This window comes from Ohtaekwangia kribbensis (assembly GCF_042676245.1).
GTDB lineage: Bacteria > Bacteroidota > Bacteroidia > Cytophagales > Cyclobacteriaceae > Ohtaekwangia > Ohtaekwangia kribbensis.
Window position 1 is genome coordinate 403700 of record NZ_JBHTKA010000007.1, and the last position, 115343, is coordinate 519042.

General features: G+C 44.1%; 108 protein-coding genes and 1 tRNA gene (2 of these 109 running past the window's edge). 54 read left to right on the forward strand and 55 right to left on the reverse strand.

Annotation, left to right across the window (positions count from 1 at the left end; translation table 11 throughout):
* The 5 genes from ACFQ21_RS16910 to ACFQ21_RS16930 form a co-directional block, all read left to right on the forward strand.
* Positions 1-334 carry the 3' portion of a DUF420 domain-containing protein gene (locus ACFQ21_RS16910; protein ID WP_377580462.1) on the forward strand. Its footprint begins 218 nt before the window's first position, so only the last 334 of its 552 coding nucleotides appear in the window; its start codon lies off the left edge, out of view; its stop codon occupies positions 332-334.
* Positions 335-386: 52 nt separating this feature from the next.
* The gene (locus ACFQ21_RS16915) at positions 387-647 is read left to right on the forward strand and encodes a hypothetical protein (protein ID WP_377580463.1); all 261 of its coding nucleotides are present in this window, start codon (positions 387-389) and stop codon (positions 645-647) included.
* Positions 607-984 (forward strand): DUF983 domain-containing protein, encoded by a 378-nt coding sequence (locus ACFQ21_RS16920; RefSeq protein WP_377580464.1) that lies wholly within the window; start codon positions 607-609, stop codon positions 982-984. Before ACFQ21_RS16915 ends, ACFQ21_RS16920 begins: the two co-directional genes overlap by 41 nt.
* 79 nt (positions 985-1063) lie before the next feature.
* Positions 1064-4705, forward strand: coding sequence for an ATP-binding protein (locus tag ACFQ21_RS16925; protein ID WP_377580465.1), 3642 nt, complete (start codon positions 1064-1066; stop codon positions 4703-4705).
* A 147-nt stretch (positions 4706-4852) separates the two neighbouring features.
* Complete coding sequence (locus tag ACFQ21_RS16930; protein ID WP_377580466.1) at positions 4853-7213, forward strand: ABC transporter permease; 2361 nt, start codon at positions 4853-4855, stop codon at positions 7211-7213.
* 21 nt (positions 7214-7234) lie between these two features.
* Here the strand turns inward: ACFQ21_RS16930 and ACFQ21_RS16935 are convergent, their stop codons facing one another.
* The 6 genes from ACFQ21_RS16935 to ACFQ21_RS16960 all read right to left on the reverse strand — a co-directional run bounded on the left by ACFQ21_RS16935 (position 7235) and on the right by ACFQ21_RS16960 (position 12380).
* Positions 7235-8854 carry an ABC-F family ATP-binding cassette domain-containing protein gene (locus tag ACFQ21_RS16935; protein ID WP_377580467.1) on the reverse strand — a complete coding sequence of 540 codons (1620 nt, stop codon included), beginning with the start codon at positions 8852-8854 and terminating at the stop codon, positions 7235-7237.
* Positions 8855-9053: 199 nt separating this feature from the next.
* Positions 9054-9779 (reverse strand): monofunctional biosynthetic peptidoglycan transglycosylase, encoded by a 726-nt coding sequence (gene mtgA / locus ACFQ21_RS16940; RefSeq protein ID WP_377580468.1) that lies wholly within the window; start codon positions 9777-9779, stop codon positions 9054-9056.
* Positions 9780-9920: 141 nt separating this feature from the next.
* Positions 9921-10703, reverse strand: coding sequence for a hypothetical protein (locus ACFQ21_RS16945; protein ID WP_377580469.1), 783 nt, complete (start codon positions 10701-10703; stop codon positions 9921-9923).
* A 109-nt stretch (positions 10704-10812) separates the two neighbouring features.
* Positions 10813-10971, reverse strand: coding sequence for an Arc family DNA binding domain-containing protein (locus ACFQ21_RS16950; RefSeq protein WP_331978188.1), 159 nt, complete (start codon positions 10969-10971; stop codon positions 10813-10815).
* Between the two features lies 1 nt (position 10972).
* Positions 10973-11515 carry a hypothetical protein gene (locus tag ACFQ21_RS16955; RefSeq protein WP_377580470.1) on the reverse strand — a complete coding sequence of 181 codons (543 nt, stop codon included), beginning with the start codon at positions 11513-11515 and terminating at the stop codon, positions 10973-10975.
* 16 nt (positions 11516-11531) lie between these two features.
* Positions 11532-12380 (reverse strand): SPFH domain-containing protein, encoded by an 849-nt coding sequence (locus tag ACFQ21_RS16960; protein ID WP_377580471.1) that lies wholly within the window; start codon positions 12378-12380, stop codon positions 11532-11534.
* A 130-nt stretch (positions 12381-12510) separates the two neighbouring features.
* Between ACFQ21_RS16960 and ACFQ21_RS16965 the strand changes: the two genes are divergently transcribed.
* Entirely contained in the window at positions 12511-13389 is an 879-nt protein-coding gene (locus ACFQ21_RS16965) for a bestrophin family protein (protein ID WP_377580472.1), read from the forward strand.
* Between the two features lie 38 nt (positions 13390-13427).
* On the opposite strand, the gene ACFQ21_RS16970 is transcribed toward ACFQ21_RS16965, so the two are convergent.
* A complete protein-coding gene (locus ACFQ21_RS16970; RefSeq protein WP_377580473.1) occupies positions 13428-13550 on the reverse strand; it encodes a hypothetical protein in 123 nt (40 codons plus the stop codon).
* Between the two features lie 235 nt (positions 13551-13785).
* Between ACFQ21_RS16970 and ACFQ21_RS16975 the strand changes: the two genes are divergently transcribed.
* The 5 genes from ACFQ21_RS16975 (at position 13786) to hslV (ending at position 22485) form a co-directional block, all read left to right on the forward strand.
* Positions 13786-16140 (forward strand): TonB-dependent receptor, encoded by a 2355-nt coding sequence (locus tag ACFQ21_RS16975; RefSeq protein WP_377580474.1) that lies wholly within the window; start codon positions 13786-13788, stop codon positions 16138-16140.
* 6 nt (positions 16141-16146) lie between these two features.
* The gene (locus ACFQ21_RS16980) at positions 16147-17022 is read left to right on the forward strand and encodes a DUF4249 domain-containing protein (RefSeq protein ID WP_377580475.1); all 876 of its coding nucleotides are present in this window, start codon (positions 16147-16149) and stop codon (positions 17020-17022) included.
* A gap of 76 nt (positions 17023-17098) precedes the next feature.
* On the forward strand, positions 17099-20068 hold the full coding sequence (locus ACFQ21_RS16985; RefSeq protein ID WP_377580476.1) for a hypothetical protein: 2970 nt from the start codon (positions 17099-17101) through the stop codon (positions 20066-20068).
* A 117-nt stretch (positions 20069-20185) separates the two neighbouring features.
* A complete protein-coding gene (locus ACFQ21_RS16990; RefSeq protein ID WP_377580477.1) occupies positions 20186-21823 on the forward strand; it encodes a pyruvate dehydrogenase complex dihydrolipoamide acetyltransferase in 1638 nt (545 codons plus the stop codon).
* A 125-nt stretch (positions 21824-21948) separates the two neighbouring features.
* Positions 21949-22485, forward strand: a complete 537-nt coding sequence (gene hslV, locus ACFQ21_RS16995) for an ATP-dependent protease subunit HslV (RefSeq protein ID WP_377580478.1) — start codon at positions 21949-21951, stop codon at positions 22483-22485.
* Here hslV and ACFQ21_RS17000 read toward each other — a convergent pair.
* The 8 genes from ACFQ21_RS17000 to gap all read right to left on the reverse strand — a co-directional run bounded on the left by ACFQ21_RS17000 (position 22469) and on the right by gap (position 30585).
* Positions 22469-23590 carry an AI-2E family transporter gene (locus ACFQ21_RS17000; protein WP_377580479.1) on the reverse strand — a complete coding sequence of 374 codons (1122 nt, stop codon included), beginning with the start codon at positions 23588-23590 and terminating at the stop codon, positions 22469-22471. The two genes, hslV and ACFQ21_RS17000, sit on opposite strands and share 17 nt — an antisense overlap.
* Positions 23591-23599: 9 nt before the next feature.
* A complete protein-coding gene (locus tag ACFQ21_RS17005) occupies positions 23600-24802 on the reverse strand; it encodes an aspartate aminotransferase family protein (protein WP_377580480.1) in 1203 nt (400 codons plus the stop codon).
* A gap of 161 nt (positions 24803-24963) precedes the next feature.
* Positions 24964-25089 carry a hypothetical protein gene (locus tag ACFQ21_RS17010; protein WP_377580481.1) on the reverse strand — a complete coding sequence of 42 codons (126 nt, stop codon included), beginning with the start codon at positions 25087-25089 and terminating at the stop codon, positions 24964-24966.
* A 145-nt stretch (positions 25090-25234) separates the two neighbouring features.
* Positions 25235-25717, reverse strand: a complete 483-nt coding sequence (locus ACFQ21_RS17015; RefSeq protein WP_377580482.1) for a nuclear transport factor 2 family protein — start codon at positions 25715-25717, stop codon at positions 25235-25237.
* Positions 25714-27543 (reverse strand): sensor histidine kinase, encoded by a 1830-nt coding sequence (locus tag ACFQ21_RS17020; protein WP_377580483.1) that lies wholly within the window; start codon positions 27541-27543, stop codon positions 25714-25716. Before ACFQ21_RS17020 ends, ACFQ21_RS17015 begins: the two co-directional genes overlap by 4 nt.
* 103 nt (positions 27544-27646) lie before the next feature.
* Entirely contained in the window at positions 27647-28084 is a 438-nt protein-coding gene (locus tag ACFQ21_RS17025) for a hypothetical protein (RefSeq protein ID WP_377580484.1), read from the reverse strand.
* A gap of 126 nt (positions 28085-28210) precedes the next feature.
* Entirely contained in the window at positions 28211-29386 is a 1176-nt protein-coding gene (locus tag ACFQ21_RS17030; RefSeq protein WP_377580485.1) for a J domain-containing protein, read from the reverse strand.
* 200 nt (positions 29387-29586) lie between these two features.
* Positions 29587-30585, reverse strand: coding sequence for a type I glyceraldehyde-3-phosphate dehydrogenase (gene gap / locus ACFQ21_RS17035; protein WP_377580486.1), 999 nt, complete (start codon positions 30583-30585; stop codon positions 29587-29589).
* A 196-nt stretch (positions 30586-30781) separates the two neighbouring features.
* On the opposite strand from gap, the gene ACFQ21_RS17040 reads away from it, so the two are divergent.
* Positions 30782-30853 (forward strand) — tRNA-Glu (locus tag ACFQ21_RS17040).
* Between the two features lie 1110 nt (positions 30854-31963).
* Complete coding sequence (locus tag ACFQ21_RS17045; RefSeq protein WP_377580487.1) at positions 31964-32701, forward strand: dihydrofolate reductase family protein; 738 nt, start codon at positions 31964-31966, stop codon at positions 32699-32701.
* A gap of 123 nt (positions 32702-32824) precedes the next feature.
* On the opposite strand, the gene ACFQ21_RS17050 is transcribed toward ACFQ21_RS17045, so the two are convergent.
* Positions 32825-33247: a BLUF domain-containing protein gene (locus tag ACFQ21_RS17050; RefSeq protein ID WP_377580488.1), complete on the reverse strand. Its 423-nt coding sequence runs from the start codon at positions 33245-33247 to the stop codon at positions 32825-32827.
* 184 nt (positions 33248-33431) lie between these two features.
* Here ACFQ21_RS17050 and ACFQ21_RS17055 point away from each other — a divergent pair, with 184 nt between their 5' ends.
* Positions 33432-33794 carry a hypothetical protein gene (locus ACFQ21_RS17055; RefSeq protein WP_377580489.1) on the forward strand — a complete coding sequence of 121 codons (363 nt, stop codon included), beginning with the start codon at positions 33432-33434 and terminating at the stop codon, positions 33792-33794.
* 3 nt (positions 33795-33797) lie between these two features.
* On the opposite strand, the gene ACFQ21_RS17060 is transcribed toward ACFQ21_RS17055, so the two are convergent.
* The 3 genes from ACFQ21_RS17060 to ACFQ21_RS17070 form a co-directional block, all read right to left on the reverse strand.
* Positions 33798-34568 carry a LytR/AlgR family response regulator transcription factor gene (locus tag ACFQ21_RS17060; protein WP_377580490.1) on the reverse strand — a complete coding sequence of 257 codons (771 nt, stop codon included), beginning with the start codon at positions 34566-34568 and terminating at the stop codon, positions 33798-33800.
* A 2-nt stretch (positions 34569-34570) separates the two neighbouring features.
* The gene (locus ACFQ21_RS17065) at positions 34571-35599 is read right to left on the reverse strand and encodes a sensor histidine kinase (RefSeq protein ID WP_377580491.1); all 1029 of its coding nucleotides are present in this window, start codon (positions 35597-35599) and stop codon (positions 34571-34573) included.
* Between the two features lie 89 nt (positions 35600-35688).
* Complete coding sequence (locus ACFQ21_RS17070) at positions 35689-37116, reverse strand: fasciclin domain-containing protein (protein ID WP_377580492.1); 1428 nt, start codon at positions 37114-37116, stop codon at positions 35689-35691.
* A gap of 372 nt (positions 37117-37488) precedes the next feature.
* Here ACFQ21_RS17070 and ACFQ21_RS17075 point away from each other — a divergent pair, with 372 nt between their 5' ends.
* The 3 genes from ACFQ21_RS17075 (at position 37489) to ACFQ21_RS17085 (ending at position 39153) form a co-directional block, all read left to right on the forward strand.
* A complete protein-coding gene (locus ACFQ21_RS17075) occupies positions 37489-38136 on the forward strand; it encodes a dihydrofolate reductase family protein (protein ID WP_377580493.1) in 648 nt (215 codons plus the stop codon).
* Between the two features lie 287 nt (positions 38137-38423).
* The gene (locus ACFQ21_RS17080; RefSeq protein WP_377580494.1) at positions 38424-38741 is read left to right on the forward strand and encodes a hypothetical protein; all 318 of its coding nucleotides are present in this window, start codon (positions 38424-38426) and stop codon (positions 38739-38741) included.
* Positions 38710-39153: a hypothetical protein gene (locus ACFQ21_RS17085; RefSeq protein ID WP_377580495.1), complete on the forward strand. Its 444-nt coding sequence runs from the start codon at positions 38710-38712 to the stop codon at positions 39151-39153. The genes ACFQ21_RS17080 and ACFQ21_RS17085 overlap by 32 nt, the downstream gene beginning before the upstream one ends.
* A 171-nt stretch (positions 39154-39324) precedes the next feature.
* Here ACFQ21_RS17085 and ACFQ21_RS17090 read toward each other — a convergent pair whose 3' ends face one another.
* From ACFQ21_RS17090 to ACFQ21_RS17105, 4 genes are all read right to left on the reverse strand, one after another.
* Positions 39325-39534 carry a hypothetical protein gene (locus ACFQ21_RS17090; RefSeq protein ID WP_377580496.1) on the reverse strand — a complete coding sequence of 70 codons (210 nt, stop codon included), beginning with the start codon at positions 39532-39534 and terminating at the stop codon, positions 39325-39327.
* Between the two features lie 99 nt (positions 39535-39633).
* Entirely contained in the window at positions 39634-39837 is a 204-nt protein-coding gene (locus ACFQ21_RS17095; protein ID WP_377580497.1) for a hypothetical protein, read from the reverse strand.
* A 75-nt stretch (positions 39838-39912) separates the two neighbouring features.
* On the reverse strand, positions 39913-40110 hold the full coding sequence (locus ACFQ21_RS17100) for a hypothetical protein (protein WP_377580498.1): 198 nt from the start codon (positions 40108-40110) through the stop codon (positions 39913-39915).
* Positions 40111-40211: 101 nt separating this feature from the next.
* The gene (locus tag ACFQ21_RS17105) at positions 40212-40835 is read right to left on the reverse strand and encodes a hypothetical protein (protein WP_377580499.1); all 624 of its coding nucleotides are present in this window, start codon (positions 40833-40835) and stop codon (positions 40212-40214) included.
* Between the two features lie 239 nt (positions 40836-41074).
* Here ACFQ21_RS17105 and ACFQ21_RS17110 point away from each other — a divergent pair, with 239 nt between their 5' ends.
* The 5 genes from ACFQ21_RS17110 to ACFQ21_RS17130 all read left to right on the forward strand — a co-directional run bounded on the left by ACFQ21_RS17110 (position 41075) and on the right by ACFQ21_RS17130 (position 45011).
* Positions 41075-42145, forward strand: a complete 1071-nt coding sequence (locus ACFQ21_RS17110) for a fatty acid desaturase family protein (protein ID WP_377580500.1) — start codon at positions 41075-41077, stop codon at positions 42143-42145.
* A gap of 90 nt (positions 42146-42235) precedes the next feature.
* The gene (locus ACFQ21_RS17115) at positions 42236-42796 is read left to right on the forward strand and encodes a helix-turn-helix domain-containing protein (protein ID WP_377580501.1); all 561 of its coding nucleotides are present in this window, start codon (positions 42236-42238) and stop codon (positions 42794-42796) included.
* Positions 42797-42896: 100 nt separating this feature from the next.
* Positions 42897-43145, forward strand: a complete 249-nt coding sequence (locus ACFQ21_RS17120) for a hypothetical protein (RefSeq protein ID WP_377580502.1) — start codon at positions 42897-42899, stop codon at positions 43143-43145.
* A 463-nt stretch (positions 43146-43608) separates the two neighbouring features.
* Complete coding sequence (locus tag ACFQ21_RS17125) at positions 43609-43800, forward strand: cold-shock protein (protein ID WP_377582033.1); 192 nt, start codon at positions 43609-43611, stop codon at positions 43798-43800.
* A gap of 506 nt (positions 43801-44306) precedes the next feature.
* A complete protein-coding gene (locus ACFQ21_RS17130; RefSeq protein ID WP_377580503.1) occupies positions 44307-45011 on the forward strand; it encodes a class I SAM-dependent methyltransferase in 705 nt (234 codons plus the stop codon).
* Between the two features lie 16 nt (positions 45012-45027).
* Here the strand turns inward: ACFQ21_RS17130 and ACFQ21_RS17135 are convergent, their stop codons facing one another.
* From ACFQ21_RS17135 to ACFQ21_RS17160, 6 genes are all read right to left on the reverse strand, one after another.
* Positions 45028-45252, reverse strand: coding sequence for a DUF4266 domain-containing protein (locus ACFQ21_RS17135; protein WP_377580504.1), 225 nt, complete (start codon positions 45250-45252; stop codon positions 45028-45030).
* Positions 45249-46184: an FAD:protein FMN transferase gene (locus tag ACFQ21_RS17140; RefSeq protein ID WP_377580505.1), complete on the reverse strand. Its 936-nt coding sequence runs from the start codon at positions 46182-46184 to the stop codon at positions 45249-45251. Before ACFQ21_RS17140 ends, ACFQ21_RS17135 begins: the two co-directional genes overlap by 4 nt.
* A 2-nt stretch (positions 46185-46186) precedes the next feature.
* Positions 46187-46621: a thioredoxin family protein gene (locus tag ACFQ21_RS17145; protein ID WP_377580506.1), complete on the reverse strand. Its 435-nt coding sequence runs from the start codon at positions 46619-46621 to the stop codon at positions 46187-46189.
* Between the two features lie 8 nt (positions 46622-46629).
* A complete protein-coding gene (locus ACFQ21_RS17150; protein ID WP_377580507.1) occupies positions 46630-47811 on the reverse strand; it encodes a DUF3570 domain-containing protein in 1182 nt (393 codons plus the stop codon).
* 209 nt (positions 47812-48020) lie between these two features.
* A complete protein-coding gene (locus tag ACFQ21_RS17155) occupies positions 48021-48512 on the reverse strand; it encodes a hypothetical protein (RefSeq protein WP_377580508.1) in 492 nt (163 codons plus the stop codon).
* Positions 48513-48539: 27 nt separating this feature from the next.
* Positions 48540-48854 carry an HPF/RaiA family ribosome-associated protein gene (locus tag ACFQ21_RS17160; RefSeq protein ID WP_377580509.1) on the reverse strand — a complete coding sequence of 105 codons (315 nt, stop codon included), beginning with the start codon at positions 48852-48854 and terminating at the stop codon, positions 48540-48542.
* A 234-nt stretch (positions 48855-49088) separates the two neighbouring features.
* Between ACFQ21_RS17160 and ACFQ21_RS17165 the strand changes: the two genes are divergently transcribed.
* The gene (locus tag ACFQ21_RS17165; RefSeq protein ID WP_377580510.1) at positions 49089-49646 is read left to right on the forward strand and encodes a hypothetical protein; all 558 of its coding nucleotides are present in this window, start codon (positions 49089-49091) and stop codon (positions 49644-49646) included.
* A gap of 16 nt (positions 49647-49662) precedes the next feature.
* On the opposite strand, the gene ACFQ21_RS17170 is transcribed toward ACFQ21_RS17165, so the two are convergent.
* The 7 genes from ACFQ21_RS17170 to ACFQ21_RS17200 all read right to left on the reverse strand — a co-directional run bounded on the left by ACFQ21_RS17170 (position 49663) and on the right by ACFQ21_RS17200 (position 56179).
* Positions 49663-50724 (reverse strand): PAS domain-containing protein, encoded by a 1062-nt coding sequence (locus ACFQ21_RS17170; RefSeq protein WP_377580511.1) that lies wholly within the window; start codon positions 50722-50724, stop codon positions 49663-49665.
* A 58-nt stretch (positions 50725-50782) separates the two neighbouring features.
* Complete coding sequence (locus ACFQ21_RS17175; RefSeq protein ID WP_377580512.1) at positions 50783-51895, reverse strand: sensor histidine kinase; 1113 nt, start codon at positions 51893-51895, stop codon at positions 50783-50785.
* 41 nt (positions 51896-51936) lie between these two features.
* Positions 51937-52755, reverse strand: a complete 819-nt coding sequence (locus tag ACFQ21_RS17180) for a universal stress protein (RefSeq protein ID WP_377580513.1) — start codon at positions 52753-52755, stop codon at positions 51937-51939.
* A gap of 12 nt (positions 52756-52767) precedes the next feature.
* Entirely contained in the window at positions 52768-53754 is a 987-nt protein-coding gene (locus ACFQ21_RS17185) for an MlaD family protein (RefSeq protein ID WP_377580514.1), read from the reverse strand.
* A 2-nt stretch (positions 53755-53756) separates the two neighbouring features.
* Entirely contained in the window at positions 53757-54491 is a 735-nt protein-coding gene (locus ACFQ21_RS17190) for an ABC transporter ATP-binding protein (RefSeq protein WP_377580515.1), read from the reverse strand.
* A 6-nt stretch (positions 54492-54497) separates the two neighbouring features.
* Positions 54498-55265, reverse strand: a complete 768-nt coding sequence (locus ACFQ21_RS17195) for an MlaE family ABC transporter permease (RefSeq protein WP_377580516.1) — start codon at positions 55263-55265, stop codon at positions 54498-54500.
* Positions 55266-55354: 89 nt separating this feature from the next.
* Entirely contained in the window at positions 55355-56179 is an 825-nt protein-coding gene (locus ACFQ21_RS17200; protein WP_377580517.1) for a universal stress protein, read from the reverse strand.
* A gap of 175 nt (positions 56180-56354) precedes the next feature.
* Between ACFQ21_RS17200 and ACFQ21_RS17205 the strand changes: the two genes are divergently transcribed.
* Genes ACFQ21_RS17205 through ACFQ21_RS17215 form a run of 3 tightly spaced genes read left to right on the forward strand, consistent with a single transcriptional unit; the run spans position 56355 to position 58240 of the window.
* The gene (locus ACFQ21_RS17205; protein ID WP_377580518.1) at positions 56355-57059 is read left to right on the forward strand and encodes a hypothetical protein; all 705 of its coding nucleotides are present in this window, start codon (positions 56355-56357) and stop codon (positions 57057-57059) included.
* A 10-nt stretch (positions 57060-57069) separates the two neighbouring features.
* Positions 57070-57642, forward strand: a complete 573-nt coding sequence (locus ACFQ21_RS17210) for a nitroreductase family protein (protein ID WP_377580519.1) — start codon at positions 57070-57072, stop codon at positions 57640-57642.
* 46 nt (positions 57643-57688) lie between these two features.
* Positions 57689-58240 (forward strand): flavodoxin family protein, encoded by a 552-nt coding sequence (locus ACFQ21_RS17215; RefSeq protein ID WP_377580520.1) that lies wholly within the window; start codon positions 57689-57691, stop codon positions 58238-58240.
* Positions 58241-58505: 265 nt separating this feature from the next.
* Here ACFQ21_RS17215 and ACFQ21_RS17220 read toward each other — a convergent pair whose 3' ends face one another.
* Positions 58506-58919, reverse strand: a complete 414-nt coding sequence (locus ACFQ21_RS17220; RefSeq protein ID WP_377580521.1) for a hypothetical protein — start codon at positions 58917-58919, stop codon at positions 58506-58508.
* A 300-nt stretch (positions 58920-59219) separates the two neighbouring features.
* Here ACFQ21_RS17220 and ACFQ21_RS17225 point away from each other — a divergent pair, with 300 nt between their 5' ends.
* From ACFQ21_RS17225 to ACFQ21_RS17235, 3 genes are all read left to right on the forward strand, one after another.
* Complete coding sequence (locus tag ACFQ21_RS17225) at positions 59220-59582, forward strand: response regulator transcription factor (RefSeq protein ID WP_377580522.1); 363 nt, start codon at positions 59220-59222, stop codon at positions 59580-59582.
* A 226-nt stretch (positions 59583-59808) separates the two neighbouring features.
* Positions 59809-60264 carry an Hsp20/alpha crystallin family protein gene (locus ACFQ21_RS17230; protein WP_377580523.1) on the forward strand — a complete coding sequence of 152 codons (456 nt, stop codon included), beginning with the start codon at positions 59809-59811 and terminating at the stop codon, positions 60262-60264.
* A 118-nt stretch (positions 60265-60382) separates the two neighbouring features.
* Positions 60383-61552 (forward strand): hypothetical protein, encoded by a 1170-nt coding sequence (locus ACFQ21_RS17235; RefSeq protein ID WP_377580524.1) that lies wholly within the window; start codon positions 60383-60385, stop codon positions 61550-61552.
* Between the two features lie 50 nt (positions 61553-61602).
* Here the strand turns inward: ACFQ21_RS17235 and ACFQ21_RS17240 are convergent, their stop codons facing one another.
* Positions 61603-62880 (reverse strand): MgtC/SapB family protein, encoded by a 1278-nt coding sequence (locus tag ACFQ21_RS17240; RefSeq protein ID WP_377580525.1) that lies wholly within the window; start codon positions 62878-62880, stop codon positions 61603-61605.
* Positions 62881-62893: 13 nt separating this feature from the next.
* Positions 62894-63724 carry a universal stress protein gene (locus tag ACFQ21_RS17245; protein ID WP_377580526.1) on the reverse strand — a complete coding sequence of 277 codons (831 nt, stop codon included), beginning with the start codon at positions 63722-63724 and terminating at the stop codon, positions 62894-62896.
* Between the two features lie 172 nt (positions 63725-63896).
* Here ACFQ21_RS17245 and ACFQ21_RS17250 point away from each other — a divergent pair, with 172 nt between their 5' ends.
* The 4 genes from ACFQ21_RS17250 to ACFQ21_RS17265 all read left to right on the forward strand — a co-directional run bounded on the left by ACFQ21_RS17250 (position 63897) and on the right by ACFQ21_RS17265 (position 68937).
* The gene (locus tag ACFQ21_RS17250) at positions 63897-64727 is read left to right on the forward strand and encodes a universal stress protein (RefSeq protein WP_377580527.1); all 831 of its coding nucleotides are present in this window, start codon (positions 63897-63899) and stop codon (positions 64725-64727) included.
* 380 nt (positions 64728-65107) lie between these two features.
* Positions 65108-66166: a response regulator gene (locus ACFQ21_RS17255; protein ID WP_377580528.1), complete on the forward strand. Its 1059-nt coding sequence runs from the start codon at positions 65108-65110 to the stop codon at positions 66164-66166.
* 64 nt (positions 66167-66230) lie between these two features.
* The gene (locus tag ACFQ21_RS17260) at positions 66231-67988 is read left to right on the forward strand and encodes a sensor histidine kinase (RefSeq protein WP_377580529.1); all 1758 of its coding nucleotides are present in this window, start codon (positions 66231-66233) and stop codon (positions 67986-67988) included.
* A 298-nt stretch (positions 67989-68286) separates the two neighbouring features.
* Positions 68287-68937, forward strand: a complete 651-nt coding sequence (locus ACFQ21_RS17265) for a phosphoribosyltransferase (RefSeq protein ID WP_377580530.1) — start codon at positions 68287-68289, stop codon at positions 68935-68937.
* Positions 68938-69058: 121 nt separating this feature from the next.
* Here the strand turns inward: ACFQ21_RS17265 and ACFQ21_RS17270 are convergent, their stop codons facing one another.
* From ACFQ21_RS17270 to ACFQ21_RS17290, 5 genes are all read right to left on the reverse strand, one after another.
* On the reverse strand, positions 69059-69502 hold the full coding sequence (locus ACFQ21_RS17270; protein ID WP_377580531.1) for a DUF2267 domain-containing protein: 444 nt from the start codon (positions 69500-69502) through the stop codon (positions 69059-69061).
* Positions 69503-69560: 58 nt separating this feature from the next.
* On the reverse strand, positions 69561-70058 hold the full coding sequence (locus ACFQ21_RS17275; protein WP_377580532.1) for a DUF892 family protein: 498 nt from the start codon (positions 70056-70058) through the stop codon (positions 69561-69563).
* A 135-nt stretch (positions 70059-70193) separates the two neighbouring features.
* On the reverse strand, positions 70194-70868 hold the full coding sequence (locus ACFQ21_RS17280) for a BON domain-containing protein (RefSeq protein ID WP_377580533.1): 675 nt from the start codon (positions 70866-70868) through the stop codon (positions 70194-70196).
* A gap of 212 nt (positions 70869-71080) precedes the next feature.
* Entirely contained in the window at positions 71081-72784 is a 1704-nt protein-coding gene (locus ACFQ21_RS17285) for an alpha-amylase family glycosyl hydrolase (RefSeq protein ID WP_377580534.1), read from the reverse strand.
* Entirely contained in the window at positions 72784-73260 is a 477-nt protein-coding gene (locus tag ACFQ21_RS17290) for a hypothetical protein (protein WP_377580535.1), read from the reverse strand. Before ACFQ21_RS17290 ends, ACFQ21_RS17285 begins: the two co-directional genes overlap by 1 nt.
* Before the next feature lie 451 nt (positions 73261-73711).
* On the opposite strand from ACFQ21_RS17290, the gene ACFQ21_RS17295 reads away from it, so the two are divergent.
* Positions 73712-73966: a YtxH domain-containing protein gene (locus ACFQ21_RS17295; protein ID WP_377580536.1), complete on the forward strand. Its 255-nt coding sequence runs from the start codon at positions 73712-73714 to the stop codon at positions 73964-73966.
* Between the two features lie 73 nt (positions 73967-74039).
* On the opposite strand, the gene ACFQ21_RS17300 is transcribed toward ACFQ21_RS17295, so the two are convergent.
* From ACFQ21_RS17300 to ACFQ21_RS17320, 5 genes are all read right to left on the reverse strand, one after another.
* Positions 74040-74162 (reverse strand): hypothetical protein, encoded by a 123-nt coding sequence (locus ACFQ21_RS17300; protein ID WP_377580537.1) that lies wholly within the window; start codon positions 74160-74162, stop codon positions 74040-74042.
* Positions 74163-74179: 17 nt separating this feature from the next.
* Positions 74180-74653 (reverse strand): DUF302 domain-containing protein, encoded by a 474-nt coding sequence (locus ACFQ21_RS17305; RefSeq protein ID WP_377580538.1) that lies wholly within the window; start codon positions 74651-74653, stop codon positions 74180-74182.
* Positions 74654-74862: 209 nt separating this feature from the next.
* Complete coding sequence (gene ppsA / locus ACFQ21_RS17310; protein ID WP_377580539.1) at positions 74863-77274, reverse strand: phosphoenolpyruvate synthase; 2412 nt, start codon at positions 77272-77274, stop codon at positions 74863-74865.
* Positions 77275-77605: 331 nt separating this feature from the next.
* The gene (locus tag ACFQ21_RS17315; protein WP_377580540.1) at positions 77606-78022 is read right to left on the reverse strand and encodes a response regulator; all 417 of its coding nucleotides are present in this window, start codon (positions 78020-78022) and stop codon (positions 77606-77608) included.
* Positions 78019-79926, reverse strand: coding sequence for an ATP-binding protein (locus ACFQ21_RS17320; RefSeq protein WP_377580541.1), 1908 nt, complete (start codon positions 79924-79926; stop codon positions 78019-78021). Before ACFQ21_RS17320 ends, ACFQ21_RS17315 begins: the two co-directional genes overlap by 4 nt.
* A gap of 378 nt (positions 79927-80304) precedes the next feature.
* Here ACFQ21_RS17320 and ACFQ21_RS17325 point away from each other — a divergent pair, with 378 nt between their 5' ends.
* The 4 genes from ACFQ21_RS17325 (at position 80305) to ACFQ21_RS17340 (ending at position 84754) form a co-directional block, all read left to right on the forward strand.
* On the forward strand, positions 80305-80646 hold the full coding sequence (locus tag ACFQ21_RS17325) for a PadR family transcriptional regulator (RefSeq protein WP_377580542.1): 342 nt from the start codon (positions 80305-80307) through the stop codon (positions 80644-80646).
* 1 nt (position 80647) lies between these two features.
* Positions 80648-83263, forward strand: a complete 2616-nt coding sequence (locus ACFQ21_RS17330; protein WP_377580543.1) for an ABC transporter permease — start codon at positions 80648-80650, stop codon at positions 83261-83263.
* A gap of 120 nt (positions 83264-83383) precedes the next feature.
* Positions 83384-84196, forward strand: a complete 813-nt coding sequence (locus ACFQ21_RS17335; RefSeq protein WP_377582035.1) for a DUF1206 domain-containing protein — start codon at positions 83384-83386, stop codon at positions 84194-84196.
* Positions 84197-84319: 123 nt separating this feature from the next.
* Positions 84320-84754 (forward strand): SMI1/KNR4 family protein, encoded by a 435-nt coding sequence (locus ACFQ21_RS17340; RefSeq protein ID WP_377580544.1) that lies wholly within the window; start codon positions 84320-84322, stop codon positions 84752-84754.
* A 35-nt stretch (positions 84755-84789) separates the two neighbouring features.
* Here the strand turns inward: ACFQ21_RS17340 and ACFQ21_RS17345 are convergent, their stop codons facing one another.
* Together ACFQ21_RS17345 and ACFQ21_RS17350 are read right to left on the reverse strand one after the other, a co-directional pair.
* A complete protein-coding gene (locus tag ACFQ21_RS17345) occupies positions 84790-85221 on the reverse strand; it encodes a hypothetical protein (protein ID WP_377580545.1) in 432 nt (143 codons plus the stop codon).
* Positions 85222-85399: 178 nt separating this feature from the next.
* Positions 85400-87691 (reverse strand): cation:proton antiporter, encoded by a 2292-nt coding sequence (locus ACFQ21_RS17350; protein WP_377580546.1) that lies wholly within the window; start codon positions 87689-87691, stop codon positions 85400-85402.
* Between the two features lie 312 nt (positions 87692-88003).
* Between ACFQ21_RS17350 and ACFQ21_RS17355 the strand changes: the two genes are divergently transcribed.
* Entirely contained in the window at positions 88004-88489 is a 486-nt protein-coding gene (locus tag ACFQ21_RS17355; RefSeq protein WP_377580547.1) for a hypothetical protein, read from the forward strand.
* Between the two features lie 203 nt (positions 88490-88692).
* On the forward strand, positions 88693-88848 hold the full coding sequence (locus ACFQ21_RS17360) for a hypothetical protein (RefSeq protein WP_377580548.1): 156 nt from the start codon (positions 88693-88695) through the stop codon (positions 88846-88848).
* Between the two features lie 132 nt (positions 88849-88980).
* Here the strand turns inward: ACFQ21_RS17360 and ACFQ21_RS17365 are convergent, their stop codons facing one another.
* On the reverse strand, positions 88981-89178 hold the full coding sequence (locus ACFQ21_RS17365) for a hypothetical protein (protein WP_377580549.1): 198 nt from the start codon (positions 89176-89178) through the stop codon (positions 88981-88983).
* A 197-nt stretch (positions 89179-89375) separates the two neighbouring features.
* Here ACFQ21_RS17365 and ACFQ21_RS17370 point away from each other — a divergent pair, with 197 nt between their 5' ends.
* Entirely contained in the window at positions 89376-89924 is a 549-nt protein-coding gene (locus ACFQ21_RS17370; protein ID WP_377580550.1) for a hypothetical protein, read from the forward strand.
* Between the two features lie 100 nt (positions 89925-90024).
* Here ACFQ21_RS17370 and ACFQ21_RS17375 read toward each other — a convergent pair whose 3' ends face one another.
* Complete coding sequence (locus ACFQ21_RS17375) at positions 90025-90447, reverse strand: hypothetical protein (protein WP_377580551.1); 423 nt, start codon at positions 90445-90447, stop codon at positions 90025-90027.
* A 523-nt stretch (positions 90448-90970) separates the two neighbouring features.
* Here ACFQ21_RS17375 and ACFQ21_RS17380 point away from each other — a divergent pair.
* The 10 genes from ACFQ21_RS17380 (at position 90971) to ACFQ21_RS17425 (ending at position 111183) form a co-directional block, all read left to right on the forward strand.
* Positions 90971-95095: a hybrid sensor histidine kinase/response regulator transcription factor gene (locus ACFQ21_RS17380; protein ID WP_377580552.1), complete on the forward strand. Its 4125-nt coding sequence runs from the start codon at positions 90971-90973 to the stop codon at positions 95093-95095.
* Positions 95096-95281: 186 nt separating this feature from the next.
* Positions 95282-95416 (forward strand): hypothetical protein, encoded by a 135-nt coding sequence (locus ACFQ21_RS17385; RefSeq protein WP_377580553.1) that lies wholly within the window; start codon positions 95282-95284, stop codon positions 95414-95416.
* Between the two features lie 9 nt (positions 95417-95425).
* Entirely contained in the window at positions 95426-98716 is a 3291-nt protein-coding gene (locus ACFQ21_RS17390; protein ID WP_377580554.1) for a SusC/RagA family TonB-linked outer membrane protein, read from the forward strand.
* A gap of 18 nt (positions 98717-98734) precedes the next feature.
* Positions 98735-100471 carry a RagB/SusD family nutrient uptake outer membrane protein gene (locus ACFQ21_RS17395; RefSeq protein WP_377580555.1) on the forward strand — a complete coding sequence of 579 codons (1737 nt, stop codon included), beginning with the start codon at positions 98735-98737 and terminating at the stop codon, positions 100469-100471.
* 158 nt (positions 100472-100629) lie between these two features.
* Positions 100630-102621 carry a glycoside hydrolase family 97 protein gene (locus ACFQ21_RS17400; protein WP_377580556.1) on the forward strand — a complete coding sequence of 664 codons (1992 nt, stop codon included), beginning with the start codon at positions 100630-100632 and terminating at the stop codon, positions 102619-102621.
* A gap of 20 nt (positions 102622-102641) precedes the next feature.
* Positions 102642-103757 carry a serine hydrolase domain-containing protein gene (locus tag ACFQ21_RS17405; RefSeq protein ID WP_377580557.1) on the forward strand — a complete coding sequence of 372 codons (1116 nt, stop codon included), beginning with the start codon at positions 102642-102644 and terminating at the stop codon, positions 103755-103757.
* A 45-nt stretch (positions 103758-103802) separates the two neighbouring features.
* Entirely contained in the window at positions 103803-105200 is a 1398-nt protein-coding gene (locus tag ACFQ21_RS17410) for a glycosyl hydrolase family 28 protein (RefSeq protein ID WP_377580558.1), read from the forward strand.
* Positions 105201-105220: 20 nt separating this feature from the next.
* Positions 105221-107572 carry a hypothetical protein gene (locus ACFQ21_RS17415; RefSeq protein WP_377580559.1) on the forward strand — a complete coding sequence of 784 codons (2352 nt, stop codon included), beginning with the start codon at positions 105221-105223 and terminating at the stop codon, positions 107570-107572.
* 6 nt (positions 107573-107578) lie between these two features.
* Positions 107579-109963 (forward strand): heparinase II/III domain-containing protein, encoded by a 2385-nt coding sequence (locus tag ACFQ21_RS17420; protein ID WP_377580560.1) that lies wholly within the window; start codon positions 107579-107581, stop codon positions 109961-109963.
* A gap of 20 nt (positions 109964-109983) precedes the next feature.
* The gene (locus ACFQ21_RS17425) at positions 109984-111183 is read left to right on the forward strand and encodes a glycoside hydrolase family 88 protein (protein WP_377580561.1); all 1200 of its coding nucleotides are present in this window, start codon (positions 109984-109986) and stop codon (positions 111181-111183) included.
* Positions 111184-111268: 85 nt separating this feature from the next.
* On the opposite strand, the gene ACFQ21_RS17430 is transcribed toward ACFQ21_RS17425, so the two are convergent.
* Positions 111269-112057 carry a type 1 glutamine amidotransferase domain-containing protein gene (locus ACFQ21_RS17430; protein WP_449290176.1) on the reverse strand — a complete coding sequence of 263 codons (789 nt, stop codon included), beginning with the start codon at positions 112055-112057 and terminating at the stop codon, positions 111269-111271.
* An 82-nt stretch (positions 112058-112139) separates the two neighbouring features.
* Positions 112140-112721 carry a Crp/Fnr family transcriptional regulator gene (locus ACFQ21_RS17435; protein ID WP_377580562.1) on the reverse strand — a complete coding sequence of 194 codons (582 nt, stop codon included), beginning with the start codon at positions 112719-112721 and terminating at the stop codon, positions 112140-112142.
* Positions 112722-112865: 144 nt separating this feature from the next.
* Here ACFQ21_RS17435 and ACFQ21_RS17440 point away from each other — a divergent pair, with 144 nt between their 5' ends.
* From ACFQ21_RS17440 to ACFQ21_RS17450, 3 genes are all read left to right on the forward strand, one after another.
* A complete protein-coding gene (locus ACFQ21_RS17440) occupies positions 112866-113471 on the forward strand; it encodes an RNA polymerase sigma factor (RefSeq protein ID WP_377580563.1) in 606 nt (201 codons plus the stop codon).
* Positions 113472-113536: 65 nt separating this feature from the next.
* Positions 113537-114565, forward strand: a complete 1029-nt coding sequence (locus ACFQ21_RS17445; RefSeq protein ID WP_377580564.1) for a FecR family protein — start codon at positions 113537-113539, stop codon at positions 114563-114565.
* 163 nt (positions 114566-114728) lie between these two features.
* Positions 114729-115343 carry the beginning of a TonB-dependent receptor gene (locus ACFQ21_RS17450; RefSeq protein WP_377580565.1) on the forward strand. Its footprint extends 2643 nt past the window's final position, so the window shows 615 of its 3258 coding nt (coding positions 1-615); it begins with the start codon at positions 114729-114731; the stop codon falls past the right edge of the window.

Here is a 115343-nt window from a genome sequence, read left to right on the forward strand (position 1 = left end):
GAACAAAAGGCTGAAACTGCATGAGACACTGATGAAGATATGCATGCTGTGTTCTGCGGTGTTTCTGGTCATGTATGTGCTATATCACATGACGAGCGACTCTACACCATACGGTGGTGAAGGTGCTATACGTTATGTATACTTCTTCATCCTCATCACGCATATACTCTTATCTATCGCCATCATACCGCTGGTGTTGTTTACCTTTTCAAAGGCATGGTTTGGTAACTTTGAACGTCACAGGGCATTGGCTAAATTTGCATTTCCGTTGTGGCTGTATGTAGCGGTAACGGGCGTGATCGTATACCTGATGATCAGTCCGTACTACCAATAGGAATCGAAGAAGAGGGAATAAACGGGAACGGATTTTTAAAAGAATATACAGTATGGTAACACGCGTTATAACAACGGCAATACTTGTACTCTTCGTGAGTCTGAATGATGTACTGGCGCAGTGCGCCATGTGTCGCTCTACCCTGGAGAATAATTATTCGAATGGAAATCCGGGTATAGCAGCAGGCATTAATACAGGCATTCTGTACCTGCTGGTGATGCCGTACCTGGCCGTCATGCTGCTAGGATATTTTTGGTATAAATCAAGTAAAAATGCCCGCAAAGAGCTATCTGGAGGCGCTGCTGCAAGGTAGGTGTCCACGGTGCCGTAAAGGCTACGTATTTAAGTATCCGGCAAGGAACCTCTCCAGGTTTACCATCATTAACGAGCGTTGCCAGCACTGTGACGTTCGCCTGGAGCCTGAACCCGGTTTTTATCAGGGCGCTATGTATGTCAGTTACGGTTTTACCGTAGCGATGCTGGTGACGATGAGCATTATATACTATCTTTTCTTTCCGGATCGCTCCGAATGGTTCTATATAGGCACGTTCATTGCGCTGATGGTAATTCTTATACCCGTTAATTATCGTTCGTCCCGGATACTATATCTATATCTTTTCGGAGGACTCAAGTACCAGGGTGAAAAGTAGCTGGCAGATTTCCGGCTGCTGCTAACGATTAACGGATAAGGTTCATTAACTTTAAACGGATCTCTGGCGTAACACAATCTTGAAACGGAAAGCAAGACTCATTGTAGCAGGTATACTTTTTCTGGCAGCAGGACTCATTGCTGCCTACTATGCCTATCAGCGCCCATCCCCTCCGTTGTATGCCGCTAAATTATCAGAAGCCGTTACGAAGGAAGTAGAAGCACTCGAGCAACAGGCAGTTGCAATCCTGGAAGCAGGAGCCAACAGCACGATTGAATATACACGCGATCATCACCAGTTTTCTTTTTTTCTCTACGAACGCGGTGAACTGCTCTACTGGACCGACAACAAATTTGTACCAACCTTTGCTTCTGTATCCGATCCATTTATACTCAAGCTGCTCAAGGCCGGCAACAGCGATTACCTCGCCCGCAAGTGGGCTATCAGTGGTCATAAATTCCTGGTAGGCATCATTCCGCTATATAAGCGATACCCGATCACTAACGATTACCTCAGCACCGAGTGGAACACACGCATCTTTCCGGCCCGCAGTATATTTATACTTGAAGCCAATGCAACGGTGGGTATGCCCGTTTGCATCAAAGAAAATTGTCCGTTCAAAGTAAGTATACTCAATGAGCAGTTGTTGTTTCCCGAACGTGCAACCGCTGCGGTGTTATTGATTGGTATTGGACTTGTACTGATAACGATATGGGTATATAAACAGATACGCTCTATAAAATACCCGGAGATTGGTTTTATACTTCTCTATCTTTTCTTACTCGGCCTGCGCACGGTTATGATCGAGCTGAACTTTCCGGCAGGATTTATTTCTTCTGATCTTTTCAATCCGCAGATATTTGCTTCGTCTTCATTAAATGCTTCGCTGGCCGATCTCGTGCTTAACGAGATAGCCGTACTCTTGCTCTGCTTCTATATATTCAGACACTATAGGCGCTTTAAAGGATTGCTGTGGCTTATGCATCACCGGGTATGGTCGTGGCCGGCATCCATCGTACTGGCAGTATGTATATTCTTTGCTGCATTGTTCCCGTTTGTTGTTATTCAAACATTGGCGAATAATTCGATTATTGTATTGGATATAGCGGAGTCGCTGGAAGTTAATGTATTACGCATGGTGGCACTCGCAGCGATTGTTATAGCCGGCATATGTTCTTTCCTGTTTTCACATGCCTTTATACGGCTGCTTATACTGAATAAAAACTACGTGAAGATTATCGTGGAATTTGTTGTGGCTACCGGCATCTATATACTGATCAATGAATCTACAGGACAACAGTATATTTCATCTTTGGTAATGATAGTGCTCTATAGTGCCGTGGTATATATACTGAAACTGTATAAAAGTCTGCAGCGATTGAGCTTTGCCACCTTCGCGTACCTGTTTGTAACGTTGTTCTTCATGGCAGCCAACGGAGCCTATACCGTTCAATACTTTACGCACAAAAAGAAGATTGAAAGTCAGTTCCGGTTTGCCAGCAACTTTTTGATTGATCGTGACGATTTTGGCGAATACCTGCTATCAGAAACGGCTTCAAATGTAGCGCGCGATGTGTTCATTCAGAAACGGATCAGCAGTTTGTTCCTGAGCTTTGACGCCATTCGGCAGAAGATACGACAAGTATTTCTTCCGGCTTATTTCAATAAGTACGATGTCGATATATTTCTTTTCAATGCGGCCGGCCAGCCCATCGATGATCTCACGTCCACCAGTTTCTCGGAACTTGTGGCGCGTTATGATCAGGAAGCCTATAGAACGCAATATGAAAATGTATACTTCATTAACAGTCCGGAGGAAGAAGTAACGCAACAATACCTCGTGCGAATTCCGATACGCAAGTCGGGCACGACTACAGCGCATGTAGTATTACAGCTTTCGCTGAAAAAAATCATCCCCGAAAATGTATACCCGGAGCTGTTGGTGGATAATCGCTTCAAGCAGTTCTTCCGTGAGCAGAATATAAGCTATGCAGTATTTGCGAATGAAAAAGTATTGTATGGTTCCGGAGATTTTAACTACGATCAGTTATTTGATACGTCACTGTTTGGCGATCCTGCCATTCATACAGTCGGAAAAAAGTATAACGGCTACGACCATATAGCGGTGGAAGATGAGAACGGTCGCATAGCCGTAGTGTCATCACCAAGTACTTCTGTTACCTATCGATTGTCCAACTTTTCATTTTTTATTGTAACTGGTCTTGCCATTATACTCGTGCTCATTGTTGGGCAGGGATTAGTAAACTATATACGGGGCGATAAACTATATTTCACAGCACGCATTCAGCTATTACTGAACCTCTCGTTTTTCCTGCCGCTCATCATTGTGAGTTTTGTTACCCTGCAACTCATTAGTCGCTCATCGCAGAACCAGTTGAATGACGAGTACCTGCGCAAAGCACGCACCATAGGCGAACAGATCTCCGGCCGGTTAAGCGATGTAGCCAGAGCGGGGGCCGACTATGTAAACAGTTTCTTTGAAGGACAGGTTAACAGCATGGCCAAGCTCGATAACCTCGATATAAATATATATAGTCCAAAAGGTGTATTGATCGCGACCAGCCAGCCGATGATCGAGGCAAACGAAATACTGTCCGACTATATCAACTCAAACGCCTTGCATAAGATACGTGCCGGTCAGCACTTGTTTATTGATACAGAGCAGGTCGGTAAGTTGCAATACTTTGTGGCATATACTGTATTGAAGTCACCGGTAAGTGGTGATGTAATTGGTGTATTGGCCATTCCGTTTTTCCGTTCGGGAGCATCACTGGAGCGCGTGCAGATCAACATTTTTACCAACATCCTGAATATATTTGCGCTCATCTTTATAGCCCTTGTCGTACTCGCGTATTTCGTTTCCAAGTGGCTTACGTTTCCGCTGGAGTTCATTACACAATCACTCAAGCGTACGTCACTTACTAAAACCAATCAGCCGCTGGTGTGGAAGGCCGATGACGAAATCGGGTTGATGGTGAAAGAGTATAACCAGATGCTCTATAATCTCGGAGAAAGTAAAGCAGAGCTAGAGCAGACGCAGCGCGAACGAACGTGGCGTGAAATGGCGCAGCAGGTCGCTCACGAGATCAAGAACCCGCTTACGCCTATGAAGCTCACCCTTCAGCAACTGGAGCGAAATATACAGTCGGGTAACAACATCACCGAGAAGGCATCCAAAGCAGTATCAACATTACTCACGCAGGTAGATACACTCAATGATATAGCATCATCATTCAGTGCCTTTGCTAAAATGCCTGAACCGGTAATCCAGTCTGTTGAGTTGGTAAGTCTGCTAAGGCGCACGGTTGATCTTCACAGCCACTCGGGAGAAATTATATTCCGCAACAGTGTAAAGGAACTCCATGTTTCCGGAGATGAGCAATTGCTTGGTCGTACGTTCTCCAATATTATACTCAATGCGTTTCAGGCGGCACGTCCGGGAGAAGCATCGGTGGTACATGTTACGGTGCAGCGAAAGGATAATATAGCCTCGATAGCGTTTCAGGATAACGGTAAAGGTATAGAGGCGGAAGTAGCCGAGCGAATCTTTGTGCCGCACTTCACAACCAAAAAATCCGGATCAGGTTTAGGACTCGCCATTGCGCGCCAGGCCATTGAGCAGATGAAGGGACGCATCTGGTTTGAGACAGAGATAGGGAAGGGAACTACTTTCTTTATCGAAATGCCCTTAAGAGGTTAACCATCTATTCTACTCTATCCATAACATTCAGCCTTCTGCTTAAATTTTAATGTTGGTGAGTTTGTAACTTTTTAACAGGAAGGCGGTAATTTCAATGCAACCCCTGCAGCCGGGGGCTTGTCTTTTACTTATTAACACAAACTCCCCATGGTTAGAAACTATCTGCTCATTGCGATCCGTAATATTTTTCGGAACAAGCTTTTCTCCACGGTAAATATACTGGGACTTGCTTTTGGAATTGGTAGTGCCCTGCTCATATTCTTATGGGTTAATGATGAACTGGGTGTTGATAAATTCCATGCGAATGGCGACCGGCTGTATCGCGTTATGGAGAATCAGAAATATAGCGATGGCAAGATATATACCTTCATGTCTACGCCCGGCCCAATGGCACCTTTTATTAAAGATAAATATCCCGAGATAGAGAAGGCAACGCGATGGACGTGGCAAATGAGTTACCTGTTTCAATATGAGGACAAGTCTTTCTTCGAGCAGGGATTTTATGTAGACCAGGATTTTATCGAGATGTTCTCATTCCCGTTTGTGGCCGGCGATGTAAATACGGCACTGAAAGAAAAAAACTCGATCGTGATCAGCGAGAAACTTGCGAAAAAATACTTTGGTGAAGAAGATCCGTTGGGAAAAATACTAACGCTGAATACAAAAACAGCCTATACCGTTACCGGTGTGGTAAAAGATATACCCAAAAACTCATCGATACAGTTTGAATACCTGTTGCCCTTCCATGTGTTTATGGATGAGAACAAAAGCTGGCTTGACGAATGGGACAATAATAACGTTCGCACATTTTTACTGCTGGCTGAAGGTACCAATGAAGAAGACTTTGCGAAGAAGTTCAAGTATGAGATCAAAGAACATGTGAAGGAAACAAATGTAGAGTTGTTCGTTCAGCCGTTCAATGAATCGTATCTCTATAATCAATATGAAAATGGTGTGCAGGATGGCGGGCGCATCGAGTATGTAAAGATATTTTTCATTGTGGCCATCTTCGTGCTCATCATTGCGTGCATCAACTTCATGAACCTTTCTACAGCGCAAGCCACCAAACGTGCCAAGGAAGTTGGTTTGCGTAAAGTGATTGGTGCTGTGCCGCATCAGCTGTTCCGCCAGTTTATGGGCGAGTCGTTTTTAACGGTATGCCTATCCGCAGGAATAGCATTCTTGCTGGCGTTGATCCTGATACCGATGTTCAATGAAATTACCGGAAAGGCGCTTAGCCTGAATATGCTTGATGTTAAAACGTTACTCATCTTCTGCGGTATCATCATAGCAACAGCATTTGTTGCCGGAAGTTATCCGGCACTGTTCATCTCCGAATTTAAACCGGCACAGGTATTAAAAGGACAACTCAAGAGTGGGAGCAAAGCGGCTGTATTTCGCAAGGCATTGGTGGTAGTACAGTTTTCACTTTCGATTATTCTTATCATCAGCACCGCGGTTGTATTCAGACAAATGGACTTTATGCAGAACCGCGATATAGGTTTCGAGCGTGAAAATTTATTTTCCGTATGGGCGGAAGGAGAGATACCTCAAAAGTATGAGACATTCCGAAGTCGCCTCGCGGCCATGCCCGGTATAGAAGCAATTACGGCATCCAGTCAGTTACCGATCGATGTAGGAAACTCAACCTACGGTTTGCAGTGGGAAGGTAAAGACGAGGACGAACGCATTCTCTTCTCGAACATGGATGTAGACTATGACTTCATTCAGACGATGAAGATGACCATGATAGAAGGCCGCCCGTTCGATCGTAACCTGATTACAGATACGAGTAATTATATCGTAAACGAAAAGGCTGCTGCTAAATTTGGTTTCAAGAACGGAACAGCCGGGCAGGACCTTACTATGTGGGAGAAGAAAGGTAAAATTATAGGTGTGGTGAAAGACTTTAACTTTGGTTCGCTGCACAGTCCCATAGAGCCCCTGGTGATGCGGGTAAATGGCGGCTGGCGAAACTGTTTGCTGGTGCGCGCGAAACCCGGCCAGACAGAAGCTGCTATCAGCTCGGTAGAAAAGCTCTGGAAGGAATATGCTCCGGCTTATCCGTTCAAATATACTTTCCTCAACCAGGATTGGGAGGAATTCTATAAAGCCGAAGGACAACGCGGTAAAGTGTTCAACACACTTGCTATACTTTCCATCTTTATATCGTGTTTAGGATTATTCGGTCTTTCTGCTTTCTCGGCTGAACGCAGAACCAAAGAGCTGGGTATACGTAAGGCATTGGGTGCAACGGTGCCCGGACTTGTTCAATTGGTTGGTAAAGAATTTGCGTTACTGGTATTGATCGCATCGTGTATAGGCTGTCCGTTGGGATGGTATATTATGAGCCAGTGGCTGGAAGGCTATGCCTATCACGTAGAGGTTGGCTATATAACACTGGTGATTGCCGCGTTGATATGCCTGGCTATATCGATGCTTACCATTTCCTATCACTCGCTGAAAGTTGCAGCGAACAACCCGGTAAAGAGTCTACGGTATGAGTAGAAGGAGGGAGGCACTATACGCTTAGGCGTATAGTGCCTCTTTTTGTTGTGCTACCTTATCGCTCTCGATATACTCATCGTAACTCATCAGTTTATCGATAAAGCCATTCGGTGTAATTTCAACAATACGGTTTGCTACAGTCTGTGTAAACTCGTGGTCATGTGACGTGAACAGAATCGTACCAGGGAAATCTTTCAATGCGTTGTTAAATGCAGTAATCGATTCAAGATCCAGGTGGTTGGTTGGTTCATCCAGTATCAGTACGTTGGCACCGGCCAGCATCATGCGCGAAATCATGCAGCGCATTTTTTCTCCTCCGGAAAGTACATTACACTTCTTGAATACTTCTTCACCCGAGAATAACATTTTACCCAGGAAGCCGCGGATATATACTTCATCCTTGTTCTCTTCCTCAGCAAACTGACGTAGCCAGTCGATCAGGTTATCGTTCGACTGAAAATATTTTTCGTTGTTGTTCGGTAAGTATGCGGTAGTTATAGTCTGACCGAATTTGAATTCACCGGAATCAGGCTTTACTTCACCCGCGAGTATTTGGAACAGCGAAGTGATCGCAAGACTTTCATTACTCAACACAGCAATCTTGTCACCCTTGTTTACATAAAGATCAAGATTCTTGAATAACGGTGTACCGTTGAGTGAATAGCTCAGGTTTTCGATCTGCAGAATCTGGTCGCCTGCAGTTCGCTTCTGCTGGTATATAATAGCCGGGTATCTTCTCGTAGAGGGTTGAATATCGTCTACGTTAATCTTCTCGAGTAATTTTCTGCGGCTTGTAGCTTGTCTTGATTTGGACGCGTTCGCACTAAAGCGCGCAATGAATTCCTGCAACTCTTTCTTCTTGTCTTCAGCTTTCTTGTTAGCTGATGAACGCTGTTGCAAAGCCAGCTGACTGGATTGATACCAGAACGAATAGTTACCGGTATATAATTTGATCGCGCTGAAATCTATATCTACGATGTGCGTACAAACCGTATCGAGGAAGTGACGGTCGTGAGACACAACGATCACTATATTTTTAAATTCCAGCAGGAAGTCTTCGAGCCAGGTGATGGTATGGATGTCAAGATCGTTGGTAGGCTCATCGAGGATGAGTATATCCGGGTTACCGAAAAGCGCCTGTGCTAACAACACGCGTACTTTCTGGTTACCGCTCAATTCTTTCAACAGCTTGTAGTGATCATCTTCGGTTATACCCAGACCGCTCAACAGTGCAGCAGCATCTGATTGGGCATTCCATCCGTCCATCTCGGCAAACTCTGCTTCCAGTTCAGAGGCACGTACACCATCTTCTTCTGAAAAATCAGGCTTCGCATAGATCGCATCTTTCTCCTGCATGATGCTCCACAGCTTGGAGTGTCCCATCATCACCGTGTCCAACACCGGAATCTCATCGTAGGCGTGGTGATTCTGGCGAAGCACGGCCATACGTTTGCCTGGTTCAATGCTGATATTTCCGCGGGTTGGATCAATATCTCCTGCGAGTATTTTCAGGAATGTAGATTTACCGGCACCGTTCGCACCGATCACACCATAACAGTTACCCGGAGTGAATTTGATATTCACTTCGTCAAAAAGTACGCGTTTACCAAACTGAAGAGAGATGTTATTTGCTGCAATCATGTTGTTCTGAAAGAATCAAGCCGCAAAGATAACGAAAAGACTGACGTAGACTTACGCTGATGACGGGAGTGCTCATTAATTTTGAGACGGAGGTGTGTCGCTTCTTAAATTAATGGTTGTTAAAAATTTTCCACATCGTTTATATTCCGGATTTCATCCGATTACGAACCGTTGTTCTATACTGAAAGCTTAACCGGAATTAATGTTTATAGCCGTTATCTTTTTTTGTTGAAATACCTTTCAGCAGGGCATCGATATCGTCATCGTTCCGCAGGTAATTCATTTGAGACACGATCCAGGTGGCACGTCTGTTCATATAGGCTGACGGCGGATTGACCATATACTTCTTCGGGCTGGGCAAACACGCAGCAATAAGCGCAGCTTCGCGTTGGGTAAGTTTACGCGCGGATTTTTTAAAGTAATAGTGTGATGCGGCTTCAATGCCAAAAACACCACGGCCCATCTCCGAAACATTCATATATACTTCGAGGATGCGCTTCTTACCCCAAATCTTTTCGATCATAAACGTAAAGTAGGCTTCAAAACCTTTGCGTGTCCAGCTGCGACCTTGCCACAGAAAAACATTCTTGGCAACCTGCTGACTAATGGTAGAACCACCACGGATAGCAGAAGCTTTTTTACGGTCGTTAAACTCGATAGCTTTTTCTATACTCTTCCAATCAAAACCATTGTGCACCGGGAACAGTTGATCTTCGGAAGACATTACCGCGAGCGGAGCATTGGGTGTCATTTCTTTCCAGGATATATAGTCGCGCTTCAAGCCGTAGCCACTTACCCAGCTTACCAGTTGTGTGATGGTAATAGGCGGATCAACCCATTTTAACAGGACAATGTAAAAGAGCTGCGCAAAGAAAAATATAACAAATGCTTTCTTCAGGAAAGTCCCGGCCTTCTTATAATCCATGGTAACTTAAAAAATGCTGTGCGAAAGTAAAGCAGGAAATATATACCGAAGCACGGAGTGCTTATAAAAAATTAATGACCAGTAAATTTACCCGGAGTTTTAAAAAAATGGGAGAGAAAACTCCGGGTAAAAGTAAATATACTATTGATTCAGTTCTTTGAGTGCAGCCTCCAGGTCGCCCTGAAGTTCAGGTTGCGTGATGGTGCCTTTCAAACCGTTAATTAAGAAGTTAGGCACCTTCTCTGATTTTGAAATTTTGTTTTTGATCTCACCGATCATTTCCAACGCATTGGTCTTGCCATCGAAATCAGAAAGCGCTTTTACTTTTTCTTCGAGCGTATCCCATGAGGTAATTTTCTTTACCTGCTCGGTACGTGTTGCTATAGCTTGTGTATGTTCTGCCGTTCTGCCGTTGATGCAGGCATTGTATTCGTCAATGATCGTTTCAATATCTTTCTTGCCATACGTGCCGTCATCGATCTTCGTTTCTACGATAGGACAGTCTGAGAAGAAACGTGCCGTAATTTTCTTGAAGCTCAGGTTCGGTACTTCGGTGCCAGTGCCATCGCGCTTCAGCAAATAACGGCCATCATACGAAGTCTGGTTCTCCAGTTGAAAAGCGAATAATGATACGTACCCGGCTTTCAACAGCTTCATGAAAGTATATCCGTTAGGACCTTTTACAGGCTGATACGTTTCACCTTTCAGTGAATAAGACTTAACCTGGAAAATAGGAATAACAGTTTTCTTTTTATCAGCACTCGTTACCTGCACTTTTTTATCAGGGCCAAACGTGAGTGGCTTAATGGATCCGGTAATGGTGTCGCCCTTTGTAGTTACCGCGAAGTCTTGCGCAGACATACACTGATAGACCAGCATCAGAACGAGAAAAAGAATGATGTGTATAATACCAAAAGTTTTCATAAGGGATGTTAAAAGCTGTTAGATACAAACTTGGTGTGTGGTGGGGTTATTGTTCTTTGATTTTAAAAATCTACGAAATCGAAATATAAGAGGATTTATCACATGAAGTTTAACTTTTTGATTTCAATCGGTTTGCGTCTTTCAGGGCTTTGCTGATGATCCATTCAAGTTGGCCGTTGGTACTGCGAAATTCGTCTGCCGCCCACTTTTCTACAGCTTTTAAAACTTCCGGATCGAGCCTCAGAACAAAAGGTTTTTTCTGCGCCATGCTATTCTGTTAAATGATTGGACAACAGGCGCCTCAGGGCCCGGTCAAATTCTTCTGGGTTTTGTGTGCCGATAAGCACTTTGTGATTGCCTGGCAATATAAGCCGGATATGTTTTGATCCGCGAATAGTCATGCTCCGTAATTTCTTAAATCTGTTTCGATGATAGCCAATGCCACCCATGTCGAAAAGATTTCTCCGCTGCCGCACTTCATACGAAACGATCTGGTCTTTCGTGATCACTTTCCACGATGGGCTGTTGGGGAAGTAAAAATAGTGAACGCCTTCATCATCAATATATACTTCGAGGCGGATGGAGTAGAGTATCCACGCTACTACCATCCAGCCTCCGAGCGATAACAGAAACAGTATAGCCAGTCCGTTGTCCGACATCGGTTTATCACCCCACGGTTGCCCTAAAATCAACTGCGTATACATACCATACAGGAGCGGTACAATCAGCAGCAACGAGAACGCTGCGAACATATACCACACCCACAGGTTCTGCCTGAACAGTTGCGTCTCTTCAAAGTATCGGCGGCTCATACGAAGCTATATATCATCAATGATTCAGTGTGCCGGTATTTACCACCGGGTTTACATCTTTATCCGAGCAAAGCACTACCATCAGGTTGCTTACCATGGCAGCTTTCCGTTCTTCATCCAACGCTACAATTTGTTGTTTCGAAAGTTGGTCGAGTGCCATCTGCACCATGCTCACAGCACCTTCTACAATTTTGAAGCGGGCCGATACTACAGCAGAAGCCTGCTGTCTGCGCAACATGGCTCCGGCAATTTCAGGTGCATACGCCAGCGAACCTATACGCGCTTCGATAACATGTATACCCGCTATATCTAAACGATTCCGTAGGTTCTCTTCCAGCGCCTGGTTTATTTCATCGTGACCGGAACGGAGTGTCAGCTCATGTTCGTTATCAAAATTATCGTAGGCATATTGTCCTGCAAGTCGGCGCACGGCAGAGTCGCTCTGCAGTTTTACAAACGATTCATAGTTGTCTACTTCAAATAAAGCTTTGAATGTATCGCGCACCTGCCACACCAGGATAACGCTAATCTGGATCGGGTTTCCCACCTTATCATTTACCTTGATCTTGTCGCTATCGAAGTTACGCGCACGCAGCGACACGGCTTTTTTGGTGAGCAGCGGGTTGGCCCAGTGGAAGCCGTTATTCTTGATGGTGCCTTGGTAATCGCCAAACAAAACCATTACCATGGAGCTGTTCGGGTTCAGAAAGAAAAAGCCGGGCGTCAATACGAAAACTGCTCCGAGAGTTAAGATATAGAACGGGCTGTGTCCTGCCATTAGTACAATGCTCAGGAATACCAGGAAGATTACGATACCCAGCATCATATAGCCCGATAACGGTGTGAACTCTTTTTCCTTACTCATAAGTTTGATATTAAAATGATATTATAAAGATATTGAATTGAATTTATTAACGCAAACCGCTCTTGTAGGTTGGCTTTGCATAAGAATATTTCTTGGACTTAATTAGCGGCCTGAAATCGTTACACATTTTATGATAAAATATAATCCGAAGACCTGGATGGCGCTTATTCTTCACTCGTATAGTCGCCACGTGTTACGGACCATGTTGCCGGTAATTATTTTTATGATGGTGTTTACTACCGGTGTGTGCTATGTTATTGTAAGTCATCTCAAGTTAAAGCCCAGTGAATTTCCGGTAACCACTACGGTACACTCTTTATTGGGTATAGTACTCGGTTTGTTCCTGGTGTTCCGTACTAACTCTGCGTACGATCGCTGGTGGGAGGGAAGAAGATCATGGGGAGGTGTTGTTAACAGTACGCGAAATTTTGCGCTTAAGTTAAATGCCTATATAAGCAAAGAGAATCATGAAGACCGCGATTGGTTCGCGAAGATGATTCCAAACTTTGTGTTTGCTATGAAAGAACATCTGCGCACCGGTGTACAGCTTACGGAACTGGAAGACGTGGATGGTACGTTGCTCGAAGAACTCAAAGCGGTGAAACATAAGCCCAATCGTATATCGGCATTGCTATACACCAAAGTAAATCAACTCTACAAAGAGAATAGGTTTACGGGCGATCAGCTGATTAACCTGGACAAGGAACTGAAAGATTTTACAGACCTGATCGGAGCATGCGAGCGTATCAAGAATACGCCTATTCCATATTCGTACTCCATGTTCATCAAGAAATTTATATTCATATACATCTTTACCCTGCCGTTTGGTTTTGTAACCACGTTCGAATACTTCACCATACCCACGGTGTTGTTGGTGTCGTATGTATTGTTGAGTGTGGAGTTGATCGCAGAAGAGATTGAAGATCCGTTTGGCCGCGATATAAATGATTTACCCACCGATGAACTGGCCGGTAAAATAAAAGACAACGTGCGCGAAATCCTTCTTTAAAAATACCCCGCACGTCATAGCTCAAAACTCGCAGCTATTTAAAGTACCGTACTGATGATGAAGTATAGAATGATCATCAGGATCAGCGAAGCATACATAATAAGGTCTACGCGTACATACGGTTTATACTCCTTATATAGATCTCTGAGCTTTCTGAACATGCTATTATTGATTTAGATTGAAATTACCGGAGCCTTTTAAAAACGCTGTAAAGGTATTAACAATAATTTCTTCACGATAAGGCAACAAATATTTTCTTTTCTCGTCATAGAAAGCTTGCCCCACGTTGTTCACACATGTTTAGCATGTTTTTATATTTTTTTTATCCGGCAATAGGGGGTAATAACCATGTGATTGTCTTGAACCCAAATTACATATACGAAACCCCAAGCACAGATGATTCGATTTTTAGTTGTTGTGACTTTAGCCCTGGTAAGCACCATGGCGCGATCGCAGGAGAAAGTAACCCTGAATGGTTACATAAAGGATGCTGATAACGGAGAAGAACTTATCGGAGTAACCGTTTACATTCCGCAGTTAAAAGCGGGCACTGCTACCAATGCGTATGGCTTTTATTCCATCACGGTTCCGAAAGGTACATATGAAGTACAATATACTTTTGTAGGCTATTCATCGCAGAACGTTACCGTTACACTCGATGCCGATGTATCCAGAAATATAGAGTTGGGTGGCGAAGCGCAGATCATGAATGAAGTAGAGATCTCCGAGCGACCACTCGATGAAAATGTGATCGCGGTACAGATGAGTAAAAATACACTGAACATTAACCAGGTAAAAAAGTTACCGACCCTGTTTGGTGAAGTAGACATCATTAAAAATGTACAGGCATTGCCTGGTGTTATTTCTGCCGGTGAAGGAACTTCCTCATTCTTCGTACGCGGAGGTGGTGGCGACCAGAACCTTATACTCATCGATGAAGCCCCTATATATGATGCTTCTCACCTGGGGGGTATGGTATCGGTTTTCAATGCCGATGTTATTAAAGAATCTGAACTATATAAAGGTGGTATACCTTCACGCTTCGGCGGCCGTTTGTCTTCCATCCTTGAAGTACGCACGATCGATGGTAATAACAAACGCTTCGGTGTAACAGCCGGTATAGGTTCTATGGCGAGCCGTGTGATGATTGAAGCGCCTATCGTAAAAGATAAAAGTTCATTTATCCTCTCGGGCAGAACTTCGAACCTCGGACTTTATCTGAAAGCTGCGAACACTGACAACAGCATTAACTTTTACGACCTGAATGCTAAAGTAAACTGGAGAGCGAATAACAAGAACCGTTTCTTCGTATCAGGCTATACCGGTCGTGATAAATTGTCTTTCTCCGATGGCGAAGTTGGTTTCGGCTGGGGTAACTCTACCGGAACATTCCGCTGGAACCATTTGTTCAACGAGAAGTTATTTTCGAATACAACGGTAATCCTCAGCAGCTTTGATTACTTGTTCGAGATCAAAGACCCGATACAAGGCTTCAAGTGGTCTTCCAACCTGCAGGAGCTTAGTGTGAAGAACGACCTTACGTACTTCCACACCGTTAACAACGAATTTACCTTCGGGTATCACATTACGGGCAGACGATTCTCTCCGGCAACCATAGAGCCTAACTCGGAAGAATCCATGTTTGAAAAAACAGTGTTCGATAAAATGTATGCGCTTGATCATGGTATATACCTGAGCAACCAGCGCAGAATTACCGATGCCCTCACGATGGATGTAGGGCTGCGTGTATCGATCTTCCAGAGCATGGGGCCGGGCAAAGTATATATCTACAACGATCCGAAAGACAATGCAGACCCTACTCGCGTAGATTCACTGGAGTATGGTTCGTGGAAGAGCATTAAGAACTTTGTGAACCTGGAGCCGCGCTTCGGACTTCGTTATTCTTTGTCGGATGACAAGTCTATCAAATTGTCGTACAACCGCATGGTGCAGAATACACACCTCGTAGCAGCCGGCACGGTACCATTGCCTTTCAATACATGGAGCCCGAGTGGTTATTATCTGAAACCGCAGATCGCTGACCAGATCGCGCTCGGATATTTCCAGAACCTGAAAGATAATATGTACGAAGCGTCTGCTGAAATATACTATAAGGATATACAGCATGTAACAGACTTTGCTGATAATGCCGAGATCCAGTTGAATAAAGACCTGGTTACCGAATACAGACAAGGTGATGCATGGGCATACGGAGCCGAGTTTATGGTTACGAAAAAAGAAGGACGTCTTACGGGTATGGCAAGCTATACCTGGTCGAAAGCACTGCGCCAGATCGAAGGTGTAAACCAGGGACGTGAATATGTAGCGAACTACGATCGCAGAAATGTAGTAAACCTGAATGCTGCATTTGAGCTGAACGACAAGTGGACCTTTGGTGGAGCGTTTACCTATAGCACGGGTCGCCCTACCACCGTGCCGTCTGGTAAATATGAATATGGAGAGTATAATCCTGACCAGGTAAGTGAGCGTAACGGATACAGGTTGCCAGCCTTCCACCGCCTGGATCTTTCCGCTACCCTGAACCCGCGCAAGAACGCAACCCGTAAATGGAAAGGCCAGTGGATCTTCTCACTATACAATGTATATAGTCGCAAGAATGCATTCACCGTGTATACCCGTACCAAGAAAGACAGTGATGGCGATATAATTGGCGATGGTACACAGAAAGAGGCCCGCATGGTATATCTCTTCCCGTTTATGCCGTCTGTTACCTATAACATTAAATTCTAACGCATCATGAAAACACAAAACAGCAATATATTTTATAAAGCATTGTCCATGAAAAAAGCATTGATATATAGTCTCACGTTGCTCACGCTCGCTGCCTGTGAAGAGACAGTAGTGCTTGACCTGGAGGAAACGACACCGAAGATCGTTATTGAAGGACAAGTTACCGATCGGGCCGGCTACCAGTTTGTAAAGGTGAGCAAGTCAACCAACTTCTACGCCAGCGGTAAAACACCACGCGTTACGGATGCAACCATAACCGTAGCCGATGACCTGGGTAATGAATATACATTTGTACACAATCCGCGCAATCATGCAGACTCTGCCGGATATTATCTTCCGCAGACTCCGTTTGTTGGTGTGATCGATCGCACCTATACCCTGACTGTTGTGGCTGAAGGACAAACCTATACCGCGCAAGACAAACTAAATCGCATTACTACGATTGATAAACTGGAATATCGTATTGATGAAGATGAACGCGAAGACCCGGAAGATCCGGGAAGATTCTACGAAGTGCTGATGTTCGTAAAGGAACCGAAGGAAACAAGAGACTATTATCTTTTCAAAACCTACCGTAACGATTCGTTAACATATAATTTGGATACCGATGTATACTATGCCGATGATGAATTGGTAGGAGAGAACATCGATGGTTTCCCGCTGCCGATTTTCTATAGTGTAAATGACCTGGCCCGTGCTGAAGTGTACAGCCTGAGTCGCGATGCCTTTATTTTCTACCGCGACCTGGATAAACTGTTGAACAACGATGGCGGTATGTTTACCCAACCGCCGGCAGACCCACGTACTAATTTATCGAATGGAGCGTTAGGTCTGTTTCAGGTAAGCGCAGTGGTGAGTAGCGAGATTCGTATCAACGAGTAAGTTTAGTCAGAATTAGGCAACGATAGTTGCTTTTCACAAAAGGGAGTTTCATATTTCATACGGTAAACTATTCCGGATGAAAATATCACTCCCTTTTTTATTGGCTATACTCTCGTTAGCAGTACATGCACAAACGCAGACTATACTTGAAAATAACCCTACGGGTTTAAAGTGGTACCAGGTTAATACCCCCCATTTCAGAGTGCTTTTTCCGGAGGGGTTTGATGAGCAGGCCCAGCGCATGGCCAACACACTGGAATATATACATGCGCCTGAAGCGAAGTCACTCGGCACCAGGCCTCGAAAGATATCCGTGGTGTTGCAGAATCAATCTTCGGTGTCCAATGCCTTTGTATCGATGTTGCCGAGGAGGTCTGAATTTTATACCATGGCTCCTCAAGACTATAATTTTATAGGCACGAACGACTGGCTCGATATGCTGGCCTCGCATGAGTACCGGCACATTGTACAATATCAGCATGCAACGCGCGGGTTCAACAGGTTGTTTTATTATCTCTTCGGTAATCCGACATTGGCGGGTATGTCGCAGGTGGCAGCGCCTCAGTGGTTTTGGGAAGGCGATGCCGTGGTTACTGAAACAGCATTTACGCATAGCGGTCGCGGTAAGATACCGCAGTTTAATCTCGTGTTTAAAACCAATCTGCTGGAAGGCCGTACGTTCAACTATCACAAACAGTATTTACGATCGTACAAGCATAATATACCCAACCACTATGTATTAGGGTATAACATGGTAAGCTACCTGCGCAGGAAAACAGACGACCCGGAGATATGGGGAAAGATCACAGCGCGATCGTGGAGTGTTCCATTTATACCGTTCGCTTTCTCTAATGCTATTAAAAATAAAACCGGGCTATATGTAAAGGATCTGTATAATGAGATGGCGGCAACGTATCGAAGCGAATGGCAGAAGGAGATTGACCAATTAAAGCTTACCTCTTTTGAAAAAGTAAATTCGCGATCAACAACAGCCTATACGGATTATCTATATCCACAACCCCAGGAAGATGGAAGTATACTGGTGATGAAGCAGGGTATAGGTGATATTGAACAATTTGTACTGTTGAAAGATGGTCGAGAGAAACGAGTTTTTACTCCGGGTTTTGTTAACGATGCGGGTATGCTTTCATCCACCTATACTTCGGTGGTGTGGAACGAATTCGGATACGACCCGCGTTGGCGCGTGAAGAACTTTTCGCAGATCAAGATTTACGATTATGAAAATAAACAGAAACGTGTTATAGGAGGAAGACGTCAACGGTATGCCAGTGCTGCATTGTCGCCTAACGGAGATAAGATCGTTACCGTGCGTTCGGATAATGACTATTCCAACACGCTGGTTATACTCGAACTGTTTACCGGTAAACCTATAAAGGAGTTTGCCAATGAAGCCAACTATTTTTACTCCATGCCCCGTTGGTCTGACGATGCCTCGAAGATCGTTGTACTGAAGACAACCAGACAGGGAAAAATGCTTGTTTCCATTGATGTTGATTCAGGTACAGAGCAGGAGATATTACCCGCTACACATGAAAATTTGGGACACCCGGTGCAGTGGGGGAAATATATACTCTTTAACTCGCCTGTTACTGGCATCGATAACATATATGCGATTGATGTGGAGACCAAACAACGGTACCAGGTTACGAGCAGTAAATATGGTGCCTTCAACCCGGCGGTAACAAAAGATGGCAAAACGTTATACTATAACGACCAGGCGAAAGATGGAATGGATGTGGTAAAGGCTCCGTTCGATCCATCATCGTGGACTATATATGAGGCAAAATCTCAGGCTGATCATGCTTACCGGCATCTCGTAGAACAGGAGGGAAGGCCGGGGTTGTTCGACAGCATCCCACAAAACGTGTTGCCGGTAAAACGTTACTCAAAGCTGAAGGGAATTATTAATCCTTATAGCTGGGGATTTTTACTCACGAACGATTTGGCGCAGATCACTGCTGCTGTGGCATCGCACGATGTACTCAGTACGACTTCGATCACCGCCGGCTATGTATATGACATCAACGAACGTACCGACCTGTGGCGTGCCGGTATCAGCTATCAGGGGCTATATCCCATCATAAACCTGACGGCAGAAAAAGGCAATCGTACAAATGACGAAACGCTGGAAGAAAAGAAAATCGAGTTTACATGGGATGAGACAACGGTAGAGGGTGGATTAAGTATACCGTTACTTCTTACACGATCGAAATATATAGAGCAACTGTCAGTTGGTAATTCGGTAGGGCTTACGAGAGTGTCGTCATTTGTCAATACAATTACACGAAACGATACACTCATCTATAAAGGTAAGGATCGATTTGTTCCGTATCGGAATACAACGTATGATTACTTTTATACAGATCAGCTTACCGATGGCGATTTAATATATAATCACTTTGCGTTAACTTACTATCGCTTATTGAAGCCGAGTTACAGAGATTTTTTGTACCGTTGGGGGCAATCTCTAAGCATCGATTTATATAGTACTCCTTTTAATAGTGACTTTACGGGCAACCTTCTTGCAGTCAGAGGTATACTATATTTTCCAGGGCTCGCAAAACACCATTACCTATATTCACGGTTGGCCTTTCAGAAAAGTTTGCAAAGTGTAGAGACGGATATTTATACTTTCCGCAACAGAATTTTCAAGCCTCGTGGATATGGATACCCTCGGGATGAAAAATTCTACACGGTTTCATTAAATTATGCATTCCCTCTCTGGTATCCTGATATAGCTCTCGGCCCCATACTTAACGTTCAGCGCGTTAAGCTTAATGCCTTCTTCGATTATGGACAAGGATATGGAACAGTATACTATTACAACCGCGATGCAAACTTAGTGCAGGGGTTTGCTACTGACGACACCTATCAATCCATCGGAGTTGAAACAACTTTTGATTTCAACTTTATGCGTTTCCTGCCGAAGTTTGAATTAGGATTTCGCACCTCGTATCTGAAGGCAAACCGGAATACAGCGGGAGGCACCGTGTTTGAGATTTTGATAGGGAATATCGGTTTTTGAACTTGAAAATCACCTTTTATACTCTATTTTTGGAAGCTTAATGCAGGAAAGGATGCATTGCAACGGTTTGCGAAGCAGATATTTCCTTATTTAAAATCTAAAAATCTACAATCGACAATGGCAGAAATAATACGCATGCCCAAAATGAGCGATACCATGACCGAAGGCGTGGTCGCAAAGTGGCATAAGAAGGTGGGTGATTCCGTGAAGTCAGGCGAGTTAATGGCTGAAATAGAAACCGACAAGGCTACGATGGATTATGAATCTTTCAACACCGGTACAGTACTATACCTTGGTGTGAAAGAGGGCCAGGCGGTAAAAGTGAACGATGTCCTCGCTATTGTAGGAAATAAAGGAGAAGATTACTCAGCCTTGCTGGCAGGAGCATCCAACGCGGCAGCTTCCGGTGGCAAAGTTGAAGAACCGAAAGCAGCGGCTTCGGCACCTGCAGCGAGCGCAGCACCTGCGATCGATACATCCAACATCAAAGCTGAAATTGTATTGATGCCGAAGATGAGCGATACCATGACCGATGGTGTTATTGCTGCATGGCACAAGAAGGTTGGCGACAGTGTGAAGTCTGGTGAATTGTTAGCTGAGATCGAAACAGACAAGGCTACGATGGAGTATGAATCATACAACACCGGCACACTGTTATATATAGGAGCTGATGCAGGCAAAGCTGTTCCGGTAAACGGAGTGCTTGCTATCATTGGTGAAAAAGGTGCTGACTACCAGACGCTGCTCAAGGCACACGAAGCAAAAGCTTCCGGCGGTTCTGCTCCGGTAGCTGCTGCATCTAAACCTGCTGAAGCACCAGCGGCCACAGCATCAGCGGATGTTAGTGCTGATCATGGTACAAACGGAAGAATCAAAGCTTCTCCGCTCGCGAAGAAATTAGCAAAAGACAAAGGATACGACATCAGTAAAATTCAGGGTTCGGGCGAACATGGCCGTGTAACCAAGAGCGATGTTGAGAACTATAAACCTGCTGCAGAAGCGAAACCTGCTGCTGCCGCTGGCAAAGAAGGTAAATCTGCTGCGCCAATCGTATTACCTCAGGTAATCGGCAAGGAGAGCTTCGAAGAAATACCAGTATCGCAGATGCGTAAAACCATCGCGAAGCGTTTGACAGAAAGTAAATTCTCTGCGCCTCACTTCTACCTGACCATGGAAATCAACATGGATAAGGCGATGGAAGCACGCAAGAGTATAAATGAGATCAGCCCGGTAAAAGTATCGTTCAACGATATCGTGATCAAAGCAGCAGCCGTAGCGTTGCGTCAGCACCCGGATGTTAACTCAAGCTGGCTTGGCGACAAGATCCGTAAGAACCACCATGTGAACATTGGTGTAGCAGTAGCTGTGAAAGATGGCCTGCTGGTTCCGGTAGTTCGCTTTGCCGATAGCAAATCACTTTCACACATTGCTGTGGAAGTAAAAGAACTCGCACAGAAAGCTCACGATAAAAAACTGCAGCCATCCGAGTGGGAAGGTAGCACCTTTACTATATCCAACCTCGGCATGTTCGGTATAGAAGAGTTCACCGCGATCATCAACCCTCCGGATGCATGTATACTCGCAGTAGGTGGTATAAAAGAAACCGCCATTGTGAAGAACGGACAACTGGTTGTAGGCAACGTAATGAAAGTTACACTGTCGTGCGACCACCGCGCAGTAGACGGTGCTGTAGGTTCGGCCTTCCTCAAAACGCTGAAGGGCCTCCTCGAAGATCCGGTAAGAATTCTGATCTAGTAAATTTTGACCGATATATACTCCCTCTCCCTTTCGAGAGGGAGTTTTGTTTAGATATATTTTCCAGATTCTGCGAACGGCTTACAACGTATAGCCTGTACGCTCAACCCAAACGATATAGTGCAATGGAAAAGATTCATGCAACCACCATTATAGCCGTTATCCACAACGGCCAGGTAGCGATAGGAGGCGATGGCCAGGCAACCATGGGTAACTATGTAGCCAAAAGCAATGTGCGCAAAATTCGTAAGCTGCAGGATGGAAAAGTACTGGCAGGCTTTGCAGGTTCCACAGCCGATGCTTTTACATTGATAGAACGTTTTGAAGAAAAACTGAACAGCTACGGTGGTAACATGAAGCGTGCCGCTATAGAGTTGGCGAAAGACTGGCGCATGGACCGTTTCCTCCGCAGACTCGAAGCCATGCTGATCACTGTGAGTAAAGATGAACTTCTTGTACTATCCGGAACCGGCGATGTGCTCGAGCCCGACAACCAGGTAGCTGCCATTGGTTCCGGGTCGATGTATGCGCAATCAGCAGCACTTGCGTTGAAGCGTCATGCCCCACACCTTAGTGCAGAGGAGATTGTACGTGAGAGTTTAAATATAGCAGCAGACATTTGCATCTATACCAACCACAACCTGGTTATAGAGAAGCTTTAGGAGGCTCTTCGCCTTCGCGCTCAATCTGATCGACTACTACATCGGCTGTTGTTTCCGGTGGTGCAGCTTTGCCATCGGTATCTTCCAGCAGTATAACAAACGGTTTTAACCGGTTGGTATGCGACAGTAATATCTTGAGTAAACCTATACCCGGCACGGCCAGAATCATTCCCGCTATACCCAGTAATTTTCCCCCGATCAGTAACGCTATGATCGCTGCCAGTGCGTTGATGCTCACTTTCGATCCGGTAATGCGTGGTGTAATAAAATTACCTTCCAGGAACTGCACTACCGAAAAGACGATCACAACACCAATAGCATACCAGATGCTGTCTTTGGTGATAAGTGCCATGATGATCGGAAACAACGCTCCGATAATGATACCTACATAGGGTATAATGGTGAGTATACCTGAGAGTATACCGAAAAATATAGCATGCTCAATTCCCAGCGCCAGCAAGCCGATGGTGTTGAGTGCCGCAATGATGAGTGTTACGAGAAAGAGACCTGATATATATCCCTGGATAACACGCTCTACATCTTTTTTCCAAACCAGTTCTTCACTTTTCAGGAAGCTGATAAAGAACAGTCTGAACTTCTCGCGGTATATCAGGAAGAGAAATATATAGATCGGTATCTGTACAAGCGTTGAGATCGTGTTGGTTGTAGAGATGAGTATACCACCGAGGTATGTGCTGATACTTTTCATCATCTCGCTTACCATGTTCTTCTGTTCAGCCGTGCTGATGCCAAAGTCGCGTCTTAACGTACGGCTCATCTGATCGACAAACGTTTCAAACTGAACCTGCAGGTTGGGCAAGTCGTTGATCAGGCCAATCACCTGGTTAACGATCAGCCAGATAAACACACCCAGTATAGTGACCGTAGTAAGCAGTACAATGGTAATGGAAAGTGCCGTGCCTACTCTGCGCTCTTCGAGTTTCTTTACTACGGGAAGCATGACAATGGAAAGTATACCGGCAAAAGCAAACGGTACAACTATATCCTGCGCCAGCACTATGGCAACAATGGTAAGCGCAATAACGACTAACAATTTGTACGTATAGTCGAGCCGGTCGAAGGGCTTCTGTATAGAATCTGCCATGGAACGAAATTACGCATTATCTATAGCCTTCAAAATGGCAGCGCACGATTCTTTGATTTGTTCTTCGGTAATGGTAAGTGGAGGCGCAATTCTGAAACTATACGGATGCGACAGGAACCAGTAGGTAATAATGCCCAGCTCTTTGGCGCGCATCACGATGTTGTTAACACGATCGGCTGAATCAAAATCAATCGCGAACATCAAACCTATTCTGCGTACTTCTTTTATGTGCGGGTGTTTGAGTAAGTGTTCAATGAGTTGCCCTTTGGCCTCCGCCTGTGCTACCAGGTTTTCTTCTTCCAGTACCTGTAGCGTTGCAAGAGCCGAAGCACAGCATACCGGGTTGCCACCAAAGGTTGTTATGTGGCCCAGCATCGGATCGTGCGTAAGCGACTGCATTATTTTTTTGTCGGATATAAAAGAACCTATCGGGAGTCCGCCACCAAAAGCTTTGGCAACGGTAAGTATATCGGGTACTATACCGAAATGTTCAAAGGCAAAAAGTTTACCCGTGCGTCCCATGCCGCATTGAATTTCATCGAGTATCAACAGCGCACCGGTTTCATCGCAGCGCTTGCGCAGGGCCTTCATATACTCTTTAGAAGGTATACGCACACCGGCATCACCTTGTATGGTTTCTACAATAACGCAGGCTGTAGTGGTGGTAATTTTTTCAAGATCCGTCAACACATTGAAGTCAATGAACCGGACATCCGGCAGCAACGGACGGAACGCCTGCTTCTTTACTTCGTTCCCCGATACACTCATAGAGCCATGCGTACTTCCATGATACGATTTACGAAACGATACTATTTCCGTGCGACCGGTATAACGCTTGGCAAGTTTAAGCGCGCCTTCATTGGCTTCGGTTCCGGAGTTAACAAAGTAGCAGCAGTTGAGATTGGCGGGAAGCAATGACGTTAATTTCTGCGCCAGCAGGTTGGGAGCAGACTGGATGAATTCTCCGTATACCATCACATGCAAATGCTTATCAACCTGCTCTTTGATGGCCTTGATTACTTTGGGATGACCGTGCCCCAGACTGCTCACACCAATACCCGAGATCAGGTCGGTATACCGTTTTCCATCCGGTGAATACATATATATACCTTCGGCACGATCAATGGTGATGAGGTAAGGCGAATCGGTTGTCTGCGCGATCTTGTTGAGAAATATATCCTGGCTGAACTCCATGCGGTAAAGATAAAGCATGGTATCAAATACAACGGGGCCGGTATGCGATATAAAAACAAAAACCCCGCAGGGCGGGGTCTTGTGAAACTAAATTAACCTTTAAAAAGTTGGTTTTAATCTTGCGTTAAAAAAATAGCTTCTACAGGAAGGTCGAGGACTAAAATCATAAAGTACTGCGGTTAGGCAGCATTCACGGTTATCGAGATAATCATTCCGATCAGAATCGTACCAATCAGCACTAATACTTGTTTCAGCCTGGATGATACCCGGGCGTTCGTTACGTCTCTGTAGTCAAGATTCTTCATGTATGGCATGGCTAAAGGAGTTGATGTTTCAAAATTCGTAAAAAACGACCCCTGAATTCCACCGAAACTCTGGTGAAACCATACATTTGTAGGCTTACCGTAATGGATTGGCAATGTAATGCTTATGCATTACCGTGCTCCCGTTTTATTTACTTTGCTTCTGCTGGTAGCTCTCTACAAGCGATATAAAATCCCGAATTATATCGTTTGGAACTGTAACGGACAGGTGGTATTGTTCGATCTTCCAGCCGTCTTTTGTTTTACGAAGTATACCTGACCCGCGGCAAGTGCCCATCCACGTTGTTAAAAGTTCAGAAAACCATACATATTTTCCATCGGATGTTACATGCAGGTCGCGATCATAGGGCTTGAAGTCCCAGGCTTTTCCTCTGTCAAAATAAGGTTTAGCAAAGGAAGTGAACTGTTCCTTGTTCCAACGCTCAGTGGCATCGGTACCTATATATATACTTTGGTCGGCCATGCTGCCGAAAAATGCCGTGGCATTGGCATCGGCTGCAGCCTTGTGCCAGGTATCTATAAAACGGTTAATATCAGCCTCGTGCGACTGTGCGTGTAGCCCAATCGATGTGAGGAGGGTGGCGCAAAACGCCAGCAGAAATGTTTTCATGATGCAGTCAGAAATTTAATGGGTACGGATTCGGGCAGCTGGTTTACGTTTACCTTGTCCAGCGAAGGTAAAGTTAAGATAAACGTTGTACCCTTTTGTAATTCTGACTCCACGGCAATGGTACCGCGCAGCATTTTTGCCGACTCGCGCACCAGGAACAACCCGATGCCCGAACCTTTGGCGTAATCGCTGGCCCGGTAAAACATATCGAAGATTTTGTAGATGTGCTCTTCCGCAATACCGATACCGTTATCTTCTACTTTAATAGTAGTCGAATTTTTCTGAATGGTGGCTTCGATGGAAATGAATGGACTTGTTTTTTCAAAATCAGCATACCGGATGGCATTGGAGATGAGATTTTTCAGAATGATCTCCAATCTCGTTTTGTCGGTATAAAACTCTCCGTTGCTGATGCGTATATTTTTTGTGATCAGGTCGGCCTGAGGTATAAACTGGAAGCTTTGAAATATGTCGCTTACGATAGCCTGCAGGTTTATCTTCTCCGGTTTGATCTGCTGGCGCTTGTTCTTGGCGTAGTCGGTTATGTCGCGGATAAATCCTTCCATCTTGTCGATGCTCGACTGCATGCGATCAAAGTAGTGGCCGTGCTCGGGTACATCCATTTCGCGTTTGGCCAGGTGCACCAATCCCGCCATGGATGCGAGTGGTGATTTTAAATCGTGAGCCGAACTATATATAAACCGGTCGAGCTCTTCGTTGAGCTTTTGCAATTCGGCATTACGCTTTTCAAGTAACTGCGATTTACGTTGTATCTCATCAAACTGTGTTTTGAGCTTGCGCGTGAGTTTTATATAGGCATTCGAAAGACTGTGGATCTCGTTCGTTACATCTGATTCTTTCAATTCGTCTTCGTTGAGTCCCTGTGTTACCATGAACTTGCCAATGGAGTTCGATAACTTTTTGATGGGACGGGTAAGACGCAGTGCCGTAACGTAGGTAAGTACAAACGAGATTACGATAGCACTTAAACCAATGCTGATGCAGGTTACCAGGCTCTGGCGGATGATGCTGTTGGCGCGTGCATCGGTAAGGGTTACCAGCGAAGTAAGCTGATCCGAAAGTTCATCTGTATTGCTGTTAAGTTCGCCCATTAGCCCCTGCGTTGGCACAAGCCCGATTGCTTCATCCAGCGCTGCAAGCTGATTGAAGTTATCGCGATACGATTGAAGTAAATGTACCACGAAGCTGTGCTCGGAATTAAGCTTGCGGATAAGTGAATCGGCAAACGTGTTGAATTTTGTTTTATAGTGTTCCTCCTTGCGCAGGAAGTAATCTTTTTCGTGTCTGCGCAAGGAAAGTATTTCAATCATGCTGATCTCATTGGAATGTTCTTCCAGCTCGTGCGCAAATTTTCGCATGCGCCCTTCCACACCATAATCCTTAAAGCCCCGGTATATAATTTTCTCTTTTACCTTCGAGAAGGTAGTGTTGTAGGTTTGCAGTGTTTGATTGATGCTGTCGAAATTTTTACCAACGCCCAGGTTGTAATCGAACATAACGTTGTTGAGCAGAATGGCTTCGCGCAGAATGATGGTATATAAACTATCGCGCTGCACCAGGATGCCGCTTCGGTTGGTCTTGTAAAATTCCTGGTTGATGGTTTCGAAGCGGAGGAAGTCAAGATCGAGCTTGAGCAGTCGCTCAATCTGGATGCGCTCATCCTCAATACGTTTGGTGAGTTCGTATATATTTTTGGTGCGCGAAATGAAATGATAGGAGAGAGCCGAGATGATGATGACGTTTACCGCCAGTATGCTGAAGGAAAGGAATAACCGTTTCCCGATGGTATTGATATTCCAGAACATTCGTAGTCAGGGCACAAAGCTAATTGCACCCTGACCGGTTCTGCTAAAAACAGTGTTAAGGATATATGAATATTTTAGCGATGAGCAGGTTTACTGCTATACCTTATGCTTCGTGAAGTTTTAGAAAGTCCATTACCTCTTGGCGTACGTTGCGTGTAATGGCATCGTCATACGCTTCGGTGGCGATGGATTTGAACAAGTCACTAACAACGGTAGCGCGGAAGCCGAGTTGCTCGGCATAGATCGTAGCTACTTCCAGTTCAACATCTTCTACCACTGCATCGAGGTAGATCATATATACCAAGTGATAGATCGCTTCCAGTTTTTCAATCTTGTCGGCCGGGTTAGTGAACTGAAGATGTGTGAGATCTACATTGGCTTTTGCCAGATCATCAGGACTTAAGTGTAACTGAAAACCCCACTTGAGGAGGCATCGCAGAAAGCGGCTATCAATTTTCGACTGGCCTAAAAACAATGCGAGTATATTAAAGTAACTATTTTTTACAGAGATAAGGTGTTCGCGATTCAGTTGGTTCTTCATAAGCGGGGTCTTTAAATTCTTCTTGCGTCTTTAAAATTTGATATACCACTCTAACGGGTATTGTAGTCAACGTAAAAGTACGGATAATTTGTGAATCAAATCGGGGAGGCATCCCGTAGAAAGTTGTTACCGGCAGTGCTTCCGGATTAACCCTTCTGTATTTTCGATACCCAGTTGCCGGGCTTTGCGCAGGTCGCTGCACACATTCTCGTATGTTCTTCCTTCTATATGTGCCAACGCACGGAGTAAATAAGGCTCACCTTTTTCTGGCCGCAGATATACTCCCCATGTGCAGTCGTTGAGTACATCTTCGTAGTGACCGAGTTTTAAATTTGTGCGGCCACGCGCTTCAAATATCTCATAGTAAATATCCGGAGCATCGTTGGGATCCATCACGATCATAAAGGCTTCGCCATAAATCTCTGTTAAGTTCTTTCGGAAAAGTTTTTTGCCGAGGTTGAAATACTGAAGTGCTTCTTCGGGCTGATCGAGTTTTTCAAGACTGATCATGCCGATCCGGTATATCAACTGAAGATTTTCTGGTTGCTGATTATGTAAATGCTTGAGCGCTGTAACAGCTTCCTGAAAATTACCAAGGTAATACTGGCACAAGGCAAGTTTTTCGAGTGTCTCAAACTGTACCGGGTCTTCATGATTTTTAAGCACGAGGTAATGCGACACCGCTTCGGCAAACTGGAGGTTTTTGAATTCATGATCGGCCATGGCGTGCAACGTGGTGATGAGACTATCGTATCCGTAAATGAACCGGAATTCCATCGGATCATTTTTCTGGAGCGTGAGCATCATGCCGAAAGCTTCATCAAATTTGCCGGTATCGAACAATGCATTTACCTGTAGTAACGCTGCGCTGTTAGCGTTCCATTTGGCAATTCGTTTCTGTTCTACAAAATAGTAGGCCGTGTGTATTACCGAGAAGCAGAACCCTGCAATGACTATAAATACAAGAAAGGCGAGACCCTGTATCTTGAAATATTCTTTATCGATTTTATAGTATTGGCGTTGTGCCTGCTGCCAGCGCCAGTATTTACGTCTGTTGATTTCGTACTGAACATCAACTGTTTCCGTCACCTGCGGATTGAGTTGAAAATCGTAGCGCGATTTTTTCAGCGGATCGGAAAGTACGTGGTAAGCTTCGTTGATGAGCTTGAACATTTCTTCAGCTTCGGGGTCGCCAGCGTTGCGGTCGGGGTGATATTGCATGGCCAGCCGTTTATAGGCGGCACGCAAAGCTGTAGAGTCATCCGAAGGACTAATGCCGAGTATTTTGTAATAGTCAGCCATGGCCTGAAGTTATTGGGTTCAAATACGACTAAAACGTAGTTGCCTCTCTATTTCTTTCTAACGATGCCGGCTAATTTCTGTTTTTTGCGTTTTACGGCTTGAAATAGCTATAAAAGAATGCCAGCGACTGGCCGGTTTAAAAAAAGAAAACCCGGAAGGGGATGCTTCCGGGTTTGCGTCAATACTTTTTCACGTAAAGATTAAACTTTTGCTAATTCCTGCACGAGGTCGATCAGCTTGTTAGAATAACCCCACTCGTTATCGTACCATGATACTACTTTCACGAAGTTGTCGTTCAGGGCTATACCTGCTTTCGCATCGAAGATAGATGTGCGGGCATCGCCGAGGAAATCCTGTGATACTACATCATCTTCTGTGTATCCTAAAATTCCTTTCAGTTCGCCTTCAGAAGCTTCTTTCATAGCGGTTTTGATTTGCTCGTAAGAGGCTGCTTTCGCGAGTCTTACAGTAAGGTCAACAACAGAAACGTCAGCAACCGGCACGCGGAATGACATACCTGTAAGTTTACCTTTCAGCTCAGGAATAACCAATGCTACAGCTTTAGCGGCACCGGTAGAAGAAGGGATGATGTTCTGGTATGCACCACGACCACCTCTCCAGTCTTTTACTGAAGGACCATCAACAGTTTTTTGTGTAGCCGTAACAGCGTGAACTGTGCTCATCAAACCTTCTACGATACCAAATTTATCGTTGAGTACTTTTGCCAAAGGAGCAAGGCAGTTTGTTGTACAGGAAGCGTTTGATACGATCGTATGCTGTGCTGTAAGTTTCTTGTGGTTAACACCCATTACAAACGTAGGCGTATCATCTTTAGCAGGAGCGGAGAATACTACTTTTTTAGCACCTGCGGTAATATGTTTCTGACCATCAGCTTGTGTAAGGAACAATCCGGTAGACTCGATAACGATTTCAGCGCCTACATCAGACCATTTTAAGTTAGCAGGATCTTTTTCAGCCGTAACGCGGATTTTCTTTCCGTTTACAACCAGACCACCGTCTTTCACTTCCACAGTACCATCAAACTTACCATGGGTTGAATCGTACTTTAACATGTATGCCATGTACTCAGGATCCACCAGGTCATTAATCCCAACGATCTCAATATCTTTACGATTGATAGCAGCTCTGAAAGCCAGGCGACCGATACGGCCGAAACCGTTAATACCTACTTTAGTCATTGTTGTATTTGTTTGGTTAAAATTTCGGAAGCCAAAAATAAAGTACCGCCTGACTAAAACCAATGAAATAAAATTGTGTTTTAAATTTTTTTTTGCGCACCGGTTTGCAAATCCGAAACACAGCTATATCTTTGCACACCTTTTGAGAGAAACACGAAAGGAAAACACACTCACACAAACCCTACCATTAAAAAATGGTCCGTTCGTCTAGGGGTTAGGACACCAGATTTTCATTCTGGTAACACGGGTTCGATTCCCGTACGGACTACTGAAAAGCAAAAAGCAACTATCAAAAACGATAGTTGCTTTTTTTATTTGCTATAGCTGGAGAGAAAAATATCCGGATAATAGTTTTCGGGTAGCCATACCGTTGTAGAAGGATTGTAGTGTATGCTTCTCATCTTTACAACGAGGCCTCGATGACAATCTTACCAACGATAGTATACATTCCTTTAATCGCCTTCAATGGAATGTCGAATGGCGAGTATACCGAATTGCCATCTTCATCCCTTCATATCATTATATGAATTGAGTTGAATATGTCCTGGCTCACTGACTGATGAACACACTTTATAAATGCAGCTATCCTATAATTTCTATTAAATAATCTTCGCCCCATAATGGTATTGGCGCGGAAGATGCTTTAAACACGACTATAGATCCTGAAGGATATTTAGGATACATGCTATGCCCATAAACATGCCTGTTGATTTTAAAAAAGCTGATTGATACAGCTTTGTCGTTAATGCTTCCATGATTGTACTTTTGATTATGTAGCGAAGCAACGTTGACTTTATTACCTATGGTATATAAGATATTGCATAGGCATGCAATGGTGCTATACGTTCTAAAGTGTTAATACCTTAGCGTGTAACTTTCATGCTGTTAAGTGCAATCAGGAGAAGCAAAAGAAATGCAATGTTTAATATTAGGTATATAAATAGCGATACAGGTAAGTACTTTTGTTTGTAGGTTTTCCCTTTGTAGGGAAACAATGCAAACAAGATCGCTAAAACCAAACTTGCAACAGGAGCGAACATGTAAATGACAACAAGTGAACCTTGTATCGCTATAGATTTATCTGAGTTGCCGCCCGCATTGAATGTGACGAAGTAAGCTAGATAAACATTTAGTGCAGAGAGTGGAAGTGTTAAGATACAATAGAGCTTTAGGCTGATGAAAAGAACACTGGTTTTCTCCTGTACCGGATCTAGGTCTCTATCAAGAATTTCCATTTGAATATCAAAGCAGCAAAACTAATGCATTATGATGCTGTGCAAATGGATTTTAGATTGCAGATATTACATTCAGGAAAAAGATTGCATTATAAATCTTTTGATCTTGAAAAGAGCGGCTCCCTGCTCTAGCTAAATAAAGAATGCGAGTAGAAAATGCCACACTAATCAGCTACTCATATCATCGCTCCATTTTAACAGTACATTTACGCAATTCCCCTCCCAATCTGTCGCGTTCAGACCCGCATTGTGATGGATCGTCTACTGATATTTGTGTCGGAAAGAAAGACAACCCATCACTACAAACTATACTTAATATGCGTAAATTAAAATTACAAGTACAAATGAGCCTTGATGGCTTTGTTGCCGGACCCAATGGCGAGCTTGAATGGATATGGCTTTTAGAGCGTGACGAAGCTTCTTTTCGGAAGGTAATTGATTTAGCTGATAGCTGTGATACTATTTTGCTGGGACGCAAGATGACACCAGGCTTTATTAATCATTGGGAAAATGTAGTGGACAATCAGCCCGATAGCATTGAGCAACCCTTGGCACAACGCATGGTAAATATGCGCAAGATCGTTTTCAGTCGCACGGAGAAAAATATGAAAGGCAGAAATTTAGAAGTGGAAAGCGGAGAACTTGCTACTGCCGTGCACGCGCTGAAGAAACAACCGGGCAAAGACATTATGGTATACGGAGGTGCTACTTTTGTGAGTTCACTCATCAGTCAAAACCTGGTAGATGAATACTATATTTTCAGAACTCCGGTAGCCATCGGTAATGGATTGTCAATTTTCAAGGAACAAAAACGTCTGGACCTGGCTAACACCGTTAACTATAAAAATGGTAAGGTACTCGAAATATACCGACCACTATAGATAAGATAAGGAGAAGCAGGCCCCGTAAGCCTGGTGTAATTTTACTTCTTACTTCTGTATTGGTATGCCCACCACAAGAAATAATGCAAGCCTTGATAATTCGCAAGGCTTGCATAGCAGCATTTACCTTTTGAAAAATTTAACGAGCAGTTCTCTCACTTTTGCACCGTCAGCTTCTTTGCCGGTGATTATCTTTTGAAATACATCTTTATCCTGCGATGTTATGTCGGTGATAAAACTGATATCATCGGATGTCATCTTGAGACTGCCCATTTGCCAGCTTGGAAATATTCTGTCTGTAATCGGGTTGTAGGAGATCATCACAACCTTTTCGTGGCGTGCATCTTTTTTGATCTTATCATAAAGGCTTGTCAATGCGGTGGACTTGCCTTCAACGTATTGAATAAACCGCGTGTCAGAGTACAGCAGAACACCGGTGATATCGAGCGGGCCATTGTTCGTTCTGCAGGCGGCCAGGATTTTTTCTATTTCTTCATCCGTACAGTTTCTTTTTCGTGTGCTTACATAGACCAGGTGTGTCAGCATGTTTTTTTTAGTTTAATGATTTGCTTACTAAAACACCGGATGAAGCGTAATGTTTTGGCGAGTGATTCGTAACGATGTATAGCAGGAAAAAAAACGATAACAATCCGACTGATATTTTGTTAGACTACCATGCTTTCGGCAAAGACTATCACTGTTCATCTTAACCAATGTATTTACTATAGTTATGAGAATATACTTCACGCTTTTGTTCTTCTTTGTTCTTACTTCGGTATATGGACAAAATACCCCTGCTGATACGTTACGAAACATTGAAGAATTTAAAAAAGAGCTTCTTTCACTGCGTGCCGACGTTGCTAACATACAGGTGAACCTGGCGCGATCGGAAAAACGATTTAAACGCGGCATTGCCGTTGCAACCCTCGGGTATTCTGTAACCATAGCCGGTGGTCTTATGCTCGGCCGAAAACGTGACGAGCTTGGAAAAGGACTGTTAATTGCGGGGGGTGTAACCGGTGTTACCGGCACGATATTGATGGTGGACGCTTTTAAGTTTCTGGGACGCGCATCGCGAAAACGATCGCCATAATGATTAACGGTCGAGCCACATTTTAAACTCATGTACACGCTCGCGGCTTACCACCAGTTCATGTTCGCAAGGCTGGTTAAGCTTTACTTCTATTTTTGCACTGATCAAGCCTTTTACTTCAAGAACGGCATCAAAGCTAACGATATATTTTCTGCTGATGCGGAAGAACTGCTCGGGATTGAGTATATCTTCTAATTCTTCGAGCGTATGATCGATAAGTGCTTTTTTTCCATCGCCCTTTCCAATGAGGTAAGCATTTTTACCATCGGCAAAGAAGTATGCAACGGTATGGGTAGGTCTGTACTGAAGTTTGTTGCCGGATTTAATGAGCAGCCGTTGTTTGAACCTGCTGTTTGCATTGCCAATAATTTCCTTCAGGGCTTTGATGTCGGTGTCGGTTAATCGTGTGCTGGTGGGGCGGTATATCTTTCGTAATTTTTCAATGGCTGCGTGAAGGTCGTTTCGTTGAATGGGTTTGAGCAGGTAATCTATACTATATTGTTTGAATGCCTGCAGCGCGTATTGATCAAAGGCTGTGGTGAATATGATGGGTGACTCGATCTGCACCTTATCAAAAATTTCGAAACTCTTGCCATCAGCCAGTTGTATATCCATGAATACTATATCCGGTTGCCGGCCTGATAAAAAATAAGCAACAACATCCTGCACGGAATCCATCCGCTGTACCACTTTAATGGTGGGGTCGCACGCTTTGATCAGGGATGTTAACCGCTCTGCAGCCTCTGCTTCATCTTCTATAATACATGCTTCCATAACTATGTGTGGTCTACTTGTACAAGGGGCACCTTAACGATAAATTCATTTTCAGTTTTCATGATCTCGACCGGTTTGCTACTTAAAAATTCATAACGCTTCATTATATTTTTCAATCCTATATAGGCAGACGGATCTTTAACATGTTTTTCCTGCAGGTTGTTGGAAACCGTAATCGATCCATTGTAGGAGGTGATGCTGATCTTGAGTGGCAATTTGCCCGACACTACATTATGCTTGATAGCATTCTCTATTAGCATTTGCAGCGTGGCCGGGGCTATATGAAATTTCTCTGCATCGGTGGCGATGTGCTTTGAGATAAATATATTTTCACCAAACCGTATTTTGAGCAGATATAAATAGGAATCAATAAACTCGAGTTCTTCCTGCAGGGATACAATTTTGCGCTCCTGGCTATAAAGCAGGTAGCGGTATACATTGGAGAGCTGCGCTATAAACCTGGCCGATGTATCGGCATCTTTATACACGAGGTTAGACAGCGCATTGAGACAATTAAACAAAAAATGTGGATTGATCTGAGAGCGTAATGCTTCGAAGCGCGCTTCGATACTATCTTTTTTAAACTGCTCGGCTCTTACTTCGGCATTCTTTGATTTTTGCAGGAAGAAATATATAGCATTAACACAGTTAAGAAAGAGGTTTACCCGGAAAGCAAATGCTATAACCAGTTTGAAGTGCTCCATGCTCCAGGTAAGCCCGCGTACCAGCGCGAGGTATACTGCGGCTAATCCTAACAGCGCTCCTATAATGGCATTGAGCTGACTAAGTAAAAACAGTATGATGAGAGGATGTATTTTTCTGGCTGTGACTTCGTAAAGTTTATACTGACGGCTTTCAACAAGGCGGTTAAGTTCCCAAACCACGAGGATGACCACCAGCAGTAATAGGAACAGAAAACCCGTTGGCACCGGAAACTCAAACAACTTGTCGCCAATTACCCAAAGTATGTTGATGAGAGAATAGGCTGCCAGCAGAATGATAAAAACGTACCTGTATTTACTGCGAAACATGGCTTGGTGCGATTGATAGTATATCTGCTATGAAACAATCAGGTCCATACATTATTAACATCGTATGGACCCGATTGTTTTAATCCACTTTAATCGGGGAGCAGCACGCGATCAATGGTATGAATTACACCGTTGGTGGCCAGTACATTTAATAATGCTGCATTGGTGCTGAGGTTGGCAACATTACCACTTCCATCGGTAATGGTTTTATTGGTAGCACTGATGGTAACATTACCGTTAAGCGTAGCGACATTACCATTAACCAGGTCTGTAGAGAATACCCGCGCTGCTACCACGTGGTGCTGCAGCACAGCCGTGAGTGTGGCAAGGGGTATATCGTTAACGCCTTCAACATCCAACACATCATATAGTTGTTGAAAGGCAGCATCGGTTGGAGCAAATACAGTAAGGTTCGCGTCACCGTTGCTTACGGCCGCAAGCAAATCGGTATCGGTGCCGCTGGTTCTGGCAAGCGCTGCTACCAGTTGTGTGAACTGTGGACTGCTGGCGGTTGAAAGATCAGTAGCTATACCTGCGATTGTTTTTGACGGAGGAATAAGCGTGCGATCGATCACGTGCACGACACCGTTGGAACCTGTAATATCGGTTGCCGTAACTTTTGTTGTACCATTGATGAACACGCCATTGGCTCCGTTGTTGCTGAGGTAAAAATTACCACCCAGCGTAGTGATCGATGCACTGCCGGAAGGAAGCTCCGCAGCACGCACTTCATCATCAATAACATGATACTTCAGCACAGCATTCAATGTTGCTTTGTCAGGGAGTGTAGTAATTCCTGCTGCGGTGAATGCTGCGTTGGTCGGTGCAAACAAGGTTAGTTTTTTGTTAGACGGTCCGTTGCCGAGCAATGTAGTGAGTATGGATGCATCGGCTGCCTGTACGGCAGCAATAAGTGTTGTAAAGTTTTTGTTAAAATAGGCTGGCGCTACGATCGTGCCGACAATAGGAGTTACGGAAGGCGGCACAAGAACAGCATCAATAATATGTACTACACCATTGGATGCTTCCACATCGGCCGTTACAACATTTACATTGACGTTGAGTTTAACGCCACCGGTTATCGTTACAGCAATATCTTCGCCATTGGCTGCCTCAACGTTTCCATTGGTGAGTTGTGTGGATTTTACCGCTCCGGATGTGACAACGTGATATTGAAGTATATTCTTAAGTACATTCTCGGGCACATCGTCAATGCTTGTTTGACCTATTGCTGCGAGTAAACTGGTGAATGCTGTATTGGTTGGTGCAAACACCGTATACTTTCCGTTGCCATTGAGCGTGCTTACCAGATCAGGATACTTTGATAATGCTGCTACCAGAGAAGACAGGTTATTGTTACCTTGGGCAATTTCTACAATTGTCTGGTCGGGTTGCGAAGGTGAATCATCGTCATCATCACAACTTGAAATAAATACCAGTGACAGGGCGACTACCATTGTTATTGCTAACCGGCTAAAGGTTGAGCGCAATACATGTTTTTGAATGTTTACTTTCATACGCGTTAAATGTGGGTTTGTTTATTCGATGATGTAGTAACCCGGAGGAGGCTGTTTTGATTAGCGCTATAGTGCAAGCAACCGGAATTATGGGAGCGAATTGTAATTTTAACGGAGCGAACGGAATAACCGGTAGCCCAGACGTTGGGCACATGTGGATGCCATGCGAAACCGGAATATCGTTACCTTACAGGCCCGACTATGTTACGGCCGCTTTCGATTGATGGAATGATTTCTGGAGAAAGTAAGCTTTACGGCATGAGGACACCAGCAACGCAGTATTGAAAAGAGCAAAACACAAGTATTTATACCTGTACAAATAAATATACCGGATAAACAAAGTATATCGAAAATCTAAACCAATAAATGGCGATGAGTAAAGTAAGAGTAAACGCATTTTCAATTTCACTTGATGGCTATGGAGCCGGACTCAATCAAAGCAAAGAAGAACCGTTAGGAAAGAGAGGCGAGGAACTTCACGAGTGGATTTTCCCTACGAGGATGTTTCAGAAGTTGTATGGTAAAGTAGAGGGAACAGAAGGAGCGGATAACGACTTTGCTGAAAAGTCATTTGAAAACCTCGGTGCGTGGATTATGGGACGCAATATGTTTGGACCTGTTCGCGGCCCATGGCCCAATGATGAATGGAAAGGTTGGTGGGGAGACAATCCGCCCTATCATGTCCCGGTATTTGTTTTAACAAATCATGCAAGGGAATCTTTTACGATGGAAGGCGGCACTACATTTCACTTTATTACCGGTGGTATTGAAGTTGCCATGGAGAAGGCAAAGCAAGCAGCCAACGGTAAGGATATACGCATTGGTGGTGGAACGTCAACAATTCGCCAGTACTTGCAGGCTGGTTATATAGATGAAATGCATCTTGCTATAGCCCCTGTATTTCTGGGAGCTGGTGAACATTTTTTTAATGGAATTGATTTGCCGAAGTTAGGCTTTATTGAAACGCAAACTATATATGGACAGCGAGCAGCACATGTGGTACTAAAGAAAAAAACGTGAGGAAAAGAGTGAGTCGAAAAAACTCAATGGAAATTCGCTGGTAGAGCACATTGCACTCACCAAGTGAACGAACACACCGGTCGCTATAAATCAAATCCTTTCAATACAATTAAAAAGACAAACAGTACTCTACTCCAATCGTATCAGTAGATTGTCTGTGGTTATTCTGCGGTATCGGTATATCTGTGATTTATATAACTTTTACAGATTTTATGTAACGCTTTTCATGCAATGGGAACGCATCTTTGCGCTGCACCACGTGTATAAGAATGCACAGGTTGTAATGCATGACGAACAATAGGTATACCATCGACAGTAACGATGTCTTTAAACCGGCAGATTACGCTGATATTACGGATGAATTGATATTGTTCAGACAATCGTCATCAGCTTTTTCAAATTCACATAAAGCCACTATGTTTATTTCATTTCTGAAAGACCACATGATTGGTACTGCCCTTGTGAATTCTTATCCTGAACTTGTTTCGCACATCACGTCACGACAAATCTGTGTTAAACACCTGGAGCTCCTGTTCGAATCGAGCCGTGCCAACCTTTCTTTTCAGAAAGACCTTGAAACCTATATCAGACATCAGCTGGAATAAATACTGGTGGAAAACTAAAATGGAAGTTACCGTACTTTTTAATTGCTATCTCTCTGACCGCAACAGCGAAAAAACAGTTTGTACCTTTAAGATTATCCTGACGAAAAACCGGGAGAATCCCTTTCACTTGTATAAGCTGGAAAACATTGTTTTAGATCAATGGCAGAAGTTGAATATTAATACCACCATGAACGGGGCCGTGCGCACACTTCTGCAGGAACTGTTTTCATCCGATATAAATAAAGCCATTCATTACGGGCAACTGGTTTTGAATACACAGGGTATTCTTAAAAAAATAATAAATGGAAAAATGGCTATCTCCATAGGTACCGCTGATACGAAAGAACTGCTCACACCTGATTTTGATTTCATACTGGAAGAGCTCATCGAGAACCAGGTAACCCGGCCGTAATATAGCCAGCGAGGCGTTCCAATTTACAGGGAGTAGAATAACTGATAGAGGTATATTTCACGGTAACGTTATCGCTAGTTGTAACATAGCAATAACATTACCGTCCTTTCCGGGAATTACAGCATTGAAATATAGCAGAAGTGCATTGTAAATCTGATTGTGCAAACCATGTTAGCGCAAGCGGGTATAGATCGTATTCTGGTAAACGGAGTGGCTCTTACACGGTTGATACATGAGCGTAGGTGCCGGGTTCAGCAGTTCAATCACACTGCGGATACTTGTAAAGCTTTCACGCGCTGAATTATACCGGGAGAGCAGCGCATCCATTTTTTGCGTAAGCTTTTTAATGGTAGTGCCTGTTGATATTTCTGATGTGTTCATATTTATAGCTATTTAAAAGATTGTTTCAATGTTATTTACCGGTGCGTTATACGATACCGGTTTGTTTGAGAGATCGACCGCAGAAGTTGTAGTGCATGTTTAGCGCGTAACTTTTAGCGGATTAACAGGTGTAAGTTCCCGTTCAAAGTAAGCCTGCTGTTTGCCGTGTTCATCGCCCACTGCAGCACAGTAATAAATGCGTTGAAGGTACTTGATAATAACCAGTTGAAGCGAAGGGTGTACCTTGGCCATAACGAGCGTACCTTCCGGATAAATATTATCAGTGTTTATTCTGTAAGCCATGGGTATCGGTAGAAATTTTAGTTGTGAAAAAAATAACAGTCGCTTTCTTAGAGCTGCTTTTTGCGACAAGTTTATTTACAGCGTTTCGATAATGAGCTGAAGTTCTTTTGCCGGTATAGATAATTTTAATTCCAGGGCTTCGAACATGGTTACTTTGTTTGTTTCGTCAAAATCCAGGTCAGCGTCTGTTAAAGCAGGAAACTGCTTTTTGAGTTTCGTCTTCTGCGCCTCCCATCTGGAGTTTGCTTTCGATGAAGTATGTAACCCTATCATGATGTTGTATTTTATCAAACTGCAAGTTGGTGTCAATTAGATTGGATTGCCTTACAGCGAAAAGCCAAAGAGTTACATAATTCACACTTTTCCACGTATAGTTATAGAGTAAACCTGCGAGCGTTGAGATGTATATGTTTATGAACCCAGTTTACTTCATCTTCAGGCGATATGTGATTTAACGTGTTAAATCGACTGAACACACGGAGGGGAATATCATAAGGGAGTGTCTCCGCTAAATAAGGGCCTGATACCCCCAACATCCAATTATTGGCAGCAGCCCAGTGTGGTGGCATTGTTCTATACTTGAAAACATAGTACGTCATGTCATCTATAGCAACACTTTTTACCAGTTGTATTTCATCCGGGGCCATGCCGAGTTCAGTTGGAAATTCTAGCCAGTTTGCAAGAAAACTCTCTGCTCCCTTCTCGTGGGTAAAATATTCCGCAGGGAAAAGGTCTTGTCGATTATGCTCGCAGAGCATAAGATATACTAAATAACGCAAGGAGGCGTTTTGTACCAGCGACAGAACCTCGGAGTCTTTAATCGTTTTGTTTGAGGCAATCTTTTGCATAACAGGATTTAATACATCATACTTGCTGTCTGCAAGCCGATGGAATTTGCGCCTTACATAGTAATGGTTATACAACAACCATATACCCGATAGAACTGCAACCAGCACTAAAAGAAGCAGGCTTGCATGCAGGATAAAAGATTTACTCATAAATAGACAATTAGTATCAACACACCCTGTACGATGGCGTGCTTGTGTGCGCCCGTAACGCATTACATGCTTTGAAAACATAAGAATCACGAGAAAGAGGATTCTGTCAACTCCTAAGCATATATATGATTTGTATAAAAGTACCTTTTAACATCTCAATAAATGTAAAATTTCGGATTTATAATTAAAATGAACGATTGTCACGCGAGTAAACGTTATCTATTAATACACCCCTGCATATGCTAAAATATACTTTTGATACCGGTGATAATGTATTCTTCAAGCAACTAAAGCTAAAAGTTGATAATTACTTTTCGGAGTATAAACTTCACCGTGCCGGCAATGGTAAACTGTACCGGAAGAGTTTAATACAGGTATTTGCTGCGTTGAGCCTTTACATATTACTCGTTTTCTTTACACCTGCTGCACTGATTGCGATACCATTATGTTGTATATTGGGACTTAATCTTGCCGTTATCGGCTTTAACGTAATGCATGAAGGTGGACATCAAAGCTTTTCGCAATATGCATGGGTAAACAATGTATCGTCTTATTTCCTTAACGTGCTGGGTGGTAATTCTTATTATTGGAAGATCAAGCATAACGTTAATCACCATACGTATACGAACATTGAAGGAATGGACTCAGATATCGATGTAAAGCCTTTTATGCGTTTACATGGCGATCAGCCGCTGCGTTCTTATCATCGCTACCAGCATATTTACTGGCCGGTGCTATACAGTATTTCATACCTGGTGTGGGTATTTTACGAAGACCTGCAAAAATATATCAGCGGCAAAGTATCGGTAAATGCTGCGTGTAAGAAGCTGCCGTTAAAGGAGCATGTTATATTCTGGTTTACAAAATTTATGTATGTTGGGATGTATATGGTCATCCCGATTATAGTAGTAGGCTGGCTGCCGTGGCTTATTGGTTTTCTTATAGTAACGCTCACCTGTGGTATAGCAATAAGTATTGTTTTTCAACTGGCACATGTGGTAGAAGGTACCCAGTTTCGTTCGGCCAGTACACAAGATCAGTATAGCAGGCAGGAGTGGGCCATTCATCAAATCAGCTCCACGGCCAATTTTGCAACAACCAGTAAACACCTGCATTGGCTGCTGGGCGGACTGAATTTTCAAATTGAACATCATTTATTTCCACGTGTAAGCCATATACACTATCCTAAGATCAGTATACTGGTAAAACACGCTTGCGCGGAATCGAATATCATCTACCATGAATATTCATCTATGGTAAAAGCAATCGTTTCGCACGTTATTCATTTACGGAAGTTGGGCCGTGCGTGACCGCGCTGCCATATCCTGCTGTTGATATTGATCTGTTGGCAGGCATGCATTTTGGATGTGGTATGCACCACTTTAATTGAACGTGATACTATGAAGATATATATTAAGTATATGGTAAGTCAGCGGTGCAAGATGATGGTGCGTGATGAAATTGACAGGCTGGGCTTACGATATACCATTATTGAATTGGGGTTTGTTGAACTTCCTGATGACATCACCCAGCAGCAGCACGATGAATTGAAGAAAAACCTGTACCACTCCGGATTAGAACTGCTGGACGACAAGCGAAGTATTCTCATCGAAAAAATTAAGAATGTTATCACCGAGATGATTCACTATACCGATGTATTACCGAAGACTAATTATTCGGAATATATAAGTGAAAAACTCAATTACGATTATACATACCTGGCCAATGCGTTCTCGGAAGTAAAAGGTATTACTATACAGCAATTCATTATTCTTAACAAGGTTGAGAAAGTAAAGGAGTTACTTCTATACGATGAACTAAATTTAACCGAGATAGCCTATAAACTGCACTATAGTAGTGTAGGACATTTATCCAACCAGTTTAAAAAAGTTACCGGGTTATCGCCATCGTTCTACAAGAAGCTGAAGCAAAAGCGTAACAGCAACCTTGAGAATGTGTGATATGTGTAAAACCGGGAGTTAGTTGTGTAACGCGCCTGCTATATTATTTGCTCTCTTTTGTGAGGTAGTTATGACGCAAACAATTAAACAAACAACACATATGGAAACTGTAAAAAAACAAGAAGCAGCCGCTACACAGGAAGGGACGACTTTTAAAATAGCCGGAAACTGGAATGAACAAGCCCGCGAGTTGCAAAAGGAATTTTCGGAATTGTCTGACTCCGATCTCGAATTTCAGGAAGGTAAAGAAGAAGAACTTCTGAAAAGAGTTGAAGTGAAACTCAACAAAAGTCGCCAGGAAGTTATTGATCTCATTGCGAAAGTTCAGACAGCTGAGAAACAAAACTGATTCTCCCTCATTGTTTTGCCGGTGCTATAAATTTATACCGGATACAGCCGGCAAAAAATCTCTCACGTTGTAAAAAATATACATGTATCTCTCCGGAAAAGCAGAACATATTGTTTCTGTTTTTTTGGGGATTGGTATCCCGATGCAACGTCAGTTTCTGGTTGCGATCAAAAAGAACAAAGCTTACAGAGTTGAACGGTCTCAATTAAGTGCGTGCAATCCATTGTTTTCGCACAGGAGATTGGGACATGATATTTATTTAGTTATTTATTGGAAGATATGCTGATATGGTATTAATTATACTTACCTTTGAAGGGTATTAAGTTATCTGCAATTTAGTAGTATATCATTCTGTTAAATTATAATCATTCCTCACATTTCCACCTCCGGAAAAGCGATCAGAGTAGTTATTATTCATCTAGAGTTCTGAAAGCTTGGTACAATCATTTTTAATTATTTTAAAATTATGCAAGGAACAGTAAAATTCTTCAATGAAGCTAAAGGTTTTGGCTTTATTAAACCTAATGATTCACGTGACGATGTTTTTGTTCACTCGTCAGGTCTTATCGATGAAATTCGCGAGAACGATGAAGTTGAATATGAAGTTGAACGCGGTAAAAAAGGTTTGAACGCAGTTAACGTAAAACGCGTTTAGTTTTTGTAATTCAATGTTAATGGTGAAAAGGCCTTTCAAAACTGGAAGGTCTTTTCTTTTTTTTAAAGGTGTTACGCATTACAATAATGTAATTGCAGTGATATACTATCTTTATCGAAATTTGGGTAGTTTAAAGGGAGTGAATCACGGCTATGCACACGACACTTCCATTGAATAGGAATACTGTCTGTAAAATGTTATCTTTAATAAGCTAATGGCATATGTGTTTATATGCTGCACTCATGCTGCTTTTGCAGTCGCCTAAAAATTATATCTGAATTTGTTGTTGGTTACCAGAATAGTTTCTACAGTACTCACCCGGTTGTTAATTCGTAAAACGGATAGTGACTTTCATCTCATGAAGGCAACTATATATTGAACGCGATATGTCTTTGATTAATAAATTGATTTTCTTGTTTAAACGGTTTTCCTGGTTTAAACGTCTTAATGCTAAAATTACCTATGAACTTTTAGCCAGGTATATTTCGGCTGACAGCTGGCAATTCATGAATTACGGCTACGTGCCAACGGCTGAGGAGGCTGCGCTTTCGCCTGTGTGTGGTAACATCGTTAACCAGCAGCTCTCTGCTAATATGTATCATTACCTGGCATCGAAAATTGTGTTGACAGACAAGTTCGTTCTGGAAATAGGAAGCGGTAGGGGAGGCGGAGCACGATATATTGCAGAGCATTTTAAGCCCTTGAATTATATCGGGCTGGATATAGCAGGAAGTGCCGTTGAACTGGCGAACCGGCTGCATCCACTACCTAATGTTAAATTTATACAGGGGAGTGGGGAGCATATTTCTTTGTATGACGGTACTGTTGATGTCGTTGTGAATGTGGAGTCTTCGCATGGCTACGGTGATGTAGCATTATTCATTCGCGAAGTATACCGCGTGTTAAAGCCCGGTGGATATTTATTGTTGGTCGATTTCCGAAATTCAGTAGACAATATGGAATTATTTAAGCAACAGCTTCTGGCATCGGGTCTGCATTGTATTTGCCTGGAGAATATCAGTGCACAGGTTGTTGAGGCCATAGAGACAGAAGATCCTGTAAAACGTAAACAAATAGAAGCCTGGATACCACGCCGGTTTCAAAAAATATTCAGCGAGTTTGCCGGTGTAGTAGGTTCGAAATTTTATAATACGTTAAAGAGCGGAGAAAGGCCTTATTACCGGTTTGTGCTGACGAAACCTGTGGTGTAGTATGTTGGTCATATATCTAATTACACCCACAGCCGCCACCATTTTTACCACCGTTAGCACCGGAGGCGCCTTCGCGGTACAGCTCAAAACTGGTTTCGAACTTTTGCGTTTTGCGTGCAGCGAGTTCCATCTCCGAATCGTTGAGGTGCATTTTCTGATATTCCTTCACGGGTGCACATTGTGATAGTGAAATAACTGTTAGTATAGACAGTACTGCTAATGTTTGTTTCCTTTTTTTCATAAAGTTTTTTGGAGCGATATATTTTTAGAACTATAAATAACATCATTATCATCGATGATAATGCATGCTATATCTCGTAATTGATTAATAAGATGCAAACCGGCTTTAACTCCCATAACCATGATAGGTGTAGCCATGGCATCGGCAAGTTCGGCACTGGCGCAGAGCACCGTAACACTTTTTATACCTCGTACCGGGTACCCGGTTTGAGGATCTATAGTATGCGAATATTTAACGCCATCGATCAATACATATTTTTCGTAAGTGCCAGATGTTGCTATCGAGGTGTCGGATAATTGTACAGATGCAAAGGGTAAATTTTTTGTATTGGGATCCGCAATACCAACGGTCCATTTACTGCCGTGCGGTTGATGGCCCCAAACGGTAAGGTCGCCTGCTGCATTTACAATTCCACTGGTAACTCCGGCTGCGCGCATGATGTGTTTGGCCTGATCGGCAGCGTAACCTTTTCCGATACCGCCAAAACCAATGCGCATTCCTTTCTCGGCGAGAAAGACGGTTTGATGCTGACGGTCCAGTATAACTTTTCGAAAGTCAATCAGTCGCACCATAGCCTTCGCGGTTTGCAGATCGGGCAGTGCTTTCATGCTGCGATCAAAATTCCATAGGCTTTTATCAATCGAGCCGTAGGTAATATCAAAGGCTCCTTGTGTGATAGACGAAATACGAATAGAGCGCTCGATGAGATCGAAAACTTCTTTATCAACCTTCACAGGCATAATTCCCGCATGTGCGTTGATCTGGTTCGTCTGACTTGTATCATCAAAGGTTGTGAGTAATTTTTCGATGCGCGATACTTCCGCGATTCCTTCATCTATACAACGTATAGCAAATGCTTCGCTATCGGAAACCACTGAAAATTCAAAGTGATTGCCCATCAGTTTCAAGCCTTTACTATATACCTGAGTCATGCTTACGGTTGAGGTATCGCGTTATTGAGGTTCTCTATGAATTTTTCGTAGCTGCCAAAAACGTAACCATCCCACGTTTTAATTACGTTTCCATTGGAATCGACCAACACGGTGAACGGAAATTTACCGGAAGGATTATACTTCTCTGCGAGTGCTTCGTTGTGCTTTACCTGTTCGCCCGGAAGCTGATTCTTTTTGGAACGCGGAAAATCTGCGCGAACCAAAACCAGCTTCTTTTCGGCAAGATTTACAAAAGCTTCATTTTCGAATACTTCTTTTTTCATTTTGATACAGGGAGCGCACCAGTCCGATCCGGAAAAATTGATCAATATATACTTGTGATCCTTTGTTGCCAGATCTTTAGCCGTGTTGAAATTGCCGAGCCACTCAACGGCCGGCATGGTAATAAGCAGTATATATACCAAAAGGAGTTTCATGGAGTATATTATTTAAGTTTCAATAAAATAGTTACAATGTCAGCATTTAACCCGGTGGAGCGATGGTAGTGTCCGTACCGCAGCTCAACAGCATTCAGTTTGGCTATATTGGCGATACCACCGGGTGGCGCATAGCGTATACCCATACCAAACATATTGCTGGAAAGTTTAGACAGATCGTAATCGCTGGTATAGTACGCTTCATTCAGGTTATGCTGCTCATACTTCGCAAAGTATTTTACACCTTGTTGCGTATAGTATCGGTAAAACGGACTCACTGAAAAGAACGGAGTAATCTTTACCGGTGTTTCTATTTCTGCGGTATGCGCCTGCAATCCCCAGGTATCCGTATAGTATCGATAATAACTACGAATAATAAACCGATCACCCAGGAAATAGTTCAATCGCACACCGAGTGGCAGTTTGAAACGCGAATCCGGAAGGTGCTCTACCCGGTGCGATCCATCTGTAAAATACGTTCGGTGATATAGTGTAGCGAGTTGCCCTTTTTGATACGCCACATCGGCCAGTAGTAACACCTGCAATCGTCTTGTTATTACCTGGCTGAGACTGAACGATGTGCTATAGGTATTGCGCGGTTTGTTCCCCTTCAGGTTACTGCCCGATCGAAGCTCAATAGGAAGTATAACGGTCCAGGTATCAAGATATACCTGACCTTTGGCGCTGAATTCACGGTTCTTGTCTTTGGATAGCTTTGCCCATCCCAGGCTTAATCCTTTCGACAAGTAATCATACTCTGCCGAGATCGAACCATTTACACTGACAGTAGATCCGTTCTCTTCGTTGGCAATGGCATAGGTGATGGAAGGGTATATGCGTTGATCGCCAGACGATGCTGAAGATATAGTATTGGGATCAATTTTGTCAGATGATGCCGATGAATATACATCTACTCCAAGCTCAGCAGTGAGTGTATGCTTTCGCCTGCGGTGATCGTAACGTGATAACTTTACATCGATTGTAGTTGCAAAGTCCGTTAAATGCTCCGTACCGATGCCACCCGTAACAGCGGAGTTGTTGCCATCCTGTTTATAATAACTGGAGACAAAATTTACTTCTTCCAGTTTAAGCTTTTTTCGCTTGTAAATGGAGGAGTCCTGAACATCCTGGGAAAAGCCCGCTAACGTTGACAGGTATATCCCGATAGCAGCCAATGATATTTTTAACATAGAATTTAAAAATGCAAACTCTGAACAAATTTTGAAGACATTCTGAATTTTTGAGATTTTAGGATAAATACGCAGCTATAGGCCTGAAATTTTTTTCGTAAAGCTGCCATACTGGTGCACGGCAATTTTTCGTTTCGGGCAGGAAACAACGGTGTGTTTTTACGTTGCGTGCCTGGGTTTATTCAGGAGGCACTACAGGAACCAGCTGCCTAGTGTGAAGAGTATTTTATTTTTCTTCCCAATCCTTCATAGATACTATATTCAATTTTTTTGCGTAGCAGAATAACCAGCGCAGTGGCCAGAATAAGAGAAGAAGGAAAGGCTGAACCTATACCTAATGGAGCAATAGCCAGCAGAAAAATAATAGCTCCCACCATGGCCGTTTTCAGGAGCTTACCTTTATACAGGAGAAATGCCCCGATGAGTACCTGACAGCCCGCAATTATAAATATATAGGCTTGTATATGCTCACTGAACGGCCCCAGAATAATGCCTCGGTAAAAACCACTGGTTGTTAATTCACCAAACTGTAAATACAGCCCGGGATTTCCCGATGCCGTAAATGCATTGAAGGCCGCTGCGCCTATAAATATACCACTCAGGAAAACACGCCCCACATTGGGCCACAGCATGGCTATAACGGCTGTGAGAATTGCAATTACATTAGTAATAATGTAGGCGACAGTATAGTCAGTTTCCATAAGTCAATTTGTTTGTGAGTAAGAATGCTATTGCGTTTTTTCGGCACGTTGTTCGTGATTGGTCTTCCAGTGTTCAAGCTGGCGTTTGAGAGCGGACACAGATTGTTGGATGGCGTCTTCAAAAGAATTACTCTGCTTGGACGCAAAGAGATCATTACCTGGAACAACCAGTTTTATTTCACAGATCTTGTTCTCTCTTTTGTCAGACTTGTCAAGCTTCAGGCATATATGCGCTTCCACAATGCGTTCATTTATAAGCTGGAGTTTCCGAACGTGGTCTTCTGCAAATGCCAGGAGTTTTTGTTGTGCATCGAAATGTGGAGTCTGAATGATTAGCTTCATAGAAATTGGTTATTTAAAAGTATACTGCGATGTAAACAGGAATGAATCGTTATCACATCAAATCTATATTTTCAGTATTTGCTGCGGAATGACCAATATCAGTATAGCGGGTGATTTTGGTCTGGTTTACGAGGCGTACGAACGATGATGATAATCCATATACCTGATGACCGGCATCATAACGCGGAGGCACATAGCTATATACTTTCGGCAGGAATAAAGACTAGAGGTTATATGCGCCTTACAACATTTTTCTGTTTTTGGCTGGTCAGCGTGATGGCAGTAAGCGAAGTGGTTGCCCAGAACGATATATATACGTGGCAGCGTACCCGGTTTTCGTTAGGAATTTCTGCCGGACAGTTGACTGATAATTCGTGGCTTGGGCTGGAAGTGAGTAGCCCGGTTAGGCATCGTCATTTCAGCCTGCGACTGACAGGCAGTGTGCATTGGCTCGAAGCCTATAAGACACAGCGCGATCGCTGGGGTACATTTTCAATACTAAATCCTGCCGTGGTTATATATACCCGCGTTATGGACCGAAGCCGCTGGTATATTGATTTGGGACCTTTGTTCATTATTCCTCAGAACAAGGTATCCGACAAGAAGCTGGTAAGCGGTATAAGTGCACTGGCCGGTATAGAAGTATTTATATTGCGAACCCCCAATAGGGGTGTTGGCTATCACTTTAATATAGGGCTTAACTATGCCAATGCATACGCTGACAGACTCGATAGCGATCCGCGCTATAGCAACGGATTTATTTTCTGTAACGGCTTCCGGTTTTATTTTTAGGAATATGACTGGCCGATCACTGATTTTCCGGTTGGCTCGCATCATAACGCGCCAGCTTGTCTTTTGCCATGCGAAGATCCATTTCGCTCGAGTATATTTTATCTGATAGTTTATGCGTAAGGTTATCGAGGCGGTCTGTTGCCACTCGCAGGTAATCGAGTGGTTTGCGTAGAGTATCGGGTACATTGGTATAGGTCTGAATCAGGTTGGTTAGTCCCATGATACTGCATACCGGTCCGCGAACATCATGCGCAACAATGTGTGCGATTTCTTCCAGTACACGTATATATCCATCCTTTTGTAACTCGGAATTTTTCCGATCGGTGATCAGGGTACGCAGCGAAAGGTAGCTGGTAATAGTACGTGCTTCATTAAAAATGGGGATGATGACGGTATCAACCCAATAGAGTGTTCCGTCTTTTGCGCGGTTTAATATTTCTCCGTTCCAGCGTCTGCCCGAAGATATAGTTTGCCAGAGATTGATAAAAAAATCCCGGGTATGATAACCCGATTTTACGATGCGGTGATTCTGGCCGATAAGTTCTTCTTCGCTATATTTTGAAACACGCTGAAAATTTTCATTCGCGTACGTAATAATGCCACGGGTATCGGTTATAGAAGAGATGATGTTGACATCAATGGCATTCCGATATGCCTTTAACTGGTTCAGTAAACTCCACTCGGTTGCCGTTCGTTTGTTTTCTATAATATATCCTTCTATCGCAGTCAGTTCGTTATTGTTATTAAATACACCAACAAACCAGTCGTCAACGATGCGTGGCTTTCCGAATACATCGATTACCTCTATCTGAAGTTTTTCAAGTCCACCGGCGTGTCGCGCAATTTCAATTTTATGGTCGATTATGAGTTTGTCTGCCGGTGCCAGAAACTGCTGGTAATAAATCGGGGGCTTGAACAACAGTTCTTCCGGAGGCACGCCCAGGAGGTTAGCGACTGCTTTACTTACATAGCTGACCGTTACTGCTGGCAGCAGACTGATGCGGTATGTTACTCCTGGCAACGCATCTGCCAGGTTTACCAATGGAACTGAAATCTTCTGCAGAGACTGATCGTTCATAGCCACATCATGATATATACTTGTATATATTTATAAAGTGCATAGCCCCGATATATAGTTATGTAATTGTTTTGTGGTTGTTTACCGGTATAACTATGCGAAAAGTTGAATATGCTGCTGCGCCTTCAATGCTTAACTTGCCTTTCAGCCTTGCAAGAAGCTGGATACATAATTTCAATCCCAGTCCTAGACCATTCTCTCCTTGTGTTCCTTTTTCGGAACTATAGTTGCCCGCCATAATGGCATCAATTTTTTGGCGGGTAATGCCTGTTCCTGAATTTTGAATTTCGAGAATGAAGTAATCATTTGTTGGGTGGTCGCGTATAATGATCTCACCTGCGAACGGTGTAAACTTGATTGCGTTCGAGATAAGGTTGCGAACGATGATGGTAAATATACCTTCATCGGTTACTATACTCTGATTATAGAGTTGAATATTTACCCTGATTTGCTTGTTCACGACTGTGTCGTGGTAGAGTGTTAACACGCTATTGATGATGGGCGTGATGTCTGTTTGCTTACAGGTAACCTTTGTTTCTTCAAACGAGGATCTGCTCCAACGCAGAATAGTATCCAGGAAGTCCTGCATTTGAAAAATCTGTTCATTCAGTTTTCCAAGTAAAGCGTTTTGTTCTTCATTGGTTAAGTTTCCATCCAGCGTGAGCTGAATTACATTGGACAGGTTACCGATCGGTGAACGAAGATCGTGGCTTAAAATGGATAGTATACGATCTTTATTTTCAATCAGCTTGAGCATTTCTTCTTCCTTGCGAATCTCCTGGTCAATATTCACGAAAGCCACAAACTGTATTTCGCCATGAACGGATGCTTTTACTTCATACCATTGCTCCCCGAAATATTTTGTATTGATCTTCGCTTGCATCACAATCGCATCGGCTCCCATCTGCTTGGCGTATCTTTCTTTTTGCAGCCACTCAGACGTGATCCGGGTGCGGTATGTTATTTCTGTATAGGCGGTTTCGAACCATTGTTCAATGGTGGGGATGTCGCTGAGCGAAAAGCCAATCTCTTCTTCAAAGGCTTTGTTTACAAATATATTCTTGCGTACACCATCCACTATCTCGGACACGAGCAGGGGATAGGGAAGGAAGTTGAAGACTTTTTCCAGGTTAATCTTGTCAAGCTTCAGGCCGTTGAGTGGTTTAGTCATATTCATTAGGACAGGTTTATGGAATGAGTTCTTCCTATTCGTCACGCGTGGAATACAAACACAGGGTAATTGCAAAATGCCGTAATGTTTCTGATAATACTTTTGTGGAATATGCGCTGTATGAAGTTCCGGTGTACCGAACACAAGGCCAGTGCGTCTGGTTTGTTTCGCAATACATAGCTGTTTATTCCCTGCACGGTATCGTCAGATCGGACCGTTTCATAACTGAATTTTATATCATCACCGTAAAAGTTGCTGATGATGAATTGAAGTTCCTTCAGATCGTCTTCAACGTCCTGGCTATACGCCTCTTCGATTACCTGCAACACCGTTAGTTCGCATCGTAGCGCTCTGACGATTGGAATCAGGTGCGTTAGCGGCAAGCTCCTTTCCTTCAGATAGTCGAATGCATAGATCATGGTGTTGATCTCGCTATATATATAGCCTGACGGTACCAGCAGTAGGGGCGTTTCGCTTCGAACAATGGCGTTATAGGTATTGCTTCCGCTGAATAATTGATACCAGTCGTCAGCTCCATCAGACCCCATAACAATAAGGTCATAATTTTTTGCCTTGTCGTGAATGACAGTGCTTAGCCTGTTGGAGGCCGATTCAACTTCTGCATAGCACGACACCTTGAACGTGCGGGTTACTTCGCGACACTCTTGTTCCAATTGTTCGGCAGCATTGGCAAGTATTACTTTTTTCCCGGTTAGTACAGAAGCAGGCGTAACGTCAAATATAGACTGAACATGAAATAACGTTAGGTTACCTTCCACAGCCTGTGCCAGTTTAGCCGCATAGGCAATGGCATTTTGTGCAGCCGGAGAAAAGTCTGTAGGGCAGAGTATATCTTTCATGATTGTTCCGGTTTAGTCTTTATTGGCCCTCGCACTGTTTCGTTGTTGCTTTTCCTTTTTCTTAAAGTAAGGGCGAAACAGAAAATTGTGCTTGAGTGCTTCCATGTTCTCATTAAATCGTTGTGTACCTTGTTCAATGTTGGACGCGCTCTTGAAAAGTTTCTCACGCAAAAGTGTATCGGAGAGAATCAGCCCTGCAGTACCTTCGCCTTCCTTCACATCGTCCACTACATTTCGCAAGTCCTTCATCATTTCTGAAGTCTTAACACTGGCGTCTTGAATTTGTTGTAGTGAAGTATTCAACTGATTTGCCAGTGTGGTGTCCATGAAAAGTCGGTTGATGAGACCATCACCGCTTTGAAATCTCTGTACAATACCGTTGGCATTTTGGGTAAAGGCGGCAGTGCTTTTGCCGGCCGTTCTGAAGTCGTGTACAGCAGCCCGGAGATCTTGTGTAATAATTGTATCCGACAGTAATGTCCACAGGCTTTCACTGCGGTTTAATTTCTCTGTGATCTCATACAGGTTGGTAGAGATCCTGGCGATGTTGTCGTTGGTAGTGTTGAGTGTTCTTAACATTTCATCTGTCTCTACCGGTTTTCTTGAAAAGATCACGTCACCTTCGCGTACCGGTTCTGCATACCCCGGCTGTGAATTGATGTTAATGAGTTTGTTGCCCATCAGTCCATCCGTACCAATCGAGGCGATAGCATTTTTCCGGATGTATGATTTCATTTTTTCATCGATAAGCATAGTAACGACAATGGCGGTATCATTTTCAACGCTAACCGATTTTACCGTACCTACATCTATACCTTTGAAGCGTACGTTGTTACCCGGCACAAGTCCGTTAACGTTACTCACAATGGCCTTTATCGTAAATGTAGTGCCCAGCAGATTTCGGTTTTTGCCGATCATATAGAGTGTAAATACCAGAAATAGAATTCCGATAACTACAAAGAGTCCTACTTTTGCATTATCGACAGTTTTGTTTTTCATGGCTAGTCAAAGAATTCTCTGATTTTCGGATCGTTCGAATGCTGAAGATTTTTATAGGTATCATTTGCGTAACACTTGCCGTCAATCAACATCACCACCCGGTTTGCTGTTATATCGATACAATGCATGTCGTGTGATATGACGATGGATGAGGTGTTATACTTTTTCTGCACCTCAACAACGAGTTGACTGATTTCGCGCGCGGTGACCGGATCAAGACCGGTAGTGGGTTCATCATATAAAATGATTGATGGCCGTAGTATTAAGGTTCGCGCCAGTGCAATTCGTTTACGCATACCACCGGAGAGTTCTTCGGGCATCATATCAATAGTATGTTCCAGGCCTACATCCTGAAGTACTTCCATTACAGCGGCTTCGGCTTTTGCTTCACGCATTTCTTTTTCCCAGTGTCTTCGTAACGGAAATTCAAGATTTTCTCTAACCGTCATGGAATCATATAGCGCGTTGCTCTGAAAAAGAAAACCTACGCGTGCCCGCAGGGTGTCCAATTCATCCTGGTTAATTTCATTAACATCATTACCAAGCACAATTACTTTTCCGTCATCAGGCTCGATAAGACTAATGATACATTTGATCAAAACCGATTTACCCGATCCGGATTTTCCGAGCACCGCCAATGTCTCACCGGTTGATAAAGTCAAGGATAAATCGCGGAGTACATGATTGTCTCCAAAAGACTTATTCAGTTTATCTACACGGATAACAGCGTTGGTCATAATGGTTCAGGTTAAGCCAAGAAGATCTGTGATCTGCACAGCAACCAGGTCGATAATGAAGACCAGCAAGGAAGACACTACAACAGCCGAGTTGGCAGACCTGCCTACACCTTCGGTTCCTTTTTTTGAATTATACCCTTTATAGCATCCGATAACTCCTATAGCAAATCCGAAGAAAAAGGTTTTGATCAGGGATGGCAGTACATCGCCAAAGCTCACCGCATTGAAAACTTGTGTCCAGTATAAATGCCAGCTCACTTCACCGCGAATGTTTACTCCCAGATAGCCGCCATAGAGTGATATGGCGTTGGAAAAGCTTGAGAGTATAGGAAGGGTGAGCGTTGTTGCAAGCACGCGTGTAACGATGAGATATCGAAATGGATTTGTACCGGACACATCCATTGCATCGATCTGTTCCGTTACGCGCATAGATCCTAATTCGGCTCCCATACCGGAGCCTACCTTGCCTGCGCAGATGAGCGCAGTGATAACCGGAGAGATTTCGCGTATCAGCGATACGGAAACCATTGCCGGTAACAGAGACTCTGCTCCGAATTCAACGAGTGTTGGCCTGGATTGAATCGTAAGCACCAGGCCCATGATAAAGGCCGTGGTGCCCACGAGGGGTAACGATTTATAGCCAACCCAATAGCATTGTCTCAGAAACTCGTCAACTTCCTGGTGTTGCCTGAAGAGCTCCCGGAAAAACCGCGCTACAAATTTTACGATGTTGCCGGTTTCGCTGAAGAATTTGGTGTTCAAGGGTGATACCACGATATTAATTATAGTCAAATATGCCTCGTGCACAGTTAGAAACAGGTGACGCTTGTCAAGCACGGCTCATGATAATTGTCATGTACCCGTTAAGGAAGTACACACGTCCATACCGGCAGGTCTATATGATTTACTATATCTTCGGCAACGCTTCCGTTAAAGAAGTGCATAAAGCCCTTCCAGCCTTGTGTCCCTATAGCGAGCATATCGGCATCCATATCCCTTGCAAACCGATATATACCATCTTCGGCATTATAGTCTGATCGTACGTGCAAGGTGTAATTGGTAAATTGATTGGTTGTTGCAAATTCCTGAAGTTCCCGGAAGGAGTCTGTATCGCCTTTGAACATGCGGGGTGTATTGACCCATAAAAAGATCAGGGTCGCGTTAAAGAATGCCTGTAGTTTTTTCAACTCATCGCAAAAGTGTTTATCAGTCCGGTCGGGTATCAGCGGAACAACAATATTGTTGATGGCACCTGCCGGATTTTTGCGAATGGCCCACACCGGTATCTGTGCATGCCGTACAATTCGCTGGGTGTTGGAACCCCAGGTGTTGCCGTTGGTGCCATGCGTGCCCATTACAACCAGGTCAATACTGTTTTTATTTATATACTGCAGCACATCTTGCTGTAGTGAACCCGTGGTGTGGGTATATTTGACAGGCAACTCAAGCGGTGTATACTTTTCCCACATGGCTTGAAATTTTTTCCGGGCATCCTCTTCCATCTCCTTCAAAAAGTTAATGTTAAATGCATAGCTGTGATCCAGCGTTGGGTTTCCATGCAGGAAGATTATGTCAAGTATATATAGCACATGTATCTGCCCTTTACTTTTTCGGGCCATACTGACCGCAAATTTGTAAGCCTCCTGGGCGGGTGCTGAGAAATCGCATGGTACGAGTATATTTTTCATTCCGCTGGTGTTAATTTTTTTTACAAACTATATATGCCGTCCGGCAATACTTATGATGGTAATCGCGGATTGACAAGATTTTGGTCATCATGATAACATTCTCCCTCTGTGGTGATTTTCATCACGGCAACCGGCTGCGGGATGCGATTACCTTACCTGTGAATTTCGAATTGCCATGAAAAAACTGAAGCCTTCACACAAATTGTTGATATGTACCGGGGTGGTCGTGTTCCTGTTGTTTATTCATCACTTCGTTTTCCGCCCTATATTTCTGGACTGGGGAGCACCGCCAGCATTGCAGTCGATGAGATTTCCGGGCGATACACTTACCAATGGGAGCGGCCATACACGGGCTGTTCTGATTCACGCAACACCCGAAGAGATATGGCCCTGGATCACGCAATTAGGACAGGACCGTGGTGGCTTCTATAGTTATCAATGGCTTGAAAATGTTTTTCGCAGTGATATGCGAAATGTTTACGTCATAAAATCTGAATATCAATTTCCAAGGCAAGCCGGAGATACTGTATGGCTTGCAAACAAAAACAAGTATAGCGGCAGGGGCTACCAGGTACTTGCAGCGGTAACAGCTTTTAAATCTTTTGTAATGGTTGGTGGCGATGACTACAGACGTATACAAAATGGCGATAAGGCGTGGGGTTCATGGGCATTTTATGTATACCCGGAAGATGCGAACAATACCTGGCTTATCGTGAGATCTACCCAGGGGAGCACACATGTGGCCAACCGCCTTCTTCGGTATTTTTTCTACGAGGTGCCGCATTTTATTATGGAAAGAAAGATGCTGGTTACATTGAAAAAGACGGTGGAGAAAAATCAAACTGTATTGCGTAAAAATGAAGTGGCCTCTGACCAATAATGCTGCACTTATGAACGATTTGCGGACAGTGATCTATAGCTACCAGCCTATACGCAAGTATAAAGATACCGGTATTGATAAATCTGTTATTGATCAATTTATTGAAGCCGGGTGTATGGCCCCGTCAGGAATGAATATGCAACCCTGGAAGTTTTATGTTGTAACCGATCAGGGATTGATCAACGCTATGGATGAACAGATATGTATTGTAGTCGCGGATATTTATAATACAACCGCTGTAGCAGAGTCGTTGAAGAATAAAAATCCGATTTTTCACGGAGCTCCCGTAGTAATTTTTATCACAGCTGCACGGGAAAGCGAATGGGCAGCACTTGAAGTCGGGATGTGTGCCGAAAATATAGTGCTCTCCGCACAGGCTGCAGGCGTAGGATCTTGTCCTGTTGCCTGGGGAAAGTATATCGAACGCACGAGCCTGTATTCGCAATTAAATATTTTACCGGCAGACCATGTCGTATTATCCGTGATCGTAGGTGTTGCTGACGAGGTTCCTGTGGAACAGAAATCAAAAAAGAATGCTATATACTATATCCGTTCCGGCTTGCCGTTAAAGTATATGTCATAACATAACGTATATATATCCGCCGGACTACTAATCTAAAAAACTCTGTATGAAAACGTTAATTGTTTACTACTCGTATACCAATAACAACGAAGCTCTTGCCAATGTAATTCGGGAGAAGCTTAAATGTGACATTCTCAAAATCGAAGAAGTAAAGAAGCGAAATGGTTTTACGATTGCTCTGGATCTGCTGTTTAACAGAACACCTAAGATCAAGGCCTCTTCATCGGATGTAGCCTTGTACAACCAGTATGTTTTTATTGCTCCTATATGGGCCGGTAAAATTGCATCACCTATGAGAAGCTTTTTTATACGAGATCGGTTTTACATAAGTAATTACTCCTTTATTACGCTTTGTGGCGGACAGCCGGGACAGAAGGAGAAGCTGGTAACCAGTTTAACAAGACTTTTGGGACATGAGCCGGGTATTGTACAGGAACTGCAAATAAATGATCTTCTTCCGGAGGATAAACGCAATACGGTTAAATATACTTCGGGCTACCGTGTTCAGCCGGGCGATATGCAAAAGTTTAATCCAGCTATTGACGATTTTTTGAATAGTGTAGAGGCTCTGTATGAACTAAAACGAATGACATTGTAAAAATTGAATCCTCCAATTTCGTATATATTCTTACAGTATCTATATAGTAAAAAATAGCCGTTATATATATATGCGGTGAAGCATTCTTGGATGCCTTGATTACAACCGTAACGTAGTGGAAATAGTTAGCCCTGCGTTTTATTTTACGGCCCGATTGCTCCATCCGAATGGTTTTGTTTTACGCTAATAGTCCAGTTCGTATTTCTGACTTTTTTTCTGATGATGCCAGTCGCCCGGCTCCGTTTCCCGACCGTTGTCATATTGTTTATAGCACTTTTTCGATTAATGCGAATAACTCCTCCTTATAGTTTCTGAACTGATCGTTGGCAGCTTGCAGGTCGTTCATAATGGCTGTATGCTCTTTGATGTATTCCGTTTTCAGTTCGTCTCTGGTCTCCAGCATATCGGCCAGTTTCTTTTCGTGGTGCCTTAGCTTTGACGCAAGTGTATCAACCAGTTCATCCTTATAGTAGATGATAATATTTTGCAGATGATGCATTTGCTTTTTTTCATCATCAGTCTTGAACTGGCTTGCGTACTGATCGAGCAGCTTTTGAAAGAATATGAGCTCTTTCTTCCAGAGAACTGTTGCTGACAACCATTCCAGTGTTTTCATATGCTTGGTAAGCAGGGACGGCTGAAGTATATATTTTTTTGTTACGGCTGTTGGCGATATCATATAGCTGGTGTTTAGTTTTCTAAAACCAAGCTACTATCGGCATTTGGTTTGCCCGATGATAATAATCTTTTTTCAACAGGATTTAAATCAGTGAATTGGCGTTTACAGGATGCTTCTTAGCTAGTTTTTGCGTATATTCGTTTAACAAAAATCTGACAGTGCTGAACAGCAATCCATATCCCTGCCGGGAGCGGGGTTTCGTTTAGGTATCTACCATGGGAAGGTGAGCTGTGTCTTGCGCAAGCTAAGCCGGGAAGAAAAAGCACTTTAATATCAGAATACGCAACGTAATCCACCCCCATGAAAACAGTATTAATCATTGAAGATAACCTGGAGATACGCGAGAACACCGGGGAGATACTTGAGCTCACAGGGTTCAACGTTTTGAGTGCCGACAACGGACGCTATGGAATTGACCTGGCGATGGATGTTATACCCGATGTTATACTCTGCGATATTATGATGCCTGGTATAGATGGTTACGAAGTTATCAGGCAGTTAAAATCAAACCCGATAACAGCATCTATACCCTTTATATATCTCACGGCAAGCGGTGAAAAGAGCGAAGTAAAATTGGCCATGGATATGGGAGCCTGCGGGTATATACGCAAACCGTTTGATGTGGATGAACTGGTGAATCTGATCCATACTTATACACCCTAGCCGAATATATCTGCTTGTTGGCACGATAGCTGCCATGTCATTTTATAATTCTCTGGTATGTAGCTGTTCCAGCGATATATACTACTCGGTCTTTTGATCTGTGCCTGCAAATCCTCCGGTCCGTCTTGGGACAACAGACGATAAAAATCTTTTATGATGCTGATGGCCGTCATCGGCAAAACGGTGCCGGTAAGTATACTTTTAGAATAAAAACAAGGAGGTAAATATGAACTTAACAACAAAAAAAAATGGAGGGCTTCCCTCACTGATGTCCGATTTCTTTGGTGCATCTTTATTTGACCGGGATATCTTCGGTTCGGAAAGCGATTTATTCCCCTCACGTTTGGGTATAAATATACCGACAGCAAACGTTTCGGAAACACCAAAGGAGTTTAAGCTTGAACTCGCTGCTCCGGGATTGGAACGAAAGGATTTCAACGTTGAGGTAGAGAATCATATTCTCAGAATCAGCGCAGAGAAAGAAGAAGAAAAGAACGAAAAGGACGGAGGATACTCCAGGCGGGAATACTCATTTAATTCCTTTACCCGGTCGTTCAGTTTACCGGAGAATGTAAAGGAAGGAAACATTGACGCCAAGTATGAGAATGGTGTTCTGAAGGTATCCATTCCGAAGGAGAAAGAAACGCCTGTGAAACTGGTGCAAAAAGTATCGGTGTCCTGATTTATTTAGATGCAGGTCAGTGGAGTAGCAAAGGGTGGTATATACTGCCCTTTGTTTTCTGGTGACACATAAATGCATATCGGTATACCAGATCGAATACAATAACTACAGAATAATTATGGATACTACGGTTTGCGCCTTGATGGAATTGCAACACCTGCTGAAGTCTTCGCAGCAGCATGCCTTGGAAAGCAAGGTGTTTGTCGGGTTTGATGGTTTTGTGGATAAGATAAAGCGCGCAGTAAAAGAAAAGCAGAACACGCGAACACTATATTTTGAGACCATTCGGGATTTTGCCGATAGAATCTTATTGGCCTGCGGGAAGAGTGGCCAGATTCAAATGGATATACAACGCGTTAAGTTTGGAGGCAACGCACCGATATTGTCCAACACACTAGGCAGGCTTGGTATACAAACGTATTGCCTGGGAAGCATGGGATACCCGCAGAAGCATGCTATATTTTCAAGTATGAATCCCTTGAGTGAAACGATCAGTGTATTGAATCCCGGGCTTAGCGATGCGATCGAATTTGGTGATGGCAAGCTTATATTTTCAGAACTCGAAGTTTTTGATCAGTATACCTGGGACTATATCGTAAAAGCTGCCGGGACCGAAACGATTTCAAAAGCTGTCTCGCAAAGTACATTGCTTGCCTTTGTCGACTGGGCAAACCTGCCGCACGCCAGTAACATTTGGGAAGGTATTCTTAAAGACATTATTAAACCATTGAAGCGAAATGATTTCCTTTTTTTCTTCGACCTGTGCGATCCTTCGAAAAAGACTACCGGACAGATTGATGAAGTTCTTGACCTGATAAGTGAGTTTTCGTGCTATGGAAAAGTAACGTTAGGCCTGAACGAAAATGAAACGCTCAAAATATATACTGCATTGAGAGGTATAGATTTGGGCAGCAGCAATATGCCTCCCATCAGGCAAGCGGGCGATGCACTCTTTAAATCCATGGACATTGATGCTTTGCTCGTGCATCCTATTGACCGTTGTATACTCTATCATCAATATGAGACAATTGAGTTGTCAGGACGACTGGTAACAAACCCGAAAGTGTTGACGGGTGGAGGCGATAATCTGAATGCAGGGTACTGCTTTGGCTTACTGTCTGGTTTGTCACTTCCTCAGTGCCTGTTGATGGGCATGGCAGCGTCAGGTTCCTATATCGAAAATGGTGTCAGCTCTGATCTGTCAGGCATTATGCAATACCTGGATGTATGGATGCATGATCTCGAAAAGGAAGAAGGTGCTGCAGCCTATGTTCAAACATCGGTGTAGGCGATAGCATCATAGTATATATTTCAGGGTATATATACCGATGGCACGGTTCACCTGATGCCGAAAATAACAATGCAAATTACCGCAACTGCCATAACGGATCCCATAGCAAGCACTACTTTCTTTTTTAGTTCGGCAGTACCGTTGAACACCGCTATGAGAATTTTTACCAGAGTATTGCTAAAGGTTGCCAGCAAGACTACTGTTGCCGGGTGATGCATGGTTAGATGCGCTCGTGAGAGTTTCGCTATGTTTATCGTAATCGCGTCTACATCCGCGAAGCCGGAGATGAAACCGGAAACGATGAGGCCGTTGTTGCCGAAAAATTTTTCACCATAATATACCAGGTACGCTATCGCCATATAGAGTATACCAAATCCAAAGGCATTCAAAATGTTAACCGGGTTTCCCAGTTGAATGGTGGCTGCCGCAGGTGCAGAGGGGTGTACCTTGCGGATGTATACCAGTGCAAAGATCAGCCCCACGGTAAACATCAGTATGCAAGGTATCATCAGTAAAGTAGCGAAAGACCAGTTAAAGATCATTGCTACTGCTACTACCCTGAGGTACATGATCGATGAGGCAAGTGTTATACCGGCGGCGTAGAGGTTTGATTGTGAAGGATCGGATTTTTTACTTCGCGAAGTAAATGTCCAGGCAACCGCTGTGCTTGACACCAGCCCTCCAAACAATGCCGTGAGCAATATACCTTTGTTCGTTCCGGTATATTTTATCAGGAGGTAGCCCAGGAAGCTGATGGATGAGACCACTACTACGATAAGCCCGATCTCCTGCGGATTAAGTATTCCATTCACACCATAATTATGGTCTGGCAGAAACGGAAAAAGAAGCAGGCAAAGAATGATAAACTTTACAAAAGCGAACAACTCATCTTCCGTTATTCTTAAAACAAATGAATGGAATTGTCCTTTTAAAGTAAGCAATGTTGTCGTTATAACGGTGGCGGCCAGCGATTCTTTGATGAGCTGGTGGGAAGTCATTATCCCCAATATAAACGTAATGATCAACGAGATTTCAGTGGTTATACCCGGATGTCCCTTTGCTGACCGAATGTAATACGTAACGGCTATAAAAATTATAAATGCGACAACAGCCGAGATAACAATCCAGACGGAAAGTTCCCGGCCTATATAGGCAACAATGCAACCGAGCAGACACACCAGCGGAAAAGTTCTTATACCGGCAAAGTGATCTTTATCGCTTACCTTTCGGAATTCGCGTTCAAGACCAATGATAAGACCGATACCGGTAGATACGACCACCGATAGCAGGTACGGTGAAAGTATAGCCGCTATATAGGGAGGCATGCGTATGGATGACTTAGCGTTTTAGGCAATACGTCCAAATAGGAGCTTCAATATGATTGACAACATTTTCTGTAATACTACCATTGAATAAATGTGCCAGACCTTTACGCGCATGTGTTGCCATGGCGATAAGATCCATTTTTTCTGTATAAGCAAAATCCATGATGCCCTCTTCTTCACGGATATAGTTTCTGAAATGCAGTTTGTAGTTGGAGAGTTTATAGTGTTTGATAAATTCCTGAAGTGCTTCGTTTGCTTCGGCATCGCGTCTGAAATGTATTGGTGTATTGATCAGCAGTATATGCAATGTGGCATGCAGAAAACCTTGCAACGCACTTAACTTTTGAATGAAGTCATGCTGGTTGAGCTCCAGGGTTGAGGGCAGCAGTATATTTTTTATTGATTTTATAGCGATCGATTTGCGCACTGCCAACACCGGCACCGATGCGAACCGTACTACTTTCTCGGTATTGGAGCCGATAAAAATTTCGGTGAGTCCCGTAGCGCCAGCCGTGCCCATTATAATGAAATCAATTTTCTTTTTTTCGATGATATTAGCTATACCCGACACCAGGTCACCGTAAATAACTTCTGTCATTACCGGCACAGCACCTGCCTGCTCTTTCATTTTTTGCAGTCCCTTCTGTATGTCGGCTTCCATCTGGGTAAAGAAGTTCATATCATAGGCAATGGTCTCTCCGGCCAAACCTGTATATGCACTGGGAGGGGCGAGCACATGAACAAGAACTATTTCTCCTTGAGACATTTGCGCCCATTCAAGCGCAACGTTATATGCTTCATTCGATTGGTTCGATAAGTCTACGGGTACCAGTATCTTTTTCATAGCTGAAAATTTTCAAGGAAAAATAGTGACTCACAACAGGTAAAAGAATGACATCGGTTTTACCGGAGAATGATTTACGTCATGCGGATACTTACCGAAAATCATCATCGGTATGTGATAAGCGTCATGATAATTTTTGTGTAGCCGGTATACATTGCGATTAAAAAGTAACATGAAACATATACTGGTTCCATGCGATTTTTCAGAGCAATCTGTTCATGCTTTGAAGTTTGCTGCGCAGTTGCAGGCTGCTTCTCATTCGGAAATACACCTGCTGCATATTGTTGATCTTCCATTTTTATATGATACCGTGCTGATGCCGGCACTGTCGTTCGAAGAAGAAAAACTCCGGGACCTCCAGAATAGTGCTCAACGGAAACTGGATAACATAGCCGGGCGCGTGGAAGCGCGTGTCAGAACGCAGGTGCAATTGGGATCGCCCTCGCAGAAGATACTGGAGTATATCACCAACAATTCCATTACCCTGGTGATCATGGGCACTAAGGGTGCAACAGGCATGCGTGATATATTTATTGGTTCCAATACCGAGAAAATTGTCAGGGCATCCGGGGTGCCTGTCATTGCTGTGAAAGACGACATAAAACCGCGACAGATTAAAAATATAGTGTTCCCGAATACAATGGATTCGGATGCGCATGAAGATTTACTGATGAAAGTAAAAGAATTGCAACACAGCCTTCATGCCAATTTACACGTGGTATATATAAATACACCTCTAAACTTTAAAGAGGATACCGTTACACGCGAGCGCCTTGCTAATTTTTCTAAACGATATATGCTTCGTGATTTTACTACCCATATATTTAATGATTTAGAAGAGGAGAGGGGTGTCATTAATTTTGCCAGGATGATTGATGCCGATATGATTGCGGTTGGTACACACGGACGAAAAGGTCTTGCTCACTTGTTAAGCGGAAGCATAGCCGAAGACCTGGTTAATCACTCCAAGTTACCCATCTGGACCTATACCATCAAGAAGTAATCCTACCTTGTGACTATATATAGGAAGCAACTGCGTACCTCTGAGACCAACTATCGGTCGGATACAGGAAATTGAGAAGGGAGCAGCTATGAGGATTACACGATGACGAATACGCAAAAGCCTTCAAGAGAAACATATACAGTTTTGTGCATATTGCCCGTTGTAACAAATTTATAGGCAAAAAAAATGTTGACGTAAATCATTTTTTTGAATGATAGGACTCATTCCTATGCTGCCGCTTCTGCACTTAGTTTAGCATTTGTTAATAAAGCAACATTGTTTAGTTGAAAATGATTTGATCTTGAAAATTTCATTTTCAGGGCAGCCGGTTTGCGTTTAACGTATTGATCTTTATATAGTCTTTAACCCCAAACCTATATATGACCTATAATATCCTGCTGATTGAAGACAATATTGAGATGGCGGAGAACATCGCCAGTATACTCGAGCTTGCTAAATACAATGTTACACATGCACCGAACGGAAAGATTGGTGTTGACATGGCGCAGCGGAACCCCCCGGACCTGATATTGTGCGATATTATGATGCCGGAACTGGACGGCTACGGAGTACTTCATATTCTGAATAAAGATGCCGACACGGCCAATATACCTTTCATCTTCCTCACTGCGAAGGCTGACAAAACAGATTTTCGAACCGGAATGAATCTCGGTGCAGATGACTATATCACCAAGCCTTTTGATGGTGTCGACTTATTGAAGGTAATTGAAATGCGCCTGAAGAAACACGAGTTTATGAAGACAGCCTTCGGAAACAGCGCGCAGGATGTAAGCGCCTTTTTTAGCAAGACGCGCGAGCTGAAGGATTTTCAGAGGCTGGCGGAGAACAGACCGCTACGTTGCTTCAAGAAGAAGGATCTGATCTTTATGGAGGGGCAAACTCCCAGCGACCTGTATTTCATTGAGAAGGGGCAGGTAAAAACGTATAAAGTTAACTACGATGGCAAGGAGCTGATCACCGGTATACACCGTGAAGGCGAGTTCCTGGGATTTGTGCCGTTATTGGAGGACAGAGCTTACAACGAGAATGCTGAAGTGCAGGAAGATTCTAAAATTACCATTATTCCTAAAGCCGATTTTATCACGTTAATATATTCCAGTAAAGATGTTGCCCGCAAGTTCATAAAAATGTTGTCGAACAACATCGAGGAAATGGAGAACCGGTTACTTGATATAGCCTACCAATCCGTGCGTCAGCGTGTAGCCAGTGCGTTGCTAAAGATGAACCAGCGATTTTCAGGTATCAACAAAGACGGGCTGATCACTATAGCCCGTAAAGATATTTCCAGTATTGTGGGGACAGCAACGGAGTCTCTCAACAGGACACTGGCCGATTTCAAAGACGAAGGTCTCATTGAGATTTCAGGTGAAGGATTGAAGCTGGTTGATGCCGGCAGGCTCGAGAAGTTGCTTCACTGATTCGCTGGCCAGGTACTTGTAAATATGTTTGACATCATGATGAATGTCATTGAATGTGCCGTCAATGCATTGTTATCTTGGAGCAATACGTGAAGTAATGATCTCCTTTAAAGTTACGCTGGGGTTTTTATTTGGACTGCTGATTACGTCGGTGCTGTTTCTGGGCGTATTGTGCTACAAGAAGAATGCTGATGCCCTCAGGTCATCCGCATGGGTAAGGCATACCCATGCTGTAATTCATACAGCCGATGAAATATCAATAGCCTATAATCATATATATACCTATACACTGGCTTTTCTGTTTAGAAGTGATTCTGCTTCGCGGTCGGAATATGCAGCGTCCCGGCAGATTTTAACAGCCCGGTTAACTGAAATGAAATACCTGGTGCAGGATAACCCGAAGCAGCAACAACGGATAGACTCGCTTGGGCAGTTCATACAACAGCTCACCTTGGTGACAGATTCTCTTGTCCTCGCACCAATCTCATCTGCGGCTGTTCATAAAGCTAAAGGTCTTGTGCGTTACACGGTTCTCGCGAATGTTATTATGCCCAGGATTGAACAGATCAAACAAACCGAGCAGCAGTTACTTGCCTTGCGTGAGGCAGAGCACCGGGAAAGCACGGAGCGGTTTAAGAATATATTCTCTTTGTTGCTCCTCGGAATTGTTATTCTACTGGCGGCTGCATTCTTATCGACCCGGTATAATTTTAACAAGCGCATGCATGTGCAGGATCAACTGGAGCGAACCAATGTACTTTTTGAAAAAGTTTTCTATGATAGTCCGATAGCCATCGTCATCAGCGAGTATAACAGTGGTAAAATTTTGAATTGCAATAAGGTATTTGCATCCATGGTAAACTATAATGTAAACGAGGTTATCGGAAAGACTGCGGCTGAATTACGAATTTTTGAAAACAGTGAGCAGCGTAAACAAATTGTGGAAGGAGCCGTAAAGAATGGAATGGCAAGACGGAACGAAGTATATATCAAGCCCCGCGATAAAGAACCGATCTATATATCCATTCATGCACATGAAGTACCGTTGTACGATCGCAAATGCCTGCTAAGTGCCATAATTGATTTGTCGACTCACAAGCAAGCTGAAGACGATATAAAGCGCGCGCTTGAAAAGGAGATCGAGCTGAATAAACTGAAATCGGGTTTTGTTACCTTGGCCTCGCACGAGTTCAGAACACCGTTGACAACTATTTTATCATCGGCATTTTTGCTGGAGAACTATTCCTTTGGTGAGAACCAGGAGAAATCTGTGAAACACCTTCATAAAATTAAATCTGCCGTGGGCAGCCTTACCGCTATATTAGATGATTTCCTTTCTGTAACGAAGATTGAGGAAGGGCAGGTGAGAGCCCATCACCAGGCTATAAATATTAAAAAGTACCTGGAGGATCTTTGTAACAACCTTCAGGCGCTTACGAAGCAGGGCCAGACTATATATTATACTCATTCCGGTGATACCGTAGTGATTACGGATCCAACGCTGTTGGGCAATATTGTTAATAACCTGGTGACGAACTCGATTAAATACTCGCCGGAAAATTCACCGATCTATGTGTCGTCTGATGTGAACAGCAAGATTCACCTGTCTGTTCAGGATAAAGGTATAGGTATACCCGAGGCTGACCAGAAACATCTTTTCGATCGGTTCTATCGCGCTTCCAACGCAGGTACAGCACAGGGAACTGGTCTTGGGTTACATATTATGAAACACTATGTAGAAATGCTGAACGGCTCTATCATACTTCAAAGTAAACCAGGCCAGGGTACGCATGTACAAATTGCGCTTACGCGGATGGATTGAGTTGTTTGTATCACAACGCGCTGTAACAGTCACCTCGCTTATATAGCAATGGAAATAAGGATGATTGTCAGATGAATGGTGAGCCATGTATACCTGCAGTACGTTTCACAGGTAGTGTTTTGTAAATCCGGTGATGTCGACAGTCAGGTGGTACGGCCGTTTCCGGCTTTGTCCATGACGCTTCTGTGCGGGCGTATGATTTATATCAGGTTGGAGGAAACCGATTATGACGAACGTATGATTACCGTCATATGTATAGGGGAGTGGTCATAGTATCTTTGGATAAAATAATATGGCTATGCAAGTTCAAACAGTAAACGCACAATGGTACGACAGGCGAGAGGCCGGGTATTTACTGAGTCGCAGCCTCGATGTATACCAGGGCAGTAACTCCGTGGTGGTGGGTATACCGCGCGGAGGTGTTGAGGTGGCATCGGTCATTGCCGAAGAACTACATTTACCACTGGAGGTAATGCCATGCCGTACTATTCTAAATCCGGCCGATAACCGGAAAAATATAGGATCGGTAAGCGAGGATGAAGTATATATCCATGACTGTGAACATACCATTCCACAAGACTATATCTGCCACCAGATTACTAAACTTCGCCGGATCATTGCAGCCGAGAATCGGAAATATCGTGGTAATGGTGAACCTGCACCGTTAACGAATCGTTCTGTTATTCTGGTAGACGATGTACTTACCTGCAGCGATACCATGATAACATGTCTTCGTTCCATCCGGAAGCAAAATCCTTTGAGGATCATTGTTGCTGTTGCCGTTATAAGCATGGAGGCTGCTATCGTTATAGATGCCGAAGCAGACGAAGTGATCTATTTAAAGATGGAGACTTTTCCGGAATCTCCCGGTGCATACTTTGTGAATTTTCCGCGGGTTGACGATGCGGATGTAAAGGAACTGCTGGAGGTTTCAAAACTCAGGCTGTAAGGCCACCCGCATTGCATGAAGCATCCGGGTGGTGCCTATATGCACCATCACCCGGATCGTATATATTATCGTATATGCGACACCTGTATATTGTATACTATTTTCGGTGCGCTGCATTGTATTACAAAAGTTCTGATGCCTCGAACAGCTGCCGAAGTCTGGCAGGCAGCGTGCCGAGTGCCTGATCCATTTCTTCTGCGCTCACATATAGCCGCATGGTTTCTATCACAGCTCGTACACAATCTATAACTTCGCTCTTGTCGGTGAAATCGCGCCACGCAGTGTTGCCCTCTTCCTGGATCATCTCAATGAGAAAGTCGTCTACTGTATGAATTCTTTTGTGAGCAGCTTTTGTCCAACCATCTACATAGATGGCTTTGATCGCCATCGGTAGCTGCGCGAGTAGCTGGAGTGATTCTTCAAAGGAAAGATGATTCCGTAATACACGGAATGTGCTCCGTAAAATGCGTGCTGCATGCGCACGATCGCTGCTGCCGAGATTGTCTTCCAGGAGGTGGAGAAATTCGTTGCCCTTGGCTACGTACTTGTTGAAGTCTAGTATCATAAAATAAAAGTGTTTATAGGTTGCTAATAGCTATGACATTCAGAATTGTTTGAATTTATTATGAACCATTTGCTTTATTAAATTCATGGATAGAAAGTGACGCGAATGCCTGGCATGTTTGGTGTTCGCTTTGCCAGATGTGTTGAATAATATCGGAGGCACCGTCAAGTTCCATTTCAACTATAAATAAACAGGCTGCTTTATAGCTTGCTTCTTTATACGCGTTGATATATTGCACGCACCCGATCATGAGTATATCCCTGAGATGTTCGTCTGTTGTAGCGGTCAGCAAGTCACGAGTTTCCCGCATCATTGCGACAATCACTTCGTTTTTTCGCGGTACCGGTTCTGTCGTCAGGTGATTGAAGACACGCTCCAATCGCAGCAGGTTTGTGTCGGCATTATCTATATATTGAAGAACAGCCGATTTTACTTGTGGTGATGACAGGTGATTGCTGTACTCTTTAAATTCCTGTATAAGTGTTGTTTCTGTATACCACAAACCCTGAAGCAGATATAGCAGTGCTTCTTGTAACGTGCTGATTGATTTTTTCATAGTGGATGAGATCTTTTTTGATATAGTCGGAATTTTTCCGGGTGCCACGGTGTCAAAGCAAATGCCAGCAACATCGTTATGAAAAGCGAAAGATATACTTTCGCTTTTCAGTTGGTGTCTTCAGTGCGTTGCTATCTAGGCATACACCTCAACATCAATCTCGATTTTGTTATCGACAGACATTACCCCCGGAGCAGCCCAAGCTATATTTTCAGCCTCTTTCTTTTCTGCCAATGACCTTACTTTGCCCCGTAGTGTTACCCTGCTGCCCGATGTTTCTATCCGTATTGAAGATGAATCGACCGTGGCACTTCGATGATAGGCGGCACTGATCTTACGCTGCATGTCTTTTGTATCGATAGGGTTTACTTTTACGGAGATTCTGTTGGTCACGCCACGTACAGCCAATAGATCCTCAACACAATCGCTGGCGTATCGCTTTTCAAATTCAAAGTCCACGGAACCGTCCAGGTATACCCAGCCATCATCTACTTTCACTTCAATATGATCCTCGCTTACGGCACTGTTCCAGCGAAGAGCATTTCGTACAGCTTCAGCAATCTCTGTATCCGTTCGCTTGCCAATACCGCCTACTTTCACTTCCATATCACTGGCCACCACCTTCACACCGAATACACGCTGCGCTGCCTTTTCAGCAGCAATTTTTTTCCAGTATGTATCTACTGTTCCGGTAAGTGTTATCACACCATCTTTTGAAGCAACACCAATTTCGGTGGCTATATTTTTCAGCTCAGGATCCCATTTGATCTCTTCCATTACGTCCTTGCGCAGTTCTTCATTTGTTTTCATAGACTTTCCTGTTTTTGGTTGAACAAAATGATATGCACGACATTTGTGTGCGATGGCATAAAACTAGTGTATGATGAGGTGATGTGATATGATCGTGATCGTCTGTGATCAAGATTTTAGTCGTGCTGTTTGTTGGCAGGATGCACCGGTATATATAGTATACATGCCAGCGCTGAGAAATTAGTGTTGTCTTCGTATCTGAGGTGTTTTGATTATTGGTTTTTGATATTCTGGTTGGTGAGTATTACAAATTGCGTTGGTCCCAGTTTTAGCTTTATAAAGTGCCGGCTTCCGTCTTCGTTTTTAAGAACATGTATTTTTCCCTGGCCGCCATAGCTGTACCGGAATACGCTTCCTTCCGGATTGAGCCGACTATCGACTTCTATATATTCCTCATCATCGTGTTGTAACGAACTGTTATATACGATCATCATTTCTTCATCGTACAGGATGCGTGAAAATGCCAGCATGCAATCGGGTGTTAACGGTAACCGGAATACTTTTCCATCCTGTGAAGCCTCGCGCATATACATTCTTCCGAACTTCAATATAGGACTATGCTTTCGAAGGGAAGCGAGCTTCGATATCTCGCGAAATATAGGGTTGTTTCGGTTTAGAGCATTGGTTTTGTCATCATCAGGATTAAACATCGTTTCACGTACAGCCCAGTCTCCTTCGCCTGATCCCTGAAAGCCTTGCTCGGTTCCGTAATATATACACGGTGTTCCCAAGGCGCATAACAGAAAACCTATGCCGGCTATAATTTGCTGGTCGGTAGCATGGTGTCCAAACCTGCTTTTGATTATTTGACCGACCTGGTCGTGATTGTCTATGAATGTAACGAGAAATTCACCGAACTCACCTCGCGACATCGCATTTCTTCTCAACGACTCGTACCGTGCAATGAGCTTTTCGGGGGTTGCTTTTCCAAGTATTACACTGGACAGGACATGGTATAGCGGAAAGTCAAGTACAGAGTTAAGACCGTAATATATAGCGGTGTCTTCGACTTCAATAGATGTTTTAGGACCTATATACCGGTTATACATTTCTTCCGGTCCGAGCAGTTCGCCAAAGAGAAAGAAGTTACGTTTGCCGAGCTTGTAAGCATATTCGCGAATGTGCGAACAGAACTGACTGATCGATTTTTCTCCCATGTGCTTGACCGCATCGAGCCGGAATCCGTCAACATCTGTTTCGCGAATCCAGTAGCAATGTATCTTCGTAAGAATTTCCTGTACATATAGAGCTTCCGGCGAATCATCATTGCGAAAAGCTTTCAGGTTCATAAAATCTCCGTCACGTGTTTCAGGATAACTGTCGAAATTTCTGATCTGTCCTTTTCGTGAATAGAGATCGGGATTGCGTAGTTCAACAGGACCTGGTTTATTGTCAAATCTCCATTTGCCGAATGGAAAAACCATACCATTGTAATAGTAATAGTCTACATCGCCCGGATAACTCCAGTTGTTCCCGGAGTGATGCAAAACAATGTCCAGGAACACACGCATGTTCCTGTTATGTGCAGCATCTACCAGGCCCGCCAGGTCTTCTGCCGTTCCGAAGCGCTTGTCTATTTGTGTATAGTCTTGTATAGCATAGCCGTGGTAAGATTCTTCGTTATTCTCGAAAACAGGACTTAACCATATTGCTGTACAGCCCAGGTCTTCTATATAGTCAAGGTTGTCTCGGATACCCAGCAGTGTTCCGCCACATGTTTTTTCCAACTGTCCGCGCGTGCCGAATCCTTTTGTCTTTCCGTTGTTTGTGCTGGGAGCGCGTTGATGATTGTCGTGGAAGCGGTCTACCATAACAAAGTATATAACCTCTTCGCGCCACTCTCTGCCTCCGTTTAGCCAATATTGTTTCCCGGGTTTGGGTGCCAGATCCAAGTCATTAACCGATCGTCTGCTCATCAGAAGATGTCTTTTATTTTATAGCGAACATTGTTATAAGAAAAGGTATCGCCTTTGGTTTTTCCTTCCATCGCCTTGTATATCGGGCTAAGCGTTGATATACCTATATATGGATGGTCTTCGACCGTAATTTTTTCGAGACTTGCCGAGACAAAGAACGTGTAGTGATTGGTTACCACAACGGCCCCAAGCGTTGCCTGGTTGCGGCTACTATCGCACGTAGGGTAAAGCTTTTCAAGTATATCTAACTCTGCCTTTGCAAATTCCAGCTGCGCATGAAGCGTGTTGATCTCGTTTGTTTGTGCGGTATACGCGGCAATGTCTTTCTGGTCGTATGATTCATTGTTATGCAGTGCGTCACGGGAGGTTAGCTCCCTGATTCTTCGTGTAAAATCGTGCAACAGGAATTGTTGCTTGGCTATACACGCATGGAGCAGTTTTTTGCGTAAGCCTTTTTTTTCGGTTGTGGTTATCATGAAGTCAATTTGCAGCACACTTCTCTAACATGTGGTAACCGGGGTCATCAAACCCGTTGATATTAGTCACGAATTGGCGTTATGTTCAAATGAGACCGACCAACAATGCTCCTATTGTACCGGACAAACTACGAGACTATATCCTTTGATGCATACCAAGGCAAAGATGTATGCCGAATGGGACAATGTAAGAAACTACTGGCAGAGCACAGCCCTTCTATCCAGGAAGCCCGAGGTAAAAAACCGTTCAGGACTATGTTCGTATCAATGAACCGGAGATAGCGAAGTAGAAGGAACTTTAAAAAAATGAAAAGGGAGGAACGCGATAGCCTGCCCGCAGCTATAGCGGTATAAATAAACGGATAAAACTCTTGCCTATGGATGACAACGCTCATCAGGTGACGACAAACGGTACTATAAATTTGATTCAAAGGATATAATAATCAACATTATGAATAATGGAAAAGCAATATTAGCGGTGCTTGCCGGTGTAGCGGCAGGTGCTGCATTGGGTGTTCTGTTTGCACCTGACAAAGGTTCTGATACGCGTAAAAAAATATCACGGAAAGGAGAGGACCTTGCCAATGCTCTCAGTGATAAAATTGATGACAGGTTTGACGAACTATTGGCAGTTGTTTCCGGAAAGGTAAAGAGGCACGTATTGCCCGGCGAAGCAACTGTTAACCGAAAGGAAATGGTGGACTGAACAGTTTACATTTTTCTGGTTCCAAGAATACGCTATAGTGTATTATATAGCGTATTCTTTCATAGCGTAACAGCTACGTCAGGTGATCGAATTCTTTCAACTGATTATTATCCGTGAATACTACCTGACCGTTTTTTGCGCGAGCTACTCGTCTCTGTATATTCTGTATGGGAACATCAATTTCAGTTGTTTTCATTCTTTCCTCTTTTATATTTACTCCGGCATCGGTATAATGTTGTCCTGCGATATGTTATCTGTTGGCAGAGCCTCTTTATGTTGTTGGGATGGATGATCATAATGTAAATTATCAACGGCTGTGCGGAGACGGTTATTCACCTCATTTGCAAATTCCCACAGATGATCGGATGTAGTTATCTGTCTGATCATTTGCTGCGGGTTAACGGCTGAAACTTCAACCGTGTTGTTCTCATGCTCCTGGATAACAATATTGCAGGGAAGCATAAGGCCCATGTGTGAGTCGATGGTCACTGCTTGGTAGGCAAATTGCGGATTGCAGGCACCCAGAATTTTGTACTTTCTGAAATCTACAGCAAGCTTTTGCCTGAACGTATCTTTCAGGTCGATGGTGGTAATTATGCCAAAACCTTGCTGCTGGAGATTCTGGGTAAGCTTTTGAATTACTTCTTCAAAAGGTATCGTTACTATACGGGAATAGTAGTAGCTCATATGCATAGGGCTTTATGCATGCATATTAGCTATATCTATAGCTGATTGCTGTGATGCTGGTCTTGCATACTTCAGACTTTTGTCACGGTGTGTCCACAGGGATGTTAACTCGTGGGAGTGTTGGTCAGGCAATAATTTGTGCCTGCCGTTATACCGGATAGTGTAGATTATACCCTCGTATAGAAAAATGCAGGCTATACTTTATAGTATCAATACCTGTTTTGTGTATCGCTGGCTACTTCCAGAAGCGGCTTTATTTTTACTTCAGCTTCGCTGATATTTTGAATGCCACGAACGATAGCATCCGGGTTGAATGAAACAGAATCGATTCCACATGACACCAGAAACCGCGCAAAGTCAGGATAGTCGCTGGGGGCTTGTCCGCATAGCCCTACTTTTACTCCTTTTTGATGCGCAACATCGATAAGATTTTGTATAAGCATTTTAACGGCAGCATTGCTTTCATCAAAAAGGCCGCTGACTATTGCAGAGTCTCGGTCGATACCAAGTGTTAGCTGTGTGAGGTCGTTGGAGCCGATCGAGAATCCGTCAAAGAGTTGCGCGAACTCGCTTGCCAGTAAAATATTACTGGGCACCTCTGCCATTACATACACATCAAGGTTGTTCTGTTTTCTTTTTAATCCGAAGTTTTCCATAGTTTGCAAAACCTGCTGTGCTTCTGCTACGGTGCGACAGAACGGTATCATAACTTTTACGTTGGTCAGTAACATTTCTTCACGCACTTTTTTTACCGCGGCACATTCGAGACCAAATCCCTCGCGGTATCGCTCGTGGTAATATCGCGATGCACCGCGAAATCCAAGCATAGGATTTTCTTCTTCAGGCTCGAAGTACTTTCCTCCAAGAAGCTTCATATATTCGTTTGTCTTGAAGTCGCTCATTCGTACAATAACATCCTTTGGATAAAATGCTGCCGCCACCAGGCCTATGGATTCTGCGAGCTTGTCAATAAAGAATTGCTTCTTATCAGCATAGCGTCTTGTTAGCGCATCGATCTGTTTTTTTTCTGTATCACCGGGAAGGTCACTATATTTTACCAATGCCATGGGATGCACCTGTATAGTATTGCTGATCATGAATTCCATTCGGAGCAGACCTACACCGGTATTGGGATATGTGGCATAATGCAATGCTTTTAGCGGATCAGCCAGAATGAACATGGCACCTGTTCGTATTTTCGGTATTGATTGCAGTTCAATTGTTTTTTCATGCCATGGTATATGCCCATTGTAAACACAGCCTTCATCGCCACCTGCACAGGATACAGTGATCCGTTGTCCGTCCGTCAGCTTTTCAGTTGCGTTCATCGTGCCGACTACAGCAGGAATACCGAGCTCGCGTGCTACTATGGATGCGTGGCTTGTTCGCCCTCCTTTATTGGTAACTATACAAACAGCTTTTTTCAGCAAGGCATTCCAGTCGGGGTTCGTAATATCCGCTACAATGATATCGCCCTGTTTAACGTTGGCGCTATCCGCGAGCGACTTGACAATAGCGACATTGCCGGTGACGATGGAACGTCCTACGGCTTTCCCTACCAGTATAGGAGGCTGCTCTGAAATCATTTTGTATTCTGTAATCGCGATGGACTTTCTATTTGTATGTACAGTTTCGGGGCGGGCCTGCACGATATATAGTTTATTCGTAGCACCATCTTTGGCCCACTCTATGTCCATCGGCATACGATAATGTTTTTCGATTTGAAGCGACCACTTCCCTAAAAGATGTACTTCTTCATCGGAGAGAATGAACTGGTCGCGAAGCGAAGGTGTTGTTGTGCGCCACATCGTATTGTTTTCACCTTCTCCATATACCAGCATTTGTTCTTTACTGCCCAGGCTTCTATATACTATACATTCGCGGTTGTATTCGATGCCGTTTTTAAACAGGTAATATTCATCGGTGTTTACCGCGCCTTGCACAACACTTTCGCCTAACCCCCAGGCTCCGGTTATATATATAATGTTCTTGTTTCCATTTTCCGGTTCGATGGTAAATATTACACCGGCACTGCCGATGTCGGATCGTACCATGCGTTGAACCGCTACAGAGAGCCCCACTTGCATGTCGGTAAAATTATTATCCATGCGGTACTTGATTGCCCGATCGTTAAACAAAGATGCATAGCACTGCCTGATCGCTTTGAGTACAGATTCGGAACCCGTTACGTTTAAGTACGACTCATGTTGTCCTGCGAAGCTTGCCGTGGGAGAGTCTTCAACCGTAGCACTGCTGCGTACGGCCACCGAGTGACTCAATCCCTTTTCCATCAATTGACTATAATTTTCTTTAACCGCTTTGGCTACTGCTTCCGGTAAATTGCCGGAGAGAACAAGTTCGCGGCAACGTGCTCCCACACTGGCCAGGTTTGATAACGACTGCCGGTCAAGTGAATTCAGTATGTCCTGGATGCGCTGGGTCAGATTATTATACTCCAGAAAGTGATAATACGCATCAACACTCACTGCGAATCCGTCAGGCACCTGGATGCCGAGGCCGGAGAGGTTCTGTATCATTTCTCCCAGCGATGCGTTCTTGCCTCCGACTTTAGCGGTGTCTTTTGCAGAGAGCGTATTGAATGGAAATATATATTGCTGCATGGTGACAGATGTTAGGTGTATGTAAACTTATCTTTCACCACCGTGACAAACGATGAGCGTTATCATCAGTATTACTGATTATAGTCACAGATGCATCAGAAAAAGGGAGGTCGTTACAACGGCCTTTCTTACTTCTTACTCCCCAACTCCATAGACCATTCCCGCATATTCAAAGACAACACATTTCCCTCAGCCGAATACCGAGCCTACATTTGTCTTCCTGCCTTGCATACTAACGAGGTAAGGTATCAACTTAAAGCCGGTAACAGTCAGACGGGGTGTTGCCGGCTTTTACTTTTAATATATACCCATCTGTAATAAAATAGATTATCTACACCGACTGGTATTGCAGCAAATTCCGGAGATTGTCTTTATTGAGCGGTTTGGAAAGAAAATCCGTTACCGGTTTATAGGTTTTTGATTTCTCGATATCGTTGATGTCTACCGAGGAGGTGAGCATAACAATTTTTGTTTTCTGCAGCGCTGATTCGGAAAGTTTGATGAATTCATTCAGGAATTCCCATCCATCCATGTGTGGCATGTTGATATCAAGGAAGATGAGGTCGGGTAGTTGTGTTACATCTTTTGCGATCATTTGCCGGAGCTGATCAAGCGCGACTGCTGCATCGGTATAGGCTGTTACACGAATAGAAGGGAACGAGAGGTAGATGATCTTCTTGTTTACCATGTTGGTTACAGCGTCATCATCAATCAATATAATATGGTCAGGCAGCGATGACTCTTTCATATCAATGTCGGTAAATATATAGTAAATGTGCTTCCTTCCTGAAGCTTGCTGGCGACTTCTATTTTGCCGTGGAGGGATTCCACCTGGTTCTTGGTCAGGCAAAGTCCAATTCCTTTGCCGGGTATTGATTCAGGACCGAAACGCTTGTAAAGTCCAAAGAGTTTTGCTCCGTTCTTAACCAGGTCTATACCGATACCATTGTCCTGAACTTCGAGGCATATACCTTGCTTATACAGGTTTGTCTTGATTGAAATTGTAGCCGGTATATTTTGATTTCTGAACTTGAGGGCGTTGGATACCAGGTTATACAGCATGTTGTGAATATAGCTTTTAACCGAGATTAGTCCAGGTGCCTTGTTGAAATCAACGGATATGGCAACGTGGCTTTGATCAATCTCATTCTTTAATTCATGACGAACGTTTTCCCAGGCATCGTTGAAGGAGACATACTCATATTTTTCGGTGATGTTACGCGCTGATACAATGGTGCTGATGTCTTTAACCGTATCATCTAATTGCGTTGTGGCTTCGGTAATTTTGTCTACGATTACCCTATTTTCATTTGTATCATCACCAAATATACTGGCCAGTCCTAATATACGGGCTATCGGGTTGCGCAGATTATGCGATACTACATACGAGAATTGCTGGAGGTCGTTGTTTCGCGCCTGCAGCCGCTCGATGGTTGCCTGCAGCCGGGTGTTCAGGTCCTGTATATCTTTTTCGGCTGCAGCGCGTTTGCTGATATCAATGCCCATACCGATGAGGTACGTGTTACCATCAAAATGCGCTACGTTGCCATTGAAGTAGTAAATGATTTTTTCTTTAGTACGTGTATAGAAGTATGCTTCAACATCAGCTTGTCCTTTGTCAAACACCGTTTCGATTTTTTTACGAAGCAGCTCCTTGTCTTCACCTTCAAAGAAATCAAGCGGATGCATATTTCTGACTTCATCAGAAGTATATCCGGATACACTTTCGAAATTCCGGTTCCATCGAAAGAATTTTCGGTTCTGGTCATATATATAGATGATGCCCGGGAGACTGTTTATTATAGAATCAGAAAGTTCTTTCTCCATGGTGAGCTGACACGTTCTGCGTTCTACCAATTGTTCTAGTTTTTCCGGTTGAGAAGCCGTGTACCATGAGAATATGCCAACTATGGATGAGAATAAAAATCCCAATGCCGATAGTACAATGGCATGATGGTATATTTCAGTTTGATTCCGCGAGGTAACATATAGTTTCCACTCAGTGTTGGGCACTTCAATGGTTACAAAGTCGCCTTCGGTGGGTATAGCTGCTGCGGGTAAGAAAAATTCTTCCTGCCCGTTGGTACGGACCCTGGACAGTTGATAACTGAAATCGCGGTTGCTGTCAGCATCTATAGCGGTAGCTTTCATGAAGCTTGACAGTTTAATAAGTACGGCAGCAAAGCCCCAGAATTTTCCGTTGATAAAAATCGGTTGCCGGCCGATCACGGCTATGCCACCTTGCTTGAGTTTAACGGGACCTGCGAAAAAGAAATCTTTTCGTTGCATGGCAATCACTGCACCGCGATGGCGAACGGTATCACTCAGTATATTATAGCCAATGGCTGCTTCGTTTCCGTTAACAGGGTATACATGGGTAATAACACCACCCTCTAGCAATTCGATGGCATCAACCAGCGGATTTGCCCGCAGCAGTTTTTCAGCGATGCGATTGAAATCCTGCGGAATGCCATGCTCTTCTACAACGAATGCCAGCGTGCGTGTGCATGAAAGACTGTTTGTTAATGTAATGTGGACACGTTCTTTCTTGGCGTTGGCCTGATTGGACAATCGCTGTATCTCAGTATACCGCGCTGATTGATACCAGAAGTATACCAGTAGTTGTGTCAGGACGGTTAAGACCAGAAACATGCCTAGCCCTATAAAGACGGGTTTCCTGAAGTTACGTAGTGGCATGTCGAATCCTCATTCGGTAGTTAAATAAATACTCTTTCCGCCAAAGCCCGAAGCGATTCGTAAATAATGCACGCACACATCATGCGATGCAACGCACATAAAAGGCAAGCAGGATAACTAAATGTTAGTAAACAAGGTAGTTAAAATAATGAGCAAAAACAATCCGTGAAATCCCGTAATTAAAGCCCATAATTTAGGCTGGAGATATACTTTACCAACAGGTCACAAACTTTTTTCATTCCGTGGGTAAACATCATTTATGAAAAAATATTTACTACTAAATTGTAGATAATATGACGAGAGTTGTATATTTATTCTACAATTTAGTAGTAAATGATCGAAACACGACTGGGTGATTTTGAAGAAGTAATCCTGCTGATAGCCGGTATACTCGATGACGAGGCGTATGCGCTGAAGATAACGGAAGAGTTTAAACGCCAGACCGGACGCGAGGTGTCAATTGGCGCGGTGCATTCAACGCTTGACCGATTGGAACAAAAAGGTTTTGTAAAATCGGCACTGGGTGAAGCGACTGCTATACGCGGGGGTAAACGCAAACGCATATTTACCATTACCGCGCTGGGTAAGCGCGTGTTGAAAGATGCGATGGATTTCAAGATGTCGCTCTGGAAACAATATCCATTGCTGGCCGGTAAACTTAACTTCAGCTTCTAAGGTGAGGAGACAACCTGATATACCACCCCGGCTGGCGACATGGTTACTGCATCGCTTTCTGCGCGATGACCTCGCGGAAGATGTAGGCGGTGATCTGGAAGAACGGTTTTATACGCTCAGGGAAAACACATCGCGCCTGCGTGCTCAAACAGATTATTGGTACCAGGTGTTGTTCTATATACGACCCTTCGCTATACGTAAACGCTCGCGACAACCCCAACTATACCGCGCTATGTATAAAAATTACTTCACCACTTCATTGCGTGCCATGAAGAAGAACAAGCTTCATGCGGCTATCAACATTGCAGGTCTTTCCGTAGGTATGACCGTTGCTATTATTATAGGTCTGTGGATCAAAGATGAACTCTCCTATGAAAAGCACTTCGATAACTATAGCAGCATAGGACGTGTATTACAAAACGTTACTAACAATGGACACGTGGACACCTGGTGGTCGGTGCCGTGGCCATTGGCTGACGAGTTACGAAAGAAGTATGGTGATAACTTTACGCATGTAGTACTTGCAACGGATGCAGAGAATGCCGTTGTTACCTATGAAGATAAGCACCTGTCGCAATCGGGTATATTTGCTGAACCGGACTTTGGCGCGTTGTTTACATTGCCCATGGTACAGGGGGGCCACGATGCACTGCAAGATGCATCTTCTGTTCTCATCTCGCAGTCACTTGCCAGAACATACTTTGCGGATGGTGACCCCATTGGAAAGATCATAACCATTAACACCACCATGACAGTACATGTGGCGGGTGTTTATAAAGATATACCTGAGCAATCTGAATTTAATAATGTTCATTTTATAGCACCGTGGCAATTGCTTTATAATGAATCGGGATGGATAAAAAATATGCACGACCCGTGGCGACCCAATGCGTTTAGCCTGTACGTTGGGTTGGCCGCGAATCGAAGCTTTGATGCGGTCTCTCTTATGATTAAAGACGCCAAACTTAAAAACCTGAGTACAGAGCTTGCCAAAAAGAAGCCAGCACTCTTTATACACCCGATGAGCCGGTGGCATCTATACTCTCGCTTTAAAGACGGGTTTCAGGTTGGCGGACTGATTACCTATGTGTGGCTCTTTGCGATTATCGGTGTGTTTGTTGTGTTGATGGCGTGCATGAACTTTATGAACCTGAGCACGGCACGTTCCGAGAAGCGTGCAAAAGAAGTAGGCATTCGTAAAGCGATCGGTTCTTATCGCAGTCAGTTGATCCAGCAGTTTTTTAGTGAATCGCTGGTAACCGTACTGTTGTCGTTTACACTGGCGCTGTTGCTGGTGCAACTTAGTTTGCCAGCTTTTAACCTGGTGGCTGGAAAGCAAGCTGCGCTGCCGTGGAGCGACATAACGTTATGGCTATACGCCATCGGCCTGTGCGTGGTTATTGGTTTATTGGCCGGCAGTTATCCTGCGCTATATCTTTCATCGATTACAGCGCGTCACGCATTGAAGGGGGGCTTCCGTGCGTCCAAAGGATCATCGTGGTCGCGAAAGGTAATGGTGGTGGTGCAGTTTACGGTGTCGGTAACCATGATCATTGGTACAGCTGTTGTGTTTCGGCAAATACAGCATGCCAAGAACAGACCGATCGGGTATGAGACTGATGGACTGGTAGCAGTACAGACGAATTCAAGTGAACTTCATAAACACATTGATGCCGTACGAAATGAGTTGCAGCAGGCGCGTTTTATTGTAGATGTAGCGGAAGCTGGTTCGCCAACAACGGAATCATGGTCGTCCACCAGCGCCATTAAATGGGATGGTAAAGATCCGGACCTCTCGGTAGATTTCTCCAACGTAGGTGTGTCGGCTAATTATGGTAAAACGATTGGATGGGAAATTGCGCAAGGCCGTGACTTTAACCGCGATATACTCAGCGACTCCAATGCGTTTATTGTCAATGAGACTGCTGCAAACTATATGGGATTTACCACACCGGTAGGAGAGGTTGTGTATTGGTATGACCAGCCCATTAAAATTGTAGGCGTAATAAAAGATATAGTGTCCAACTCTCCGTTTGAACCGGTTAAGCCTACATTTTATTTTATAGATCCAAATGCTGGTGGCTTTGCATTGTTCCGTATTAGTCCGGATCAGCCCGCCCAGCAAGCACTCGGTGCTATCGAGCGGGTATATAAAAAGTATAACCCTGAGAAACCTTTTACATTCCGGTTTGTTGATGAAGCCTACGCGCAGAAGTTCGGCAATGAAGAACGCATGGGTAAGCTGGCCGGTATATTTACTTCGCTTGCAATCTTTATAAGCTGCCTGGGTATATTTGGACTATCATCCTTTATAGCCGAGCAACGTACCAAGGAGATTGGCATTCGCAAGGTACATGGCGCTACGGTATTCCAGGTGTGGAGAATGGTGTCGACTGATTTTGTAGTGCTTGTAGTTGTAGCGTGTTGCATTGCTATGCCGGTTGCGTATTGGCTGGCCTCGCAGTGGGTAACGCGATATACCTACCACACCAACGTATCGTGGTTTATACCCGTGTTTGCCGCTTTAACTATACTTCTTATTACGCTGGTCACTGTAAGCTGGCATACTGTACAGGCAGCCAAAACGAATCCCGTGAAAAGTTTACGAACAGAGTAATGGGACAAATTGCTACCGCTTGTAGCACGATGGAAAGCTAAACGATTTTCTTCTCTCTCTTCTCACAGAAATTGGTTATAATGGACTCCTGAATAATCTGGAGTACAAGATCAGTTTGTGATGGCTATTGAGCGAAGAAAATCATTTATTCATTATTTGCCTGTTTACGGATGTATTTCAACCGGATTGATCTATACAGCGATCGGCGTCATCGCATTGCTTTCATTTTTTAAAGTGAGACACGGTGGCGCGGATGAAGGCAGTATGCTCGCGTTAATCAATGACTATGTTGTGGGAAAGATCTTTATAGGGATTGTCCTTGCAGGAACGCTGTGCTATATAATCTGGAGATTTTATGAAGCCGTTACGGATCCGTACGAATACGGGCGAAACGTATCAGGTATAGCAAAGCGCACCGGCATTTGTCTCAGTACCATTGCTGATGTGATGATTGTGAATACTGCTATACGCGTGCTGCTGGGTACGACTCACATTGCCTTGGACGGTCAACCGCGCGAAGAGCAGGAAAAGATAGCTTCGTTATTGAATGAGTCGTGGGGAGATGAACTCGTCATCACCATGGGCTTACTGGTTATAGTCACTGCTATTATACAGTTGGTATATGGCGTAACAAAAGGATATAAAGAGCGCATCGATATAGATCACTTCAGCCGTGGAATACAAGTGGTTACGCATGGTTTGGCGTGGACCGGATATATAGCACGCGGCATCATTCTGGGAATCATTGGCTTTTTCCTGACAAAAGCAGGCTTTATAGCCAATGCAAAAGTTGTTGTCAACACCGACAAAGCCTTTGACTTTATCGGAGATCATATAGGACACGCGTATTTCATTCTGGTAGCCCTCGGTACAATCTGCTACGGAATCTTCATGTTTATACTTGGTGTTGCTTATGATACGGATAAGGATTGAGGAGGCTTTCATCTTTTGGAACCAATAAATACCTTGGATAAAATTGAAATAATGGACAGACTAATGTCAAATTGCGAAAGTACTTTTAATGAATTGTCCCAATTCACATCAGATATTTTATCGATGGGAAGACCTATTATAGACGACAGGCTTGAAGTTTTTGAGGTAAAGATTGGCTACAACCTTCCTGTTGATTTTAAGTTCTTTCTGAAAAGATCCAACGGATTTTCGCTGGTAGGAACGGAGGTCTTTGGCATCGGTAATGAATTTAAAGCTTCATCACTTGATGCTATATATGATTTTGAACACAAGGAAGTTCATGCAAAAATGCCACATCATTTCTTGCCGTTCTCGAATGATGGCCGAGGTAATCACTATTGTCTGGATTTGAGTCGCTTAACGGACCGGGCTTCTCCAGTTGTATTTTGGCAGTGGGATTATGAGTACGCCTCACTTGAAGAGGTTGAAACCTGTAGCGATAGTTTTGTTTTATGGGTTAAAGAAGTAATGATTGATTGGACTCTGGAGACATATAATTACGATGGTTCAGAAAAATGAAACCTATCCCTGTCGCAAGTTTAGCGAAGCGTAACTTAGTGACGATATTGTCTCAAGTTTATAACTTGAGACGACCATCTTTGTAATAGCCGGTAAAAAGCAACCGGTATACCGAACAAAGCCAACGGCACTAACGCCCACAGATTTCCCGACATTAAATCATAAGCAGCCAGCATTTCTGTAAATGTTAAATGGCTAAAGAAGCGCCCCATCGCCAGTTCAAACAATACAGTGAGCATTGCCCAACACAAGCCCGTTAACCATGCGCCTTGCGAAGACGTGATTGATAATTTCTTAAAGACAATCGCTATATATACCGATAAGAACACTATCAGTGACAGCGTTGAAAGCTGGTGTGCCCTGAAGTTGTTGAAATAATCCAATAAAAAGAATTGACGGAGTGCTCCATTGGCAATGCCTATAAAAGGCATTGGTAGCCAGGCTATAACTGTTCTTGAGAGATTCATTTTATTATCTTGAAGTATATACTTCAAGATAATAACGGAGACATTGTTAATTGTTGATGAATAACATGATCCATCAATGATATAAATCAGGAATATCGTAAGCGGTGTAAAAAACAAAGGGAACCATGCAGTCCCCTTTATCAATCTAAAACCTGTAAGTGTGCTATGTTTAGGTTGATTACTTTTTAAGTATCAACGTAGATGGTGCATCGGCTAGTGATTTATTTTTGGATTGCACCATTTTTGTCCAGGTGGAAATACTGATCATCAGCAGGTCGTTTGCCTGGAATTGCTCGGGTATAATTTCGTTAGACGATACCAGCGAGATGTGATTCGGAGCGATCAATTCAATCTGGCGGATTCTTTCCTTTATAGCCGGATTTGTTTTCAATGCACCCGTAAGCTCCACGATAATTACCTGCGACTTGTTGTTTGAGATAAAACGTTGCACATAGTCGAGCAGGAATGCATCTTCCGTTTCACCAATCGTTACGAGAATGCGATCGGCTGTAGTAAAGTCTTTATCGATAAATACACCGACAGGAACATCCGCTTTATCGAGTATCGTACTGGTTCTCGGATCAAGCGCAGAGTCGGGGAGACCTGTGCCCAGGCTTGGGTGTTTATCAAACAGTTTATCCGGCTGGAAGATGCGTGTGGTAAAGCCGAGTATATTTCCAAGCAGTGTTCCCTGGTATATAGATTTACCCACACCGATCAACAGGAGATCATAATTACCTTTGTTAGCAATCTCGGCGATATCAGATTCGAGGTCGGAGGTAGCTTTGAACATCGTGTTCACTCTCCGGTTCAGTTCTCTTGATTCTTCCAACACTGGCAGAAAGCTTTCGCGTTCGTATTCTTCAATGTTATAATGATGCAAATCATTGGTAGGCGATAAGTGCATCGTAGTAAGTTCAGCACTTCCGTTGAGTTGTTTGGTAAAGCTGTGAGCAAGGCGCAGCAGTGTGCGGCCACTATCCGGATTGGCAAATGAAATAAGAACTTTGAACAACCCCGGGTCAATTACTTTTGCAGGTATAGCGGCATCTTTGTCTTTGAAGAAATGATTGATAAGATCGAGCGCAGGCCCCGTCATCATGGTAGTGACCAGCGCCATAATCACCATCATGGCAAATACTTCAGGCGTTAGCACACCTAAATCGTATCCTATATTTAACACGACAAGCTCCATAAGACCACGCGTATTCATGAGCGCTCCTATCGCCAGACTATCTTTCCAGCTTTGTCCTACAAACTTGGCAGCGATGGCACTTCCGAAAAACTTACCGGTTACGGCTACGAGTATAATGATACCGGCTGTCCACCATAATGATGGTTCATTCAGCAAACCGATTTGAGTACGCAGGCCGGTGAACACAAAGAAGAGCGGGAGTAACAATACAACGGATACATCTTCTACCTTTTCAATGAATATATTTCTGAACTTGGCGTTTTCCGGTATAATGGCGCCTGTCATGAACGCACCAAACAAGGCATGTATACCGATGAGCTCTGTAACATACGAAGAGAGTATAAGTGTGAGAAAGAAGATGGCTACGATCGGTTGACTTAAATTTTCACGCGATGTATGCAGATCTCCGATGCGTTTTAAAAATGGTCTCACCACTTTCAGCATGACAAGCACATAGCCAACGGCCATGAGTATAATAAACAGGGAGCTGCCAAACGAACCGGCTTTAACGATAGCGATAACAGCAGCCAATATACACCATGCTGTGATATCGTCAGCAGCGGCACACGTAATGACGATGGTGCCGAGTTTTGTCTTTTGTATACCGCGTTCCTGTACAATACGGGCCAGCACCGGGAACGCTGTTATACTCATGGCTATACCCATGAACAATGCGAATGAAGTAAAATTTATATTCTGCGGAGCGAAAGTTTCATACGTGAAGTATGCAAAGCTAACCCCCAAAGCAAAAGGAACAATAATACTCGCGTGACTCACCACCACCGCATCGTGTGCCTTGTTGCGTAATACGGTGAGGTCAAGTTCCATACCGATCACGAACATGAACAGGATCAAACCGATCTGGCTGAGGAGTTGAAGATTTCCTAATGACTGCGCAGGAAAAAGTGTAGTAGCAAAGTCAGGGAAATATAGTCCGAGCAACGAAGGACCGAGTATTATACCGGCAATTACTTCACCTACCACAGAGGGTTGTCTTATTTTCCGCGAGATATACCCGAAGAACCTGGCAGCGATGATAATGGAAACAATTTGTGCCAGCAATATGGCGAGCGGATGTTTGAAGCCGTGCTCGAGGCCATGAATAAAGTCTGTCCAGTAGTTATTATCTGTGGCAGATGTTACGATCTGCCGGCCCGTCTGTAATTGATTGGTGCCCTTTTGTAAGATGAAGTAAATGAAGGAAGCGAATGCACCAATTACGATCACATAAAATGCAATCTTCTTGGTGTTGTTAACGGAAGAAATGTCTTGCATATAAACCAGATTTTAGAGCAGGCATACAACCGAGGGCGTGTTGCAGTTGCCTTGCGGAATAAATGATCTTTTAAAACGTGGGCAATTTAGAGAATCACGTCAGAGTAGTACAGGCAGCGATTGCAAATATGTAATAAGGACGGAAAATTCTGCAATGAAAGTCGCGGTGCCTGCGCAGTTTCGAAAAGATGATCGGTATTGTGCGAGGCGTAATTACAGCTTTTTCCGGAGTTGTTACATTTCTTTGGCATCTTGTTGCAACAGTGCCAGGCCGCATTATGCTGCAAGCCACCTTTGCGCGAAAAAAGTAAAGTGAAAAAATATAGTTTACTGCTGGTCGTGTTTCTGTTTGTATTCGCGCAAGGGTTTGGTCAGGATTTAAAAACAAGTGCAGGTATAGGGATATATCCTACCGGTACGGAGACCGGGCTTGGTTATCGTTCATCCCGAACCGATCGCTGGGCGATTGATGTACGCATTACAAAGGCAAACGCCTTTACTGAACCGAAGGGAGGTACGCTGATAAACGAAGCTTCATGGATATACCGCATTGCCTATTACGAGCGTGTACGTTTTCATGCAGGTATAGGGGCGCGTGCCGACTGGAATTTTGATAAAACACAATCGCATCGCTTCGGGCTGGTTACTCCGCTGGGAGTTGAAGCCTTTCCATTCCCGTTTCAGAATGCCGGGTTATTTTTTGAAGCGGCTCCATTCGGAACGCGCGCAAGTTCTGGTAATATCAATCTCGGTATACGAACGGTGGCAGGCTTTGTGTTTTACTTCGTGAAGAAGTGAAATATAGTTTTCATGCCATGCGGCTGGTGGGAGCCTGGTAACTGTTCAGTACGAACAGCGTTTATCACCGGTTATATCGTATATGGAATTGGTATAGCTATTTATATTTTGTATAGGTATTGCTATACGGGTATGATCGCAACGAATCAAATTTACAATCGGATAATGAAGTTGGCTTCATCCGGTTTTGTGCCATAAGCGCGATGCTTAGTGCCGTAACTACATTTTTGCTGTGGCTGTTGCCGAAACTATATACACCTCCGGAAACATTCGAGGCGGGCGTAATGATGTATACCAACCTATACTATATAATACGGTTGTGGGTTAATTTTATACATACACCACTAGCGCTGAAGTAAAGAATATATTTCGCCTTAACTCGCAATAGGGATAGGAATGGAAAGCCCGAAGCGCGTGAGGTTGGTGCGCGGGCCGGACTTGGAGTGGATAGCCCGGGCCGAAGGCATTGCCCAACCTCTAAACATAGAGATCTATTTGAAAATATTGCTGTCGGCAACCATCTTTTTGTATTCGGGCAGAATCTTTTCGTACAACGCTTCGTCTGCACGCTTCAATGTATTCATCAACCCACCGATGCCGGAGTCTTTCAGTGACACACGTTGTGCACGGATGTCTTCCATTTTTTTCCGGATCGTTCCTTCCAATTTAAGCAGTTCTCTTTCGGTCATTGAATTAAGTCTTTGGTGCTGCAAAAATAGAGTAAAGATTCGATCTCGTCATGATGCATTCTTTTTGTGCTCATAATCAGGAAGATATACACGTTGTCTACCGTTATGTCTTACCCTTGCTCACTATTTTGTCGATTGGCGATCTGTGTTATTGCGCGGGCGTTCTGCTAAAGTTGCTGCTTTAAATTTAAAACAGTATGGCGCAGTTTGTTTCGTTTGATCCTGCCGTGAAAGTGATCGGGCAGTGGATATTATTATTTGCCAACGCGATGGATTTTGGCAAGGAAGAGCGGATTGAAATTCTTGAAAAACATGGTCTCAGGAACCTCGATGCAAATCAGTGGTATGATCTGCAAAAGTGGCTTGATGCTTTCAAAGAACTTTCGGAAGGAATCTGGGCATCTACATTATTTATTATTGGAAAGGAAATCCTGGGGAATGCCAAATTTCCTCCGCAGATTGATTCGCTCGAGAAGGCATTGTATAGTATAAATGTAGCCTACCACATGAATCACAGCGAAGGTGATATTGGAATTTATGACGTTATGTTGTTTGATGCAGTGCAAAGAAAGGCTGTGATCTTGTGTCGTAATCCGTACCCCAGTGATTTCGATCGCGGTATACTTGCAGCCATTGTAGAGCGTTTTAAACCTGCAGATTCCGTAACAACCGATGTAACACTTGACCTTACAAAAGAGTCGAGACTAAACGGGGCGGATAGCTGCACGTATCTTATCTCGTGGTAAGAATATAAATATATAGTGAAAGAGCCTTCTTCTGACTAGTCCGAAGAGGGCTCTTATTTTTTTTGCGTGCCTTTGTAACAACACTATATATTATATAGCGTTACCGAAGTTTCGAATCGCCTAAATATATCTTGCCGAGTTCGTTACACAGCTCTATATTTTTCAGCGTCCCGCTTTTACGTTTTTCGTCAGAGTTAAAATCAATAGCCAGGTAATGCGTGCAGCGATCGATGGCAGCACAGTCGCGCTCCTGGTCGGTTTTAAAATTGCCGATAACCTTCCATTCAGCAACATGAGTTTTAAACCGGTCGGGTAAATAGCGAGGTCGCTCACCCACGTGATACAGCGTAACATGAGGCGTAAGGGTTTTCAGAAATTCCAGCGCGAGTGTGTCCACTCCTCTGAACTCGCCTACTAAAAAATGTACGCCAGGATTATTGACAACTTGTAGAAGAGGCGTTTCATAATACTTTCTGAAATCTGAGAAACTGGTATTGCCGTTACCGAAAATATAGATATACATACGGGTTTTCGCTTAAGGGAAATCTGCTGTTGACTTTAATTTTATAGAATGTAAATAATGTAGCGATGAACGCGGGTTGACTGGAGAAGGTTTTGCGAAGCAAGATTTTGAGCTGAATAAATCCACAGAACCGCAACTACGTGTTCGCAACGCTTTTGGTACAGCTACAATATATTTCTGAAACGCAGACTTTGAAACACGAAACACAATTTCGTAACTTCAGGCACACCAATACCAAACAACCAGACCTATGAAAAATCTGTATCTATATATATCCACGTTTCTCGATTCTCTCCATCCTGAATTTTCCTGTAAAGAAACGAGTCTCACAACATAGACGAAATCTGAATCCTGTTTGTATTTCATCTGCGTAAATCTGCGCACTCTGCGGGAAAACAAATTCGTTCCCGATAGAATACGCAGCCAGGAACCGGCTTTAGGATTTAAATTATAGAGAGAGACTGCTGTGGTATATATACATCAATATCTTTTATTTCATAGACTAAGTTTTCCACGACTGTGGTTGCTCATACTTCTGCTCGCCACCAGCGCGCACGCACAATACACCAACCTGAAATTTGAAAATCTTTCCACAACCGAAGGCCTTTCGAGCAGCACATGCGTGGATATATTTCAGGATCGCGATGGATTTTTATGGTTCGGCACTATAGACGGTTTGAATAAATACGATGGTTACGAATTTACCGTATACCGCTCCGATATAAATGATCCTTTCTCCATCAGCAGCAATCGCATCAATTCAATTACCGAAGACAACCAGGGGCGACTTTGGATTGGCACTGGCAATGGTCTTAACGCGTTTGATAAAAACTCCGAGCGATTCTTCCGGATGAATGCTGATGCCAGTAATCCGAATTCGATCAGTCACAACCTGGTATATGATGCATTGTTTGACGAATCGCAAAATATACTCTGGATTGCAACCAAAGGTGGCGTTAATAAACTGGCGTTGGATAAAGCTGATGTTACGCATCCTCAAAATCTGGTTTTTCAACATTACCTACATAATCGTCAGGATGCTGCTACGATAGATTCCAACGAAGTGACCGGTATATTACGCGATCGCGATAACCGAATCTGGCTCGTAACGCCCGGACGAAATCTGAATTACTACGATGCCGCCCGCGATAAGTTTATGCGTATACCGGTAAGTATAGCAAACCCTGACGAACTCGATCATATACCCAAACAGATTCTCATTGATAACGAAGGTGATTTCTGGATCGGCAACAACCTTTCGAAAATGATTGTGTGGCGGAGAAAGGAGAATACATTTCAGTTAATGTCGCTGGGAAAAACCACCATTCCCATCTTTGATATATACCAGGATAAGCGCGGCATCATCTGGGTAGCAACCGATGGCCACGGACTATATTTTGTCGATAAGAAGAACGGTATAACGGATCATCTTTTACACAATCCGTCCAATCCTTTCTCGATTTCCAATAACCAGCCTTCGCGTATACTCGAAGACAAAAATGGTATCGTCTGGCTGGCGACTTATAATACAGGTGTTAATAAGATTGCGCTGTCCAAATCAGACTTCGGGCATTTCTATCACCAGGAAGGAAATAGTAATAGCCTTAGTCACAAGATCGCGCAGTCCATTATACAGGATAAGAACGGTATGATCTGGATCGGTACCGATGGCGGTGGATTGAATCGCTTTGATGAGAAGAATAATTCTTTCAAACATTTTCGTCATGTACCCGGCAATGGAAAGACTTTAAGCTCTGACAAGATCATCTATATATGCGAAGCACACGATGGTGCACTCTGGATCTGTACATGGGAAGGTGGCCTGTGCAGATTCGATCCGAATACGAATATATTTACAGCCTATAAACACGAAGCAAACAACCCGTTTTCGATAGGACAGAACAGTGTGTGGTGCGCGGTGGAAGACCGGCAGTATCGGATATGGTCGGGAACACAATCGGCAGGGTTGAATGTGTATGATCCTGTCTCGAATAAATTTCGTCAATATACCAGTATACCGGGCGATACAACTACACTTGTAAATACGTTTATTATCTCGTTGTTTATAGATTCGAAGGAGAGACTTTTTATCGGTACAGCTACCGGTTTGTGCATGACGGATCTGAAGACTATAAAAAATCCGTTACCCGATAAATTACAATTCAGGCGTTTCAAAGGCGGGAGTTTATATGGTAATCGGATTAATTCCATTACCGAGGATCGTCAGGGAAATATATGGGTAGGTTCTGACCTGGGATTAAATAAACTCAGTGGCAGTCTTTTGTTGCTTGAGACCTATACAACCAAGGAAGGCTTACCGAATAATCTGATAACCGGTATATGCGAAGATAACCTGGGCAACCTCTGGTTAACCTCGAAGAGTGGCTTGTCAAAACTTGATCCAGCCACACACGTGTTCAAGAACTTTAACACGCACGATGGTTTGCAAGGGATGGAGTTTCAGAGTAAATCCATCGACAAAGCAAAGGACGGTCGTATACTTATCGGTGGTATAAATGGGTTTAATATTTTCGATCCTGCTAAAATTCTGGCAGACTCCACCAAACCGAAAGTGTTAATAACCGGTTTTAAAATTCACAACCGTATTATCAAAGCGTACGATACGCTGAACAAACGGATCATACTGCAGCAGGCGATAGCAAAAACAAAAGAACTCACACTTCGCTACAACGAATCCTATATAGCATTTGATTTCCTGGCGCTGGATTATGACAATCCGGAGAAGAATAAATATGCCTACCGCATGGCCGGCCTCGATGAAGGCTGGAACTATGTAGGCAACAAGCGAAGCGCCACGTATTCTAACCTGGCCGCTGGTGACTATATATTTGAGGTGATGGTATCAGACGATGAAGTATGGGACAATGCTTCGAAGGCAGCGCTTACCATTCACGTTCTGCCCCCACCCTGGAAAACATGGTGGGCCTATACGCTATATATAGCGATTATCGCCATCGCTGTGGTTTTGGGAATGCGTTACTATACGCGGAGAGTACGCGAAGAGAAAGAACATGAACTCGACCAGATGAAGCTGCTGTTCTTTATTAATGTATCGCACGAGTTTCGCACACCGCTTACGCTCATTCTGAATCCCATTGAGAAAATATTGTCATCGCCTGCCAATGCAGAAGAGGTGCAGTCATCGGCACGTATTATTCAGCGAAGTGCGCGCAGGTTGCTGAACCTTGTTAACCAGTTGCTGGATTTCCGGAAGATGGATCTTGGTAAAGCTCCGCTTGAGACTGTACAGGCAGATATAGTGCAATTCAGTAAAGATATATTTCTGTTGTTCAGTGATCTGGCGGCCATGCGCTCGATTGATTTTCATTTCGAAAGCTCCGTAGATACACTCCCCGTATGGTTCGACCCGGATAAGCTGGAGAAGATTATTACCAACCTGTTGTCCAATGCGCTGAAGTTTACGCAGGAGGGGGGCACCGTTGCACTGCAGGTAGAAGTTACCGGCACATCCAAACGAAATGAAGCAGTAGAGCTTCGCGTAAAAGATACCGGTATAGGATTGAAGGAAGATCAACTCAAACATGTCTTTGAACGCTTTTTCCATGTAGACAACTCACGCACGGGAACGGGTATAGGGCTCCACTTTACAAAGAGCCTGGTAGAGTTACACCACGGTGAAATAGGAGTGGAGAGTGAATTTGGCAAGGGAAGTACATTTACTGTACGTCTGCCATTGCACGATAAGCGCAACCGGAACGAACAGAAGAGTATACAGGACAACGCGCTCGCAAACTATATATATGATAACAACGCCATCCGATCTACAGAATATGAATTGGCCATTACGGGTGGCACGAGTAATGACGATGAAACATTGCAACCCGGAACCGAACATAAACCGGTGCTGCTGATTGTTGAAGATAATAAAGAGTTGCGCTGGCACCTCAAGAACGAATTGCGCGAACACTATAAAATACGCGAAGCCGTGAACGGAGCCGATGGTCTTGAAAAAATATTGAAGTATTACCCCGACATTATCATCAGCGATATTATGATGCCGGAGATGGATGGCTTTGAGTTATGCCGCAAAGTAAAAAGTGAGATTGAGACATGCCATATACCGGTAATTCTGTTGACCGCGCGTAGTCTGGAAGAAGATCGCATTGAAGGATACCACACCGGTGCAGACGAATATCTGCCGAAGCCATTCAATATATATGTACTCAAGGCTCGTCTGAAAAATTTACTCGAATCGCGCCAGCGACTCAAAGATAAATTTATGGCCCGGGGCGGCATGGTGCCCGCACGCGAAGTTACCACCAATACACTCGATGAGATCTTCCTGGATAAAGTAACGAAGATCATCCTCGAGAACATCAGCAATCCTGATTTTGCTTTGGACGACCTGTTGAAGAACGTGGGCATAAGCCGCTCGCATTTTTTCAGGAAGATCAGTTCGCTTACCGGGCAAAATCCCAGCAACTTTATCCGCACCGTGCGACTCAAATACGCGGCTGAGTTACTCGTGCAACAGCAGCACTCTATTAAAGAGATAAGTTTTATGGCCGGCTTCAACTCGTCTGCCTACTTCAGCAAAACTTTTCGCGAACTCTTCGGCAAAACTCCGCAACAATACGTGGAGGAGCAGTGTGGTGCTAAATCGTAACAAACGATTTAAAAATTCAATCAATCGATTGAATTTGGTTCATGGTTTATCGTCAATGAGCCATAAGTAATCGCCTGTTTTTCAGTTCATAGGGATCTTTGGAGAAGCGTTACTGCACCTTTCAGGCCTTTCCAATACGAAGGCGGAATTGCTGTAACGAAAACAACCAAACCAAAATTCTAACCTATGAAATCAACATTCGGCAAGCACCCGATACTGTCTCAACAAGGGCAGCGCGTGCGCAACAGTCACGGCCCACCGATGCCCGCCAGCATCATGCTCCGGCATTTCCCCAGTAGTCCAAAGTTTAAAACAAACTGAACCAAGTCTATGAATAGATCATTACTTCTACAAAGAGTATCGGTGTGGACAAGAACGACAGGTTTACTGCTTGTCTTGTTATATATCTCCGGTATCGTGCAAACCGCTGCAGCACAGGACAGACGTATTTCCGGTGTGGTAAAAGATGACTCCGGTCTTCCTATACCCGGTGTAAACATTTTAATGAAAGGTACTTCGCTCGGAACCACCACCGATGGTGAGGGCAAATATATACTTGACGTAAAAGATGCCGATGCCGTGCTGGTATTTTCATTCATCGGCTTCAAGCCGCAGGAAGTGGCCATCGATAATCGCACGGCAATAGATGTAGCATTACAACCCGATGCACAGTCACTGCAGGAAGTTATTGTGGTGGGATATGGCGAACAGAAAAAAGAAACGTTAACCGGTTCAGTCGCCAGCGTGGATTCAAAATTATTTCAGGATCGCGGTGTAGTAGCCAATCCGTTGTCTACACTGCAGGGCCAGGTACCCGGTGTGGTTGTTACCAGGAGTTCCGCTGCACCCGGGCAGGAGGGATGGAATTTCCAGATACGAGGTGCTGCCTCAACAAATGGTGCTGATCCGTTGGTAATTGTAGATGGTATACCGCTCGTAAGTCTCAATGCACTCAACTCCATCAACCCGCAGGACATTGACAATATATCTTTCCTGAAAGATGCATCTGCGGCTATATATGGAGCGCGCGCTGCCGGTGGCGTTGTGCTCATCACCACCAAGAAAGCTAAATCCGGCAAGCCGATCATTCAATACAATGGTTCGGTTTCTCAAAAGCGCATGGGACTTCAGCCTTCCTTCATCAATGGCGATCAATATGGCCAGTATCTTTTGCAGGCTATATCCAATGCGTCCACGGGTGGGGTACCGGACGAAAACTGGATCTGGACAAAATATGCCAGAGCGTGGATCAACCGTCCGGCCAGTGGCTATATCGACAAGAACACACCTGAATACATAGCAGGTGGTGAGACCATTGGTTTCACCGATGTAAAAGACTATACATTCTTTGACACCAATCCCATCGATATATTATGGGGTAACGGTCGCGCGATGTCCAATCAACATGATCTCAGTCTTTCGGCACGCAACGACAATTTAGGATATCGTTTATCCTTCGGATATCTCAATGACGGTAGTATGTTAAAGTGGGGCGAGAACTATAGCAAGCGCTACAACACACGCCTCGCGGTTGACTATACATTTTCACCACGACTGAAAATTGAAACCAATATATCTCTGGAGAAAAATGATGTTGTGATGCCGACACGCCAGGACCAGATCAACTTTGGTTCGCAGCCCGGTTTCCCGGTAGCAACGATCAATGGTAAGCCGTATGCCTGGGGTACACAGCCCGCGCGTAACTGGCTGCTGGAACTTGGCGGAGAAAACAAAACATTCAACAACCGTATTTTCCTCAATACAAAAGTAGAGCTCAACCTGGCGAAAGATCTGAACCTGATCGCACAGGCAGGCTATAACTGGGCGCTTACCGATATGCAGACACAGTATAAATATATATCCGAAATATATAATTATACAGAAACCTACCAGTACCAGGCAAACCCGGCACAGTCGCAGTCATACTATGAACGGGCATCGCTGAAGGATGCGTACGTTAACACCAACGCATACCTGGAGTATAAGAAGACGTTGTTCAACGATCACAACGTGGCGGTAGTAGCTGGTACCAACTACGAACGTGAAGAGCTGGATTACTTCTCAACACGCACAACCTATATGGCCAGCAACGATGTGCCGGCATTAGGACTTGGTCTGGGAGACAACACAACACGCTCCAACAGTGAGACACGTTACCATTGGGCCATCGCGTCTTTCTTCGGTCGTTTGAATTATGCCTACAAGGAAAAATACCTGTTTGAAGCAAACGCGCGCTACGATGGTTCATCCAAGTTCGATCCGGATAACCGGTGGAAATTTTATTCCGGTGTTTCAGCAGGATGGCGTTTGTCTCAGGAGAACTTCATGCAAAACATTTCTTTCCTGGATGAACTCAAGATTCGTGGTTCATGGGGAAGCGTGGGTAACCAGGCAGGCATTGGCTTGTATGACTATATCCAGATGATCGATCTCAACAATACAGGTCCTATACTCGGAGGTTATACATCACGTACCGTTACTGCGTCACCATCGTCAACACTGGTAAGCGAGAATAGAACGTGGGAGAAGATCGAAAGCAAAAATATAGGTATAGATATAGGGGTGCTGAACAACCGCCTCACGGCAACATTCGATTACTTCTGGAAGACGAACAAGAACATGCTGTTACCACAGACCTACCCGGCAGTATTGGGAGCAACAGCACCGACAGCGAATATAGGTGTGCTGAAAGTATGGGGCTGGGAGATGTCGCTGGGATGGAGAGACCGCATCGGAAATGTAGCCTATCATTTGAGTGGTTCACTGACCGATAACAGTAACAAGCTCGTGAACTATGGTGGTGCCAATGTAGTGACTGCGGGTATGCAGACAATCGAGGGCTACGCGCTGAATTCCTATTTCGGAGTAAAGTATAACGGACGTATTCAAACCGACCAACAGGCAGCTGAATATGCTGCGCTGGTACCTGGTAGCAGTATAACCAACATGCCGGGGGCTACACAAATGATAAAAGGTATAAACATGTATCAGGATATAAATGGCGATGGTAAACTCACCAATGCCGGTGCCAATCAATATTTGCTCGGTAAAAAAGATGCCAATGGAAATCCGATTGCCGATGGAGATATAGTATATCTCGGCAGAAGTGACCCGCGCTATGTGTTTGCCATTAACATGGGATTCGAATGGAAGAATTTTGATTTCTCTGCCGTGTTCCAGGGTGTAGGGCAACGCAATATCTATAGACGTTCTGACTGGAGTACGCCATTTGGTACCATTTGGCAAGGACATGCCGACTGGTGGGTAGGGAAGACCTGGACACCGGAAAATCCGAATGCTGAACTTCCTATACTCACAACCGCCACGAACAAAGGCTTTGGTGGTTATGGTGGCTATAATTACCAGATATCCGACTGGTCGCTGCAGAATGGAGCGTACGTTCGCCTGAAAAATATAGTATTGGGCTATACTGTATCGCAGGACCTTACCCGGAAGATCCGCGTTGATAAACTCCGTGTATACGCCGCTGCCAATGATATATGGGAGTGGACGAAGATTAAAGATGCGTGGGACCCTGAGCAAACTGCCTTCGTAACCGGAGGTGCACAGCGATACCCGTTCTATCGCCTGCTGACGTTCGGAGTGAATGCTACATTTTAATTCTAAACAATCAAGAAGATGAAAACGCTATATTCAAAATATATCACCATCCTGATGATTGCTATAGGCATCGGTGTTCCGTTTGGTTGTAACGATGCTTTAGATCTGGAACCGCAGGACCGTGTATCGGATGCCACGTACTGGAACGATGCTACACAATTTAAACTTGCTGCCAACAATTTCTATAATTACCTGCGCACGTTTAACAATGGAAACGGTGATGGACACAATGGAAGTGATCTGGGTGCAGACCGCGGTGTATTTGCCCGCGGTACCAACACGATTGTGTCTAACGATGATAACTATAACAATGCTTACCGCTGGATCAGGAATATAAATTACCTGCTGGCGAAAGCACTGGAGTTTAAAGATCCGGATGCCATTAAAGTATATGTGGCAGAAGCGAAGTTTTTCAGAGCCTATGTTTACTTTGACAAACTGCTGACTTCATACGGAGGTGTAATTCTGATCAGAGATGTTCTGTCGACCGATTCACCTGAATTGACGGCAGCCCGCAGCACACGCGATGAGACGATTGATTTTATTATACAGGATCTCGAAGAAGCTATACCCGATCTTCCGGATGAGAGCGCGATAGCCGCAGGTGACAAAGGCCGCGTGAGCAAGCAGGCAGCACAGGCATTTTTAGGGCGCATTTGTCTCTACGAAGGAACCTGGCAGAAGTATAGAAGCGGCAATGCAACCCGCTATAACACGCTGCTCGATAAAGCCATCAGCAACAGCGATGCGGTTATAACGGCCGGGATACACGCACTGTTCAAACCGGTAAACCTGGGCGACTCGGCACTGAAATATATGTTCATACTGGAGAACCAGAAGTCGAACCCGGCAGGTATAACAAAATCTGCAAACCAGGAGTATATATTGGCGGTTCGCTATGAATCCAACAACCTGCTGAAGACTATACCGAACCAGATTTCATTCGGAGCACTGGGTGCAGATATGAGTCGCAAGATGGCCGATCTGTATTTGTGCAGCGATGGTTTGCCGATAGAGAAAACATCGGTAGCTTTTAGTCGCGCGACACTTAAATCTGAATATCAGAATCGTGATAATCGCATGCGCTACTATATGATGGTACCCGGTTATCCGTATTGGCAGAATGCTACGAACTGGCACATCAACTGGGATTGGAGTACAGCCGATCTCGCGAACGCACGTCCACCGCATAACCCGTGGAGCAACGATATTACCGGCTACAACAACCAGCAGTGGGCGGCCGAGCGGCAAGTACCCAACTCACAGGAAGGCTATGACTATCCGGTGATTCGCCTGGCAGAAGTATACCTTAACTATGCCGAAGCCCTATACGAACGCAACGATGTGATCAGCGATGCAGACCTGGACAAGTCACTGAACAAAGTACGCAACCGTGTAAACGCTTCCATGCCTAAACTCAGCAATGCCTTTGTATCCGACAACGGACTGGATATGCGCGAAGAGATCAGGCGGGAGCGGGCAATTGAATTGCAGGGCGAAGGCTTCCGCATGGACGATCTGAAACGGTGGTACATAGCACACATCGAGCTGGTAAAACCTTTACTGGGCGTACGCTGGAAGGGCACCGAGTTCGAAACGAAATATACCAATGCACCAACCCTCACAGCCGATGGCGATGTACTCGCAGACCCGGTAACAGAACGTAAATTTTCAGAAAAGAATTACCTCATACCCATTCCAACCAACCAGATTCAGCTCAATACAAACCTGAAGCAGAATCCGGGGTGGGAGTAATCCAACTTTAAAAATTCTCCGGTGCGCAGTTGCACCGGAGAACTTTTATAGCGTGATACAGGGAGCGTAACGCTATAGAAATTCAGCGAATGAATCATAATTGATAGTCTTTGAGTCATAATTATCCTCCCGATCTAACCTGCTTTCAGAATTTTGAAATGGCTTTAATCAATGCCAACGTAATGGCTACATGTTTCGATAACAAGATGACGCAGCTTCTATATTTACTATCAAGACTAACCAGTGTCTTCATTTTTATTTTAGTGATGGGGATGGGACAATGTGGTTTTGCCCAGGACGCAGCAGCAATCCGAACAGTATCTTCTCCGGATGGAAACCTGCATCTTGATTTCTGGCACACCGGCAAAAGCGGTAATAAGAAAATGTACTACCGGGTATCCTATAAGAGCAAACCGGTAATACTCGAATCTCAACTGAATATAAAACTCGATAACCATTTGTCGCAGCTTGCGCTGGCATTAAAGACCGATGCCGGAAGTTGGAGTGACGATATGGTGCTGGAGAAAGCAACCGAGTCTTCAAACGATATAACGTGGAATCCGCTATATGGAGAAAGAAGCGCGATAAGAGACCACTACAAAGAACTGACCCTTCACTTTTACAAGGAGAGCGATCCGCGCTATAAAATGAACCTGGTCTTGCGGGCGTATAACCAGGGCGTTGCATTCCGTTATTATTTCCCGGATAATCCCACCGGTGTATACTATCGCATTACTTCGGAAGAAACAGAATTTACTTTTCCTGCCAATACCACAGCGTGGTATGAGCAGTGGGCACAAGGCCCTTTGAAAGCCATGGCGTTAAAAGACTGGCCAGATGAAAGTGAGCGGCCGTTAACGCTGCAGTTGCCGGGGGGTATATATACTTCACTCGCAGAGGCGGCCATGGTAAATTATGTGCGTACAAAATTTACCCTGAAGGACAAACCGAACACAATCGCTACGGCCATGTATGAACCAGTTGATATGGTGCCATACTTTTACACACCGTGGCGTGTAATTATCGTGGCTGAAAAACCGGGCGACCTGATTGAAAATAATTTCCTGTTGCTGAATCTGAATCCGCCGTCTCAAGTTAAACACACCGGGTGGATCAAACCCGGAAAGATCATTCGCGAGATGACGCTTACCAACGAAGGTGCAAAAGCCTGCATTGATTTTGCCGCGGCTCACAACCTGCACTATATACTCTTCGACTGGAAATGGTATGGCCCTGCATTTACGTTCGATTCGGATGCACGCAAAGTAGCCATCGATCTCGACCTGGAAAATATTATTGCGTATGGAAATGAAAAAGGCATCGGTATATGGTTGTATGTAAATCAACAGGCGCTGGTAAAGCAAGATCATGAATTATTCCCCCTCTATAAAAGCTGGGGCGTTAAAGGTGTAAAGTATGGATTTGTTCAGGTAGGTTCGCACCGTTGGACAACGTGGTTGCACGAGTCTGTGCAGCGCGCTGCCGATAACCAGCTGATGGTAAATATACACGATGAGTTTCGCACGACCGGGGAGCAACGTACATTCCCCAATATACTCACAGCAGAAGGTATACGCGGCAACGAAGAAATGCCAGATGCAACGCACAATACGATACTGCCATTTACCCGCGGCATAGCAGGTGCAGGCGACTATACCATTTGCTATTATACAGATCGCATCAAGACAACGCATGCGCACCAGCTTGCGCTGGGTGTTGTAAATTATAGTCCGCTGCAAACCTTGTTCTGGTATGATAAACCTTCTGATTATACCGGTGAGCCGGAAGTGGAATTCTTTGAGAAGCTGCCGGTAACGTGGGATGAAACTCGCATATTACAGGGAGAAATAGGCGAGTATATTATCACGGCCCGAAGAAGTGGATCAGAATGGTTCATCGGGGGCATCACCAATAATCAGGCGCGTGAAGTCTCCATACCACTGAATTTTCTGACGGGTAATCAAAAATTTATAACCCATATATATACGGATGACGAGACCGTAAAAACCAAGACGCATGTGCGTACCGAGCAGCGCAAGGTAAAGCCGGGAGAAGTAGTAACCGTTAAACTGAAACCCTCCGGTGGTATAGCGTTTTGGATACATCCGGAGGCAGGTAAGACAAGCGGTAAAGATTCAGCCGGTAAATAAAGAATGATAAAGCGTGTAGTATGAGACGTGTGTGTTGGAATAAGGTAAGAACAATAGGAGTATATGCAAGTATATTTCTGGTGTTCATTACATGCGCATCAAAACCATCTGTTTCGCATAGCGATGAATATTCCACCTATAATTTTGGTGCCGTGGACGGCAAAATACAAAACTGGATAGACAGTGGCTATTACGATGGAGCATCGATACAGATTGTAAAAGACCGGCAGACGATTCACGAAAAATACTTCGGAAGCTATACTTCACAAACACAGGTATATATAGCATCGGCAGGCAAGTGGCTGGCGGCTGCAACCATCGGAGCTGTGGTGGATGAGCACAAACTTTCCTGGAATGATAAGGTTGTGAAATGGCTCCCCGAATTTAAGGATATAAAAGGACAGGCTACACTACAGCAATTACTCTCGCACACGGCAGGCTATCCCGATTATCAACCTGCAACCGAACATCGTGACGACTATCAGTCTCTGGAAGAAGCGGTGCGACACATTGTAAACCTGCCGGCAGATACAACACCCGGTACTATATTTCGATATGGAGGGCTGGCCATGCAGGTGGCCGGTCGTATGGCCGAAGTTGCTACCGGTAAAAGTTGGGAAGCCATCTTCCAGGAGAAAATAGCCATACCGTTGCAAATGAACAATACACATTTTACACCGGTAGATACAACAGGCGGTCATAACCCCATGATTGGTGGCGGAGCGCGCTGCACACTTCATGATTATATGAATTTCCTGGAAATGATTGCCGGTGAAGGAGTATATAAAGGAAAACGTATCCTCTCCGAAGAAACAATTGCCATGTTGCAAGCTGATCATGTGACGAGTGCGCATGTTCCTTCTGATCAATATGTGGAACATGCTCGAAACGCCAAACATACTGGTATATATGGACTGGGCGAATGGCGGGAACAAGTGAACGACCGGGGTGAAGCTATACTCATCAGCAGCCCGGGGTGGGCAGGTGCTTACCCGTGGATTGATAAAGAAAACCAGGTATACGGGTTCTTTCTTGCGCATGTAAATGTTGAACGGGCAAATCGCGATAAGTTTTCTTCTTTTTATACGAGTCCGATGTTGCCAATGATGGTACGGGACATTCTTGCTGTGCGCTAGGAAATTGAACCGTTAATCTATAGTGGATACGTGAAAATGAAAGTAGTGAAGTATTTATTTTGGACAAGTATATTTCTCGGACCAACAGCTTCGAAGGCACAGGAGCTGATAACCTATCCTGCTCCTAAAGCAGTTATATATTCCATGCACAGTGATGATTATACTGTGCGCGTTCGTAAGCCGGATGGCACGTGGCAGGATTTGTTTGAGTATAAAGTAAAGGTAGATATGGATCGTGTGCAGGATGCTTCCATGGTATATTTTGATTTTTCAGGAAGCGTTGAAGTGTCGGTACGCAGGAATAACGGTAATGTCCAATCCGTACGCGTACGTCCTGCCATCCATGGAATAACGCCTGTACAGAATGGAAATGTGATCAACTTCACCCTAACAAAGCCGGGAAAATTCTCGGTGGAGTTTGATGGTGATAAACTTCACAACCTGCATGTGTTTGCTAATCCGTTAGAGACGAACCGCCCCGATGCTGGTGATAGCCACGTTATCTACTTTGGTCCAGGTCTTCATACTCCGCCTGAGAACAGCAATGGTACATTCAAAGTCTCCAAAGGAAAAACAGTATATATAGCCGGTGGTGCGGTTGTAAGAGGAAAAATATTGTGCGACAGCGTTGAGAATGTTCGCATCCTGGGGCGTGGTATTGTCGATCAGCCGTCACGGGGCGTTGAGATTACACATAGTAAAAATGTTGCCGTAGAGGGCATCATCTTCATCAACCCTAAACATTATACTATATATGGAGGCGCTTCAAAGGATCTTACCTTCCGGAATATAAAATCATTCAGTTGTAACGGATGGAGTGATGGTATCGATCTGATGAGCTGCTCGGATGTTGTCATAGACGATGTCTTTATGCGCAACTCCGATGATTGCATTGCTATCTACGGACATCGGTGGGATTTTTATGGTAGCGCGCGAAACATCTCCATTACCAATTCAACGCTTTGGGCAGATATAGCGCATCCGTCCAACATTGGCATACATGGCAATACAAACACAGTCGGAGATACGATTGAAAACATTACGTTCAAAAATATAGATATACTCGAGCAGGATGAAGACGATCCGGAGTATCAGGGTTGTATGGCCATCAATGCCGGAGACTTTAACCTTGTACGCAACGTGCGCTATGAAAACATACGCATTGATGATTTTGAAGAAGGCCAGTTGCTAAACCTGCGCATCGTTTACAACAAGCAGTATAATACCGGTCCCGGGCGCGGCATCGAAAATATTTACTTTAAAGATATATACTATGCCGGGTTGAATCAGTTTACATCCCACATTGCCGGATTGGACAAAGAGCACAACGTAAAAGGTGTTACGTTCGAAAACCTGCGCATCAACGGTAAGCTTATGCTGGATGCAGCGTCTGCCAATATAGAAGCGGGAAACTTTGCCGGGCAAATCATATTCAAAAAGTAGAAACGATATCTGTAGATACGATGATAACGATCGATAGGGTAGCGAAGAAATATATAGCATCTGTGGTAATGATGCTTCTATTCACCATGAGTGCCTCAGCACAAAGCGGACTGGTGGATATGCTGGTAGCCGGAGAGCCTGTCTCGGAGAGGCAGCACAACGTACAGGGTATCCGAAGTGAAATTAAGCAAGACGCTTTACAGGAACCTAGTCGCATTCTGCTGGCTCCGGAGACAGCAAGTTGGGAAGGGGGAAAGCTTTCTTTTACAATGAAAGTTGATCCTGAAAAAGAAAACTATTTTACGGCACGATTCTGGGGATCGGAAGCAAATCCGAATACGCTGGTACTTTTTTGCGAAGGAAAACAGATCGGCTATCATCACCTCGGTGACTATGATATACTATACCTTGGCGATGAAGCACCTGCGTACAACGATCGTTTTTTCTACAACACAACACCCTTGCCGTTAGCGCTTACAAAGGGTAGAACAGAACTACATTTTGAAATTCGTAGTCGCGGTCCTGCCTGGCGCTATGGACAAAGCTTCGAGCAATATCAGAAAAATATGATAAAGCCTTCGTGCGGTATCTATCGACTCTATACGCATACCCAAAGTTGTTTTGTTCCGTCACCTCAGGAGAAGCAAGGTATAGTGCCCGATGGAAACACAATACGCAAAAGTCCCGGTTCAGAAGTGCTTCTTAAAGTAAAAGAGCGTGTTAATCTAGCGCTGGAAGCATTGATGCATACAGCCCAACCGTTGTCTCAGCAGGAAATGTTTTTCATGGCAAAGGCGTGGCATGTTCGCTGGACGGTCGCTTATCGTGCAGCCACGATACCTTCGCAGATCGCCAAGTCTATCGATGCATTCTATTGGAACCAGAAACGCAATCCCAAACTTGTAACGTACGATCCGCAGCAATACAATCCCGACTGGTTCGGTTTTGGAACGATCGGTAATGCTATACTCTTGCTGGAAAATGAATTTACACCCTTTTTGAAAGAAACAGTAACGGATAGTACGGGCTACACTGTAAACAGAAAACAGGCGTGGGCTGAGTTGATGTTGGCGAGTCGTGAATACTTGCGAACACACAGGCGCCAGTATACCAACCAGTCGATGATCATTGATATGAATATATACCTGAGCAACAAGGCGCTGGCAATACTGGCTCCGGAGAAAGCTTTCTCCGAACGGGAAGCGCTCCGGTATATATATGAAGCCGTGGGATTGCAGCCCTGGCTCGGAAGCGATACAGACCACGGTCCCGAGAAACCATTGGGAGAAAACTACTTCCAATTGACTGATAAAGGCCTTACGAAAGAGTTAGGGTATGTTGGATACTATGGAGAAGTGTTAGACTGGGTAACGCAAATATATACTGCCACCTGTCGGCCGCTTGACCCTTCCTCCGGTGACAAGAGGATACGAGAGCAGCTCGTGAAAATGGCCAATGCCCGTGTCGTGTTCCGCTATCCCACGGTAGATGCAGAAGGCTATAAAGCCATGCGGATCGAAACGATTACCGGCTGGCGGGACACGCATTATCCCGGTGATGTAACCTATACGGAGCGGCAGGGTTGGGACGCTTCTCCGTTTCTTTCAGTAGTCACTACGTTGGACAATCAGTCGGTTGGCTATGCACAACAGATGCTGGAAGAAAACCAGTTCTTTAAAACGGTTGAAGATAAAATGGCAACGAGTACAAACCTGCGTGTTACACAAAGTCTCTTGCCAATTCCCGATCAATACGAAACTATAAAATCACAACCACCGCGTAAATATAGGTTGCCGATGTACGCGAGTGAGCCTGACGGTATATGGTCGGATGAAGAGGATGGTGTAGTTGCTGTGAAACAGGGCGAAGATATACTGTATGTGTCTTTGTATTGGCGTGCGCGGCACGCAGTGAACTACCTGGCGCGTATCCATTATATAACACCCGGTTACGATCGTGTTGCCGTGGTGCGCCAGCATTGTGAATTTATACCCAGTGGACTGCAATATACTCGTCCTGATCATATCGACTTTGGTTTCGGTAACGGCGGACATCAGTATCCGGGAGATTTACATTCGGCACATGCAGGAGAGAATTTACCGATAGCCAAGATTCCGGCTGGTATAGCCTACAACGCTGGCGATGAGAACAGCTATGCCGGTAAAGCCGACTTTTATGTGTTGGTATATGGCCCATACCTCATTGCCATGAACACCACACGCGATCGAACCTATACACTTTCCATACCAGGTAACTTTAGCAATGCGCGTGACCTGTCATCCGGAAAGACGATAGGGTCTATACGATCTATACCGGTTTCATCACGCAAAACAATTGTATTATATAAAAAGACAACAGCAGGTAATCCCTGATATAGCATGATGAGTTTTATAAAATATTTTGAAGATATATCTAAAGTAGTGCGTGGCATGATGCTGGCTATGGCGTTTGTGTCAGGTATACTATATCCGGCCGTTTCGCAGAGTAATGGCGATGGAAAGCGACCGGGTTTATTTTTTACATCGGAACGCGTACAACATCTCCAGCAACAAATAAAGCGCGATACGGCAATGGCCCGTGCATGGAGCGACATGAAAGACAAAGCCGATCGCGCAATAGCAGAAGGAAAGAATGCGAGTATCGAAGGATTGAGTCTCGCGTGGTGTATGACGCGCGATAAAAAATATGCCGAAGCCGCGAAGAGTCAGCTGTTACAACTGATCAGTCGAAAGCAATGGGATGGTATGGACGATCGTACTCCCCGATGGAACTCCGGGTTGAATACAGCACATACTTGTTTTGCAACATCCCTCGCTTACGACTGCATCTATGATAACCTGCAAAAAGATGAGCGAGGAAAGATTGCTGAGGGGATTGTAAAGCTTGGTATAAAACCTTTGCTGGAAGACTGGCTCTCGGAAGATAAACGAATTCACTCGCTGAATTCCATGGGACATAACTGGTGGAGTGCCTGTGCGTATATGGCAGGCGTTGCGTCCATCGCGGTACGAAACGAGGTGCCGGAAGCTTCTACGTGGGCACGAGACATTATGGAGGCCAGTAAGGAGTGGTTCGCTTTTGACGGAAGTATACTCGAGAACAAGCCCGCTAATTTTGACGCGGCCGGAGGATTTTACGAAAGCATCAGCTATGCCGATTTCGGATTGTCTGAATATCTCTATTTCCGCATAGCCTACACAAATGCATTTGGGACAGTCGCTATGCCGTACGATGCTATGCTGGAAAAAACTGCCGACTGGTTTATCAACGGAAGTTATCCGAACACGAACCGGCTCATGTCGCTGAACTTCGGTGATTCAAATCCGTTTGCCAACGGTATCAAACCTGTTAAGCTTTTGCTCGCGCTCGGTTTTCGTAAAGACCGCTATTTCTGGTATCTGCAGCAAACCAGGAACAGTACATTCCGTGATATATACTCACCGGTTGGCCTGGTGTTTGAACCGGAGTATCCGGTAAAGATCAGCTCCCCCGACTTGCCGCCATCTGCTATATATAGCGATATGGGGTGGGCGATGCTGCGTTCATCATGGCACAAAAATGAGACATTACTGGGTGTCAAGTGTGGCTATACATGGAATCATGCGCATGCGGATGCAGGTTCCTTCGTGCTCTATCACAAAGGAAAGAACCTGTTGATCGATGGTGGCGATGTGAATTACGGTCTGCCGGAATATAGCAGTTACTTTGTGCGAAGTGAAGCTCATAACGTTATACTTTTTAATGGTAAAGCACAGGAAGCGCAGGATCAATACCATGCTGTTAAAAACCCAGGGCATCTTTATAACCTGATGGATGCAGGTGATCTCAAATATATATTGGCTGATGCAACGGGGCCTACATCGCATTTCTTTCTGCGCAACTATCGTAATTTTCTCTGGATCGGAAATGTGATTCTGGTGATTGATGATGTGAAGACATACGAGGCGGGTAAATTGGAATGGCTGCTGCATGGCGATAAAGAGATGAGGAAGAAAGGTCCTGACCTGGAAGTGATTGATGATTCTGCGGCCGTGCTGGTACGCCCGTTATTTCCCGAGACACTACCCATGGGCTATGCGCACGATTTTCCGGAGAAGATGCGGCTCGAAGAACGTACGGGTATAAAGGATCGTGACGCCAGCAAGAAGATTAACTACTATGCTATAATTCCGCCTGAACCGACACGCCAGACTAAATTTATTACCGCTATTCTTTTACTGGACGATGCCAATAAGAAAGTAGAAACTTTTACAGGCTCATCTGGAGCAAGTGGTGCATCGGGCAGAAGTAATCTCCCCGTGATTGAAAAGCTGGAAGGAAAAGATATGATCGGTGTAAAAATCACGCAACAAGGTACGGTAACCTATATATATGTGAACCTGCTGGCTGATGGACGGTTGATGCATCGTAACAGTATAAATACAATGGATGGCTGGGAAACGGATGCGTACCTGATGGCGGTGACCTATCCGGAGAAAAAAGAGAGTAATGAACCTTCACGTTACTTTATTGCAAATGGAAGTTATCTGCGGAAGAACAACGAGGTTATACTGCATTCACTCTCCAAAGTGTTTCTATGTGCTGAAAAGAAGGATAACCGGATGAATGTTCTGCTTCAGGGGCAACCGCTCATCCGCGTAAAGCTTAAAGCCGTTACGAAACCGGCTGTACTAACGGTTAACAACACATCGGTGCAGTCGGTATATACGCAAGGACATCTACGAATAGAAATAGACCATACGCGGAAGCCGGAGAAAAAATGAAAGTATATATAATGTGTTTTATGAAGTATAAATTTTGGATACGTGCAGTTGCTATCGGGATGATTGTAACGTTGGCGCAATGTGAAAAAACTGCCTCGGATGATGTGAAGACTTCGCTTACCTACTGCGCGGAGCAGGCAAGTAAAACGCTGGTAAATATTCCGCACAACGGAGTGATGCCCCGCAATATTGACAGCCGTGAAACAAACTGGCGCTATGTACCGGTAGAGGATTGGACAAGTGGTTTCTGGCCGGGCATTCTCTGGTATATATATGAAGCTACCGGTGACGCAAAATGGAAAACAGAAGCGGATAAATATACCCGTATGCTGACGCCTTTGTCGCAGCAGCCGGCACATGATCATGATTTGGGCTTCCAGATATTTTCAAGTTTCGGGAATGGATATCGCCTGACGCACGACAGTACCTATCGGGAGGTAATTCTGCGTACAGCCGATACGTTGGCAACATTGTATAACCCGAAGGCAGGCACTATACTTTCATGGCCGGGTATGGTAAGAGAAAAAGGCTGGCCGCACAATACGATCATCGATAACATGATCAACCTGGAGTTGCTATTCTGGGCAAGCCGGGAAGGAGGGAATAAAGCATTGTATGATATAGCAGTGCACCATGCGGAAACAACGATGAAGAATCATTTTCGCCCCGACTATACTTCGTACCACGTAGTGCTATACGATACGTTGACGGGTGCCAAAATAAAAGGCATTACGCACCAGGGGCTTGCCGATGAAAGCACATGGGCTCGCGGGCAGGCATGGGCTATTTATGGATTCACCATGGTATACCGTGAGACGAAAGATACACGCTTCCTGGATTTCGCACAGAAAGTAGCGGATGTATACCTGAAGGATTTACCGGACGACTATATTCCATACTGGGACTTCCACGCGGTAAATATAGCAGACGCTCCACGCGATGCTTCTGCGGCAGCCATTACAGCTTCGGCCTTGTTTGAGTTATCCGGATATGTACCCGCTGATAAAGGAGAGTATTACCGGAAGATGGCCGATGGTATGTTGCACACGTTGTCGTCAGATAAGTACCAAAGCCGCCAGCAAAATTCTTCGTTCCTGTTGCACTCTACAGGACATAAACCCAACGGCACCGAGATCGATGCGTCCATCATTTACGCGGATTATTATTACCTGGAAGCTTTGCTGCGAAAACAAAAAGGACAGAAGCGGAGTGATGCCTGATGATACATATATAGCATACCGCTATAAAGTAAAAAAGGGAGTACGCGTATCGCGATACTCCCTAACCCCGAGTAATCTGAATATATTATTTAAGATACTCCAATAGTTTTTCAGCAACCGCTTCGGATGATGCAGGGTTCTGACCGGTAATGAGTTGTCCATCGGTTACTACAAATGGCTTCCAGTCATCACCGCTTTGAAACTCGGCACCTCTTTGTTTCAGTACATCTTCCAGTAAGAATGGAACTACATCGGTAAGTTTCACGGCAGCTTCTTCTGTATTTTTGAAACCTGTAACTTTTTTACCTTTCACTAAATAAGCTCCGGTTTTATCTTTTACATCTTTAAGAACGCCTGGTGCGTGACATACAAAAGCGACTGGCTTGCTGTTGTTATAGAATGATTCGATCAGGCGAATGGAAACTTTGTCTTCGGCCAGATCCCACAGGGGACCATGTCCACCCGGATAAAACACAGCATCAAAATTTTTCTGATCTACATCTTTCAACGCCACGGTGTGAGCCAGTTTGTTTTGTGTTTGCGGATCACCGTTGAAGCGTTTGGTAGAAGGTGTGCTGAATTCCGGTTGGTTGCTTTTCGGATCAATAGGAGGTTGTCCTCCTTTTGGAGAAGCGATGGTTACGTCTATACCCTGATCTGTCAGTGTATAGTAAGGTGTTGCAAATTCTTCAATCCAGAAACCGGTCTTTTCGCCGGTGTTACCGAGTTGATCGTGCGATGTTAATACAAATAATACTTTCATTTTTTTAGATTTTGTTTTCTTTGCAGATGCATGTGCTGTTGATTGTGCGTACGCGGAGAATATCGATAACAGCAGCATGGCGGTCAGGAAAATTTTACGTCCCGTTTTCATAAGTTTTTTTGAATAATAACGCTGCAAAGATGGCGTGAGGTTACGCCTTTCATAAGGATGTACATCACATCTTTAAAGTGATCTACATCACACCGCTGCGGGCATGGAAACGGCTTAGTGTTTCGCGTGATACACCGAGATAGGCTGCAATCATTTTTTTAGGAACGCGTTGAAACAACTGCGGGTATTGGCTGAGCAACTGGTTATAGCGTTCTTCGGCCGTGTTTCGTAACAGCGACAGGATTCGTTTTTGTAAGGCCACATATCCGAACTTGGATTTCACCGCCCAGAAATGTTCCATGCTTCGTAGCTCGCGGCAGAGCTTGTCATAATTATCGACTGTGATCGCCAGCAGTTCCGAGTCTTCAATACAACTGATATATATATCCGATATACCCTTGCTATAGTATGCACTGTAGTCGCTGATCCACCAGTTCTCCATACCAAACTGAAGAATGTGTTCCTTGCCTGCATCATCCGTTACGTACGATCGCACACAACCTTTTACCACCCAGTAGCTATACTTTACTTCATCGCCCGCTTGTAGCACGAACTGGTGCTTCTGCCTTTTGATCGGTACAAAGTGACCCAGAATATAGTCAAAGTCTTCATCCGACAGATCGGTAATAATTTCCTGGATGTGATTTTTAAGAAGCAGGCTCATTCCGTTGAACAGGGTATGGAGCAAAGGTAACGCATTTCACCGTATCCTTTAACATACACTTAATATTGGAATAAGCATGGGTACATACTAATGCAGTAAACTTGACATGTTCTTTCACGGGTAGTCATTTCTGGTTAAAGCGTTATGTTCCACAAAAAGTTAGAGAAGAAAAGTGTATCCGATCTTGTAACCGCACTTCGCACCGGAAGCGAGCCGGCTTTCCGTGAGTTGTTCAACCGTTATGCAGGCAAAGTATTCCGCTATGTAATGCGCTTTGTACCTGCCGAGCCTGTTGCAGAAGAACTTATGCAGGATGTATTTATGAAGGTGTGGAACTACCGCGAGAATCTCGATGCATCGCAGTCGTTCAACAACTTCCTGTTTCGTATTACGAAGAATCATATTCTGAATCATCTGCGCGACATGCAACGCGATGTCGCTCTTAATAAAGAGTACAGGTTGTCGCTGTCGTCTTTTCACAATGCCGTAGAGGAGTCGTTAATTCATGAAGAGTATATCGCGCTTGCCAACAAAGCGATAGCATTGTTACCGGATAAGCGCAGGTCAATTTTTATTATGAGTCGTTTGGAAGGCATGAGCTACGAACAAATAGCCCAGGCGTTGGATATCAGTAAAGACACCGTGAGACTCCAGATGATCAAGTCCATCAAGTCCATTCGCGAGTACCTGCGGCTTCATGTTGATGTCCCTATTGGAATCGTCATTTCGGGTCTCTTGTACTTTTTATAAAAAAATATTTTTCTGAATAGACCTCGGCACCTGATGTTGTGTATTATAAGTAAAGTCAGGTTACATTGGAGCAAAAGGATAGCATATCGGAAGAACTCATCGCCAGGTTTCTGCGCAACGAAGTAAATGAGCAGGAGCGGACTGCGGTACTAGCATACTTGCAAAGCAGTGCCCCGGATGATGTTGTCGCTCAGACTATATTTGAAAAAAGCTGGGAGCGGGAAGAAGATGCTGCAGAGAACCTGTCTCCGTTGTTATACGAGCGTCTGCAATCCCGTTTGGACATTCCGACACAGAAGACCTATATATCCCGTCCAGTTGTATATCGTATGGCTGCTTCATTCTTGTTACTCGCAGCCTGTATATATGGCGTTACAACGTACTGGCAACACGTTCTGAACATTATTGACCCGGTGCATTATGTTACCCGTGAGACATACTCCGGGCAACGCATGGAATTTAAATTGCCGGATGGCTCTCATATTGTACTCAATGCGGGCAGCAAGCTTACGTATCCTGATAAATTCAGAAATGGCAAGCGCGATATTTCATTAGAGGGCGAAGCATTTTTTGAAGTTGTAAGAGACGAGCAAAAACCATTCATTGTTCGCACAGGACACATGCGTACACAGGTGCTGGGTACTTCCTTTAATATACAGGCGTATCCGAATGAACATACCATGCGGGTGAGTGTATTAACCGGGAAAGTTGCTGTATCACTCTATAAAGACTCCGTTGATGCCACACCGGAACAGCAGCAGTTGCTTACGGTAAATGAGCAGGTATATTTTGACCGGGTAACCGGGGCATTTGAAAAACAATATGTTTCGGCTGTACCGTTTGTAGCATGGACTGAGGGGAAACTCATCTTGCGTAATGCTTCTTTCCGGGAGATTGCGCACACGCTGGAGCGCTGGTATAATGTAAAGATAGAACTGCACCCGGCTGCAGGCGAGGGCTGTCGCTTTACGGCGAACTTTGGTGAAAATACGGCACTGCGTGATGTATTGGAGATGCTGCACATTACCAATCACATTCAATATTCGATCGAGGCCAATAGCGTAAAACTATATGAAGGAAAATGTAACCCCTAAACAAAATTAACTATGCAGTAAGGATATAATACCGAGCACTATATATAGGAGGAAGTAAAAGAGAACGGAGGTGGACCAACACCCCCGTTCTTGAATGAGTCTGTAAAGACTCATGCTTTCAGGAGTACCGATTAAGATTTAAACCCAAACGCAAGTCAAAAGTATGCAAAAACTTTTACGTGAAACACCTGTTTCTGTCAGGCGCTTCATTATAGTCATAGTATGTACTGGTTTTGTCGTCAGCCAGGCTTTCTCAAACTCTATCGTATTGGGACAGATACGGATTTCTTTGTCCCTTCAAAACGCTTCGGTAGAGCAGGCACTGGAAGCGGTGCGCGAACGAAGTGGCATCGGCATCACCTACAACAACAACGATCTGCCCGGTGATAAACGAATCACCTGCGATGTTAAAGACGTTACCATAACAGATGCCCTGAATCTCATTCTTCAAAAAACAAATCTTGGTTACAAAGAGTATAAATCCAACTTCGTTATTTATGTAAAACCTCCAGTAGTAAAGGCAGCAAAAACAACAGGCTCAATCAAGGGCACTATCGCAGATGCAGAGTCAGGTGAAATGCTCATCGGGGCCAGCGTACTGATTGTAGGTACATCCTGGGGAGCCTCTACCGATGCGGAAGGAAATTTCATGATCAAAGATGTTCCGGCAGGTGTATACCAGCTTGCTTTTTCATATCTCGGTTATGAGAGTACTATAGCAAGAGATATTAAAATTACAGCAGGGGAGACAACTGCATTGGATTATAAAATGAAGCCA

Bases quoted from the DNA above. Each gene is read 5' to 3' on its own strand.
- ACFQ21_RS17250 (WP_377580527.1), top strand. From the start codon at position 63,897: ATGAAACATATACTGGTTCCATGCGATTTTTCAGAGCAATCTGTTCAT.
- ACFQ21_RS17335 (WP_377582035.1), top strand. From the start codon at position 83,384: ATGGCTATTGAGCGAAGAAAATCATTTATTCATTATTTGCCTGTTTAC.
- ACFQ21_RS17095 (WP_377580497.1), bottom strand. From the start codon at position 39,837: ATGGCTTACAGAATAAACACTGATAATATTTATCCGGAAGGTACGCTC.
- gap (WP_377580486.1), bottom strand. From the start codon at position 30,585: ATGACTAAAGTAGGTATTAACGGTTTCGGCCGTATCGGTCGCCTGGCT.
- ACFQ21_RS17155 (WP_377580508.1), bottom strand. From the start codon at position 48,512: ATGGAAACTGACTATACTGTCGCCTACATTATTACTAATGTAATTGCA.
- ACFQ21_RS17160 (WP_377580509.1), bottom strand. From the start codon at position 48,854: ATGAAGCTAATCATTCAGACTCCACATTTCGATGCACAACAAAAACTC.
- hslV (WP_377580478.1), top strand. From the start codon at position 21,949: ATGGAAAAGATTCATGCAACCACCATTATAGCCGTTATCCACAACGGC.
- ACFQ21_RS17255 (WP_377580528.1), top strand. From the start codon at position 65,108: ATGACCTATAATATCCTGCTGATTGAAGACAATATTGAGATGGCGGAG.
- ACFQ21_RS16950 (WP_331978188.1), bottom strand. From the start codon at position 10,971: ATGGCGCAGAAAAAACCTTTTGTTCTGAGGCTCGATCCGGAAGTTTTA.
- ACFQ21_RS17200 (WP_377580517.1), bottom strand. From the start codon at position 56,179: ATGAAAAATATACTCGTACCATGCGATTTCTCAGCACCCGCCCAGGAG.
- ACFQ21_RS17350 (WP_377580546.1), bottom strand. From the start codon at position 87,691: ATGCAAGACATTTCTTCCGTTAACAACACCAAGAAGATTGCATTTTAT.
- ACFQ21_RS17145 (WP_377580506.1), bottom strand. From the start codon at position 46,621: ATGAAACTCCTTTTGGTATATATACTGCTTATTACCATGCCGGCCGTT.
- ACFQ21_RS16915 (WP_377580463.1), top strand. From the start codon at position 387: ATGGTAACACGCGTTATAACAACGGCAATACTTGTACTCTTCGTGAGT.
- ACFQ21_RS17120 (WP_377580502.1), top strand. From the start codon at position 42,897: ATGGAAACTGTAAAAAAACAAGAAGCAGCCGCTACACAGGAAGGGACG.
- ACFQ21_RS17300 (WP_377580537.1), bottom strand. From the start codon at position 74,162: ATGAAAACAACTGAAATTGATGTTCCCATACAGAATATACAGAGACGA.
- ACFQ21_RS17315 (WP_377580540.1), bottom strand. From the start codon at position 78,022: ATGAAAGAGTCATCGCTGCCTGACCATATTATATTGATTGATGATGAC.
- ACFQ21_RS16930 (WP_377580466.1), top strand. From the start codon at position 4,853: ATGGTTAGAAACTATCTGCTCATTGCGATCCGTAATATTTTTCGGAAC.
- ACFQ21_RS17270 (WP_377580531.1), bottom strand. From the start codon at position 69,502: ATGATACTAGACTTCAACAAGTACGTAGCCAAGGGCAACGAATTTCTC.
- ACFQ21_RS17090 (WP_377580496.1), bottom strand. From the start codon at position 39,534: ATGAACACATCAGAAATATCAACAGGCACTACCATTAAAAAGCTTACG.
- ACFQ21_RS17365 (WP_377580549.1), bottom strand. From the start codon at position 89,178: ATGACCGAAAGAGAACTGCTTAAATTGGAAGGAACGATCCGGAAAAAA.
- ACFQ21_RS17325 (WP_377580542.1), top strand. From the start codon at position 80,305: ATGATCGAAACACGACTGGGTGATTTTGAAGAAGTAATCCTGCTGATA.
- ACFQ21_RS17435 (WP_377580562.1), bottom strand. From the start codon at position 112,721: ATGAGCCTGCTTCTTAAAAATCACATCCAGGAAATTATTACCGATCTG.
- ACFQ21_RS17230 (WP_377580523.1), top strand. From the start codon at position 59,809: ATGAACTTAACAACAAAAAAAAATGGAGGGCTTCCCTCACTGATGTCC.
- ACFQ21_RS16955 (WP_377580470.1), bottom strand. From the start codon at position 11,515: ATGAGCCGCCGATACTTTGAAGAGACGCAACTGTTCAGGCAGAACCTG.
- ACFQ21_RS17065 (WP_377580491.1), bottom strand. From the start codon at position 35,599: ATGTTTCGCAGTAAATACAGGTACGTTTTTATCATTCTGCTGGCAGCC.
- ACFQ21_RS17015 (WP_377580482.1), bottom strand. From the start codon at position 25,717: ATGAAAACATTTCTGCTGGCGTTTTGCGCCACCCTCCTCACATCGATT.
- ACFQ21_RS17440 (WP_377580563.1), top strand. From the start codon at position 112,866: ATGTTCCACAAAAAGTTAGAGAAGAAAAGTGTATCCGATCTTGTAACC.
- ACFQ21_RS17100 (WP_377580498.1), bottom strand. From the start codon at position 40,110: ATGATAGGGTTACATACTTCATCGAAAGCAAACTCCAGATGGGAGGCG.
- ACFQ21_RS16920 (WP_377580464.1), top strand. From the start codon at position 607: ATGCCCGCAAAGAGCTATCTGGAGGCGCTGCTGCAAGGTAGGTGTCCA.
- ACFQ21_RS17140 (WP_377580505.1), bottom strand. From the start codon at position 46,184: ATGACTCAGGTATATAGTAAAGGCTTGAAACTGATGGGCAATCACTTT.
- ACFQ21_RS17180 (WP_377580513.1), bottom strand. From the start codon at position 52,755: ATGAAAGATATACTCTGCCCTACAGACTTTTCTCCGGCTGCACAAAAT.
- ACFQ21_RS17370 (WP_377580550.1), top strand. From the start codon at position 89,376: ATGGCGCAGTTTGTTTCGTTTGATCCTGCCGTGAAAGTGATCGGGCAG.
- ACFQ21_RS17055 (WP_377580489.1), top strand. From the start codon at position 33,432: ATGAGAATATACTTCACGCTTTTGTTCTTCTTTGTTCTTACTTCGGTA.
- ACFQ21_RS17260 (WP_377580529.1), top strand. From the start codon at position 66,231: ATGCATTGTTATCTTGGAGCAATACGTGAAGTAATGATCTCCTTTAAA.
- ACFQ21_RS17115 (WP_377580501.1), top strand. From the start codon at position 42,236: ATGAAGATATATATTAAGTATATGGTAAGTCAGCGGTGCAAGATGATG.
- ACFQ21_RS17345 (WP_377580545.1), bottom strand. From the start codon at position 85,221: ATGAATCTCTCAAGAACAGTTATAGCCTGGCTACCAATGCCTTTTATA.
- ACFQ21_RS17295 (WP_377580536.1), top strand. From the start codon at position 73,712: ATGAATAATGGAAAAGCAATATTAGCGGTGCTTGCCGGTGTAGCGGCA.
- ACFQ21_RS17285 (WP_377580534.1), bottom strand. From the start codon at position 72,784: ATGAGCAGACGATCGGTTAATGACTTGGATCTGGCACCCAAACCCGGG.
- ACFQ21_RS17280 (WP_377580533.1), bottom strand. From the start codon at position 70,868: ATGAAAACAAATGAAGAACTGCGCAAGGACGTAATGGAAGAGATCAAA.
- ACFQ21_RS17385 (WP_377580553.1), top strand. From the start codon at position 95,282: ATGAAATCAACATTCGGCAAGCACCCGATACTGTCTCAACAAGGGCAG.
- ACFQ21_RS17340 (WP_377580544.1), top strand. From the start codon at position 84,320: ATGGGAAGACCTATTATAGACGACAGGCTTGAAGTTTTTGAGGTAAAG.
- ACFQ21_RS17245 (WP_377580526.1), bottom strand. From the start codon at position 63,724: ATGAAAAAGATACTGGTACCCGTAGACTTATCGAACCAATCGAATGAA.
- ACFQ21_RS17110 (WP_377580500.1), top strand. From the start codon at position 41,075: ATGCTAAAATATACTTTTGATACCGGTGATAATGTATTCTTCAAGCAA.
- ACFQ21_RS17080 (WP_377580494.1), top strand. From the start codon at position 38,424: ATGACGAACAATAGGTATACCATCGACAGTAACGATGTCTTTAAACCG.
- ACFQ21_RS17205 (WP_377580518.1), top strand. From the start codon at position 56,355: ATGAAAAAACTGAAGCCTTCACACAAATTGTTGATATGTACCGGGGTG.
- ACFQ21_RS17020 (WP_377580483.1), bottom strand. From the start codon at position 27,543: ATGTTCTGGAATATCAATACCATCGGGAAACGGTTATTCCTTTCCTTC.
- ACFQ21_RS17420 (WP_377580560.1), top strand. From the start codon at position 107,579: ATGATGAGTTTTATAAAATATTTTGAAGATATATCTAAAGTAGTGCGT.
- ACFQ21_RS17415 (WP_377580559.1), top strand. From the start codon at position 105,221: ATGATAACGATCGATAGGGTAGCGAAGAAATATATAGCATCTGTGGTA.
- mtgA (WP_377580468.1), bottom strand. From the start codon at position 9,779: ATGGATTATAAGAAGGCCGGGACTTTCCTGAAGAAAGCATTTGTTATA.
- ACFQ21_RS17430 (WP_449290176.1), bottom strand. From the start codon at position 112,057: ATGAAAACGGGACGTAAAATTTTCCTGACCGCCATGCTGCTGTTATCG.
- ACFQ21_RS16975 (WP_377580474.1), top strand. From the start codon at position 13,786: ATGATTCGATTTTTAGTTGTTGTGACTTTAGCCCTGGTAAGCACCATG.
- ACFQ21_RS17395 (WP_377580555.1), top strand. From the start codon at position 98,735: ATGAAAACGCTATATTCAAAATATATCACCATCCTGATGATTGCTATA.
- ACFQ21_RS17390 (WP_377580554.1), top strand. From the start codon at position 95,426: ATGAATAGATCATTACTTCTACAAAGAGTATCGGTGTGGACAAGAACG.
- ACFQ21_RS17150 (WP_377580507.1), bottom strand. From the start codon at position 47,811: ATGTTAAAAATATCATTGGCTGCTATCGGGATATACCTGTCAACGTTA.
- ACFQ21_RS17025 (WP_377580484.1), bottom strand. From the start codon at position 28,084: ATGAAGAACCAACTGAATCGCGAACACCTTATCTCTGTAAAAAATAGT.
- ACFQ21_RS17225 (WP_377580522.1), top strand. From the start codon at position 59,220: ATGAAAACAGTATTAATCATTGAAGATAACCTGGAGATACGCGAGAAC.
- ACFQ21_RS17075 (WP_377580493.1), top strand. From the start codon at position 37,489: ATGAGTAAAGTAAGAGTAAACGCATTTTCAATTTCACTTGATGGCTAT.
- ACFQ21_RS17135 (WP_377580504.1), bottom strand. From the start codon at position 45,252: ATGAAAAAAAGGAAACAAACATTAGCAGTACTGTCTATACTAACAGTT.
- ACFQ21_RS17265 (WP_377580530.1), top strand. From the start codon at position 68,287: ATGCAAGTTCAAACAGTAAACGCACAATGGTACGACAGGCGAGAGGCC.
- ACFQ21_RS17070 (WP_377580492.1), bottom strand. From the start codon at position 37,116: ATGAAAGTAAACATTCAAAAACATGTATTGCGCTCAACCTTTAGCCGG.
- ppsA (WP_377580539.1), bottom strand. From the start codon at position 77,274: ATGCAGCAATATATATTTCCATTCAATACGCTCTCTGCAAAAGACACC.
- ACFQ21_RS17305 (WP_377580538.1), bottom strand. From the start codon at position 74,653: ATGAGCTACTACTATTCCCGTATAGTAACGATACCTTTTGAAGAAGTA.
- ACFQ21_RS16945 (WP_377580469.1), bottom strand. From the start codon at position 10,703: ATGAAAACTTTTGGTATTATACACATCATTCTTTTTCTCGTTCTGATG.
- ACFQ21_RS17000 (WP_377580479.1), bottom strand. From the start codon at position 23,590: ATGGCAGATTCTATACAGAAGCCCTTCGACCGGCTCGACTATACGTAC.
- ACFQ21_RS17425 (WP_377580561.1), top strand. From the start codon at position 109,984: ATGAAGTATAAATTTTGGATACGTGCAGTTGCTATCGGGATGATTGTA.
- ACFQ21_RS17050 (WP_377580488.1), bottom strand. From the start codon at position 33,247: ATGCTGACACACCTGGTCTATGTAAGCACACGAAAAAGAAACTGTACG.
- ACFQ21_RS17240 (WP_377580525.1), bottom strand. From the start codon at position 62,880: ATGCCTCCCTATATAGCGGCTATACTTTCACCGTACCTGCTATCGGTG.
- ACFQ21_RS17360 (WP_377580548.1), top strand. From the start codon at position 88,693: ATGCTTAGTGCCGTAACTACATTTTTGCTGTGGCTGTTGCCGAAACTA.
- ACFQ21_RS17130 (WP_377580503.1), top strand. From the start codon at position 44,307: ATGAATTACGGCTACGTGCCAACGGCTGAGGAGGCTGCGCTTTCGCCT.
- ACFQ21_RS17060 (WP_377580490.1), bottom strand. From the start codon at position 34,568: ATGGAAGCATGTATTATAGAAGATGAAGCAGAGGCTGCAGAGCGGTTA.
- ACFQ21_RS16985 (WP_377580476.1), top strand. From the start codon at position 17,099: ATGAAAATATCACTCCCTTTTTTATTGGCTATACTCTCGTTAGCAGTA.
- ACFQ21_RS17215 (WP_377580520.1), top strand. From the start codon at position 57,689: ATGAAAACGTTAATTGTTTACTACTCGTATACCAATAACAACGAAGCT.
- ACFQ21_RS16980 (WP_377580475.1), top strand. From the start codon at position 16,147: ATGAAAACACAAAACAGCAATATATTTTATAAAGCATTGTCCATGAAA.
- ACFQ21_RS17375 (WP_377580551.1), bottom strand. From the start codon at position 90,447: ATGTATATCTATATTTTCGGTAACGGCAATACCAGTTTCTCAGATTTC.
- ACFQ21_RS16960 (WP_377580471.1), bottom strand. From the start codon at position 12,380: ATGAGTAAGGAAAAAGAGTTCACACCGTTATCGGGCTATATGATGCTG.
- ACFQ21_RS17275 (WP_377580532.1), bottom strand. From the start codon at position 70,058: ATGAAAAAATCAATCAGCACGTTACAAGAAGCACTGCTATATCTGCTT.
- ACFQ21_RS16935 (WP_377580467.1), bottom strand. From the start codon at position 8,854: ATGATTGCAGCAAATAACATCTCTCTTCAGTTTGGTAAACGCGTACTT.
- ACFQ21_RS17320 (WP_377580541.1), bottom strand. From the start codon at position 79,926: ATGTTTCTGGTCTTAACCGTCCTGACACAACTACTGGTATACTTCTGG.
- ACFQ21_RS17290 (WP_377580535.1), bottom strand. From the start codon at position 73,260: ATGATAACCACAACCGAAAAAAAAGGCTTACGCAAAAAACTGCTCCAT.
- ACFQ21_RS17235 (WP_377580524.1), top strand. From the start codon at position 60,383: ATGGATACTACGGTTTGCGCCTTGATGGAATTGCAACACCTGCTGAAG.
- ACFQ21_RS17405 (WP_377580557.1), top strand. From the start codon at position 102,642: ATGAGACGTGTGTGTTGGAATAAGGTAAGAACAATAGGAGTATATGCA.
- ACFQ21_RS17210 (WP_377580519.1), top strand. From the start codon at position 57,070: ATGAACGATTTGCGGACAGTGATCTATAGCTACCAGCCTATACGCAAG.
- ACFQ21_RS17220 (WP_377580521.1), bottom strand. From the start codon at position 58,919: ATGATATCGCCAACAGCCGTAACAAAAAAATATATACTTCAGCCGTCC.
- ACFQ21_RS17010 (WP_377580481.1), bottom strand. From the start codon at position 25,089: ATGAAGAATCTTGACTACAGAGACGTAACGAACGCCCGGGTATCATCC.
- ACFQ21_RS17175 (WP_377580512.1), bottom strand. From the start codon at position 51,895: ATGACTAAACCACTCAACGGCCTGAAGCTTGACAAGATTAACCTGGAA.
- ACFQ21_RS17190 (WP_377580515.1), bottom strand. From the start codon at position 54,491: ATGACCAACGCTGTTATCCGTGTAGATAAACTGAATAAGTCTTTTGGA.
- ACFQ21_RS17005 (WP_377580480.1), bottom strand. From the start codon at position 24,802: ATGCTTTATCTTTACCGCATGGAGTTCAGCCAGGATATATTTCTCAAC.
- ACFQ21_RS16965 (WP_377580472.1), top strand. From the start codon at position 12,511: ATGATAAAATATAATCCGAAGACCTGGATGGCGCTTATTCTTCACTCG.
- ACFQ21_RS17170 (WP_377580511.1), bottom strand. From the start codon at position 50,724: ATGAACGATCAGTCTCTGCAGAAGATTTCAGTTCCATTGGTAAACCTG.
- ACFQ21_RS17400 (WP_377580556.1), top strand. From the start codon at position 100,630: ATGGCTTTAATCAATGCCAACGTAATGGCTACATGTTTCGATAACAAG.
- ACFQ21_RS17105 (WP_377580499.1), bottom strand. From the start codon at position 40,835: ATGAGTAAATCTTTTATCCTGCATGCAAGCCTGCTTCTTTTAGTGCTG.
- ACFQ21_RS17185 (WP_377580514.1), bottom strand. From the start codon at position 53,754: ATGAAAAACAAAACTGTCGATAATGCAAAAGTAGGACTCTTTGTAGTT.
- ACFQ21_RS17045 (WP_377580487.1), top strand. From the start codon at position 31,964: ATGCGAGTAGAAAATGCCACACTAATCAGCTACTCATATCATCGCTCC.
- ACFQ21_RS17030 (WP_377580485.1), bottom strand. From the start codon at position 29,386: ATGGCTGACTATTACAAAATACTCGGCATTAGTCCTTCGGATGACTCT.
- ACFQ21_RS16990 (WP_377580477.1), top strand. From the start codon at position 20,186: ATGGCAGAAATAATACGCATGCCCAAAATGAGCGATACCATGACCGAA.
- ACFQ21_RS17165 (WP_377580510.1), top strand. From the start codon at position 49,089: ATGCGCCTTACAACATTTTTCTGTTTTTGGCTGGTCAGCGTGATGGCA.
- ACFQ21_RS16970 (WP_377580473.1), bottom strand. From the start codon at position 13,550: ATGTTCAGAAAGCTCAGAGATCTATATAAGGAGTATAAACCGTATGTA.